This window comes from Paractinoplanes polyasparticus (assembly GCF_019710575.1).
Taxonomy (GTDB): Bacteria; Actinomycetota; Actinomycetes; order Mycobacteriales; family Micromonosporaceae; genus Actinoplanes; species Actinoplanes polyasparticus.
In genome coordinates this window covers 112951-227001 of the sequence record NZ_JAHWFK010000041.1, presented here as the reverse complement: position 1 = coordinate 227001, position 114051 = coordinate 112951, and the positions used below count along the sequence as shown (strand labels likewise).

General features: G+C 70.5%; 109 protein-coding genes and 1 tRNA gene (1 of these 110 only partly in view). 45 read left to right on the top strand and 65 right to left on the bottom strand.

Translation table 11 applies throughout. The features are described 5' to 3' along the window. Together KXC43_RS35525 and KXC43_RS35520 are read left to right on the top strand one after the other, a co-directional pair. A protein-coding gene (locus KXC43_RS35525) for a CCA tRNA nucleotidyltransferase (RefSeq protein ID WP_221380585.1) crosses the window boundary here: on the top strand, positions 1-901 show its 3' portion. 533 nt of this gene lie to the left of the window's left edge; 901 of the gene's 1434 nt are visible here — the last part of the coding sequence; its start codon lies off the left edge, out of view; the stop codon is at positions 899-901. Positions 902-935: 34 nt separating this feature from the next. Next, complete coding sequence (locus KXC43_RS35520) at positions 936-1391, top strand: methylated-DNA--[protein]-cysteine S-methyltransferase (RefSeq protein WP_221380584.1); 456 nt, start codon at positions 936-938, stop codon at positions 1389-1391. Positions 1392-1486: 95 nt separating this feature from the next. Here KXC43_RS35520 and KXC43_RS35515 read toward each other — a convergent pair whose 3' ends face one another. After that, on the bottom strand, positions 1487-2566 hold the full coding sequence (locus KXC43_RS35515; RefSeq protein ID WP_221380583.1) for an inositol-3-phosphate synthase: 1080 nt from the start codon (positions 2564-2566) through the stop codon (positions 1487-1489). Positions 2567-2586: 20 nt separating this feature from the next. Next, positions 2587-3219 carry a PadR family transcriptional regulator gene (locus KXC43_RS35510; protein ID WP_221380582.1) on the bottom strand — a complete coding sequence of 211 codons (633 nt, stop codon included), beginning with the start codon at positions 3217-3219 and terminating at the stop codon, positions 2587-2589. Between the two features lie 159 nt (positions 3220-3378). Between KXC43_RS35510 and KXC43_RS35505 the strand changes: the two genes are divergently transcribed. From KXC43_RS35505 to KXC43_RS35495, 3 genes are all read left to right on the top strand, one after another. Then, positions 3379-3849 (top strand): DUF5318 domain-containing protein, encoded by a 471-nt coding sequence (locus KXC43_RS35505; RefSeq protein WP_221380581.1) that lies wholly within the window; start codon positions 3379-3381, stop codon positions 3847-3849. A 189-nt stretch (positions 3850-4038) separates the two neighbouring features. Next, positions 4039-6801, top strand: coding sequence for a transglycosylase domain-containing protein (locus tag KXC43_RS35500; RefSeq protein ID WP_221380580.1), 2763 nt, complete (start codon positions 4039-4041; stop codon positions 6799-6801). Between the two features lie 100 nt (positions 6802-6901). Next, the gene (locus KXC43_RS35495; protein ID WP_221380579.1) at positions 6902-8434 is read left to right on the top strand and encodes a glycosyltransferase family 87 protein; all 1533 of its coding nucleotides are present in this window, start codon (positions 6902-6904) and stop codon (positions 8432-8434) included. A gap of 150 nt (positions 8435-8584) precedes the next feature. On the opposite strand, the gene KXC43_RS35490 is transcribed toward KXC43_RS35495, so the two are convergent. Beyond that, complete coding sequence (locus KXC43_RS35490; protein WP_255645367.1) at positions 8585-11023, bottom strand: hypothetical protein; 2439 nt, start codon at positions 11021-11023, stop codon at positions 8585-8587. A gap of 22 nt (positions 11024-11045) precedes the next feature. Beyond that, a complete protein-coding gene (locus tag KXC43_RS35485; RefSeq protein ID WP_221380578.1) occupies positions 11046-11822 on the bottom strand; it encodes a deoxyribonuclease IV in 777 nt (258 codons plus the stop codon). Positions 11823-11952: 130 nt separating this feature from the next. Between KXC43_RS35485 and KXC43_RS35480 the strand changes: the two genes are divergently transcribed. From KXC43_RS35480 to rplI, 5 genes are all read left to right on the top strand, one after another. Further along, positions 11953-12939 (top strand): hypothetical protein, encoded by a 987-nt coding sequence (locus KXC43_RS35480; protein ID WP_221380577.1) that lies wholly within the window; start codon positions 11953-11955, stop codon positions 12937-12939. Positions 12940-13232: 293 nt separating this feature from the next. Continuing rightward, positions 13233-13523, top strand: a complete 291-nt coding sequence (rpsF, locus tag KXC43_RS35475) for a 30S ribosomal protein S6 (RefSeq protein ID WP_014448192.1) — start codon at positions 13233-13235, stop codon at positions 13521-13523. Positions 13524-13633: 110 nt separating this feature from the next. After that, positions 13634-14209, top strand: coding sequence for a single-stranded DNA-binding protein (locus KXC43_RS35470; RefSeq protein WP_221380576.1), 576 nt, complete (start codon positions 13634-13636; stop codon positions 14207-14209). Positions 14210-14260: 51 nt separating this feature from the next. After that, positions 14261-14500: a 30S ribosomal protein S18 gene (gene rpsR, locus KXC43_RS35465; protein ID WP_007073789.1), complete on the top strand. Its 240-nt coding sequence runs from the start codon at positions 14261-14263 to the stop codon at positions 14498-14500. 14 nt (positions 14501-14514) lie between these two features. Beyond that, positions 14515-14964 (top strand): 50S ribosomal protein L9, encoded by a 450-nt coding sequence (rplI, locus tag KXC43_RS35460; RefSeq protein ID WP_221380575.1) that lies wholly within the window; start codon positions 14515-14517, stop codon positions 14962-14964. 223 nt (positions 14965-15187) lie between these two features. Here rplI and KXC43_RS35455 read toward each other — a convergent pair whose 3' ends face one another. Then, positions 15188-19369, bottom strand: a complete 4182-nt coding sequence (locus KXC43_RS35455) for a hypothetical protein (protein ID WP_221380574.1) — start codon at positions 19367-19369, stop codon at positions 15188-15190. Positions 19370-19767: 398 nt separating this feature from the next. On the opposite strand from KXC43_RS35455, the gene dnaB reads away from it, so the two are divergent. Continuing rightward, a complete protein-coding gene (dnaB, locus tag KXC43_RS35450) occupies positions 19768-21222 on the top strand; it encodes a replicative DNA helicase (RefSeq protein ID WP_221380573.1) in 1455 nt (484 codons plus the stop codon). 4 nt (positions 21223-21226) lie between these two features. Here the strand turns inward: dnaB and KXC43_RS35445 are convergent, their stop codons facing one another. The 4 genes from KXC43_RS35445 to KXC43_RS35430 are packed head-to-tail and all read right to left on the bottom strand — an operon-like array spanning position 21227 to position 26205. Then, entirely contained in the window at positions 21227-21556 is a 330-nt protein-coding gene (locus KXC43_RS35445; protein WP_221380572.1) for a hypothetical protein, read from the bottom strand. Next, on the bottom strand, positions 21553-25455 hold the full coding sequence (locus KXC43_RS35440; RefSeq protein ID WP_221380571.1) for a toxin glutamine deamidase domain-containing protein: 3903 nt from the start codon (positions 25453-25455) through the stop codon (positions 21553-21555). The genes KXC43_RS35445 and KXC43_RS35440 overlap by 4 nt, the downstream gene beginning before the upstream one ends. Next, complete coding sequence (locus KXC43_RS35435) at positions 25452-25787, bottom strand: hypothetical protein (protein WP_221380570.1); 336 nt, start codon at positions 25785-25787, stop codon at positions 25452-25454. The genes KXC43_RS35440 and KXC43_RS35435 overlap by 4 nt, the downstream gene beginning before the upstream one ends. Then, positions 25780-26205 (bottom strand): YbaB/EbfC family nucleoid-associated protein, encoded by a 426-nt coding sequence (locus KXC43_RS35430; protein WP_221380569.1) that lies wholly within the window; start codon positions 26203-26205, stop codon positions 25780-25782. Before KXC43_RS35430 ends, KXC43_RS35435 begins: the two co-directional genes overlap by 8 nt. Positions 26206-26309: 104 nt before the next feature. Here KXC43_RS35430 and KXC43_RS35425 point away from each other — a divergent pair, with 104 nt between their 5' ends. Next, on the top strand, positions 26310-27515 hold the full coding sequence (locus KXC43_RS35425; RefSeq protein ID WP_221380568.1) for an SUKH-3 domain-containing protein: 1206 nt from the start codon (positions 26310-26312) through the stop codon (positions 27513-27515). 60 nt (positions 27516-27575) lie between these two features. Here the strand turns inward: KXC43_RS35425 and KXC43_RS35420 are convergent, their stop codons facing one another. From KXC43_RS35420 to KXC43_RS35410, 3 genes are all read right to left on the bottom strand, one after another. Beyond that, positions 27576-27977 carry a TFIIB-type zinc ribbon-containing protein gene (locus tag KXC43_RS35420; protein ID WP_438870934.1) on the bottom strand — a complete coding sequence of 134 codons (402 nt, stop codon included), beginning with the start codon at positions 27975-27977 and terminating at the stop codon, positions 27576-27578. A 1-nt stretch (position 27978) separates the two neighbouring features. Further along, the gene (locus KXC43_RS35415) at positions 27979-29208 is read right to left on the bottom strand and encodes a glycosyltransferase 87 family protein (protein WP_255645403.1); all 1230 of its coding nucleotides are present in this window, start codon (positions 29206-29208) and stop codon (positions 27979-27981) included. An 875-nt stretch (positions 29209-30083) separates the two neighbouring features. After that, entirely contained in the window at positions 30084-32618 is a 2535-nt protein-coding gene (locus KXC43_RS35410; protein WP_221380615.1) for a putative bifunctional diguanylate cyclase/phosphodiesterase, read from the bottom strand. Positions 32619-33079: 461 nt separating this feature from the next. Between KXC43_RS35410 and moaC the strand changes: the two genes are divergently transcribed. Genes moaC through KXC43_RS35390 form a run of 4 tightly spaced genes read left to right on the top strand, consistent with a single transcriptional unit; the run spans position 33080 to position 35720 of the window. Next, entirely contained in the window at positions 33080-33571 is a 492-nt protein-coding gene (moaC, locus tag KXC43_RS35405; protein WP_221380567.1) for a cyclic pyranopterin monophosphate synthase MoaC, read from the top strand. A 2-nt stretch (positions 33572-33573) separates the two neighbouring features. After that, positions 33574-34062: a MogA/MoaB family molybdenum cofactor biosynthesis protein gene (locus KXC43_RS35400; RefSeq protein WP_221380614.1), complete on the top strand. Its 489-nt coding sequence runs from the start codon at positions 33574-33576 to the stop codon at positions 34060-34062. Between the two features lie 9 nt (positions 34063-34071). Continuing rightward, positions 34072-35307 carry a molybdopterin molybdotransferase MoeA gene (locus KXC43_RS35395; protein ID WP_221380566.1) on the top strand — a complete coding sequence of 412 codons (1236 nt, stop codon included), beginning with the start codon at positions 34072-34074 and terminating at the stop codon, positions 35305-35307. Beyond that, positions 35304-35720: a molybdenum cofactor biosynthesis protein MoaE gene (locus tag KXC43_RS35390; protein WP_251802661.1), complete on the top strand. Its 417-nt coding sequence runs from the start codon at positions 35304-35306 to the stop codon at positions 35718-35720. Before KXC43_RS35395 ends, KXC43_RS35390 begins: the two co-directional genes overlap by 4 nt. On the opposite strand, the gene KXC43_RS35385 is transcribed toward KXC43_RS35390, so the two are convergent. The 4 genes from KXC43_RS35385 to KXC43_RS35370 form a co-directional block, all read right to left on the bottom strand. Next, positions 35707-36894, bottom strand: a complete 1188-nt coding sequence (locus KXC43_RS35385) for a glycosyltransferase 87 family protein (protein ID WP_221380565.1) — start codon at positions 36892-36894, stop codon at positions 35707-35709. The genes KXC43_RS35390 and KXC43_RS35385 overlap by 14 nt on opposite strands. A gap of 218 nt (positions 36895-37112) precedes the next feature. After that, the gene (locus KXC43_RS35380) at positions 37113-37676 is read right to left on the bottom strand and encodes a DoxX family protein (protein ID WP_221380564.1); all 564 of its coding nucleotides are present in this window, start codon (positions 37674-37676) and stop codon (positions 37113-37115) included. Positions 37677-37704: 28 nt separating this feature from the next. Beyond that, complete coding sequence (locus tag KXC43_RS35375; protein WP_221380563.1) at positions 37705-38916, bottom strand: ATP-binding protein; 1212 nt, start codon at positions 38914-38916, stop codon at positions 37705-37707. A 121-nt stretch (positions 38917-39037) separates the two neighbouring features. After that, a complete protein-coding gene (locus KXC43_RS35370) occupies positions 39038-39697 on the bottom strand; it encodes an LppU/SCO3897 family protein (RefSeq protein WP_255645365.1) in 660 nt (219 codons plus the stop codon). Positions 39698-40032: 335 nt separating this feature from the next. Here KXC43_RS35370 and KXC43_RS35365 point away from each other — a divergent pair, with 335 nt between their 5' ends. Next, positions 40033-40521, top strand: a complete 489-nt coding sequence (locus KXC43_RS35365; RefSeq protein WP_221380562.1) for a prepilin peptidase — start codon at positions 40033-40035, stop codon at positions 40519-40521. Here KXC43_RS35365 and KXC43_RS35360 read toward each other — a convergent pair. From KXC43_RS35360 to KXC43_RS35335, 6 genes are all read right to left on the bottom strand, one after another. Further along, a complete protein-coding gene (locus KXC43_RS35360) occupies positions 40508-43648 on the bottom strand; it encodes a UvrD-helicase domain-containing protein (protein WP_221380561.1) in 3141 nt (1046 codons plus the stop codon). The genes KXC43_RS35365 and KXC43_RS35360 overlap by 14 nt on opposite strands. A 66-nt stretch (positions 43649-43714) precedes the next feature. Further along, complete coding sequence (locus KXC43_RS35355) at positions 43715-44998, bottom strand: metallophosphoesterase (protein ID WP_308129408.1); 1284 nt, start codon at positions 44996-44998, stop codon at positions 43715-43717. A gap of 75 nt (positions 44999-45073) precedes the next feature. Further along, positions 45074-46069, bottom strand: a complete 996-nt coding sequence (locus KXC43_RS35350; RefSeq protein WP_221380560.1) for an aminoglycoside phosphotransferase family protein — start codon at positions 46067-46069, stop codon at positions 45074-45076. Between the two features lie 123 nt (positions 46070-46192). Beyond that, positions 46193-46441 (bottom strand): MoaD/ThiS family protein, encoded by a 249-nt coding sequence (locus KXC43_RS35345; RefSeq protein WP_438870933.1) that lies wholly within the window; start codon positions 46439-46441, stop codon positions 46193-46195. A 2-nt stretch (positions 46442-46443) separates the two neighbouring features. Beyond that, entirely contained in the window at positions 46444-47466 is a 1023-nt protein-coding gene (moaA, locus tag KXC43_RS35340; protein ID WP_221380609.1) for a GTP 3',8-cyclase MoaA, read from the bottom strand. Positions 47467-47540: 74 nt separating this feature from the next. Beyond that, on the bottom strand, positions 47541-48419 hold the full coding sequence (locus KXC43_RS35335; RefSeq protein ID WP_221380559.1) for a fructosamine kinase family protein: 879 nt from the start codon (positions 48417-48419) through the stop codon (positions 47541-47543). Between the two features lie 56 nt (positions 48420-48475). Between KXC43_RS35335 and KXC43_RS35330 the strand changes: the two genes are divergently transcribed. Then, positions 48476-48979, top strand: coding sequence for a GNAT family N-acetyltransferase (locus KXC43_RS35330; protein ID WP_221380558.1), 504 nt, complete (start codon positions 48476-48478; stop codon positions 48977-48979). A gap of 79 nt (positions 48980-49058) precedes the next feature. Next, complete coding sequence (locus tag KXC43_RS35325) at positions 49059-50039, top strand: DUF4192 domain-containing protein (protein WP_221380557.1); 981 nt, start codon at positions 49059-49061, stop codon at positions 50037-50039. 63 nt (positions 50040-50102) lie between these two features. Here KXC43_RS35325 and fdhD read toward each other — a convergent pair whose 3' ends face one another. Next, complete coding sequence (gene fdhD, locus KXC43_RS35320; RefSeq protein ID WP_221380556.1) at positions 50103-50930, bottom strand: formate dehydrogenase accessory sulfurtransferase FdhD; 828 nt, start codon at positions 50928-50930, stop codon at positions 50103-50105. A 139-nt stretch (positions 50931-51069) separates the two neighbouring features. On the opposite strand from fdhD, the gene mobA reads away from it, so the two are divergent. Genes mobA through KXC43_RS35305 form a run of 3 tightly spaced genes read left to right on the top strand, consistent with a single transcriptional unit; the run spans position 51070 to position 53070 of the window. Next, the gene (mobA, locus tag KXC43_RS35315) at positions 51070-51669 is read left to right on the top strand and encodes a molybdenum cofactor guanylyltransferase (RefSeq protein ID WP_251802674.1); all 600 of its coding nucleotides are present in this window, start codon (positions 51070-51072) and stop codon (positions 51667-51669) included. Then, entirely contained in the window at positions 51666-51923 is a 258-nt protein-coding gene (locus KXC43_RS35310) for a DUF6457 domain-containing protein (RefSeq protein WP_221380555.1), read from the top strand. Before mobA ends, KXC43_RS35310 begins: the two co-directional genes overlap by 4 nt. A 58-nt stretch (positions 51924-51981) precedes the next feature. After that, complete coding sequence (locus tag KXC43_RS35305; RefSeq protein ID WP_221380554.1) at positions 51982-53070, top strand: T3SS (YopN, CesT) and YbjN peptide-binding chaperone 1; 1089 nt, start codon at positions 51982-51984, stop codon at positions 53068-53070. A 56-nt stretch (positions 53071-53126) separates the two neighbouring features. Here the strand turns inward: KXC43_RS35305 and KXC43_RS35300 are convergent, their stop codons facing one another. Both KXC43_RS35300 and KXC43_RS35295 read right to left on the bottom strand, forming a co-directional pair. Beyond that, on the bottom strand, positions 53127-54932 hold the full coding sequence (locus KXC43_RS35300; RefSeq protein WP_255645362.1) for a beta-propeller domain-containing protein: 1806 nt from the start codon (positions 54930-54932) through the stop codon (positions 53127-53129). Positions 54933-54993: 61 nt separating this feature from the next. Beyond that, positions 54994-55452 (bottom strand): Lrp/AsnC family transcriptional regulator, encoded by a 459-nt coding sequence (locus KXC43_RS35295; RefSeq protein WP_221380552.1) that lies wholly within the window; start codon positions 55450-55452, stop codon positions 54994-54996. Between the two features lie 67 nt (positions 55453-55519). Between KXC43_RS35295 and ddaH the strand changes: the two genes are divergently transcribed. Beyond that, the gene (ddaH, locus tag KXC43_RS35290; RefSeq protein ID WP_221380551.1) at positions 55520-56347 is read left to right on the top strand and encodes a dimethylargininase; all 828 of its coding nucleotides are present in this window, start codon (positions 55520-55522) and stop codon (positions 56345-56347) included. A gap of 69 nt (positions 56348-56416) precedes the next feature. Further along, positions 56417-56983, top strand: coding sequence for a bacterial proteasome activator family protein (locus tag KXC43_RS35285; protein WP_221380550.1), 567 nt, complete (start codon positions 56417-56419; stop codon positions 56981-56983). Here the strand turns inward: KXC43_RS35285 and KXC43_RS35280 are convergent. The 4 genes from KXC43_RS35280 to KXC43_RS35265 all read right to left on the bottom strand — a co-directional run bounded on the left by KXC43_RS35280 (position 56980) and on the right by KXC43_RS35265 (position 60819). Further along, complete coding sequence (locus KXC43_RS35280) at positions 56980-57780, bottom strand: HAD family hydrolase (RefSeq protein WP_221380549.1); 801 nt, start codon at positions 57778-57780, stop codon at positions 56980-56982. The two genes, KXC43_RS35285 and KXC43_RS35280, sit on opposite strands and share 4 nt — an antisense overlap. Continuing rightward, positions 57780-58592, bottom strand: coding sequence for an HAD family hydrolase (locus KXC43_RS35275; protein WP_221380548.1), 813 nt, complete (start codon positions 58590-58592; stop codon positions 57780-57782). The genes KXC43_RS35280 and KXC43_RS35275 overlap by 1 nt, the downstream gene beginning before the upstream one ends. Before the next feature lie 110 nt (positions 58593-58702). Further along, a complete protein-coding gene (serS, locus tag KXC43_RS35270) occupies positions 58703-59965 on the bottom strand; it encodes a serine--tRNA ligase (protein WP_221380547.1) in 1263 nt (420 codons plus the stop codon). Positions 59966-60033: 68 nt separating this feature from the next. Then, complete coding sequence (locus KXC43_RS35265; protein ID WP_221380546.1) at positions 60034-60819, bottom strand: hypothetical protein; 786 nt, start codon at positions 60817-60819, stop codon at positions 60034-60036. A gap of 66 nt (positions 60820-60885) precedes the next feature. Between KXC43_RS35265 and KXC43_RS35260 the strand changes: the two genes are divergently transcribed. The 3 genes from KXC43_RS35260 (at position 60886) to KXC43_RS35250 (ending at position 62522) form a co-directional block, all read left to right on the top strand. Then, positions 60886-61314: an OsmC family protein gene (locus KXC43_RS35260; RefSeq protein WP_221380545.1), complete on the top strand. Its 429-nt coding sequence runs from the start codon at positions 60886-60888 to the stop codon at positions 61312-61314. Positions 61315-61362: 48 nt separating this feature from the next. Then, the gene (locus tag KXC43_RS35255) at positions 61363-61722 is read left to right on the top strand and encodes a metallopeptidase family protein (RefSeq protein ID WP_221380544.1); all 360 of its coding nucleotides are present in this window, start codon (positions 61363-61365) and stop codon (positions 61720-61722) included. Positions 61723-61787: 65 nt separating this feature from the next. Continuing rightward, on the top strand, positions 61788-62522 hold the full coding sequence (locus tag KXC43_RS35250; RefSeq protein ID WP_221380543.1) for an AIM24 family protein: 735 nt from the start codon (positions 61788-61790) through the stop codon (positions 62520-62522). A gap of 84 nt (positions 62523-62606) precedes the next feature. On the opposite strand, the gene pheA is transcribed toward KXC43_RS35250, so the two are convergent. From pheA to KXC43_RS35225, 5 genes are all read right to left on the bottom strand, one after another. After that, a complete protein-coding gene (gene pheA / locus KXC43_RS35245; RefSeq protein ID WP_221380542.1) occupies positions 62607-63554 on the bottom strand; it encodes a prephenate dehydratase in 948 nt (315 codons plus the stop codon). Positions 63555-63586: 32 nt separating this feature from the next. Further along, a complete protein-coding gene (locus KXC43_RS35240; protein WP_221380541.1) occupies positions 63587-64192 on the bottom strand; it encodes a hypothetical protein in 606 nt (201 codons plus the stop codon). Positions 64193-64232: 40 nt separating this feature from the next. Beyond that, complete coding sequence (locus KXC43_RS35235; RefSeq protein WP_221380540.1) at positions 64233-64622, bottom strand: ACT domain-containing protein; 390 nt, start codon at positions 64620-64622, stop codon at positions 64233-64235. A gap of 96 nt (positions 64623-64718) precedes the next feature. Continuing rightward, positions 64719-65180 (bottom strand): PAS domain-containing protein, encoded by a 462-nt coding sequence (locus KXC43_RS35230; RefSeq protein ID WP_221380539.1) that lies wholly within the window; start codon positions 65178-65180, stop codon positions 64719-64721. Between the two features lie 104 nt (positions 65181-65284). Further along, complete coding sequence (locus tag KXC43_RS35225) at positions 65285-66022, bottom strand: hypothetical protein (RefSeq protein ID WP_221380538.1); 738 nt, start codon at positions 66020-66022, stop codon at positions 65285-65287. Between the two features lie 313 nt (positions 66023-66335). On the opposite strand from KXC43_RS35225, the gene KXC43_RS35220 reads away from it, so the two are divergent. Then, positions 66336-67535 carry an arginine deiminase gene (locus tag KXC43_RS35220; protein ID WP_221380537.1) on the top strand — a complete coding sequence of 400 codons (1200 nt, stop codon included), beginning with the start codon at positions 66336-66338 and terminating at the stop codon, positions 67533-67535. 1 nt (position 67536) lies between these two features. On the opposite strand, the gene KXC43_RS35215 is transcribed toward KXC43_RS35220, so the two are convergent. The 19 genes from KXC43_RS35215 to KXC43_RS35125 all read right to left on the bottom strand — a co-directional run bounded on the left by KXC43_RS35215 (position 67537) and on the right by KXC43_RS35125 (position 86629). Beyond that, complete coding sequence (locus tag KXC43_RS35215; protein ID WP_255645361.1) at positions 67537-68283, bottom strand: glycoside hydrolase family 16 protein; 747 nt, start codon at positions 68281-68283, stop codon at positions 67537-67539. 5 nt (positions 68284-68288) lie between these two features. Beyond that, positions 68289-69167, bottom strand: coding sequence for a DUF5926 family protein (locus KXC43_RS35210; RefSeq protein ID WP_221380536.1), 879 nt, complete (start codon positions 69165-69167; stop codon positions 68289-68291). 63 nt (positions 69168-69230) lie between these two features. Next, complete coding sequence (locus tag KXC43_RS35205) at positions 69231-70424, bottom strand: sensor histidine kinase (RefSeq protein ID WP_221380535.1); 1194 nt, start codon at positions 70422-70424, stop codon at positions 69231-69233. A 46-nt stretch (positions 70425-70470) separates the two neighbouring features. Then, entirely contained in the window at positions 70471-71241 is a 771-nt protein-coding gene (locus KXC43_RS35200) for a glycerophosphodiester phosphodiesterase (RefSeq protein ID WP_438870932.1), read from the bottom strand. Between the two features lie 73 nt (positions 71242-71314). After that, entirely contained in the window at positions 71315-71650 is a 336-nt protein-coding gene (locus tag KXC43_RS35195) for a rhodanese-like domain-containing protein (RefSeq protein WP_221380534.1), read from the bottom strand. A 19-nt stretch (positions 71651-71669) separates the two neighbouring features. Next, positions 71670-72920, bottom strand: coding sequence for an LCP family protein (locus KXC43_RS35190; protein ID WP_221380533.1), 1251 nt, complete (start codon positions 72918-72920; stop codon positions 71670-71672). Positions 72921-73052: 132 nt separating this feature from the next. Continuing rightward, a complete protein-coding gene (locus tag KXC43_RS35185) occupies positions 73053-74726 on the bottom strand; it encodes a monocarboxylic acid transporter (RefSeq protein WP_221380532.1) in 1674 nt (557 codons plus the stop codon). Beyond that, on the bottom strand, positions 74726-75091 hold the full coding sequence (locus KXC43_RS35180) for a DUF485 domain-containing protein (RefSeq protein WP_221380531.1): 366 nt from the start codon (positions 75089-75091) through the stop codon (positions 74726-74728). Before KXC43_RS35180 ends, KXC43_RS35185 begins: the two co-directional genes overlap by 1 nt. Before the next feature lie 136 nt (positions 75092-75227). Beyond that, complete coding sequence (locus KXC43_RS35175) at positions 75228-75734, bottom strand: flavin reductase family protein (RefSeq protein WP_221380530.1); 507 nt, start codon at positions 75732-75734, stop codon at positions 75228-75230. Between the two features lie 49 nt (positions 75735-75783). Further along, positions 75784-77394: an ABC transporter permease gene (locus KXC43_RS35170; protein ID WP_221380529.1), complete on the bottom strand. Its 1611-nt coding sequence runs from the start codon at positions 77392-77394 to the stop codon at positions 75784-75786. Then, positions 77385-78164 (bottom strand): ABC transporter ATP-binding protein, encoded by a 780-nt coding sequence (locus tag KXC43_RS35165; RefSeq protein WP_221380528.1) that lies wholly within the window; start codon positions 78162-78164, stop codon positions 77385-77387. The genes KXC43_RS35170 and KXC43_RS35165 overlap by 10 nt, the downstream gene beginning before the upstream one ends. A gap of 42 nt (positions 78165-78206) precedes the next feature. Further along, entirely contained in the window at positions 78207-79829 is a 1623-nt protein-coding gene (locus KXC43_RS35160) for a sodium/solute symporter (RefSeq protein WP_221380527.1), read from the bottom strand. Next, positions 79826-80218, bottom strand: a complete 393-nt coding sequence (locus tag KXC43_RS35155; protein ID WP_221380526.1) for a DUF485 domain-containing protein — start codon at positions 80216-80218, stop codon at positions 79826-79828. Before KXC43_RS35155 ends, KXC43_RS35160 begins: the two co-directional genes overlap by 4 nt. Positions 80219-80245: 27 nt before the next feature. Beyond that, the gene (locus KXC43_RS35150; RefSeq protein WP_221380525.1) at positions 80246-81778 is read right to left on the bottom strand and encodes a DUF4153 domain-containing protein; all 1533 of its coding nucleotides are present in this window, start codon (positions 81776-81778) and stop codon (positions 80246-80248) included. Positions 81779-81831: 53 nt separating this feature from the next. After that, on the bottom strand, positions 81832-82791 hold the full coding sequence (locus KXC43_RS35145; RefSeq protein ID WP_221380605.1) for a HAMP domain-containing sensor histidine kinase: 960 nt from the start codon (positions 82789-82791) through the stop codon (positions 81832-81834). 65 nt (positions 82792-82856) lie between these two features. Next, complete coding sequence (locus KXC43_RS35140) at positions 82857-83543, bottom strand: response regulator transcription factor (protein WP_221380524.1); 687 nt, start codon at positions 83541-83543, stop codon at positions 82857-82859. A 152-nt stretch (positions 83544-83695) separates the two neighbouring features. Further along, entirely contained in the window at positions 83696-84403 is a 708-nt protein-coding gene (locus KXC43_RS35135; protein WP_221380523.1) for a hypothetical protein, read from the bottom strand. Between the two features lie 292 nt (positions 84404-84695). Next, positions 84696-85439, bottom strand: coding sequence for a LytR/AlgR family response regulator transcription factor (locus tag KXC43_RS35130; RefSeq protein ID WP_221380522.1), 744 nt, complete (start codon positions 85437-85439; stop codon positions 84696-84698). Then, a complete protein-coding gene (locus KXC43_RS35125) occupies positions 85436-86629 on the bottom strand; it encodes a sensor histidine kinase (protein WP_221380521.1) in 1194 nt (397 codons plus the stop codon). Before KXC43_RS35125 ends, KXC43_RS35130 begins: the two co-directional genes overlap by 4 nt. A 147-nt stretch (positions 86630-86776) precedes the next feature. Here KXC43_RS35125 and KXC43_RS35120 point away from each other — a divergent pair, with 147 nt between their 5' ends. Next, positions 86777-87646: a poly(ethylene terephthalate) hydrolase family protein gene (locus KXC43_RS35120; protein WP_221380520.1), complete on the top strand. Its 870-nt coding sequence runs from the start codon at positions 86777-86779 to the stop codon at positions 87644-87646. A gap of 44 nt (positions 87647-87690) precedes the next feature. Here the strand turns inward: KXC43_RS35120 and KXC43_RS35115 are convergent, their stop codons facing one another. Further along, positions 87691-89280 (bottom strand): sugar transferase, encoded by a 1590-nt coding sequence (locus tag KXC43_RS35115; protein ID WP_221380519.1) that lies wholly within the window; start codon positions 89278-89280, stop codon positions 87691-87693. Positions 89281-89428: 148 nt separating this feature from the next. Next, a complete protein-coding gene (locus KXC43_RS35110; RefSeq protein WP_221380518.1) occupies positions 89429-90289 on the bottom strand; it encodes an Fpg/Nei family DNA glycosylase in 861 nt (286 codons plus the stop codon). Positions 90290-90313: 24 nt separating this feature from the next. Between KXC43_RS35110 and KXC43_RS35105 the strand changes: the two genes are divergently transcribed. The 4 genes from KXC43_RS35105 to KXC43_RS52935 all read left to right on the top strand — a co-directional run bounded on the left by KXC43_RS35105 (position 90314) and on the right by KXC43_RS52935 (position 94494). Then, positions 90314-91486, top strand: a complete 1173-nt coding sequence (locus tag KXC43_RS35105) for a glycosyltransferase family 4 protein (RefSeq protein WP_221380517.1) — start codon at positions 90314-90316, stop codon at positions 91484-91486. Between the two features lie 77 nt (positions 91487-91563). Continuing rightward, on the top strand, positions 91564-93033 hold the full coding sequence (locus KXC43_RS35100) for an arylsulfotransferase family protein (RefSeq protein ID WP_308129402.1): 1470 nt from the start codon (positions 91564-91566) through the stop codon (positions 93031-93033). A gap of 74 nt (positions 93034-93107) precedes the next feature. Further along, positions 93108-93941 (top strand): alpha/beta fold hydrolase, encoded by an 834-nt coding sequence (locus KXC43_RS35095; protein ID WP_221380515.1) that lies wholly within the window; start codon positions 93108-93110, stop codon positions 93939-93941. After that, positions 93934-94494, top strand: a complete 561-nt coding sequence (locus KXC43_RS52935; protein ID WP_308129401.1) for a TetR-like C-terminal domain-containing protein — start codon at positions 93934-93936, stop codon at positions 94492-94494. The genes KXC43_RS35095 and KXC43_RS52935 overlap by 8 nt, the downstream gene beginning before the upstream one ends. Before the next feature lies 1 nt (position 94495). Here the strand turns inward: KXC43_RS52935 and KXC43_RS35085 are convergent, their stop codons facing one another. Genes KXC43_RS35085 through KXC43_RS35075 form a run of 3 tightly spaced genes read right to left on the bottom strand, consistent with a single transcriptional unit; the run spans position 94496 to position 96988 of the window. Next, positions 94496-95233, bottom strand: a complete 738-nt coding sequence (locus tag KXC43_RS35085; RefSeq protein ID WP_221380514.1) for a CDP-alcohol phosphatidyltransferase family protein — start codon at positions 95231-95233, stop codon at positions 94496-94498. Continuing rightward, complete coding sequence (locus KXC43_RS35080; RefSeq protein WP_221380513.1) at positions 95208-96269, bottom strand: iron-containing alcohol dehydrogenase family protein; 1062 nt, start codon at positions 96267-96269, stop codon at positions 95208-95210. The genes KXC43_RS35085 and KXC43_RS35080 overlap by 26 nt, the downstream gene beginning before the upstream one ends. Continuing rightward, positions 96257-96988 (bottom strand): phosphocholine cytidylyltransferase family protein, encoded by a 732-nt coding sequence (locus KXC43_RS35075; RefSeq protein ID WP_221380512.1) that lies wholly within the window; start codon positions 96986-96988, stop codon positions 96257-96259. Before KXC43_RS35075 ends, KXC43_RS35080 begins: the two co-directional genes overlap by 13 nt. Before the next feature lie 114 nt (positions 96989-97102). On the opposite strand from KXC43_RS35075, the gene KXC43_RS35070 reads away from it, so the two are divergent. The 3 genes from KXC43_RS35070 to eccB all read left to right on the top strand — a co-directional run bounded on the left by KXC43_RS35070 (position 97103) and on the right by eccB (position 100819). Next, complete coding sequence (locus KXC43_RS35070; RefSeq protein ID WP_221380511.1) at positions 97103-98197, top strand: aminotransferase-like domain-containing protein; 1095 nt, start codon at positions 97103-97105, stop codon at positions 98195-98197. Positions 98198-98291: 94 nt separating this feature from the next. Then, complete coding sequence (locus KXC43_RS35065; protein ID WP_308129400.1) at positions 98292-99398, top strand: magnesium and cobalt transport protein CorA; 1107 nt, start codon at positions 98292-98294, stop codon at positions 99396-99398. A 32-nt stretch (positions 99399-99430) separates the two neighbouring features. Continuing rightward, positions 99431-100819, top strand: coding sequence for a type VII secretion protein EccB (eccB, locus tag KXC43_RS35060; RefSeq protein WP_221380510.1), 1389 nt, complete (start codon positions 99431-99433; stop codon positions 100817-100819). 42 nt (positions 100820-100861) lie between these two features. Here the strand turns inward: eccB and KXC43_RS35055 are convergent, their stop codons facing one another. Further along, the gene (locus tag KXC43_RS35055; protein WP_308129399.1) at positions 100862-101455 is read right to left on the bottom strand and encodes a hypothetical protein; all 594 of its coding nucleotides are present in this window, start codon (positions 101453-101455) and stop codon (positions 100862-100864) included. 157 nt (positions 101456-101612) lie between these two features. Between KXC43_RS35055 and KXC43_RS35050 the strand changes: the two genes are divergently transcribed. Further along, positions 101613-102143 (top strand): peptidylprolyl isomerase, encoded by a 531-nt coding sequence (locus KXC43_RS35050; protein WP_221380509.1) that lies wholly within the window; start codon positions 101613-101615, stop codon positions 102141-102143. Positions 102144-102157: 14 nt separating this feature from the next. Then, complete coding sequence (locus KXC43_RS35045; protein WP_221380508.1) at positions 102158-103072, top strand: rhomboid family intramembrane serine protease; 915 nt, start codon at positions 102158-102160, stop codon at positions 103070-103072. Here the strand turns inward: KXC43_RS35045 and KXC43_RS35040 are convergent. Continuing rightward, on the bottom strand, positions 103058-103471 hold the full coding sequence (locus KXC43_RS35040) for a PH domain-containing protein (protein ID WP_221380507.1): 414 nt from the start codon (positions 103469-103471) through the stop codon (positions 103058-103060). The genes KXC43_RS35045 and KXC43_RS35040 overlap by 15 nt on opposite strands. Before the next feature lie 110 nt (positions 103472-103581). On the opposite strand from KXC43_RS35040, the gene KXC43_RS35035 reads away from it, so the two are divergent. Continuing rightward, complete coding sequence (locus KXC43_RS35035) at positions 103582-104712, top strand: acetyl-CoA C-acyltransferase (RefSeq protein WP_221380506.1); 1131 nt, start codon at positions 103582-103584, stop codon at positions 104710-104712. 58 nt (positions 104713-104770) lie between these two features. After that, positions 104771-105208: a hypothetical protein gene (locus KXC43_RS35030; RefSeq protein WP_221380505.1), complete on the top strand. Its 438-nt coding sequence runs from the start codon at positions 104771-104773 to the stop codon at positions 105206-105208. A gap of 2 nt (positions 105209-105210) precedes the next feature. Here KXC43_RS35030 and KXC43_RS35025 read toward each other — a convergent pair whose 3' ends face one another. Together KXC43_RS35025 and KXC43_RS35020 are read right to left on the bottom strand one after the other, a co-directional pair. After that, positions 105211-106089 carry a transketolase family protein gene (locus KXC43_RS35025; protein ID WP_221380601.1) on the bottom strand — a complete coding sequence of 293 codons (879 nt, stop codon included), beginning with the start codon at positions 106087-106089 and terminating at the stop codon, positions 105211-105213. A gap of 8 nt (positions 106090-106097) precedes the next feature. Beyond that, a complete protein-coding gene (locus tag KXC43_RS35020; RefSeq protein ID WP_221380504.1) occupies positions 106098-106778 on the bottom strand; it encodes a thiamine pyrophosphate-binding protein in 681 nt (226 codons plus the stop codon). A 45-nt stretch (positions 106779-106823) separates the two neighbouring features. Here KXC43_RS35020 and soxR point away from each other — a divergent pair, with 45 nt between their 5' ends. Further along, a complete protein-coding gene (gene soxR / locus KXC43_RS35015; protein WP_221380503.1) occupies positions 106824-107264 on the top strand; it encodes a redox-sensitive transcriptional activator SoxR in 441 nt (146 codons plus the stop codon). A gap of 8 nt (positions 107265-107272) precedes the next feature. On the opposite strand, the gene KXC43_RS35010 is transcribed toward soxR, so the two are convergent. Together KXC43_RS35010 and KXC43_RS35005 are read right to left on the bottom strand one after the other, a co-directional pair. After that, on the bottom strand, positions 107273-107794 hold the full coding sequence (locus tag KXC43_RS35010; RefSeq protein WP_221380502.1) for a hypothetical protein: 522 nt from the start codon (positions 107792-107794) through the stop codon (positions 107273-107275). A gap of 36 nt (positions 107795-107830) precedes the next feature. After that, positions 107831-107915: transfer RNA gene (locus tag KXC43_RS35005), tRNA-Ser, on the bottom strand. 215 nt (positions 107916-108130) lie between these two features. Here KXC43_RS35005 and KXC43_RS35000 point away from each other — a divergent pair. The 4 genes from KXC43_RS35000 (at position 108131) to KXC43_RS51600 (ending at position 113002) form a co-directional block, all read left to right on the top strand. Beyond that, entirely contained in the window at positions 108131-109981 is a 1851-nt protein-coding gene (locus KXC43_RS35000) for a ricin-type beta-trefoil lectin domain protein (protein ID WP_221380501.1), read from the top strand. A gap of 24 nt (positions 109982-110005) precedes the next feature. Beyond that, positions 110006-110965, top strand: a complete 960-nt coding sequence (locus KXC43_RS34995) for an NAD(P)H-quinone oxidoreductase (protein ID WP_221380500.1) — start codon at positions 110006-110008, stop codon at positions 110963-110965. 316 nt (positions 110966-111281) lie between these two features. Further along, a complete protein-coding gene (locus KXC43_RS34990) occupies positions 111282-111734 on the top strand; it encodes a DUF4352 domain-containing protein (protein WP_221380499.1) in 453 nt (150 codons plus the stop codon). Positions 111735-111970: 236 nt separating this feature from the next. Further along, on the top strand, positions 111971-113002 hold the full coding sequence (locus KXC43_RS51600) for a C40 family peptidase (RefSeq protein ID WP_255645359.1): 1032 nt from the start codon (positions 111971-111973) through the stop codon (positions 113000-113002). A 22-nt stretch (positions 113003-113024) separates the two neighbouring features. On the opposite strand, the gene KXC43_RS34980 is transcribed toward KXC43_RS51600, so the two are convergent. Next, a complete protein-coding gene (locus tag KXC43_RS34980; protein ID WP_255645358.1) occupies positions 113025-114005 on the bottom strand; it encodes a GAF domain-containing sensor histidine kinase in 981 nt (326 codons plus the stop codon). Between the last annotated feature and the right edge of the window lie 46 nt (positions 114006-114051).

Sequence of the window (114051 nt, the reverse complement as noted above, 5' to 3'; positions counted from 1 at the left end):
GGCGGCCCGGTTCGCGTCCAAGCTGCAGTTCACTGTGGATGAAGCGGTCATTTCGGCCATGCGTGACATGGCCCCCGATCTGCAACGAATCACCGCGGAACGGATCCGGGACGAGTTCACCAAGCTCATGATCGGCGCCGACCCGATCGCCGGGCTGCGCCTGCTGGTCGACACCGGCCTCGGCGACTACTTCATCCCCGAGGTGGCCGGGCTCAAGCTCGAGATCGACGAGCACGCCCAGCACAAGGACGTCTACGAGCACACGCTGATCGTCGTGCAGAACGCGATCCGGCTCGAGGGCGACGAGGGGCCCGACTTCGTGCTGCGGATGGCCGCGCTCATGCACGACGTCGGCAAGCCGGCCACCAAGGCGGTCGGGCGCGACGGCCGGGTCAGCTTCCACCACCACGAGGTGGTCGGCGCCCGCATGACCCGCCAGCGCATGAAGGCCATGAAGTACCCCAAGGACGTCACGTCGGACGTGGTCGAGCTGGTCGGGCTGCATCTGCGGTTCTACGGGTACGGCCGGGGCGAGTGGACCGACTCGGCCGTGCGCCGCTACGTCACCGACGCCGGTCCCCTGCTCACTCGGCTGCACAAGCTCACCCGCTCGGACGTGACGACCCGCAACAAGCGCAAGGCGGCCAACCTGGCGGCCGACTACGACGCGCTCGAGGACCGGATCGCCCGGCTCGCGGCCGAGGAGGATCTCGCCCGCGTCCGCCCCGACCTCGACGGCAACGCGATCATGGAACTGTTGGGCGTGCCGCCCGGCCCGGTCGTGGGCCAGGCCTGGCGGTTCCTCAAGGAGCTGCGCCTCGACCGGGGGCCGCTGACGCGGGACGAGGCCGAGGCCGAGCTGTTCAAGTGGGCCCGCGACAACGGGCACCTCTCTTCTTAGAGACTTGTCGTACCTCCGGGGCAGAATCGGGGGCATGTTCGTCGTCGAGTCACCCATCGGACCGCTCGGCGTCGCCGTTGACGGCGACACCGTCGTGGGGGTGCGCTTCGCCGCGCGGCCCGGGCCGGGCGGCTCCCATCCAGCGGTCGCGCAGCTCGAGGCGTATTTCGCCGGCGAGCTCACCGACTTCTCGGTGCCGGTCGAGATGCCCGGCGGGTCCGAGTTCGAGCGCGCCGTCTGGGGTCAGATCGCCAAGATTCCGTACGGCGAGATGGTCACGTACGGGGCGATCGCGACTGCTCTGGGCGACCCGGGCGCTGCCCGCGCGGTGGGCACGGCCTGCAACCACAATCCGATACCGGTGATCGTGCCGTGTCATCGGGTGGTCGGCGCCGGCGGCAAGATGGTCGGCTTCGGCGGCGGGCTCGACCGCAAGCGCAAGCTGCTCGAGCTCGAGGCGCGGGTCGCCCTGGCGCGAGCCTGGTCATAGCGAAAGAGCCCGAGCCTGGTCATAGCGAAAAGGCCCGATCCTGGTAATAGCGAAAGGGCCGGGCCAACCGGCCCGGCCCTTTTCGACTAGATGGTTCAGCTTTCGACGTCACCGCGGATGAACGCCTCGACGCTCTCCTTGGCGTCGTGGTCGTTGTACTGCACCGGCGGGGACTTCATGAAGTACGACGAGGCCGACAGGATCGGGCCACCGATGCCGCGGTCCTTGGCGATCTTCGCGGCGCGGACGGCGTCGATGATCACACCGGCCGAGTTCGGCGAGTCCCACACCTCGAGCTTGAGCTCGGCCATCAGCGGGGTGTCGCCGAACGAGCGGCCCTCGAGCCGGATGTAGGCCCACTTGCGGTCGTCGAGCCACGGCACGTGGTCCGACGGGCCGATGTGCACGTCGCTCTTGACCATCTCGTGCGGGATCTGGGAGGTCACCGACTGGGTCTTCGAGATCTTCTTGGAGACCAGGCGGTTGCGCTCCAGCATGTTCATGAAGTCCATGTTCCCGCCGAAGTTGAGCTGGTACGTGCGCAGCAGCTCGACACCGCGGTCCTCGAACAGCTTGGCCAGCGCGCGGTGCACGATCGTCGCACCGACCTGGCTCTTGATGTCGTCGCCGACGATCGGCAGGCCGGCGTCGGTGAACTTCTGCGCCCACGCCGGGTCGGAGGCGATGAAGACCGGCAGCGCGTTGACGAAGGCGCAGCCGGCGTCGATCGCGGCCTGGGCGTAGAACTTGTCGGCCTGCTCGGAGCCCACCGGCAGGTAGGAGACGACCACGTCGACCTGGGCGTCGCGCAGTGCCTGCACGACGTCGACGGCCTCGACCGACGACTCCTCGATGATCTCGCGGTAGTACGTGCCCAGACCGTCGAAGGTCGGTCCACGCTGGACGGTGACGCCGGTCGGCGGCACGTCGGTCAACTTGATCGTGTTGTTCTCGCTGGCGACGATCGCCTCGCTCAGGTCCATGCCGACCTTCTTGGCGTCCACATCGAACGCCGCGACGAACTTCACGTCGGATACGTGGTAGTCGCCGAAGGTCACGTGCATGAGACCCGGGACGCGGTCGTTGGGGTCGGCGTTCTTGTAATACTCCACGCCCTGTACGAGGGACGAGGCGCAGTTACCCACACCGACGATGGCGACGCGGACGGAGCCCATCGCGTTTGCCTCCTTGTTCATCACGGCCGGTCCTGATGCGGACGCGGGGGTTCGGGGGGTGCGTCCGCAGCCGGCTCCGCGGGGAGGTCGATCTCTCCCATGGATCCGGCGGGGGCGCGGCCGGAACGCTCATTCGTGATGAGCTCCTCCAGCCAGCGGACTTCGCGCTCGGCGGCGTCGAGTCCGTGTCTCTGCAGTTCCAGCGTGTACGCGTCGAGCCGGCCCGCGGCACGTGACAGCACGTCGCGCAGGCCCTCCCGCCGTTCCTCTATGCGCCGCCGGCGTCCCTCGAGGATGCGCAGCCGGGTGGCGCGGTCGGTCCGGGAGAAGAACGCGAAATGGACACCGAAACCGGCATCGTCGTACGTCTCCGGGCCGGCCGAGGCCAGCAGATCGGCGAACCGCTCCTTGCCGTCGGCGGTGATCTTGTAAACAACGCGACCCCGCTTGCTGGTCATCGGGGGGATCATCGACGGGTCGGACTCGGATTCGGTGATCCAGCCGGCCGTCCGAAGTCTCTTGAGCGTCGGATAGAGGGTGCCGTAGCTGATCGCGGCGCGGAAGGTGCCCATCTTGGTGGACAGCTCCTTCCGGAGCTCGTAGCCGTGCATCGGGGTCTCCTGGAGGAGGCCGAGAATCGCCAGTTCCAGCATCGGCCACCTCCTTCACTTCGCCCCGATGTATCGGCCCGATACATCGCAACCGTAGATCCGTTGTCACGGGTGCGCAAGGTGTTCATGACTGCGCTACTTGCGCGCCACGCTGAGTGATGGCTGTCGCCCCTTCACGCTGGACCGCGTACTCTCGTCGCCATGCGAACGCAGCGGCAGGTCGTCGACTACTCGCTACAGAAGCGAGCAGTGCTGCGTGACGTGCACAACGGCAAGGTGGGGACGCTCGAGGTGTGTGATGCCTCGCCATACCTCAAAAGCGCAGCTCGATTCCATGGCGAGCCGACCGAGGAGCGATGCCCGATCTGCCGCCGCGACAATCTGACCCTGGTCCACTACATCTACGGCGACGAGCTCAAGCAGACCGCCGGGCAGGCTCGCAAGCTCTCCGAGCTGCCTGCGCTGGCGATGACGCTGCGTGAGTTTCAGGTGTACGTCGTGGAAGTGTGCCAATCGTGCGCGTGGAATCACCTGACAGAGCAGTACCTGCTCGGCCGGGACGCGCTCACCGCCGACGAACTCGATCGGGACGATGCGGTCGCCGCCTCGTCCGCCGCGGGCCGCCACCGCGAACTCGGGTTGTCGTCACACGGCTGGGACGGCCGCCGATGACGCGGATCGATCTCGCTACCGTTGACACGACCCCGACCGGCTCGCGCATCCAGCGCCACGGCCGGTCATTCATGACATCCGTCAGGGCGGCTGCCGGTATGCAGCCCGAATCGTCCGCGCGCGTCGTCGCTGGTGAGGTCCCCTCCAGGGTCCTCCCGGCACACGTCACCGCGACCGAGGTGTGACCGCATGAACTCGTACGGCGAACCGCAGTCTTCGCGTGCCCGGGCCCGGGTGCCCGGGTCCGCGAACTCCGCGCCTGACGACGACCAATCCTCCTATACGGCGTCGGCCCGGCCGGCGCCGGACGCGTACCGCCGCGGCTCCGGTGGTCGCGCCTCCGTCGGCTCGGCGTCGGTCGGGTCCGCCTCGGTGGGATCGGCTCCCGCCGGTCGTGCTGCTGTGGGCTCCGCCACACCCGGCCGTGCTCCGGTCGGCTCGGCCCGGGTCGGTGCGCGCGCCTCGGTCGGCGCCGCTGCCCCGGTGCGCGGCACGGGATCGGTCGCGCGGGCGGCCGTACGCCCCGGGCCGTCGACCTTCGGCCCGAACGACGAGGGCAGCATCGGTGGTGGCGGCCGGTCGGGCGGCGGCAAGGACAAGTCAAAGGCGGCCAAGCGCCGCCGCCGCACCAACATCCTGACCGCCGCGGCGGCCGTCATGGTCATCCTGCTCGGCGCGGGCGTGGTCGGCGGCACCTATTTCTTCGACGACGTCGACCTGCCCGAACCGGTCAGCGAGGACCAGTCGAACGTGATCCTCGACACCAAGGGCGCCGTCCTGGCCAAGCTGGGCGAACAGAACCGCACGGTGGTGCCCGAGGCTCAGATCAACAAGGTGGTCGAGCACGCGGTCGCCGCCGCCGAGGACAAGAACTTCTACAAGCACCACGGCATCGACATGAAGGGCATCGTCCGCGCCGCCTGGAACAACTTCACCGGTGGCGACCAGCAGGGCGCGTCGACGATCACCCAGCAGTACGCGCGGCACGCGGCCGACCTCAAGGACATCAGCTACAACCGGAAGCTCCGCGAAGCCGTGATCGCCCGCAAGCTGGAGGGCAAGTACAACAAAGACCAGATCATGGGCATGTACTTGAACTACATCTACCTGGGCAACGGCCGGTACGGCATCCAGGCCGCGGCGCAGGGGTACTTCGGCAAGTCGGTGACGACTCCGGCCGGGCAGAAGAACGCCATCACGCCGTACGAGGCCGCGGTTCTCGCCTCGATCATCAAGCAGCCGGAGCCCACGGCCACGCACGGCGGATACGACCCGAACGTCAACCCCACCGACGCCAAGGCCCGGTGGGAGTACACGATGGCCAACATGCTCGAGATGGGCTGGATCTCCCAGGACGTCTACAACAAGCGCAAATACCCGACGGTCAAGAAAGCCACCAAGAGCTCCACCGCCCGCAGCGCGGACGGCAAGCCGGTCGGCATGATCATGCGGCATGTTCGCGCCGAGCTGGCCGAGATGGGCATCAGCCAGCAGGAGTTCGACAAGGGCGGCCTGACCGTCACCACCACGATCGACCCGGTGGTGCAGAAGGCGGCCGAGGAGGCCGGCTCGCGCAAGAGCGAGAGCTCCCCGATGAACGACAAGCCGGCGACGTACCAGGCGGCGGTGATCGGCATCGACCCGAAGAACGGGCGGGTGCTCGGTTACTACGGCGGCGACGACCCGACCGGCATCGACTACGGCGGCTACATGCGCGGCGACACCCTCAAGATCGACGGTGGCCAGTCGCCCGGCTCGACGTTCAAGATCTACACGTTGGCGGCCGCGCTGCGGGAGGACATCTCCTTCAAGACGCGCTGGGACGGCACGAAGCTGCGCCCCAACGGCACGAAGATCAGCAACGCCGGCGCCGACCCGGGCACGGTCTGCAAGGGCCAGATCAAGCGCTGTGACCTCGAGACGGCGACGATCAAGTCGTACAACTTCCCGTTCTACTGGATCGCCGACGGCATCGGCCGTGACAAGGTGATCGCGGCCGCCCGCGACGCCGGTGTCGGCCACATGTACACCGACGACGGCAAGCTGGTCGACCTCAACAAGACCGACAAGGCGACCTGGACCAAGAAGGGCTACTTCGACAACGAGGTCGCCTTCGGCCAGTACCGCGTCGTGCCCCTCGAGCACGCCGAGGGTGTCGCCACGATCGTCGGTGGCGGCGTCCACCACGACGCCCACTTCATCCGGTCGGTGTCCCGGGTCGACCCCGACACCGGCGAGAAGTCGATCGTCGGCAGCGAGAAGATCGACGGCAACAAGGTCTTCGAGCCCGACCAGATGTCGAACCTCCAGTCCGTGATGAAGGAGATCGTCGAGGTCGACGACCGCGACCTGCGCAACGGCCAGGAAGGCATCGCCAAGTCCGGCACCTGGGAGTTCAAGGAGGGCAGCGGTGACACCTGGTTCGTCGGTGGCATGCCGCAGCTCGCCGCGACGGTCTGGGTCGGCGGCGCCAAGAACAAGGTCGAGCTGAAGGAGTCCAACGGCCGGGACATGTTCGGCGCCGGCACGCCGTCGAAGATCTGGAAGAAGTTCCTCGACGCCGTGATCAAGGCGAAGGACCTCGAGCGTGAGGACTTCCCCGATCGCGTCGAGACCGGTAACCCGGACAGCCCGTTCGCCAACGGCCAGGCCGCCCCGCCGCCGCCGCAGGACCGGTCGGACAACGACGGCGACTGCGTGCTCGGCTTCATCGGACCCGACTGCAACCAGAACAACAACAACGGTGGCGGGAACGGGAACGGCGACAACAACGGCGGCGGTAACAACAACGGCGGCGACAACAACGGTGGTGGCGACAACACCGGCGGCGGTGGCAACAACGACGGCGACGGCGGCAATACCGACGGCGGCGGCGGCGAGGACGACGGCGGCGGGACACCCGAACAGCAGCCGACAGAGCCGACACTGACGCCACAGAACAACGGCGATTAGCTCGCTCACCGGCGCGCATCCCTCAGGGGGTGCGCGCCGGTTCGTTTTGGCCGTAGGTCGTTCCCGGTCCTCGGCGGCAAGTACGGCATGATGCCATGACATGAGCACGCAACCGCCCGAGGACATCGACCGCCCCGACAAGCCGAGCGCGCCGGCGACGTCGGACGGATTCGTGCGCGGCCTGTCCGAGGCCATCGGGGGGCCGCTCGGTTCGCACGCGGTGCGGCCCGAGGCCCGGCGTGGGCGCTTCTGGACGGCGCCGCGGATCATCCTGGCGCTGATCTGCATGACGCTCGCGTTCTCGTGGGTGCAGAAGTCGCCGTGCCAGAGCGGCGACTGGCAACAGAACGTCCAATACACGCGGTTCTGCTACACCGACGTGCTCGCGCTGTACTACGCCGAGCACCTCAACGAGGGCGCCGTGCCGTACAAGGACTGGCCGGTGGAGTACCCCGTCGTGACGGGCTACTTCATGGGCGCCCTGGGGCTGCCGGTCCACGCGTACGGCGAGACGCATCCCGAGATCAACCAGGGCACCTGGTTCTACAACATCAACGCGATCGTGCTCTCGGCGCTGGCGGTGGCTACGGCCGCCGTGATCCTGGCGTTGCGCAGACGCCGGCCGTGGGACGCCGCGATCTTCGCGGTCTCGCCCATCATCTTCTTCACCGCGACGGTCAACTGGGACTTCCTGGCGATCGGGCTGGCCGCGGCCGGGCTCTATCTGTGGGCGAAGAAGCATCCGGCCTGGGCCGGTGTCTTCCTGGGGCTGGGCGGAGCGGCCAAACTGTGGCCGCTGTTCATTCTGGGGCCGCTGCTGGTGCTCGCGTTGCGGTCGAAAGCCATGCGCTCCTGGGGCGCGGCCATGGCCACGGCGGTGGTGAGCTGGGCGGTGGTCAACTTCCCGGTCTTCTTCTGGTACCACGAGAGCTGGCTGCGCTTCTTCCGCCTCAACAGCGAGCGGCCGATCGACTGGGGCACGCTCTGGTACGTCGGGCGCTACCTCGACGGCAAGTGGAACTCGGGCGCGGCGGGGGATCAGGGGCCCTTCCAATGGCTGAGCGATCACGTCCCGACGCTCAACCTGGTCTCGTACGCGCTGTTCGGTCTCGCCTGTGCCGCGATCGGCCTGCTGGCCTGGCTGGCCCCTCGGCGTCCCCGGGTGGCCCAGCTGGCGTTCCTGGTCGTCGCGGCCTTCCTGATCACCAGCAAGGTGTGGTCGCAGCAGTACGTGCTCTGGCTGCTGCCGCTGATCGTGTTGGCGCGGCCGCGCTGGGGCGCGATCATCGCGTGGACGGTGGCCGAGTTCGGCTACTTCACCGCCTTCTACGCCGAGCTGATGGGCGCCGGCGGCAAGCCGGTGATCCCCGAGGGCACGTTCGTGCTGGCCTCGACGCTGCGACTGGTGACGGTCGCGATCCTGTGCGGCCTGGTTGTCCGCGAGATCTGGAAACCCGAGCTCGACGCCGTGCGTCAGAACTACGACGACGACCCGGACGGCGGCCCGCTGAACGGGCCGGACGCGCCGTGGATCAGCCGCCTGCGCCGGGCCTTCCGCGTGGACCGCTCCCCCGCCGTGCCGGCATCGCTCGACCCGCCACCGCCGGCTGAGCAGACCGTCGTCAAGGTCTGATCCTTCCGCGCCTCAGGCCCGGCTGCCCGGCGGCCGGGCCTCTTCGCGTCCTTGCCTCAGCGACGGGTCGCCGACCTACAGCGGGCCAGGGGTGAGCACGACGGTCGCAAGCACGTCCCGGTGTTCACAGATGCTCTTCGCGCTCTTGCCTCAGCGGAGGTGGAAGACCACCGCGTCGTCGAGGTCCTCGCGGCGGATGCCCAGAGCGTCCACCGGGATGTCGCCGGCGCGTTCCCACGGCGTGCCTGCCACCTCGCTGCGGAGCAGGAGAACCCGGTCGATGTTGAGCGAACGCAGATACTCGATGCTCGCGGCGTCGGGGAACGACTGGACCCGGGCGCGCATCTCGGCCTGACGAGCCGCGTCGAAACCGCCGGCGCCGTTGACCATGGGCTGGAACCGGGTGGTCGACCACAGCATGATCGTCTGGTCGGTGAGGGCGGTCGTTGGCAGCACGAGCATCGGGCCGCTGACCGTGCGCATGGCGGTGGGCTGCACCGGGGCCAGCGGGTGCGCGGTGGCGTTCCAGCCCTCGGCCAGCACCAGCATCAATGGCACGAAGGTGGCCAGCCGCAGCCAGGGGCCGGGCCAGGGTGGGATGCGCTGTTCGGACAGGTGCTCGGCGCGGCGCACGAATTCGGCCACCGCGCCCGCGGCGAGGATGGCCAGCAGCAGCGTGGCCCACACCATGAGCCGGCCGGGGATGCGCAGGCCCAACGAACCGGGCAGGTGGCCGAAGAGCGGCAGGTAGGTGTAGCGGCCCTCGTAGAAGTTCGTGCCCAGGGTCAGGACGATCGTGACGGCCAGGCCGGCGAGCAGCAGCAGGCGCTGGCGCAGGGTCCAGATCGAGAAGGCCAGGCCGGCCAGCGCGAGGGCGTAGAGCACGAACCCCGGCAGCAACCCCATCTCGGACGGCCAGCCGAGTGAGGAGCGCGGGACCTCGTGCGGGACACCCCAGATGCGGGACTCGGCCGGCCCGATCAGCAGGCTGCGCAGGGGCGGCGAGAAGAAGGCGATCTCGGTTCCGGCCGGGCCGGTGTCGGGCGCCCGGAAGTACGGAATGGCGAGCAGCAGGCTGAAGCAGGCCAGGAACAGCGAGCCGGCCAGGTCGATGAGCATCAGGCGCGAGCCCAGGATCGGACGTTCGGCCGGGCGGCGCAGGAAACGGATCGGGGTGCCGAGCAGGAGCACGACCAGGATGAGGCCGAGCACGCCGAGGAACGGGACACCGAGCGAGAAACCGAGGCTGACCTGCCAGGCCGCCACGATCCAGCCGGCCGCGGCCCAGCCGGCGCGGCGGCGGTCGGGCCGCAGGCCGCGGCGCAGCGACCAGCCGTGCCCGCGGGCCAGCATCGCCAGCGCGAGCGGAATGCCGCCGGCCGAGATGATGTCGAGGTGGCCCTCCTGGGCGAGGCGCCAGGGGGCGAACGCAAAGGCGACGGCGGCCACGGCGGCGCCGGTGCGCCCGGCGCCGAGCTGGCGGACCAGGGCGTAGCCGCCGATCACGAGCAGGGCGTGGGCCAGGACGAAGAGGATGTTGTAGCGCAGAACGGCGGCCGCCGGGCCCTCGCCGACCATGCCGAACGGCGCGTAGCCGAGGAGGCTGTTGCCGAAGGCGAAGTTGTCGGTCAGCGGGAAGAAGGCGTTGGACTGCCAGAGGCGGGCCGGGTCGGTCAGCAGGATGTGGCCGATCCACGCGACCTGCCAGGCCTGGCGGGACGGGTCCCAGATGTCTTGCGGGAGCGTGTGCAGCGGGTAGCGCAGGGTCGGCCAGGTGAGCGCGACAGCCAGCAGCACGCCGGCGTACACGACCAGCGCGTACTCGTGGATCAGCGAGCCGGCGAACCGGCGGGTGCCGCGCCGGAACCAGCCCGGTGGCCGGTCGGTGGTGGCGGCGAACGCCCGGAACGGATCGGGCGGGGTGCCGGGGGGTCGCTCGTTCGGGAACGGCTCGGGTCGCTTGGCGGTCTCTTGTGGACCCTCGGCGACCTTCGGCAGATCGGTCTTGGTGGGGCTCGAGCCCGCGGCTGCATCGCTCTTGCCCGGGGCCGGCGCCTTGTTCGGACTCGGTGCCTCGCCCGGGGCTGGCGCTTTGTCCGGGGCTGCTGCCTTGTCCGGGGTTGGCGCTTTGTCCGGGGCTGCTGCCTTGTCCGGGGCTGGTGCTTCGCCCGGGGCTGCTGCCTTGTTTGGAGCTGGTGTCTTGTTCAGGGCTGGTGCTTTGTCCGCGCTCGTGCCGGGAGTGTTCCGCGGTGGCTCGGACGGACGGGGACTGAGGTCACCCGGTTTGCCCTCCTGGGGCGGTGGGCCGCCCTGAGCCGGGATCGTGGGCGGCGCGCCGGCCGTCGCCGTGGAGGCCGGCTTGGATCGCCTGCGCAGCCAACCGCGCTGTCGTCGCTCGGCCTTGTCGACGAAGGGCGGCGCGGCGTCCGTCGCTCGACTGCTGGTCGCCGGGCTGTGTGCGGTGGCGGGAGGGCCGGCAACGGGAGGCGTGTCGTTTGTGGAGGCGTGGCCGGGGGTGGCCGGGCGTAGCGGCTCGGCGGGACGTTGAGCCGGCGGGGCGGGGGCCTGCCTCGGCTGCTCGCTGGTCATGACCCTCTCCCCGTGCGGCGTGTCACCGGCCTGTCCGCTCCCGCAGGAGCGTGATGTCGGCCGTCTGTCCCTCGGCGCCGCCCGGCGTCTCGACGACGGCCGGCGCACCGGCGGCCCGGATCGCGGCCACGATGAGTTCGGGGTCGATCTTGCCATTGCCGAGGTTGTCGTGCCTGTCCTGGCCGGAGTCGAAGCCGCCCTTGGAATCGTTGGCGTGGATCAGGTCGATGCGGCCGGTGATCGCCTTGACCCGGTCGACCACACCGACCAGGTCTTCGCCGCCGGCAAAGGCATGGCACGTGTCGAGGCAGAAGCCGGCGCCGAAGGAGCCCACCGCTTCCCACAGGCGGGCCAGGTCGTCGAATCGGCGGGCGCACGCGTTGTCACCGCCGGCCGTGTTCTCGATCAGGATCGGCAGCGGCAGACCGCCGTCGGATTCTGCGTATTCGAAGGCCTTGCGCCAGTTGTCGAAGCCGGCGGCGATGTCGGTGCCCTGACCCACATGGCCGCCGTGCACGATCAGGCCCTTGGCCCCCAGCTCGGCCGCGGCCTTGGCGTGCGCAACGAGCAGCTTGCGGCTGGGGATGCGGATGCGGTTGTTGGGTGAGGCGACGTTGACGATGTAGGGCGCATGGATGTAGACGTCCACCTCGGACTCGCGCAACGCGGCAGCGTCTTCCCGCGGTTTGGGAGTTTTGTAACCCTGCGGGTCGGTCAGGAAGAACTGCACCGCCTCGGCCCCGCGGGCGGCGGCCTCTTCCAGCGGGGAAGCGGGATCGACATGGGCTCCGATGCGCATGGGACGAGACTACGACGCGGGTCCGACAGTTTGCTCCGCGCGTCACCGCCCCTCGGCGGGCGTCGTTAGCTCCATTGATCACATTTGACCGATACCGGCCCGCGGGCCGGGGCGACGTGGGAGATGGTGCATGTCTCGGCAGGTCCGACAGCGGGTGACGGCGATCGTGCTGGGGGGTCTGATCTTCGGTGTGCCCATGCTGGCGATCGGTTCGGCGCGCGCGGATCCGATCCCCGAGGGCACCCGCGCGGTCACCTTCTCGGGCGGCGGGATGTTCAGCGTCCCGTGCAGCTCACGGCCGAGCATCGAGTCCATGACGGTGCCGGCGCAGAGCACGATCCGGGTGGTGAATCAGACCGGCTACGCCGCGCAGTTGCTGCTCGGCGGGGACACCAAGGGCACCGTCCCGGACGAGTCCTCGACCGACGTGATCTTCCGCCGGGGCACCACGTCGGTGGTGCTCAAGCCGAACTGCGCAATCGGCGACGACACCACGCCCGTCATGATCACGGCCTCGCCGTCCGCCTCGGCGGCGACACCGGCCGATCCGGATCCGGCGGCTCCCTCGTCGGTCGATGCGACGCCGATGTCCCTGGCGCCGTCCGACGACGATCGTTCCCCGGCGGGGTCGTCGGCTCCGGGCGCCGCCTCGCCGGCCCAGCGGCCCTCCCGGGCGAGGCCGGCCACCACGCGCCCGGACACGTCGCCGGCCCGGCGCACCCACGTCACGTCACAGGCGGCGACCAGTTCGGCCCAATCGATGCCCCACGGCGGCGCGGCGGCACGGCCCAAGGCCAAAACCAAGACCCTTCCCGGTACGGCGGGGAGCGCCGCGCCCGCCTTCGCCGGCATGCCGCCCGGCGACACCCGGAGGCTGCTTCCCGGCGTACCGGACCTCGGTGCCGACCCGGTGACCGTCGGTGCCGAACCGGCCCCACCCGCCCCGGCCCCCGTGACGATCGCCGCGGCCGAGCCCGTGGCGGCGCTGGAACCGATGCGCGAGGGCAACCCGTTGGGCCTGCTCGCCCTGACCGCCGCCGTATGTGTGGTGGGAGTAACAGTTGCCGCTATTCGGGCATTCGTGTCGCAACGTGCAAATCGGGCAGAGATCGCATAGTCTTCTGCTACAAGCTCCGCGGGGCGGCCGCGTCCAACCTCATCGGTGTGGTCGTTCCTCCCCAGGTCCCACCCAGCGAATGCGGATCGGGCGCCCCGCGGCTCCACCAGGAAGGACCCCGCCCCACCCGGGCGGGGTCCTTCCTTTTGGCCGTGCGGTGGTGGTGGGTATGCTTGCTCGGTTCGCAGAGTGACTGCCGTGGGCCAAGCCCCACGGTTTTCGTTTGCGAGCGACACAAGACCTCCTGCCACGGAGAGACCGTGGCCGCTCAGCCCACAGGAGGTGAGAACGTCTTGCGTCATTACGAACTCATGGTGATCCTCGACCCTTCGCTCGAGGAACGCACCGTTGCCCCGTCGCTCGATCAGTACCTGAACGTCATCAGGACCGCGGGTGGCTCGGTGGAGAAGCTCGACGTCTGGGGCCGTCGCCGGCTCTCGTTCGAGATCAACAAAAAGGCCGAAGGCATCTACGCGGTCGTCGACCTGCAGGCGACGCCCGAAGCCGTGGCCGAGCTGGACCGTCAGCTGCGGCTGAACGAGTCCATCCTGCGCACCAAGGTCATCCGGCCCGAGACCCGCTGAGTTGCTGAGGCGGCTTCGCCGCACGGCAAGGGTTAAATCCGCGGAGCCTCGTTTTTGTCAGGGGGTTCTGACAACCTCCTACGAACGAGCGAAGCGGCGAGGAGAAGATCATGGCAGGAGAAACCACCATCACGGTCGTCGGGAACTTGACCGACGACCCTGAGCTGCGCTTCACCCCGTCGGGTGCGGCAGTGGCCAAGTTCCGCATCGCTTCGACGCCGCGGACCTTGGACCGGCAGTCGGGCGAGTGGAAAGACGGCGAGCCACTCTTCCTTGCGTGCAACATCTGGCGTGACGCCGCCGAGCACGTCGCCGAGTCGCTGCAACGCGGCTCACGGGTGATCGTGCAGGGCCGGCTGCGCCAGCGGTCTTACGAGACGCGCGAGGGCGAGAAGCGCACCGTCTACGAGCTCGAGGTCGACGAGATCGGCCCGTCGCTGCGGTACGCCACGGCGAAGGTGCAGCGCATGAACCGCTCCGGCGGTGGCTCCGGTGGTTCCGGCGGCGGATTCGGCGCCTCCGGTGGCGGCAACCGCCCGGCCGGCGGTGGCGGCGGAGGAAGCAACAGCAACTTCGACGACCCGTGGGCGACGGCGGCTCCGGCCTCTTCCGGCTCCGGCGCCGGGGGCAACCGTGCCTCCGGTGGCGGCGGCAACTCCTCGTTCGACGACGAGCCTCCCTTCTAGCCCGCTGGGTCCACCCGACCCGAGGGCTCACTGAGTTCAGGAGTAAGAGCAATGGCTAAGGCTGCGGCGCTTCGCAAGCCGAAGAAGAAGGTGAACCCGCTCGACAAGGACGGGATCACCTACATCGACTACAAGGACACCGCTCTGCTGCGGAAGTTCATCTCCGACCGGGGCAAGATCCGTGCCCGCCGCGTCACCGGGGTGACCTCGCAGCAGCAGCGGCAGATCGCCCGCGCGGTCAAGAACGCCCGTGAGATGGCGCTTCTGCCGTACACGGCGACGGCGCGCTGAGGAGGGTCACGAATATGAAGATCATCCTCACCCAGGAGGTGTCGGGCCTCGGCACCCCCGGCGACGTCGTCGAGGTCAAGAACGGCTACGGCCGTAATTACCTGCTGCCCCAGGGTTTCGCGATCCAGTGGACCAAGGGTGCCGAGAAGCAGGTCGCGGTCATCAAGCGGGCGCGTGACGCTCGCGAGATCCGTGACCTGGGCCAGGCCAACGAGGTCAAGGCCCAGCTCTCCGGCCTCAAGGTGACGCTGACGGCCCGCTCCGGCAACGGCGGCCGGCTGTTCGGCTCGATCACCCCGGCCGAGATCGTCGACGCGGTCAAGACCGCCGGCGGTCCGTCCCTCGACCGGCGCCGCCTCGAGCTGCCCGGCCACATCAAGACCACGGGCGCCTACAACGTCCAGGTCAAGCTCCACCCCGAGGTCACCGCGACGTTCCCCGTGAACGTCGTCGCCTCGAAGTAAGACCGCTTCGCGAACGAAAGGCGCGCCGGGATCCACGGATCTCGGCGCGCTTTTTGTTGTTCCGATGCGCGTGGGTCTCAGCGGCGGATCGGTTGCCCGGGTAGTCCAGGAGCAGGCGTCGGGGCGATTCCCCTGGATCCGACCGCGGGCGGTTGGCTCTCCGAGGCTGATGCGGTTTGTCTCGATCGGCGGCGCGGTTCAGTGGGGCTGCCGGCGTGGGTGGTCAGCTGAGGCTGTTGCCGGTGATGGCCGAGGTCAGGACGGTGGCCAGGCCGCCGCCGACCACGGCCGCGGCCAGGCCGACGCTGACCGCCTTCCACGAGTGGCTCACGAAACGCAAACCGACCGCGACGAGCACGCTGAGCACCAGCGAGATCAGGAACTGCGGGGCGGCCTTGGCCAGCGTGCCGAGGGCGTGTCCCTGGGCGCCGGTGCCAACCACCAGCATGTACGCGACGAACAGGACGACCGGGACGCCGTACCAGATGACAGTGTAGCCGACCGCGGCGAGCGGACTGCCGGACTCCTGTTCATCCTCCTCGTCGTCCGGATTGAGCAGGTCGCTCTTCCGGCCCGTCGGATAGCCACTGGTGACCGGGCGGCGTTCGTACGCCCCGGAAGGACCGTTCCAGCTCGCGGCGGCCCGCTGGGGAGCCGCGGTCGCCTCGCGCCCGACCGGCGAGATCAGTGAGGTCGACGTGGTGGATAAGTTTGATTGTCCCGAGACCGCGGCTGAGCCGCCGGACCGAAAGGGCACGTAATCCGAGGTGCCGTAGCGGCGGGATTCGCCGTCGGCCAGGTCGCTCTGATCGGACAGGTCGCGCCGCCAGTCGCCCCCACCGCCGTCGCGGTAGGTCGCGCTGCCACGGGCTCGCTCGCGGCGTTCCTCGAGTTGCCACTGGCTCGGTTCGGAACGTGCGCCGGTGCTGGTCGGATCGTCCAATGACCAGGGTGGGGCTTCGGCCTGGCGCCCGCCGGTCTGCCACGCCTCGGGGCTCAGCGGCTCGGCGGCGTACGCACCCGGTTCGACCGCGCCGCGCCGACCGGTCGGCGCGTCATCGTCGGCGCGCCGGCGACCGGAACGCTGCGGCTCCTCGAGCGGGATGTACTGCGGCACGCCGCTCGCCGGGGCGGTGGCGGAACCGGGAGGCAGGGCCGGCGCACCCGAATAGCCGCGCGGCGAGCTGACCGGGGCGGAACCGGAGTAACCGAGCGGGCCGCCGGGAACCCCGCCGGTCGGCGCGTTGCCCGATCCGCCGTAGCTCGGGGCGCTGCGCGGAGCGCTGGGAAGGGCGGGCTGGCCGCGATACGGAGCGGTGCCGCCGCCACCGTAGGCCGAGCCGCTGCGCGGGGCGTTGCCCGGTTCGTCCTGATAGGACCGCCGGGGAAGCGACGTCGTCGGCGTGCCGCCGTAGTCGTCGTATCGGTCGCGGCTGGGGACGGCGCTGGTGGGGGCGCTGCCGTAGCCGCGGGGTTCGTCGTACGGGTCGCGGGCGGGGACGGCGCTGCCGTAGCCCCGGGGTTCGCCGTATGGGTCGCGGGCGGGGTCGGCGCTGTAGCCGCGGGGTTCGCGATCGGGAGCCTGGCCGCCGTAGCTGCGGGGCTCGCCGTACGGGTCGCGGCCCGGGATGGAGCTGGTGGGTGCGCTGCCGTTTGCCCGCGGAATGCCGTACGGGTCGCGGCTGGGGATGGAACTGGTGGGTGCGCTGCCGTAGGGCTCGCGGTCGGCCGGGGTGCCGTAGTTGCGCGGCTGGTCGTATGGGTCGCGGCTCGGGATGGAGCTGGTGGGTGCGCTGCCGTAGGGCTCGCGGTCGGCCGGGGTGCCGTAGTTGCGCGGCTGCTCGTATGCGTCGCGGCCGGGGATCGCGCTTCCGTTGGCGCGCGGAGTGTCGTAGGGCTCGGTGCCGTAGCGGCTCGGGCCCGAACCGGCCGGGGCACTGCCGTTGGCTCGCGCAATGTCGTAGGGCTCACGACCGGACGCGGCGCCGTAGCCGCGGGGTTCGCCGTATGGGTCGCGGCCGGGCGCTGAGCTGGTAGGCGCGGTGCCGTAGGGGTCGCGGCCGGGTGCCGAGCTGGTGGGCGCGGCGCCGTAGCCCGGAGGCTGGTCGTACGGGTTCGGGCCGGCCCGGTAGCCGCGCGGCTCGTCGTACGGGTCGCGGGCGGGACTGGTCGGGGCGGCGCCGTACGGGTCGCGGGCGGGTTCTGCGCTCGTGGGTGCGCCGCTGTAGCCGTACGGGCTGCGGCCCGGGACCGAGCTGGTGGGTGCTGAGCCGTAGCCGGCGGGGTCGGCGTCGCCGTAGCCGCGGGGCTGGTCGTACGGGTCGGCCGGCATTGCGCTGCGGGGTGTCGGGCCCGGGGGCAGCGACGGCGGGGGCGAGTTGCGCCAGCCGGTGGGCGGCTCGGACTGGCGCGGCTCGGGACGGGCTTCGGGCTCGGCAACGGCCGGCGGGGGTGGGGGCGGCAGGGCGCGCGGGCCCTCGCCGGCCGCCTCACGCCGCGCGGCCTCGCGGCGCCACGCCAGGATGCGCGGGTCGTCGTCGGAGCGGCTCCATTGGCCGGTGTCGGGGTCGCGGACCCAGCTGCTGGTGTCGGGCTCGGCCTCCCACGACCCGGTCTGCTCGCGCCAGTCGGAGCCGCCCGCGTTGTACCTGGCGCGGCCCTTGGACGGGCCCCCGCGTGGAGCAGAGGTCGGAGCCGCGGACATGGGCGCGGCGCTGCGCGGGGCCGACGACGGCGGGGCGGACATGGGAACAGCACTGCGCGGGGCCGAGGAGGGTGGCGCGGGCATCGGGATCGCGCTGCGCTGGGCTGACGTGGGCGGCGGGGCGGGCATGGGTACGGCGCTGCGCTGGGCCGATGTGGGCGGCGGGGCGGGCATGGGTACGGCGCTGCGCTGGGCCGATGTGGGCGGCGCGGGCATCGGGATCGCGCTGCGCTGGGCTGACGTGGGCGGCGGCGCGGGCATCGGGACGGCGCTGAACGTGGCCGTCTCGTCCGATTCGGAACGGGACCGTCGAGCGGCGCGTGGTTCCGGCGGGGCGAAGGAACCAGTGTCGCCGCGGCGCGGTGTGTCGGCGTCGTCGGCATAGCGGCGGCTCCGGCGGCCGCGGCTGGTCGGCGGCTCGTCGGTGTAGCGAGGCTGCTCGTCGTCGGGGGCGTAGCGCGAGCGCGGGGTGGCGTCGTAACCCGCGGCGGCGTCATCGCGGCGGGGCTGGCGCGGCGGTGGCTCGTACGGTGTCGCCGGTGGCATCTCGTAGCCGGGAGCTTCACCGTACGGACTCCGGCCGCGGTCGGCCTCTTCCCGGCGATTGACGTTGCGGGAGCCGAAACCGGTGCCCGTCGTGTTCCAGGAAGCCGGCTCGGGCGAGGCGGGAGTATCCCCGTACAGCTGAATGCCGCCCGTGTCGGTGTGGCGGGCCCAGTTGTCGGTGTTCTCACCGTTCTCGGCGTCGGAGCGGCCGCTGGACCAGCCCGTACCACCGGAAGGCGCGTAACCCGGCTCGGGAGCGCGACGCCGCCCCACCGAGGGTGACCCCGCGCCGGCATCGCGTTGCCACGCGGCGGCGCGGTCGTCCTCACGCACCAGGTGGCGGCCGTCGTCGCGGGCGTCGTCGGAACGCAGCCACGTGGCGCCGCTGTCGGCGGAACGCTGGTCGGTCAGGTCGGTCCAGGTCGCTGAGCCCTCGATGGCGTCCCGCTGCCAGGACGGACGGGAGTTCCACGACTGCTGCTGGCCCGGCTCGACCAACTGTTGCCAGGACGTGGAGCTTTCCGCGGGCGTACGGGGGGAAGGCTGTTGCCGGCTCGGCGTGGCCGGCTCGGCGGAAGCCGACCACGACCGGCTCGGCGCCTCGGGCTCGGTCGGCGAGTCGGCGAACTGCTGCCAGGCCGGGCGGGCGTCGGTGCCCGAGTCGCCCGACCAGGCGGTGCTGGAGATCGCCGGCTGAGCCATCGGAGTCTCGGTCTCGGCCGGGTAGGAGTCGTTGCCGTCGGTCTGCCAGGCCTCGGTTGTCGACCGCCAGACGTGGGAGCCGGTGGTGGAGCGCCACTCGGTGGTCTGCCGCCAGCGGGCGCCGGCGGCCCGCCACTCGGCCGTCTCGGTGCGCCAGCCGACGCCGTCGGCCGGGAACGTGGTACGACCGGCGGCGGCGACGTCGGACCAGCGGTTCGCCGGCTCGACGGACTGGTGCGGGTCGGATTCGGCCTGCTGGGCCCACTGGTCGGCCCGGCGCTGCCAGTCGAGAGCCTCGGCGCTGGGCTGCAGGCTGCCGGTGTCGGTGAGGGACGACCATTTCGGCTCAGGATCGGCGAAATCGGGCGAATCCGAGGTACGGGGGGACCACTGATCGGCGGCGCGTCGCTCTCGCGACATGCGGGCGCCGTAGTCCCACTCCCGTTGGTCCACGACAAAAGCGTGCCTTCCGCGCGTCGGAACCGCAACGCCTCCGTGCGACGGCTTGCTCACGCGAGGCACCTTTTCGCAGTTGTGCAGGAGTTTTTCTCCCTCCACAGGTGGGGACAGCGAAATGCCTGCTGGCGAAGGCACCACCCCCGTCGTCCCCAGGAGTTGTACACAGGCTGTGCACAGGGCTGCCCACAGGCTGGGGCGGGATGTCCACAGGTTGTCCCGAGGCTCGTCCACCGGTGCGCTTGGGCAGGTGGCGGCCGGGTTCGTACAGTGGTGCCGCCGCAGGCGCGGGGCTTGATCGGGAGTTTTTCCTGATCATGGCGGGGATCAGCCGAAAGTGTCATACCCGGGCTGTTTGATCAGGGATGCACGTACGGCTAATGGAGGAGGTCCGGGTGTCGATCACCGACGAGACACGTCCGCCGGCCCAGTCCGGCGGTGGACCGTCGGGTGGCGGGCCGTCCGGCGGCGGGTCATCGGGCGGCGGACAGTCGGGCGGCGGCTCCTCCCGGGGCGGCGCCTTCGACAAGTCCCCTCCGCAAGATGTAGCCGCTGAGCAGGGCGTTCTCGGCGGCATGCTGCTCTCCAAGGACGCCATCGCCGACGTCGTCGAGATCCTCAAGGTGACGGATTTCTACCGTCCGGTGCACGCCTCGATCTACGACGTCATTCTCGACCTGTACGGGCGGGGTGAACCGGCCGACGCGCTGACCGTGGCGGCCGCGCTGGCCGACTCGGGTGATCTGCAACGCATCGGCGGCGTGCCCTATCTCCACACCCTCATCGAGAGCGTGCCCACCGCGGCCAACGCTGCTTATTACGCACGCATCGTCGGCGAGCGGGCCATCCTGCGACGCCTCGTCGAGGCCGGCACCAAGATCGTCCAACTCGGCTACGGCGCGAACGGCAACGGCGGGCGTGACGTCGACGACATCGTCGACCTGGCCCAGCAGGCCATCTACGACGTCACCGAGAAACGGGTCAGCGAAGACTTCGCCGCCCTGGGCGACATGCTCCAGCCCACCCTCGACGAGATCGAGGCGGTGGGCGCCGCCGGCGGCGTGATGACCGGCGTGCCAACCGGCTTCTCCGACCTCGACCGGTTGCTCAACGGCCTGCACCCCGGCCAGCTGATCATCGTGGCCGGGCGCCCCGGTCTCGGTAAGTCGACCGTCAGCATGGACTTCGCCCGCAACGCGGCAATCCGCGCCAACTGCGCCAGCGCGATCTTCTCCCTCGAAATGAGCAAGATCGAGATGGTCATGCGTCTGCTGTCGGCCGAGGCCCGGGTGCCCCTGCACGTGCTGCGCTCCGGTCAGCTCACCGACGACGACTGGAGCAAGCTGGCCCGGCGCATGGGCGAGATCAGCGAAGCACCGATCTTTGTCGACGACACCCCCAACATGAACCTCATGGAGATCCGGGCCAAGGCGCGCCGCCTCAAACAGCGGCACAACCTCAAACTCCTGGTGATCGACTATCTGCAGCTGATGTCCTCCCCGAAGAAGACCGAGAGCCGCCAGCAAGAGGTCTCCGAGCTGTCCCGTGGCCTCAAGCTGCTGGCCAAAGAGGTCGAATGCCCGGTGATCGCCGTGTCACAGCTGAACCGTGGCCCCGAGCAGCGCACCGACAAGCGGCCGCAGCTTTCCGACCTGCGTGAATCCGGCTCCATCGAGCAGGACGCCGACGTCGTCATCCTGCTGCACCGCGACGACTACTACGACAAGGAGAGCCCGCGAGCGGGCGAGGCCGACTTCATCATCGCCAAGCACCGAAACGGCCCGACCGACACTGTTACGGTCGCTGCCCAGCTGCACCTGTCCCGCTTCGTCGACATGGCCATCACCTGAGCCGTCACCCGCGCGGCGGGCCGTAGTTCCAGCCGTTTCGCTCGCCCTCGTCGGACATCTCGGTCAACACGGTCTCGCTCGGCAGTTCGGTGTGCAGAACGTCCCGCGAGATCTGCTCGGCAGTTCGGCGGTCCACGGGCCGGCCGCGGTCCTGTTCCTGATCGTCGTAAAGGACAGGAGCCGCCAGGTTCGGCGCGTAGATCCATTGGCGGCGCGGAACGCTCCACAACACGGCACGCAACGCTTGGTCGCCGGGCTGATACGCGACGAGGCTGGTGACGGTCGATCGATCGTCGCTCCGCAAGATCGCCTTGTAGCTGAAGCTCTCCGTCATTCGATCAGGCCCATCCCGTCGAGGCCGGGAACGTCGTCGAGTCCTAGGCCGTGCCGCTGAAGCTCGTTTTCAAATGATATGCCGCGGGTGCGGAGATCCTTTTTGTACTGTGCGAGTGTGCTGGGCTCCGACCGTAGCCAACCGGCCAGGGTGGTCACCTTCTCTTTGACGTCGATGATCAAGTGAAGGTCGGTTGGTCGGTGGGCATAGATGTCGAGACGCTTGTTGGTCGCCAGGATTTCGAGGAAGGCATTGACTCGCTGATAAGCCGGCTTGTGACCTAGGCGCACGGTCTCGTAGCTGTCGTGCGTCTTCGTTCCTACCTCCTGTGACAGAGGGGTGGGAAACTGAACCTCGATTCGGAACCCCTCCTGAGTGGTCAGCCAGACGTTGAGACCATTGTGCCGCCCGTGATCTGCCCAGAAGCTCGCGGCGCTGGCCCGCTCGTAGCCGAGTTCGCGGAGGCCCGCCAGTACCTGGGTCACTGTGCGGCCGTAGTTCTCCTCAGGTGTTTCGACCGAGAACCGAACGCGGTCTTTGACGCGGCTGATGAATTCGTCAAGGCCGACGTTCCCGGTCTCAAAGGCCTCGAGGAACTTTCGGCTCAGACTCTCGACCGACTTGACGCGGTGTTCTTCGCCAACCAGCCGCGCCGCGTTGTGATCAAGGGCTTGCACCACTGCGCCGAGATCTCTGGACACCTGCTCGGCGACGCGATCGGCATCCGACATAGCTGCGCTGAGGGCCGTTCGCTGATCGGGAGTCAGCGAATCGAACGCCGGTTGTTCGGACGGTTGTTCAGCGCCTTGATCGGTTCCGGTCGGGGGTTCGGTGGACCAGGAGCCGGGGCCGTGGTGGGGCAGGGGAGTGGGGTGGCCGGAGGCGTTTACTACCAGGGCTTCCAGGGAGACGAGGTTTGTGGGGGTGGGGACTCCGTGGTGGGTGTAGAGAGGGGTGTGTTCGGAGATGCGGCCGATTTGGGGATCTACGTAGAGGACGGTTCCGTTCTGGTTCAGGGCGGCCCAGGAGTGGCTACCGCCGCCCTCCAGGTCGGTGATCAGGAAGGCGTAGGAGCCGTGGCCGGTGTTCAGTAGATGGTTGGTTAGGTTTTGTATGGCCTGGTCCATTTTGGGCTTGGCGGCGGTGGGGTCGGCGTCGGCCAGGTAGGGGCACAGGTTTTGGAAGTCGCCGCCGGTGGCCAGGCGTATGCGTTGGACGCCTTCTGTTTCGCCGCCTAGCGGGCGGTCCGGGTTGCCGTTCGCGTAGACGTCGAATGTTCTGGGGGCCGAGACTCGGGGGCGGCCGTGAATGTAGGTGTCGAAGAGGGACAGGACGCCGTCTACGCAGTTCAGGCCTCGGGTCGGGTCGGCTGCGGGGCCGCCGTCGTTGGCCAGGCGGAACCAGGTGCCCTCTCGGGGGTCGGGTAGGCGGGAGACGTTTCCCTCGCGGTCTCGGGGGACGGCGTTCTCTATATCCGTCTGGTGTACGGCCAGTGGGGGGCGCAGACCGCCGACCGAGTTGTAGTGGCGGGTGCGGTCGATGGGTGGGCGGCCGGCGAAACCGTCCAGCGCGGAGCGGTCACCGGTGCGGACTCCGCCGGGGGCCAGGTTGCCTACGTCGCGGTTGATGCGGGCCCATTCGGGTGGATCGACCTCGACGCGTTCGGGGGCCAGGGCGCCCGAGCGGACCTGGGTGATCTGGTCCTCGATCTCGGCGACGATCTCGCTCAGTTCGCGTGCCTGGTGGCGGTCCTGGGCCTCGCGCAGGGTGAAACCGGCCCGGCCGGCCTGGTCGGCGGTCCGGCCCAGGTCGAGGATCCGGGCGCGATTGTCCTCGGCGATCGAAACCAGGTAGGCGGCGTATTCGTCGCGCCGGTTCTGCTCGTGGGTCTGGCGGGCGTGGGCGGCGTAACCGAAATACGCCCGCTCGTCGCGTACCTCCGGCTGCGGGGGGTTCGCCGATGTCACGGCGTTTTCGAGCGGTCGGCGTACGGGCTGACGCGGTGCCGTCCGCGGGCCGAGCGCGTCGGCGATGCGCTCCAAATCGGAGAGTGAGCTCCGCCGCGATCCCGGCGCCGCGGACCCGGGCGCATCGCCAAGCCGGGGGCCTGGCGACGCTGCGGGGTTGCCAAGTCGAGGGCCTGGTGACGCCGTCGCAGCGTCGGGGCGCGGGCCGAACGATGCTGCCCGCTCGCCGGGCCGAGGGCTTGATGACGGCGCCGAATCGCCAGGTCGACGGCCGGTTGAAGCTGTCATACCGCCGGGGCGGGGGCCGAACGATGCTGCCGGACTGGCGGGGCGAGAGCTGAATGGCACTGCCGGACCGAACCCGACCATGGATGTTGCGGAGGGCGGATTTACGGCTGGTGCCGGCGATGAGACGGCGGGGGTGGAGGTGGGCGGATCGGCGAGTCCGACCGTTGCTGCCAGCAAGCCTGTGCCGTCCGATACCGGGGACTCCGAGGGCGGCGACGGCGGTGAGCTTGTGGATTGTGCCGACAGGGATGGCGAATCGGTGGGGGACGGCGCCGGGGATGTGGAGACGGGCGGTGAGTCGGTGGGGGACGGCGATGGCGACGTGGGAAGGGGCTGTGAGTCGGCCGGGGACGGGGCCGGCGGGGTCGGAGCGGGGGATGAGTCGGCAGGGGACGGGGTTGACGGCACTGAGTCGGTGGGGCGCGGTTCCGGGGACGACGAGTCGACGGTGGGTGTGGCGGTGGGGGATGTGGGGTCGGGGTTGACTGCGGCGTTCGGCGGGGAGTTGACCTGATCAGTGGCGCTGGAAGCCGTCGTGGGGAGTGATGGGGCTTCTTCTGCGTTTGTTGACGGTGAAGCGTTCGCGGGTGGGCCGTCGTTCGGGGTGCCCCGGTCGGACAGGGTGACGCCTGCCGCCGTACTTTCGAAAGCTTCGCCATCGAAGGTCGGTAGCGGGGCATTGCCGATGTCGATGGATGTGGGCATTGTGTGCATGCCGCCGCCGACGGCGCCGGAACTGGCGGATTTTGCTATTCCAGCGGCATCGGGCAGTTCGCCGTAGGTGGCTGCGGCGCCGAACTCGGCCATTACCTCGCCGCCGGCGCCGCGCAGCATGCCGCCGTGGCCGTGCGCGCCGGCCTGGGCTCCGGTTGAGGCGACTCCTCCGGCGAAACCGGCCAGCGCGGTCCGGCCCATGTCCTCGAGGTCGAAGCCGTCGGAGCGGCCGGTCGACTGCTGATACATCTGGATGCCGCCGTTGGTGGCGATCTCCTCGCGGGCCTCGTCGAAGCCCTCGTCGAGCGCCTCGCGGCCGAGCCGTTGCAGGCCTTCGCGGCTCGTCACCTGCTTGATCGCGCGACCCGCGGTCTGCTTGAGGGCCTTCGTGCCCAGCTGCTCGACCAGGCGGCGGAAGATCTGCTGGACGGCCAGGCGGGTGGCGACGATGAGCCCGCCGGCGGCCGGTGACGCCGCGCCCAGGGTGAGCGCGACGGTGACCGCCATGCCGACGAGTTCGATGAGGAAGATGCCGATCTCGATCCAGGCTTCGATCTTGGCCGCTTCGAGGTCGGCGCCGGCGCCTTCGACGAGTTTGCCCAGCTCGTCCGATACGCGCAGCAGGTCGTGGAGCGGCGCGTCGTCGTCGCCCGCGACCATCCGCCAGGCGTCGGCGAAGCCGTCGGCGGTGACGCCCGCGCCGCCGTAACCGGACAGGAAGCGGCCGGCGGCCGACATCGCAGCCTCGTTCGGCTCGGCCAGCGACGTGGCCAGGGCGTACCACCGGTCGGCGACGTCCCAGGTGGCGACCTCGTTGCCGGCCGGCCAGTCGAAGCCGACCACCCACTCGAGCGCCTCGTAGGCCCAGGCGGGGACGTCGAACGGGCTGAACTCCAGCGGGTGGGGGATGGGGCTGGGCAGCACGGTCATGATCGGCCCCGATACGTGGAATGGACACGCTGTGCGGCTTCGGCGTCGGCGGCCAGGTTGTCGCGGACGGACAGCGCCGCGGCGTCGCCGAGTCCGGCCAGGTAGGCCGCGAGCTGCTGCCACGCGTCAAGTACCTGCTGCTCGAACGGCCGGTAGTGCTTCTCGAAGGACTGGCCGTACTCGTCGCGGCCCCACGGGACGGCCGAGCTGGCCGCTGCGATCTCGGCGCCGGCCCGGTTGCGGCGCGCGCCGAGGTCCTCGCCGGCCGCGCTCAGGGCGCTTGATCCGGCGAGGGCCTCCTCGGCGTCGAGCCGCAGCCGGGCGTCACTCATCGCGGCCGGCCAGGTCCTGAACGATCTCGTCGGACCGTCCGAGCAGCGAACCGAAGTTGTGGTCGCGCAGATAGCGAAGGGCGCCGGAATCGGGCGGGAGATAGTCGGCCATCAAAGTCTGAACGCGTTCCGCGGCACGCTCGGCAGCAGTGTGGACGGTGGCGACGATCGTCCGGGAGACGTATTCGTTGTCCATGTTCCGGGTGGCCCGGCGGATGAGCCGCAAATCGATCAACTCGCCGCGCGGGCCGACCGTGACGCGGACGAGTCCGTCATTCGAGACGACGGTGACGCGGACGTCGTCGAGGCGTCGCTGCAGACCATCCAGATCGGACCGCAGGCGCGCATACCGCTCGTGCACTTCCGCGAGCCGGTCGCGCAGTTCCCGATTCGCGTCGCGATTTGCCGTAACAGCCACCGGGTCACACCCCTCGTCCGTGTCGGGACTTTGCGTGTTCGGTTAACTTCAATCTGCGAACGTCGCCACGGGCGATCGGGTTCAGGGCTTCGAGAGGAGGCGCGGTGATCACGCGAGCGGAGGCCGAGGCGATCGCGGCGCGCTGGGCGCGCAACGAATCCGAGCAGCGTGGGTACGGGTGTGAGCCGATGCTCAGCGAGTTCGACCTCGGTTACGTGATCTGGACGCGGCAGCCGACGTCTGTGCGTCCCGTGCCCGGTGACGGCGCACGCACGGTGATCGACCGGGAGACGGGAGTGCTCTCTACCTGGCCCGGGGTGCCGCCCGAGGAGATCGCCGCCATCTATCGCGACCGCCGTCCGAGCCCGCCGGGAACGGTGGATCCGGCCGTCGCGCTGCATCGTCTGACGCGTCGCCGGCCCACTCCGACGACGGCCGCGCATCTGACCGTGGGTGAGCGACTGTTCCGCGCTCAGGGTGCGAAGGGTGACCAGCGAATCAGTCACCATCCATTGGTGGTGGACAGGCTCGACAGGCTGGGCACTGAGAGTCAGGTGCGCGGCGTCGAGCGGCACGCCGAGTTGATCGCCCTCTCCGACGCGTTGCACGAGGCCACCCGCGCCCGCGGGCGGGAGTTCGCGCTCGACGACGCGAGGGCCTGGCTGACCGGGGCCGCGTTCGCTGCTTTCCTCGTACGCGACCAGGGCGATCCCGTCGGCGGGCAGGAGCACCGCCCGTGCGAGACGTGCATCAGCGTGCTCGTCGACCTGGCGGTGCTCCCGTGGTCGGACAGGGCGTTCGCGAGCGAGTGGCGGCACGGCTCCGACCGGGTCCCGGTGGCCGGGCGCTTCCCCCACGAGGTGGCGCGCACACTGGCCGGCGGCGGGTGGATCGGGGCGGGCACGGGATCACAGGGCGAGGACGCTGTCGATCGGGCGGTCGAGGCCTCCGGCGGACGGCTGAGCCCGTCCGAGGCGGCTCGGGCAGCGGTGGCGGACTTTCCCGGGGTGCGCTGTGCGCGGCGGGGGCCCGGGCTGCGGCGGGCGATCCGGCTGTTGCGGCTCGATCCTGTGCCGGGGGCTCACTCGGCGGCTGCGCTGGCCGAATTCGCCGAGCTCACGGGCGTGCCACTCTTCCCAATCGGGATCGAGGGCGGCGACGCGGTGGTGGCGATCGACGAGCTGGGGCGGGTGTTCGTGTTCGACCAGGGCGGCGAGTGGTTCGTCGGCAGCACGCTCGACGAGGCGCTGACCGGGCTGCTCACCGGCGACGGGCCGGCGCGGCGCGTGCGCGACGACGGCACGTGGTAAGCACAAGTTGACCCCGCCGCCGGCCCCGGACGGGACCGGCGGGCGGTGGCCGGCGCGACCTCAGTCGAAGAGGTTGTGCAGGAAGCTCTTGCGGCGCTGGTAGTGGCCGTGGTGGCCACGCTGGTAGTGGCCGTGGTGGCCGTAGGCGGGGGCGTGACCCGGAACGGGCGCCGGCGGGTAACCGTGCGTCGGCTGGCCGTAGCCCGGCGGCGGAGGCGGCGGGGCGTAACCACCCGGCTGGGGCTGGCCGTAACCCGGCGGCGGCGGAGCAGCGGCCGGACGCGGCGGAGCGGACTGCGGCGGAGCCTGGCGAGTGTTGAAATTCGACTCGGCCTCGAACAGCTTCTCGAGCTCACCACGGTCGAGGAAGATCCCTCGGCACTCGGTGCACTGGTCGACCGTGACGCCGCTGCGCTCGTACACTCGCATCTCGCCGTGACACTTCGGACAGGTCATCTGCATCTCACAAACGGTACAAGGCTGTGTCATCCAACGGGCCACTTGTGGCTGTGTGGTTCCTGTGTGCCGGGCGCAGGGCGGCGGCCCAGAAGAGGAACGCGATCGGATACAGCAGGTACCCGAAGCGAGTCGTCGGCATCAGCAGAATCGCCGCCAGCAGCCCCCAGCCACAGATCAACGACGCGGTCGCGGCGGTGCGCGGGGGCCACCAGAGCATCCGTACGGTAATGACGACCGCCACCGCGGCCAGCAACCCGAGGGTGAGATAGCGGCCGTTGGGCACGTTCTGTGCGATCAGGTACCCGGGGAACGGGGACTGCGCCGGACTGGTGACGAGTCCGTGCCCGAGCGGGAAGCGGATCACGTTCTCGACGAAGCCGTCCTGGCTGACCTGGAACGGCGGGACCAGCACGAGAATCGGCAGACCGATTGCGCCCGGCAGCAGCCGGCTACCCCGGGCGACGGCCATGGCGAGGACGGCCAGGACGGCGACCACCGGCAACGCGAAGAGTTTGCAGGCGGCGGCCGCGCCGACGGCGACGCCGGCCCAGCCGTAACGGTCGGTGGCCGCGAGAGCCAGCGCCAGCAGGCAGAAGGCGAGCACGGGGATGTCGTCGCCGCCGGTGGCCAGGGTGAGCGCGCAGATCGGCAGGACGGTCACCGCCTGCAATGCGCGGACGGTCGGGAAGGACCGGGCGGACCGCAGCAGCAGGACGGCGGCGATCAGGATCAGGGCGGTGGACAGGGCGAACCAGATGCGGGCGTCGGTCCACCAGACATCGCCGAAGAGGGCCCGTGGCAGGCCGAAGATCGACATTCCCGGCTGGTACGGGCTGTAGCCCATCAGTCGTCCGGTGTCGGGCAGGGCGGCGATCGTCTCACGCGAGAGGTACGGGGTGCCGGTGTTGAGCAGACGCTCGCCCATGTGCTCGACGACCATCACCTCTTCCTGGGCACGGTCGGTGCGGCCGTCAGCCCGCTGGATCGCCTGGACGACCACGGGAACCAGGGCGGCCGCGGCCCACACGATCCAGGTGACGGTGGCCCGGCTTCCGTTGCCGAACAGCGCGGCCAGGCGGCTGGTGGCGCGGCGGCGGGTCAGTAGGTGGCCGGTGAGCTGGAGGGCGGCTACGACGAACGCTCCGGCGTAGGCCCAGACGGCGATGGCGCCCCACGCACGGTGGGGCAGCAGGGTCGAGTTCAGCGCGGTGATGAGGGCGAACCCGGCCGACAGGGCGTAGAGGGCGAGGTCTACGGCGTAGCCGCCCGCGGCCTGGTCGACGCGGGCGAAGAACCGGCCGAGACGGCCGGGCGGGGCCGGCTCGCCGACGGGTCGCGTGGCCTTTTTGTCCGTCGGGCGCTTGGCGGGCCGTCCGGTCTCGCCGGGCTTGGCCGGGGATTCTTTGGGCGGCGCCGCATCTGCTGCGGCGTCAGGGGGCGCCGCGGCGAGCGGGACTTCGGAGGTGTCGGCCGGGGTTGCCGCCGGGTCGGTTGCTGTGTCTGGCTCGCTCGATGCGGCCGGGCTGGGCTCGGCGGGCTCTACGGTCGACCTGGGCGTTGAGGATTTGTCGGGCTCTGCGGGCTTTGCGGTTGGTTCGGGCGTGACCGACTCAGGTGCCGTAGTTGGCTCGGGCGCTGTGGCCGACTCGGACGCTGCATTCGCTTCGGGTGCCGCGGGCGTCGCCGGTGCCGGGGGTGCGGCGGGTGACTTCCCGGGCTCGCTTGGCGTGGGGGCGGCGGCCTTGGTACCAATCCGGGAGGTCTTGGCGGGCTTCGCCCCATTGGTGGTGAGTGGCTTGTCGCTGATGACGACGTACATGCCGATCTGTGCACCAGCGCTCGGCGTCTTCACGGGCGGTGCGGGATCCGGCTGACTCGCCTTCTCGGTGCCGCCCTCATCCGGCGCCGCGACCGGAGCATCCGCATCAGGGCTCGGTGATTGAGCGTCGGCCGGCGTGGGCACTTCGTCCTTTGTAGCCGGATTGTCGGGGGTGCGGCCTTCCGGCGTACGCGGGGAAGGGTCTGGCGATTCGTCGGCTGAGCTGGGGCCCTCGGGGGTGGAGGCAGGCCCTTCAGCTGCTGATTTGCTCGCCGTCTGCCCTGGTTCAGTCACGCGGGCAAGTGTGGCAGAGCGGATCGGCCCGACCCGCCGGACCGTCGCCGCGACATGCGGACGACTGCGCCACCATCGTGCAGCGACGCCGCGAGGGTCCCCGGCCGTCCGGCCGTTCCCCGCTGCAACGTCGCCAGCAGCCGTGCCGCCGACATCGGCCGGGCGAACAGATGGCCCTGACCGGCTTCGCAGCCCAGGCTCCACAGCGCGTGCCTCTGCGGCTCGCTCTCGACGCCCTCGGCGATCACGGCGAGGTGCAGGCTGCGGGCCAGGTCGACCGTCGAGCGGATCACCGCGGCGGCCTCGGACGACGTCTGCACGTTGCCGACGAACTCGCGGTCGATCTTCAGCTGGTGGACGGGGATGTGGGACAGCACCGACAGCGGTGTGACGCCGGTGCCGAAGTCGTCGAGAGCCAGCCGTACGCCCGCCTCGCTCAGTTCGTTGAGCGCGCGTCCCACCACGTCGAGCTGGCTGAGGGTCAGCGTCTCGGCGAGCTCGAAGATCAACCGGTCGGCCGGGACGGCGTGCCGGCTCAGTCGGGCCAGCACCGTCTCGGGGAAGCTGGGGTCGAGCAGGCTGCGCGGCGACACGTTGACCGCGACGGGCAGGTCGAAACCGGCCTCGCGCCACAGGTCGGAGGCGGCGAGCGCCTGGTCGAGCACGGCGTCGGCGAACGCCGGCAGGCGGCCGGAACGCTCCACCGTCTGCAGGAACTCCATCGGCGTGAGGTAGCCGTGCTCGGGGTGGTGCCACCGGGCCAGCGCCTCGGCCGCGGTCACCTCGCCGCTGCCGAGGTCGACGATGGGCTGGAAGTCGACCACGAACTCGTGTTCGGCCACCGCGCGCTGCAATTCGCCGCCGAGCACCAGGCGGCTGACGTCGGCCGTGTCTTGCGCGTGGGCGTACGTCGCCGTCTGAACCCCGGCCCGTTTGGCCTGGTACATCGCGATGTCGGCCCGTCGCATCAGCTCGTTGACGCCACCGCTGCCGGGGGCCAGCGCGATGCCACCGGCCGCCTCGACGGTGATCCGCATGCCCTCGACCTCGATGGCCGCGTCGAGCGAGGAGAGCAGGGTGTCGGCGCGGTGGCCGGCCATGGCGGGGGTGGGCAGGTCGGTGAGCAGGACTGCGAATTCGTCACCGCCGAGCCGGGCCACCATGTCGCCGGGGGCGGCGGAGTCGCTGAGCCGCCGGGCGACCTTGCGCAGCACCGTGTCGCCGGCCGCGTGCCCGAGGGTGTCGTTGATCTCTTTGAAGTGGTTGAGGTCGATGAGCAGCAGCGCCACCACGCCGTCGTCGGTCTGACCGTCGAAGTGGCGGCCGGCCCGTTCGTACAGCTGGCGCCGGTTGGCCAGGCCGGTGAGGGCGTCGTGGGCCGCGTCGTGGGCGTTCTGGGCGCTGATGCGCTCGAGTTCGGCGTACGCGGAAGCATTGCGGATGGCCGTGCAGAGCGCCGACGCGAACGTCTTCAACTTGTACTGCTCGAACTCGGTGAGCTTGATCGCACCGCCGAAGCGCAGCCGGAGCATGCCCACACGCAGGGTGCCGTCGTGCGCGACGAGATCGGTGGTCAGCTCGTCGTCGGTCGGCTCGGGCTCGTCGGTGCGGGCCGGGCCGTCGTAGCGGATGCGGCCGGCCGATCCTGTGACCACCCGGTCGGTGCCGGCCGTGGTGAGGTCGATCTCGGCTTCGCCCGCTGAGAAGATGACCGCGGCCCGGGAGACCGCCGAGTGCAGCACCTGGGTCAGGTCGACCGCGTTGAGGGCATCGGTCGCCTCGGCCAGACGCTGCCAGGATTCGCGTTCCTCGCGGGTGCGCATGCTGCCGGTCTGCCAGAGCTGGAGGCAAGCCACGATCATCGGGAGCAGGAGCAGCAGGAAGACGTTGGCCTCGTAGGCCAGCAGGGCCAGCACGACCAGCGTCGCGACCAGCCGGAAGAGCTGACCGACCAGCTTCACGTCGAGGTTCTTCGTGGCGACCTGGCGCAGTGGGTTGCCCGACGAGATCGCGATCACCGGCACGAAGGCGGCCTGGTCGACCAGCGCGATCGCGCCGAGCGCGAGCACGGTGGCGCCGATCGCGAACGGGGGATGGCTGGAGTTCGGATCGACGCCCAGCGCCAGGAAGACGGCCGCCGCGGCGGAGCCGGCCAGCGTGTCCTTGGCGACCTGCCAGGTGTCCTTGAGCAGGCCGCGGCGCATCGCGAGGCGGCGCAGCGTGGTTGCCAGGGCCCAGCAGAGGATGACCCAGGGCGCCGGCACGAGCACGAAGCCGATCACCACCGGCACGTCGACCCAGGTGTAGACGTCCTGGTTGGACAGCACGCGGAACCGGACCCGGAGCCAGCCGGACACCATGATCGCAACGAAGATCAGGCTGACGACGAGGAAGTCGGGTGGTGTCGTCAGCTGGTCGGCGGTGAAAGCCACGACGGCGCCGGCCGCTCCGAGCGCCAGAACGACGACGAGACCGACGAACAGCCGGAGCTGTCGATCGGTCGCGTCGTCGTTGGAGCTCATTGAGGCCATACGGATTCCCGTCACCGAGCGCATCGAAGTCGTAGCTTCGGGCTCAAGCCTATTCATCCGAGGCCCTTTCGCGCACCTATGCGCTCATTCCCATTCCTGGCCGCTCATGGCGCTCTCCTCGCTCGCGCTGGGCCCGTGGCCCTCGAATCAGGTCGTGTCGCGACGAAAGAAACGCTATATGCGGAGAAGCGAGTTTCATAGGGATTGGTGCCGTTTTGCGCAGAAAGCGGTAACCCTTGAGGAATTGATTACCCGCAGTCTCGGCGCGAGAACGCTGCGCAATGGCGAAAGTCGTTTTGGTGTAACGTGTCCGCATGGCGGAGGGTGTCGTTTACCTAACGCTGCGGAATGCTGCAAGTTCCCCCGTCCGCAGATATTAACCCTCTTTCCGTACCCCACCTGACCAGCCAAGAGATCCTTAAAATCTGTCATTGACAATTGGGTTTCTATAAACTCCCGGTATGCCCGACGAATCCCTGCTTACCCATGTCGACGAGGCCGGCGCCGCGCGCATGGTCGACGTCTCCGCCAAGGCGGTGACCACCCGCCGTGCCGTTGCCGCCGGTCGAGTGGTGACCACTGCCGAAGTGATCGCTCTTCTGCGGGGTGACGAACTACCCAAAGGCGACGCGCTCGCGGTGGCCCGGCTCGCGGGGATCATGGGCGCGAAGCGGACGCCCGATCTGATTCCGCTATGTCATCCGATCGGGTTGCACGGCGTCGTTGTCGATCTCGAGCTGACGGCCGGCACGATCGAGATCACCGCCACCACCAAGACCGCCGACCGGACGGGCGTCGAGATGGAGGCGCTGACCGCGGTGGCCACGGCCGGGCTGACGATGATCGACATGATCAAGGCAGTCGACCCGGCGGCCAGCATCGAGTCGGTGCGGGTGCTGCGCAAAGAGGGCGGGAAGACCGGCGACTGGGTACGCCCGGAGGACCGGCCGTGACGATGTCCGCGCGCGTGATCGTGGCCAGTAACCGGGCCGCCGCCGGGGTCTATGCCGACACGAGCGGCCCGCGCCTGGTCGCCGGCCTGCGCGAGCTGGGCTGCGCGGTGGGGGAGCCGGTGGTCGTGCCGGACGGCGAGCCGGTGGCCGACGCGCTCCGCCTGGCCGTGGCCGACGGCATCGACGTCGTGCTGACCAGCGGCGGCACCGGCGTCACCCCGACCGATCGCACCCCCGAGGCGACCCGCGGCCTGCTCGACTTCGAGATCCCCGGCATCGCCGAGGCGATCCGGGCCCACAGCCGCGACAAGGTGCCCGCGGCGGCCCTCTCCCGGGGGCTGGCCGGCGTCGCCGGGCGCACCCTGATCGTCAATCTGCCCGGTTCGACCGGCGGGGCCAAGGACGGGCTCGCCGTTCTCGGGCCGTTGCTCAGACACACCGTCGACCAGATCCACGGCGGCGATCACCCTTCGCCGGGCGCGGCTGGATAGGCTCGACCGGTGAGCGGCGACGGCACCACCTCGGTCGACTGGGAAAAGGCCCGCGAGCTGGCGTACGCGGCGGGGCGCGCGGCGGCCGGCCCGGCCGAACCGGTCGCGCTGCCCGACGCCGACGGTCGCACGCTGGCCGAGCCCCTGCGTGCCCTGACCGACCTGCCGGCGTTCCCCACTTCGAGCATCGACGGCTGGGCTGTGCGCGGTCCGCAACCGTGGCGGCCGGTCGGCCGGGTGCTGGCCGGCGGCGTGGCGGCGCCGCTGACCGAGGACGGCACGTGCGTAGAGATCGCCACCGGCGCGATGGTGCCGGCCGGGGCCGAGGCGCTGGTCCGGATCGAGGCGTCCACTCGCGACAGTGACGGCCGGGTCAGCGGCGAGCCGCGCGTCGGCCCCGTCCCCGAGTGGCGGCTGCCGGGCGAAGAGGCGAGCAAGGGCGAAGAGCTTCTGCCGGCCGGCGCGGCGATCGACCCGGCGGTGATCGGCGTCGCCGCCACCTGCGGCTACGAGTCGCTCAACGTCTACCGCCGGCCGCGGGCCGGTTTGCTGGTCTTCGGTGACGAACTGCTCACCGGCGGCACCCCGGGCGCCGGTCGGGTGCGCGACTCGCTCGGCCCGCAGGTGCCCGGCTGGCTGCGGCGCTATGGCGCGACCGTCGATCCGGCGGCGGTCGCCGGCCCGGTGCAGGACACTCTCGAGGCCCACCTGGCAGCGGTTCGCGATGCTCTGGCCGGGGCCGATCTGGTCTGCACCACCGGCGGCACGATGCACGGACCGGTCGACCACCTGCATCCCGCCCTGGCCGAACTCGGCGCCGAATACATCGTCAACACCGTGGCAGTCCGGCCCGGTTTCCCGATGCTGCTGGCCCGGGTGCCCGGCCCCGACGGCCGGCCACGTTTCCTGGCCGGACTGCCCGGCAACCCGCAGTCCGCCGTCATCGCGCTGATCTCGCTGGTCGCCCCGCTGCTGGCCGGTCTGCACGGCCGCCCGGCCCCGGCCCTGCCGACGGTCGAGGTGGCGGCCAAGGTGCGCGGGCGGGGTGGCGACACACACCTCGCGCTGGCCCGGCTCGACCACGATGGACGGTCGGCCACCCCGGTCGGCCACGTCGGCTCGGCGATGCTGCGCGGTCTGTCGAACGCGCACGGCTTCGTCGTCGTCCGCCCGGGCACCGAAGCAGCCCCCGGCGACCTCGTCCCGTTCCTGCCCCTCCCACTCGTCACCGGGGAGCGCCCGTGATCGCCATCGCCGAGGTTCTCGACACCCCACTCGACCTGGCCGCCCACGAGAAGGCGGTGGCCGACCCGCGGGCCGGGGCCGTCGTGTCGTTCCAGGGCGTGGTCCGCGACCACGACGACGGCCGCGGCGTGACCCTGCTCGAGTACGAGGGCCATCCGAGCGCCGCCGCCGTGCTGCGCGAGGTCGCCGCCGAGATCGCGGCCGACCCCGACGTCTACGCCGTGGCCGTCTCACACCGGGTGGGCACGCTGGCGATCGGGGACGTCGCCCTGGTCGCCTCGGTCAGCACGGCCCATCGGGCGGCGGCGTTCGCAGCCTGTGCCCGGCTGGTCGACGAGGCCAAGGCGCGGCTGCCGATCTGGAAGCGGCAGGTGTTCGCGGACGGTACCGAGGAATGGGTCAACTGCCCCTAGGCCCGGGGATCGCCGGCACCCGGGCCGGGCCGGCCGGACGGCGCACGGGCAGGCGGGCCGGCACGACCGCGGGCCGCCACGGCAGCGCGTTCATCAGGACGATCACGGCGAGGGCGTACGCGTTCCAGCCGGCCGTCCATCCCGCAGGCAGCAGCACGAGCAGGTAGGCGACCAACGCCCCCGCCGCGTAGCCGGACCCGGTGAAGCGTCGCGGCCGGGGCCGTCGCGCGACCCGGACCCGGGCCGCCGCGTCGAGCAGGATCAGCACCGCCGGCAGCACCCAGACCAGCTCGTGGCTCGTGGTCACCGGGGCGATCGCCGCCCCGGTCAGCCCGACCAGGGTGAACGCCGCAATCTCGTCCCCGTCGGCGTGCGCCGCCCGGGCCCGGATGAGACCGACCGCGAGCAGCAGCGTGGCGAACGAGAGCCAGACCAGCACCGGAGTGCTGGCCGAGTCGTAGAGGCGGGCGAGCAGACCGGCGAGCGACTGATTGGCCGGGTCGCCGATCGCCCCGGCGTGGTCGATCGGCTGGAGCAGCCCGCCCGGTTCGACCAGCAGACCGCCGAGCGTGAGCGTCGTCGCCGTCCCGATAGCGATCATCGCCGGCCGCCACCGGCGGATGACGAGCAGGTAGAGGATGAACACAACCGGACCGCCGGCCAGGGCAGTCGCGAGGCCGATGCCGGCGCCGCCCCAGGTTCCGGTCGACCAACAGCGCCGCAGCCCGTCGAAGCGGCCGCGCGGCGGACGGGAGGCAGCCGGGCCGGGCCACCAGGCAGCCCGTCGCCGGGCCCAGGCCGCGCGCCGCAGCGCCACCACGTCGGCGACGATCAGGCCGAGGACCACCACGTCGAGGTGGCCCAGGCCGATCGACGCGCGGACGGGCTCGGCCAGCAGGGCCAGTGCGGCCGCCACGAGCGCGGCCGGGCCTCGTCGGCGCCCGTAGCGGCGGGCCACCGGGCCGGCCAGGGCGAAAGCGGCCAGCACGAGGGCGGTGAGGCCGGCCAGGGCGAGCAGCCAGGCCGCCGTGGCGAGCGGCAGAGCGGAGAGCGGGGTCAGCAGGGCGGTGGCGACCGGGGGTAGCTCGGACGGCCTCGCCGTGACGGCCTGACCTCCGTACGCCTGAAGGAACCAGCCGACCGCCCACAGCGCAGCCAGGCACCCGAGCCCCACCGCAGCGGACCTGTAATTCCGTACATACTGCCCCCACGCCGGCATGGCGCGACCCCCGTCGCTCTCGTCCTCCGGGCACGGCGAAGCCATGCCAGCCACGAAGCCGGAGAGCGGCGTCATGGCGGAACCGGGCCGCAGCCGAGCGAAGCGAGCCTAGGCGCAGGCGGCGTGTGGCGAGGCCCCTCGTCCGCTTTAACGCAAAGATCGCGACGAGGTTGTTAGCCGGGCAATCTGCGCGCGGTCGCCGCGCTCATGGCGGCGATCTTGGCCTCGCGCCGGGCCGTCCGCACAGCTCGCTTGACCGACCGCTGGGAGCGCTTGATCGAGTGCTGGGAACGGTCGACCGCGTGGCTCGCGCGGTAGCCCAGACCCGGCCGCCCCTCGGTGTCGACCGCGGCCAGCAGCAGACCGCCGAGCAGGCCCAGGTTCTTGAGGAACTGGCCCTGCTGTTCCTTGGAGTCGGGACGCGAGCGGTCCCAGAACGGGTGCTCGGCGATCGTGGCCGGCACCAGGTTGGTCGCGAGGACGAGGGCGGCGGGCCGGGTGAAGTGGCCGGTGGCCAGGGCCAACCCGGCGAGCACGTCGCTCGCGCCCTGGATGCGCACCAGCGTGCGGGTGTCGGTCGGTATGCGGGGGTCGAGCTTCTCGAGCAACGGCTTGAGCGGCTCGGTGACCCGGGCCGCGGGCTCCTCGTAGGCCTCGGGCTTCAGCAGGGACCGGACGCCTTGGACGACGAAGATCGACGCGAGCATCGCGCGGGCGGCAGTGCGTACGGGCTTCATGCCTAGGGTTATACCCGCCCGGCGCGGATCACACCGGTTGAGTTCGCAGGTACCGGCCGAAATGCGGCACCGTGAAGGCGACCGTGCCGCGTTCCCCCGAGTAGATGAGGCCCTTCTTGATCAACGCGTCGCGGGCCGGCGAGAGGCTGGCCGGGCGGCGGCCCAGGGCGGTGGCGATGTCGGCGGTGGGGACGGCCGCGTCCATGTCGTTGCCGGTGTCGCCCTCACCCGAGAGCACGGCCATGGCCCGCATGTATTCGCGTTCGGCCGGGGTGGCCCGCTCGAACCGGGAGCCGAAGAAACCCACGGCCAGCTCGGCCTCGGCCTCGGGAGCGGCCACGCGGACGTCGGCGTCGGTCACCGGGGACTGCGGCGCGTGGTCCCAGGTCGCTTTGCCGTACGCCTGGACGAAGTACGGATAACCGCCGGACTTCTCGTAGAGCAGGTCGAGCGCCTTCGCCTCGTACTCCACGTCTTCGCGTGCGGCCGGGGCGCAGAGCGCGAGGTCGGCCGCGACCCGGTCGAGCCGGTCGATGCGCTGGTAGCGGAAGAGGCGCTCCGAGTACGACTTGGCCGCCGACAGCACGGCCGGCAGGTGCGGCAGCCCGGCGCCGACCACGATCAGCGGCGCGCCCAGCTGGGACAGCTCATGACAGGCGGCGCAGAGGGCGGAGACGTCGGCCGGGCCCAGATCCTGCATCTCGTCGATGAACAGGGCGATGCCCGTGCCGACGTCGGTGGCGAGCGACGCCGCGTCGGTGAACAGCTCGACCAGGTCGATCTCGATGTCGCCGGAGTCGGCCCGGCCCCGGGCCGGCGGCACGTCGATGCCCGGCGACCAGCGGTCGCGCAGCTTGGCCGAGCTGTCGTTGGCCCGCAGCGCGAACGCCTTGAGCACAGCGAGCACGTCGTCGACCCGATCGGGGTCGCGGTGGTGGGGTGCGAGCTCGCGGATCGCCATGTGCAGCGCGGCTGAGACGGGGCGGCGCAGCGACTGGTCGGGACGGGCTTCGATCTTGCCGGTGCCCCACAGCCGGCCGATCGCGGCCGAGCGCAGCGTGTTGAGCAGCACGGTCTTGCCGACACCGCGCAGGCCGGTGAGCACCAGGCTGCGTTCGGGGCGGCCGCGGGCGATCCGCTCGAGCACGACGTCGAACGCGTCGAGCTCGCGGTCGCGACCGGCCAGTTCGGGTGGGCGCTGGCCGGCGCCGGGGGCGTACGGGTTCCTCACCGGATCCACGCATTGCACCGTATCGGGTTGTCTAGCGAAATGGCTAGAGTGCGCTAGCAAGACCTCGCAAGTGGCTGTCGAGCACGCTCTACCGCTTTCTAGCCAGGAAGCTAGACAGGGATAGAGCAGGCTAGGAGGCCCGGTGCTCCTTGAGGCAGAGCACAAAGTCGAGGTCGTCGAGCGGGCTGTCGTAGAAGAACCACTTCGTGTAGCCGGTCACCTTCGAGCATTTGCGCTCGGCGTCCTTCTCGCCCGTGGTCTTGCCCTTGATCCGGTCGAGCACCTCGTAGGTGCCGCTCGTGCAGGCGGTGGCGCGCATGTTGGGCTCCCCGTCGGTGCCCTCGTTGACCACGCAGTCGCCCTTCTTCACATAGAAGCGGGCGTCCTCGCTGCCCTGCGGGGCCGGGCCGGCGACCGGCGTGGTGGCCGACGCGCTCGGGGAAGCCTCGTTGCCGTTGTTGTTGCGCTCGTTGAGCAGCCACGCCGTCGCGCCCAGCCCGACCACGATGAGCAGGCCGAGCGTCACCACCAGGGCGATGATCGGGGTGTTGCGCTTCGGCGGGGGTGGCGGCGGCTGCCTGTCCCAGGAGGACTCGTTGACCACCGGGCCCATCGGAGCGGAGTGGTAATTCACCGCCTGCTGCGGGATCGACGGCGGATGGCCACCCCAGGAGGGCTGGTCCGAGACGGGAGCGCCGTGATCACCCCAGGGGTCGGCCGGCTCCGCATACGGCTCGTCGGAGCTCCCGTGCGACCACGGTGGGCCGGAGTACGGGCCGTTCTGGGACATGAGGATTTCCTCCGGAAGCGGATAACGCTGGTGCCACCGTAGCGTGCGGGGCCGACACAAACCCGGACGGAATCGCCGCCGGTGTCGGCAACACGACCAGCACACCGGTCGTCCGGCTACTACGGTGCCGATCCGTGTCCGTACCCCTGGTAGTTCTCGCGGCCGTCTTCGGTGGTTCCGCGGCCGCGTTCCTCCCCCGCGTCGCGCATCGGCTCGCCGTCTCCTTCGGAGAGCCGCCTCGGCCTGCGTGTGCCCGCTGCGGCCGGCGCTTCGCGACCGGGCCGGCCGGGTGGGTCCGGGTGGGTGCGTTTTGTCGGTGTTCCCAGCCGTACGCGATGACGGTGCTGGCCGGCGCGGCCGCGAGCACGCTGCTGGCCGCCACACTCGGGCCGTCCTGGCTGCTGCTGGTGCACCTGCCGGCGATCGTGCCGGGGCTGTTGCTGGCCCTGATCGACCTGCGCTGCCTGCGCCTTCCGGACAAGCTGGTCGGGGCTCTGGCGGTCATTGCCGTACCGCCGCTTGCCCTGTTGCGGCCGGAGCGTCTCGGTTCTGCGCTCGTGGCCGGCGGGTTGATCCTCACCGCGTACCTGGTGATCGCTCTTCTGCCCGGGCACGGCCTCGGCCTGGGTGACGTGAAGCTGGCGGCGGTGCTCGCGACGATCCTCGGGTTCACCGGCTGGCCATCCGTCGTCGTCGGCCTGGTCGTGCCGCACCTGATCAACGGGCCGGTCGCCCTGGCGATGCTGCTCGCCGGCCGCAACCGGCCGATCCCCTTCGGACCGGCGCTGCTGGCCGGGGCCCTGATCGCCGTCACAACAGCCTGAGCTGGCGATCCTTCGGCCGGGAGGGCACCGTGTCACCGAGCCGCTCGAACAATCCGGAATCGATCACGTCGAGGAACGGGCTCGGGCTCTGTTCCCGCTCGCTGCCGTGCCGGAACCGGCGGGCCGCGTGGGTGACGTACAGCCTGTCCTGGGCCCGGGTCAGGCCCACGAAGAACAGCCGGCGCTCCTCGGCGATGTCGTCGTCCGAGGCGGGACTGCCCGGCCAGCGCAGCGGCAGCAGGCCGTCCTCGCAACCGACCAGGAACACGATCGGGAACTCGAGACCCTTGGCCGCGTGCAGGGTGAGCAGGTTGACCGCCTCGGCCCGCGGGTCGAGCGCGTCGACCTCGGCGCCGGTGGCGATCTCCTGCAGGAAGCGGGGCAGGTCGTCGCCGACCCGCTGGGCCAGCGGGCGCAGCAGGTCGGCCGCGGTCCAGATGTCCTCGGGGGCAAGCTGCTCGCCGCCGTCCAGGGTGGGCGCGGCGAAACGCTGGGCCAGCACCTGGGCGACCAGCTTGAGCCGGGCCGAGAGAGAACCGGCAGGCGCGTCGGCGTGCTGCAACTCGCGGGCGATCTGCTGGACCCCGGGCCGGTCGCGCAGCCGGTTGTGCGAGCGCTTCTGCACCGGCACGCCGGCCCGGGACAGTGCCTCGACGATCGGGCCGGACTGCGAGTCGGTGCGGTAGAGCACGGCGACGTCCGAGAAGGACAGGTTGCCGGCCGCGACCGAGCGGGAGTCGACCCGGCCCGAGTCGAGCGATCGGTGGGAGAGGCCGCCGACCAGGTCGTCGATGGTGCGTACGACGAAGTCGGCCTCGTCGGCGACGCTGGCCGCCGGGTAGCGGCCGACCAGCGGCGCCTCCGGGTCGAGCCGCGCCGGGTCGAGCCGGCGGCCGTTGACCAGCGTCGACGGGGCGATCGCCTGGACCGCCGCGGCCAGGATCGGCGCCGACGAACGGTAGTTGCGGGTCAGTCGCACCAGCCGCGCGTCCACGAAGTCCTCGTTGAAGCGCAGGAAGTACTTCACGTCGGCGCCGCGGAACGAATAGATCGCCTGGTCGGGGTCGCCGATCGCGCAGAGGTTACCGTCGGCCGGACTGAGCAGGCGCAACAGCTCGTACTGGGTCTCGTCGACGTCCTGGTACTCGTCCACGAAGATCCACTGCCAGCGGCGGCGGTACTTCTCGACCAGGGCCGGCTCGTCGCGCAGCAGGGCGACCGGCATGGTGATCAGCTCGTCGAGATCGACCAGATCCTGCTGGCGCAGCAGCTTCGCGTACGCGTGGTCGTCGTCGCCCGCCTGCTCCCGGGCCTCCGCCCGTTCGGCCTCGTCGGCGATCCGCCAGTGCGCGCCGAGACCGGCGGCCCGCGCGTTCTCCTTCAGGATCGTCAGGCCGACCGAGTGGAACGTGCCGACCGTGATGTCCTCGCCCACGTCGCCGAGCAGCGCGTCCAGCCGCTCGCGCAACTCGCCGGCGGCTCGGCGGGTGAACGTGATGGCCAGGCAGCGTTCCGGGAAGACGCCCAGCTCGGCACAGAGATAGGCGATGCGGTGGGTCAGCGTACGGGTCTTGCCGGTGCCGGGACCGGCCACGATCAGCAACGGCCCGCCGGGGGCGGACGCCGCCACCCGCTGCATCGCGTCCAGGCGGTCGAGCAGGCCGGTGCCGACTTCTTCCATGCCGGCCAGCATCGGCTCGAACGGCTCGTGGGGGCTGGCCGGCGGGGTGATCGGCGGCGCTTTTTCGGAAGATTTAGGCGCCTTGACGGACTTGACCGGCTTCGGCTTGGCGACCGGCTCCGGCTTCCGCTGCTGGGGCACGTCGAAGAGCGTCTCGACCTGCGGCGCGCTGGCCCGATTCCGCAGCTCGCCCTGGTCGAAGAGGGTGATCACGCCGTACTCGCCGTCGTAGCCCGGCACCCGTCGCACATCGCCGCGCCGCAGGCGGGTGATGCCCTCGCGCAGCTCGTCGCCGCCGGCCTGACCGATCGCGTCGACCGGCACCTTGCGCAGAATGTCGAGTTCCGAGCCGAGCGTCGCCACCAGATGGTTGAGCTGGGCCTCGACCGTCTTCGATCTGGGGCCGACGCCGTTGATCTCGCCGAGGATCTCGTGCAGCTGGATCAGATGCTCGACGTGGTCGTCGCGGTGGAAGTCCTCGGGCCGGTCGGCCAGATCCTCGACCCGGCTCAGCACGCCCACGGTGAGCGGCTTGCCGCACTCGGGGCAGCGGCCGCCGTGCTCGCGGGTGCGCTGCGGCTCCCAGTTCACGCCGCAGGCCCGGTGCCCGTCAGCGTGATACTTGCCCTCCTCGGGGAAGAACTCGAGCGTGCCGGCCAGGCCGGACCCGTCGCGAACGGCGGCGTAGTCGGGCGTGCCGGTGAAGAGCGTCGCCTCCCGGGCCAGCGCGGCCGGCGAGTGGGCGTCCGAGTTCGACACCAGGCGGTAGCGGTCGAGGCTGGAGACCCGCCAGTTCATCTGAGGGTCGGAGGAGAGACCGGTCTCGACCGCGGTGACGTGCTCGGCCAGGTCGGCGTAGCAGTCGGCGATCGCGTCGAAGCCCGACTTCGAGCCCAGCGCCGAGAACCACGGCGTCCAGATGTGGGCCGGGACGAGGTAACCGCCCGACTCCAGGGTGATCTCGAGCAGGTCGCGGGAGTCGAGACCGAGGATCGGGCGCCCGTCAGCGGTCAGGTTGCCGATCCGGCCCAGGGCGGTGTTGAACCGGGCCGCCGCTCCGAAGTCGGGCATGTAGATCAGGTGGTGCACCTTGCGGGTGCGGTCGTCACGCTTGTAAATCGTCGAGATCTCGACGCTGAGCATGAACGCCGCCGCCGGGCTCGTCTGCAGCGAGCCCGGCAGGCGCTTGGTGACCTCGGCCTCCTCGGCGTAGCCGAACAGTCCGGTGCCCCGATCGATCAGATTCTCGCGCAGGTGGTCGAACCAGGCGGGGTGGGTGAAGTCGCCGGTGCCCAGCAGGGCGATGCCCTTGCGGCGGGCCCACCAGGCCAGGTTGGGCAGGGTCAGATCACGGCTGCAAGCACGCGAGAAGCGCGAATGAATGTGGAGGTCCGCGACGTACGTGTCCGCGGCAGAACCTGCGTGGTCCGAGGGCACGCGCTGCATCCTGTCACGCCCTCCACCGCTCGCACGAATCGCCACGCTTGACGGACTTACGGATCTTGATGCCTCTCAGGGGGAGCGCAGCTCGATCACACTCACCTGCGGCGGCGCGCCGACCCGGACCGGCGGTCCCCAGAAACCGGCGCCATTCGTGACATAGACCGGCACACCGTCGACCTTCCCGAGCCCGGAGACGACCGGTTGCTCGAGCTTGACCAGCAGGTTGAAGGGTGCCATCTGGCCGCCGTGCGTATGGCCGGAAACTTGAAGATCAACCCCGAACGGGGCCGCGTCGCGGGCGGCGATCGGCTGGTGGGCCATGAGCACGACCGGCCGGGACTGGTCGCGGTCGCCGAGCGCCTGGACGAAATTGGGCGGGTCGCCCGACTCGGCGCCGCCCAGATCGTTGACGCCGGCCAGGTCGAGGCCGCCGATTTCGAGGCGCTCGTTGCGCAGCGGGCGCACGTCGAGGCGCGCGACCTCGTCGACCCACTCCTGGAAGCCGGAGTAGTACTCATGGTTCCCGGTCACGAAGTACGCCCCCTGCCGCGACTGGATATCGGCCAGCGGCGCCGCGAACCGCCCCAGTTCCGCCACGCTGCCGTCTACAAGGTCACCGACGACGCACACGATGTCCGCCTGCACCGAATTGATCACGTCGACGATCCGGCGGGCGTGATTCATGCCGGTCAACGGCCCGAGGTGGATGTCGGAGACGACGGCCAGCCGGGTGCCGTCCATGGCCCGGGGAAGCTTGGCCAGCGGCACCTGGATGCGGTCGATCCGAGGACCGCCCAGCGCCGTCCGCACGCCGTAGCCGGTGACGCCGACCGCGGTGAGGCCCGCGAAGATCGCTGCGCCGCGGGCCAGTACCAGCCGCCGGTCGATGCCCGGCTTGTCGGCGTTGCCCGGGGTCTCGCTCCGGCTGGCCTTCTCGTCGGTCAGCTGCTTGTCGCCGCCACCAACGGTCGGTGGTTTCTCGGCCGTCAGCACCGACTCGCCCTCGCCTGCGGTGGGTGCCGTGCTGACGGTCGCGGTTTCCATTTCCGGACGCCGTCGCGAGCGCCACGCCAGGCTCAACGCGAGCCGGGGTATCTCCAGCACGGCCAGCGTGACCAGCAGGTAGAACATGACCGCGATCCACAGGTAGCCGGGCCAGGCAAGCCACGGAAGGGCCCCCGATCGCACGCCGATCAACGTCGCGGGCGCCAGCACGGCCAGTCCGACGAAGACCACTGCCCCGATCCGGCGGGCGCGCTTACCGGGCAGCGGATCCTTGACGAGCCGCTTCCACAGGTAGAAGTGAATCAGGCCGATGACCACAACGATCAGCCCGACGAATACCACCAAGATGTCCTCCCCCAGCCACTTGTCCTCGGTAAGTGTCCTGGTCCTTCCTGAGAGCGGACTGACGAACCGTCGATCCGGTCAGAGGCGGTAGTTCCGAAGGGCAGCGAGGAAGGACGGCATCTCGGCGATCTGCTCGGCGGCTCGGCGCTCGACAGCCGCTAGTTCGCGGGGCCCGAGATCCTGGTCGCCCAGTGACATCCGCAATCGCTCGGCCAGCCGCCCGAGGCGCAGCCCGGCCCGCCGGGCCAGCACGTCGGAACCGCCGAACGGGGTTCCACCGGCGCCGACGTACGCCTCGAAGGTTCGCCGGACCGCAGCCGGATCAGGAGTGGGTCGGCCTCGCCGCGAAAACTCCAACGTCGCGTGGGCCGCTTCGAGGCTCGCGCTGTCCGCCCCGGCCACGTCCCAGTCGATCAGCACCGGGCCGCCACCGGTCATCATGACGTTCCACGGCTCGACATCCCGGTGTGTCATGACGTAGTCGCCGGCCGCCGCGAAGCTCCGCGCCACCCAGCCGGCCGCCTCCAGGACGTCCGCCATGTGCAGCCGTAGGAGAGCGGCCCAGGTGCGCCCGTCCCGTTGCCCGTCGTCAAGCCAGCCGTGCCATGTCTCGGGCTGGTCCAACCGGTACCAATCGGGCGCCCTCGCCGCGTCCGCGGTCGGCGCCAACTGATGGAGCCGGGCCAATGTCTCACCCAGCCATCCGGCGACGTCGTCCCCGTCAGCGAGCGGCTCCCCGTCCACCCAGTCATAGGCGCGCACCCATCCGATTCCGTCGATCGCCGCGGCGAAGCCGAGCCGCTTCCGGGCCGGGCCGTCGTCGTGGTTCATCGGCTCGGTGAGCGGCGGGATCGGCCGGGCCATCGAGATGCCGGCGGCCAGCGCCAGCCGTTCGAACTCCATCGCCCGGGCGAAGTCGTCGAGCCAGTCCTCGGCCGCGACGTGCTTGATCAGCGCGGAACCGTCCCGAGTGACCAATCGCCACGTCTGGGAGCTGCGAAAACTGACCGGCGCGAGCTCCTGAGTCGGCGTTCCCAGCCCGAACGACTCCGCAACCGCCCAGGACTGCCGCACTGCGGTCTCCCGTTCTGATGCCACTCCGACCCCCGGATCGCTCGCGAACTCCGATTCTCGCGACCCGAACGAGCCTCCGCCGCCCCGGGCGATCGGCTGCCGCCGGGAGACGGTCGGGCCCGGTCAGCCCCCGGCGAAGGGCGGGAGGATGTCGACCGTGGCGTCGGCCGGCAGGGGAGCGGCCTGGTCGTGACAGGTCAGACCGTCGACCAGGAAGCTGGCCGCCTTGAGCACCACACCCAGGCGTTCGCCGTGCCGATCGGTCAGCCGCTGCTTCAGGTCGTTGAGGGTGGCCGCCTCCGCCGGTTCGCTGCGGATGCCGTTGGCGGCCGCTCGCGCGCCGGCGAAGTAGCGGACAGTCAGGGTCGGCAAACTCAGCCTCCGATGGCGGACATGGGACGGGCCGGCTGGAGGAACGTCGGATCGTCAATACCGTGGCCGGCCCGCTTGCCGCTCATGGCGACCCGCCAGGCCTCGGCCACCTCGTCGTCGTTCGCGTCGTCGCGGAGCAGCTTGCGCAGGTCGCTCTCGTCGGTGGCGAACAGGCAATTGCGCACCTGACCGTCGGCGGTCAGCCGAGTGCGGTCGCAATCGCCGCAGAACGGCCTGGTCACGCTGCCGATGACACCGACCCGGGCCGGATTGCCGGCGGCATCGACATGGCCGGGGACCAACCACGTCTCGGCCGGCGCTGTTCCACGTGAAACCGGATCGGGCAGGAGACCGAACGGCGCGAGACCGGCCAGGATCTCTTCGGCCGTGACCATGGTGTGCCTGTCCCACTGGTGCTGGGCATCGAGCGGCATCTGCTCGATGAAGCGCAGCTGATAGCCGTTCTCCAGGGCGAACCGCAACAGCGCGGGCGCCTCGTCGTCGTTGATGTCGCGCATCAGCACGGTGTTGATCTTCACGGGGGTCAGGCCGGCCGTGGCCGCCGCGGTCAGGCCGCGCAGCACGTCGGCCATCCGGTCGCGCCGGGTCAGCGCCTGGAAGCGTTCCGGGTCGAGCGTGTCGAGCGAGACGTTGACCCGGTCGAGCCCGGCCTTGCGCAGCGGCCCCGCGAGCCGCTCGAGCCCGATGCCGTTCGTCGTCAGCATGAGCGTGGGCCGCGGCGTCAGCCGGGCCGCCGCCTCGATGATGCCGACCAGGCCGCGGCGCAGCAGGGGCTCACCGCCGGTGAATCGCACCTCGCGGATGCCGAGCCGCTCGACCGCGATCCGGATCAGCCGGATCACCTCGTCGTCGGTCAGCTGCTGTTCGCGCGGGAGCCAGGCCAGCCCCTCCTCGGGCATGCAGTAGGTGCAGCGCAGATTGCAGCGATCGGTCAGGGACACGCGCAGATCGGTCGCCACTCGCCCGAATCGGTCGGCGAGCGGGATGAGGGCCCCACTACGCATGCTCACGCGTCGAATCTATCCGCTGGAACCGATGTTGACCTCAGCCGAATCCGGCCTGTGGACGGCCGACTCCGTCACAGTGCGCGCAGTGTGGATAACGCGGCCGCGCGAACCGAGCCGCGATAGCTTTCCCCGAACGCCGCGGTGTGCACGAGCAAAAGGTGCAATTGGTGCAGCGGAACCCGCTCCGGCCAGCCGTCGGCCAGCGGGTAAGCCTCGTGATAGGCGCCGACGATCGTGGCGAGGAACGGCGCCCCGCCGAACAGGGCGAGCTCGGCCAGGTCGGTCTCGCGGTGGCCCCCGTGCGCGGCCGGGTCGACGAGCCAGGCCCGGCCGTCGGCGCCCCACAGCACATTTCCCGGCCAGAGGTCGCCGTGCGTGCGGCTGGGCTCGCCGTCGTCGTACGCCTCGAGGATCGGAAAAATACGCTCGACCAGCTCGACCTCGGCCGTCGTGAGCGCTCCCCGATCGGCCGAGATCTTCAGGTACGGCCGGAGCCGGCGCTCGGCGAACCACGGTCCCCAAGCACCGCCGGTCGGCGTGTTGTCGAGGCCGAGCGGCCCGATGAAGCCGTTCCAGTCCGCGCCGAACGACGATGCGCCCGAGCGATGCAACCCGGCCAGGTCGCGGCCGAGCTGCTCGGCGGCCGCGCGGGTGGGCTCACCGGGCTCGATCCACTCGGTCGCGATCATCGAGGGCAGCGCGACGATGACCTCGGGCACCGGCGCCCCCGCCGCGCCCAGCCACCTCAGACCGGACGCCTCGGCCGTGAAGATGCCGGCCGGAGCCTCCCCGGAGGTCCACGTCTTGGCGAAGATCGAGGTTCCGTCGTCGAGCGTCAGCCGGCTCGCGGTCGACACGCTGCTGCCGCCCACCGGCGTCTCGCGGAGGCGCTGGTGAGTGAGAAATGTCGGGAGGTGCTCGGGGTGCGCGCGCAAGTACGCCTGGTCCACTGCCTTATCTTCCGCTTCGGCTTACGCCCCTGGAAAATCGGAGTCAAAATGTCGGCATGAGCCCTGTCGCAGTGCGTTCGTACCGTCCGAGTGACCACTCCGCGGGTCGTCGCCTGTGGTCCGAGCTGACCAACCAGCACAACCGGATGTACGGCGTGCCCGACGAGGACGCCGGTGAGGGCTTCGAGGAATACCTCACCCGGCTCGATCTGGGCGGGCTGTGGGTGGCCGACCATGCCGACGACGGCGTGATCGGGCTGGTCGGGCTCGTGCTCCGGGGCCGGGCGGGCGAGGTCGAGCCGATCGTGGTCACGGTCTCCCACCGCCACAAAGGAGTGGGGCGCAAGCTGCTGCGACACGTCGCCGACGAGGCCCGCCGGCGGAACATGACCGCGCTGACGATCTCACCCGAGTCCCGCAACGTCGACGCGATCCGCAGCCTGCACGCGGCCGGCTACGACGTCGTCTCGTCGTTCGAACTGACCCTCGACCTGAACCGCGCTCCCCACGAGTGGCAGCAGGAGGGGCTGGAGCTGCACGAGCTCCCGTTCCGCTCCTAGCTGTGGATAACCCGCGTGTCGTCCACAGGCCGTCGGCCTGGCACTCGCGGAAGGCCCTCGGTCGGCCACGCTGCCCGGCATGAACCCCGAATGCACGATCGTCGTCCGTAGCCCCGCCGACCTCATCGCCGTCACGCCGTACCTGCTCGGCTTCCATCCGGCCGACAGCCTCGTGGTGATCGGCACGGTCGGGCGCGCCGTCAGCTTCGTCGGTCGGCACGACCTGCCGCCGCCCGGCGCCGACGACACCGGCCCGATAGCGCAGATGGTCGCCCGGCAGAAGGCACAGTCCGTCTCGCTCCTCGGCTTCGGCCCGCCCGAGCCGGTCAACCGGACGATCGGCGCCCTCGTGGCCGCCTTGAACCGGGCCGGCGTCCGGGTGCGCGACCAGTTGCGGATCACCGCCGGCCGCTGGTGGTCGTTCGGCTGCGCCGACCCGGGCTGCTGCCCGCCCGAGGGCCTTCCCGTCCCGTCGCCGCACAGCCCGATCGCCGCCGCCGCGGTCTTCCAGGGTCAGGTCGCGCTGCCCAACCGGCAGAAGCTGGTCGAGCAGGTGGCCGCCGTCGAGGGCGAGGAGCGCCGCCAGATGGCCGCTGCCACGGCGGCCCTGAACTTGAAGCTCGGCGAGGGGCTTCCCCGCACCCTGATGGGGCGGGCCGGTCGCAAGGCGGTGCTCCATGCGGAGCGACAGCATGCGGCGGGCCGGTCCCTGACGTACGACGAGACGGCTTGGCTGGGCGCCCTGTTGATCGGCCGGACGGCGTTCGACTTCGCGGTCAACCGCATCTCCGACGAGCCCTGGCACCTGCGGCTGTGGACCGAGACGACCCGCCGGGTCGAGGTGCCTTTCGTGCCTGGCCCGGCCGCGCTGCTGGGTTATGCGGCGTGGCGGGTCGGGCTGGGTCCGCTGGCCCGGGTGGCGGTCGACCGGGCGCTGCGGCACGACCCGTACCACCGCTTCGCCACGATCCTCGACCGTCTGCTGGCCGCCGGCATCAGCCACGAGGCCGTCGAGGACTTCGGCCCGCCGGCGGGCTCGGTGCGGGGAAGGGCTGCCTAGATGTACGGGCCATGGTGTCGACCGGAAGGCAGCCCTCAGCCACGCCCGAACCGGAGGGCCGCCTCAGACGGTGATCCGCTCCGGCGACGTGTAGACGTTCATGCTCCGGCCGCGCAGGAAGCCGACCAGCGTCATCCCCGCCTCGTCGGCGAGCTCGGCCGCCAGTGTGCTCGGCGCCGACACGGCCGCGAGCAGCGGGAGCCCGGCCATCCAGGCCTTCTGGGTGAGCTCGAAGCTGGCCCGCCCCGAGACGAGCAGCAGGTGCCCGGTCAACGGCAGCCGTCCCTCGCGCAGCGCCCACCCGATCACCTTGTCGACGGCGTTGTGGCGGCCCACGTCCTCGCGCAGCACCACCAGTTCGCCGTCGGCGGTGAACAGACCGGCCGCGTGCAGGCCACCCGTACGGTCGAAGGTGCGCTGGGCCGCGCGCAGGCGGTCGGGCAGCTCGACGAGAGTGCCGGCGGCAACGGTGAGCGTGTCGGCTGCGACGTCGAACTGCGAACGGGTGCGCACGGCGTCGATGCTGGCCTTGCCGCACACACCGCACGAGCTGGTGGTGTAGAAGTTGCGGCTCGGATCGGTGACCGGCGGCGGCACCTCGGCCCCCAGCACGACGTCGACCACGTTGTAGGTGTTCGGGGTGTCGGTGCCGGCGCACAACTGCGCGGTCACCACGTCGTCGGCGCTGCCGATGATGCCCTCGGTCAGCAGGAAGCCCATGGCCAGGTCGATGTCCTGCCCCGGGGTGCGCATGGTGACCGCCAGCGGCGCCTTGCGGACGCGGATCTCGAGCGGTTCCTCGGCGGCGAGGTCGTCCGGGCGGCGGCGGGGGTCGCCGGTCGCATCCAAATTGATCTTCACGACTGGTCGCCGGGTCATCGTCCTCGCCATGGGTCGAGCGTAGGCCGGTCGGCGGCGTCCGGCCCGCCTCGGACGGGGACGCACCGATACTCCTGGGACACACAGTGATCAACGACTGGTAACTGAGCGCGCGGTCACGCTGGACACGCGGTCGGGATACGGTACGTACGTGGGGGGATATGCGGCGGTGGTGCTGGCCGGCGGAGCTGCGCGGCGGATGGGTGGTGCGGACAAGCCGACCCTGACCGTGGCCGGGCAGTCCATGCTGACCCGCGTGCTGGCCGCGGTGCACGACGCCGACCCTCGGATCGTCGTCGGCCGGGTGCCGCCCGACCTGCCCGTGCAGGTGCACTCCACCAGGGAGGATCCGCCCGGCAGCGGCCCGGTGGCGGCCACCGCGGCTGGTCTGGCGCTGGTGCCCGACGACGTCTCCTACACGGCGCTGCTCGCCGCTGACCTGCCGCTGCTCACCGGTGAGGCGATCGACGTGCTGCGCCTGACCGCCGAGTCGGCGCCGATGCAGGGTGCGGTCTACCGCGACGCCGAGGGCCGGCGACAGATGCTGTGCGGGGTCTGGCGCACGGCCGCCCTGCGTCAGGCGATCGACCACCTGATCGAGGAGCGCGGCCGTCTGGACGGCGCCTCGGTCCGCGAACTGATGAACCACATGCGGGTCGCCGAGGTCTCGTGGCGACGGCCGGGCCCGCCCCCCTGGTTCGACTGCGACACCGACGACGATCTGCGCACCGCCGAAGAGTGGGCTCGATGAATGAACTCGACGCCTGGCTGGCGGCGGCCGGCCGGCGGGCCGGTGTCGATCCGGCCGACATTCCGACGCGGCTGGTGCTCGACCTGGCCCGTGACGTCGCCCACGGCGTGGTGCGTCCGGGCGCGCCCGTGACCGCCTACCTGCTCGGAGTGGCCGTCGGCCGGGGCGCCGATCCGGCCGAGCTCGCCGCCCGGTTGAGTGAGTTGGCCGTGTCCTGGTCACCCGGCGAAGGGGCCGAACCGCCCATCCCCTGAGAGCGGGGCGATGGGGCGGACGCCGCTCGATAGGGTGGCGGGAGCGGAGGTGACGATCATGACGGCACAGAGCGCCGAGGGCAGCGAATCCAGCGAGGGTGTGATCCTCGACGAACCCACCACGGCCGACCTGCGGGCAAAGGTCGGTGAGGCGTGGCGAGAGTTCGCACGGGCCCTGGCCGGCCTGCTGCCGACCCTGGCCCCGGGCGCGCACGTCGACCTGACTCTCGACCCGACGGCGTCGGGCACCGGTCTCGCCGTGTACTCGGTGAGCATCCGGGTGCTCGAGGACAGCGTGGTCGAGGCACTGGCGATCGGCAACGCGGGACTGCCCGAGGGCTACCGGATGGACCGCAGTTCGATCGCCGACCTGGTCGCGCTGGGCTGGTCGCCGCCGGGCGTGCTGGCGGGCTCGGGCGACTCGTTCGGCCTGAGCTCCACTCAGGACAACAGCAACCGGCTGGCCACCGTGGTCGCCCGCACGCTGCGCGACGTCTACGGCGCACCGCACCCGGCGTTCCTGGTCTACCTCGTGCACGACGAGAACGACGAGCCCCTCGACACCGCGCCGCTGGCCACCGCCCGGCACGAGCCGAGCATCGACGACGAGCTGAGCCTCGACGACATCGCCGAGGACGGCGTGCTCGCGGCCGCGCTGGCCGACGCGGCCGACGAGGTCGTCCCGCTCGACGAGCGGGTCCGCACGGTGGTCGCCACCATGTCCAAGACCACGGTCGACCAGTTGCAGGTGGACGCCGACGGCGACATCGGCATCCGGGCCGGGTCGGCGATGGTCTTCGTGCGAGTGCGCGACAATCCGCCGCTGGTCGACGTGTTCTCGCCGATCCTCACCGAGGTCGAGCCGACCGAGACGCTCTATGTGAAGCTGTCCGAGCTGACCAACCGGATGCCGATCGGCCGGCTCTACGCCGCGCAGGACACCGTGTGGGCGTCGATCCCGGTCTTCGGCCGCAACTTCCAGGCCACCCACCTCATGCTGGCCGTGCAGGTCATGACCGGCTTGGCCGACGAGCTGGACGACCGGTTGCACGGCGAGTTCGGCGGCAAGCGGTTCTTCGGCGAGGGCGACAAGCCGGCCCCCGCGAAGGAGCCGGCCGAGGATCACCGCACCGGCATGTATCTGTAAGGGGCCTGCCCTGCCGGCCCGCGGGGCTGAGTGCGGACCGGCAGGACAAGCCCCAGTCACTTCAGGTCGACCCAGCCGACCTGCTTCAGGGTGGACAGGTTCGAGGCGAGCACGCCGCCGTCGGTGACCGACCACAACACGTCGCCGACGACGACCGCCCGGCGCATCGGGCCCGAGTCCGTGGCCGCGGCCGCCAGCCTGGTGGTCTGCTCGATCCGGTCGCGGGTCACCCGCAGGGCGAGCGCGCCGTCGGCTCGGGCGTCGGCCACCGGCAGCACCAGCAGCCCGTTCGCCGGCCACCAGAGGATCGCGTGCGGGTCCGACTCGGCCTCCGACGACCCGCCCGGCACCACATGCTGGTCGAGGCGCCGGGGCGCGGCCGGGTCGGTGACGTCGAACAGGGACACCTGCATGCCGGTCGGCCGGCCCTGGGCCGTTGCCTCCTGCCCGACGCCGATCAGCCTGTTCTCGCCCACCGGCTGCAGGTGCGCCGAGTAGCCCGTGATCTTCAGCTCGCCGGTGACCCGGGGCTTCTGCGGCACGGCGAGGTCGAGGCTGTAGAGCGGATCGGTCTGGCGGAAGGTCACCACATAGCCGCGGGGGCCGATGAACCGTACGGAATAGATGCGTTCACCCCGGCCGAGACCCTCGACCGCACCGACCTCGACCAGCTTGCCGTCCTTCTCGCGCAGCACCCGCACCGCCGAGGCGTCGTCCGTCCAGCTCGTCGTGGCGACCCGCAGGTGACCGTCCCACTCGGACATCGAGTACTGGTTGAGCAGCCGCCCCGGCACCTTGCCCGACGCCACGTAGAGCGGCTGGCCCACGGGCGGCAGGCTGAACCGGTAGATGTCGGTGCCGTCCGGCGGGGCCGCCCGCCCGGCGTCGGTCCCGGCGGCGTTCATCCGCCAGTTCTGGTTGTTCGCGATGTAGAGACTGCCGGCGCTGCCGTAGACGGCGTCCCCGTCGGCGACCACCGCGGCCGGCTCCCCGTCGCCGAGGGCGGTCGCGTTCAGGTCGAAGGAGAGCACCCGCAGCATCGACAGACCCGAGTACGACTCCGGCCGGCTCACCGCCGAGCACTCGAGCCGCCCCCGGGTCGTCGCGCCGCCGGTGGTGATCTCCCAGCTGGGCAGCCACGCCTCCATCGGCGCGCGTTCGATGCTGCCCCGGTCGTCCTGCATCACGTTCTCGGGCTGGGGGTCGCCCCGGTACGGGAACTGGAAGTCCGGGCTACTGCTGATCACGACGCGGGCCACGCTGCCGTGCTGGCGGGCGTCGACCAGCCGGCCGTCGCCGCGGTAACGGCTGAGCAGCCGCGGCGTGCCGCCCGTGAGGTCGACGAGCAGCACCTCGGAGCGGCCGTTGCCGGGCCGGATGATCCGGGTGTCATCGCGCAGCGGCGAGATTCCGCCCCCGTCGGCGAGCACGAGCGCGTGGTCGCCGGCCAGCAACAGCGTGGGCTCGCCGAACGCCTGGAGGCCGAGGTCGAGCTTCCCCGTCTGCCGGCGGGCCGCCGTGTCGACCACGCGCAGCACGCCGCCCGAGATGGCGACGATCCGCCGCCCGTCGGTCTTCACGATGTCGGGCTCGTCGACGCCCACCTCATGCACATTGGTGCCGGAATGAGAACCGGAGTCGGACGTGCTTGCCGCCTCGGCTCCGCCCAGGGCACGGGCGTTCCCGGGCACGGGTGGCGGTGCGACGTAGCTCTTCTCGGCGGCTGCCCGCAGCTCCTTCTCGAGCTGGGCGCAGGAGTCGAACGCGACGAGCTTCAGGGCCGGTGCGGCGACCGGCGAAGGCTCGTCCGACGGGCCGGACGCGGTGCAGGCGGCCAGCGGCAGGACAGCCAGTGCGGACAAGAGCCAGGATCGACGCGACATGTCCGGTTGGACGCGCCCGCCGGCGATCGGGTTCCCCGGGTCAATCCATCGCGGGGACGGGCGTCGGCGTCTCGACCAGACGGGACAGGACGATCATGCTGCGGGTGGAGGTGACGAACGGCTCGGCCCGCAGGCGTTCGAGCACCTGCTCGAGGTGCCCGATGTCGGCCGCGCGCAGGTGCACGAGGGCGTCGGCCTCACCGGAGACCGTGTAGGCCCCCACCACCTCGGGGTGGCGGCGGGTGGCCACCGTGATCTGAGCCGGGGTGGTGCGCCCGGTGCAGAAGAGCTCGACGAACGCCTCGGTCGTCCAGCCGACGGCGGACGGTTCGACGACGGTGGTGAACCCCTTGATCACCCCACGGGATCGAAGCCGGTCGACCCGTCGCTTGACCGCCGGAGCCGAGAGCGAGACCTTCGCCCCGATCTCGGCGAACGACGAACGTGCGTCAGCGACCAGCAACGCAATGATTCGCTGATCCACGGCGTCCAGTTGCAACGATTCGCCCCCAAGAGACAAGATTTCTAGCTGTTTCGTGCATCGCAGCCTACCTACGCTCTAGCTCATGAACCACACCGAGCGCCGGCCGCGGAACCGGACATATCTCATGTGTCCTCCGCAGCATTTCACGGTCGAGTACGCCATCAACCCGTGGATGGACACGACCGTCCCGGTCGACGCCGCCCTGGCCCTCAAGCAGTGGGAGGTCCTGCGTGACACGCTGGGCGACCTCGGCCACCGTGTGCACCAGCTCGACGCCGTACCCGGCCTGCCCGACATGGTCTACGCGGCCAACGGCGCCTTCTCGGTCGACGGCGTCGTCTACGGCGCCCGCTTCCGTCACCCGCAGCGGGGCGCCGAGGCCGACGCCCATCGCGAGTTCTACGCCGTTCAGGGCTGGAACTTCGCCGGGCCGCAGCACGTGAACGAGGGCGAGGGCGACTTCGCCTACCTTCCCGGCGCGTACGGCGGCCTGGTCCTCGCCGGCTACGGCTTCCGCACCGACCCGGCCGCGCACGCGGAGGCCCAGGAGGTGCTCGGCCGTCCGGTGGTGTCGCTGCGCCTGGTCGACCCGGCCTTCTACCACCTCGACACCGCCCTGGCCGCCCTCGACGATCGGCACGTCACCTACTACCCCGGTGCGTTCTCGCCGGCCTCGCAGCGCGTGCTCGCCCAGCTCTTCCCGGACGCCGTGCTCGCCGACCGCTCCGACGCCGAGGCGTTCGGCCTCAACCTGGTCAGCGACGGCCGCCACGTCGTTCTCAACACCGAGGCGACGGCGATGGGCGACAAGGTGCGTGCGGCCGGCTATCAGCCCGTGCACGTCGACCTGTCCGAGCTCAAGCGGGGCGGCGGCAGTGTGAAGTGCGTCGTAGCCGAGCTGAGGCAGTGACCTCGGACACTGCGAAAGACGGCATGGGCGCTGGCGGATGACTGGAGACCGTGCGGGAAGATGGATCGCATGACCGACGAACAAGGCAGCGTCAAGCAGGACGACGGTTCCGTCATCGTGGTCGGCCCCGACGGGCGTCCGCTGGGGACCATGGACGCCGACGGGACGGTCAACCCCGAAGAGCCCGGCAACCTGATCGAGCAGCCCGCCAAGGTGATGCGCATCGGCAGCATGATCAAGCAGCTGCTCGAAGAGGTCCGGGCGGCACCGCTCGACGAGGCCAGCCGCGGCCGGCTCCGCGAGATCCACCAGCGCTCGATCACCGAGCTCGAAGACGGCCTGGCCCCCGAGCTGCGCGAAGAGCTCGAGCGCCTGTCCCTGCCGTTCGAGGGCGAGACCCCGCCGAGCGAGTCCGAGCTGCGCATCGCCCAGGCGCAGCTGGTCGGCTGGCTCGAGGGTCTGTTCCACGGCATCCAGGCCGCGCTCGTCGCGCAGCAGATGGCGGCCCGGCTGCAGCTCGAGCAGATGCGCGGCGCCGGCGCCGGCCGTCCGGCCCTGCCGATGGGTGTGTTGCCCGGCATGCCCGGCCCGCGCGAAGGCGGCGCCGAGGGCGGCCGCACGGGGCAGTACCTCTAAAGCCCGTAGAGCTCCGCGAGGTAGTTCGCCACCCCGTCCTCGTCGTTGCTGAGGCCGATCTCGTCGGCCACGGCCTTGAGGGCGGGGTGCGCGTTGGACATCGCCACCCCGTGCCCGGCCCAGCTCAGCATGGGTATGTCGTTCGGCATGTCGCCGAAGGCGATCACCTTCGACTTGTCGATGCCGTAACGCTCGCAGTGCCAGGCCAGACCGGCAGCCTTGGTCACGCCGGCCGCGCTGATCTCGACCAGGGCGCTCGACGACGAGTGGGTGGGCGTGGCGATGTCGCCCAGGGTGCGGCTCACCAGCTCGAAGAACTCGTCCGGCCCGTGGTGGGCCGAGCGCGCGAGCAGTTTGACGGCGGGGGCGGAGGTCAGCTCGTCGGGCGTGGTGAGAACGCGTACGGACGTGCCGTCGCCCTCCCAGCGCACGGGCCAGGCCTCCTCGTACCAGAAGGCGCGCCCGTCCTCGACCTCGACCGCCAGCGCGACGTCGGGCACAGCCTCGCGCAGCCGCTTCGCCACGTCGAGCAGCAGCTCGACCGGGAGCGGGTCGGCTCGCAGCACCTCGTCCCGCTCGGCGTCGTAGATGACGGCGCCGTTGGCGCAGATCGCCGGCACCGGGGCCGCCATCTGGTCGAAGAGTTGCCGGAGCCAGCGGACCGGGCGGCCGGTCACGACGACGAAGGGCACTTCGAGCGCGTCGAGCACCTCGATCGTGCGCTTGCTGAGCGTGCCGTCGGTGCGGATGAGCGTGCCGTCGATATCGCTGGCGACGAGCTGAAAAGGCGAGGACATCACCTCGACAGTAGCCGGTCGAGGTAGGTGGCCACCCCGTCCTCGTCGTTGGTCAGCGTGACCTCGTCGGCGACCGCCCGCAGTTCCGCGTGAGCGTTGCCGACGGCCACCCGGCCCCACCCCGCCCAGGCGAACATGGGCAGGTCATTGGGCATGTCGCCGAAGACGAGGACGTCGGCCGGGTCGACGCCGACGGCCTGGGCGACCACCGCCAGGCCGGTGCCTTTGTCCACGTTCGCGGGGCAGATCTCGATGTAGTCGAGGCCGGCCTGGGTGACGGAAGCCACCTCGGGCGGGACGATGCGGCGGGCCACGGCGAGCAGTTCGTCGACGTCGTAGGCGAAGGAGCGGGCGAAGGCCTTGATCACGTCGCCGGTGAGGCAGGCCGCGCGGGGCCGGCGCTCCAGGACCACCGGATAGCGCCACGTCGGGTCGTAGTCGCCCCACAGCGGCGAGTCGTCGTGTTCCAGCGCCTCAACCATGACGGAGAGCTCGCCCGCCTCGGCCTCCAGCGCGGCCAGCACCTCGGCCAGTGCGGGGCCGGACAGGCGGGAACGCAGCAGATAGGTGGAATCGGCCTGGTCGAGCACCCAGCCGCCCTGGGCCATCACCAGGAAGTCGGCGTCGCGGATGTCGTTGCGGGTGAGGGAGGTGAGCCGCGGGCCGCGGCCGGTGGCGCCGACGACGCGGATGCCGGCCGCCCGTACCCGCCCGAGCACCTCGTGGGTGTAGTCGGACACGGTGTCGTCGCTGCGGACGAGGGTGCCGTCGAGATCGGTCGCGATCAGCTTGGGGAGGCCAGGCTTGACCATCGATTACCTCCGAGGGTTGTGCAAACCCCCGCGGAGGGCGGAAGGAGAACGGTACACCCGTGCGACTACCAGCGGCTATGACTACTGGTAGCCGACGGGTGTATTAAGCGTTAGCGCGCGGTCTCCAAGATGTCGCGGCCGCCAACGTACGGTTGCAGTGCCTTCGGAACCCGGACAGAACCGTCCGGCTGCTGGTGATTCTCGAGGATCGGAATCAGCCACCGGGTGGTCGCCAGCGTGCCGTTCAGCGTCGCCGCCGTCTGCGGCTTGCCGTCGGCGTCGCGGTAGCGGATGTTGAGCCGCCGCGCCTGGAACGTCGTGCAGTTCGACGTCGAGGTCACCTCGCGGTAGCGGCCCTGCGACGGCACCCAAGCCTCGCAGTCGAACTTGCGGGCCGCGCTCGAACCGAGGTCGCCGCCGGCCACGTCGATCACCCGATAGGGGATCTCGACCTTGGCCAGCATCTCCTCCTCCATCGCGAGCAGGCGCAGGTGCTCGTCGGCCGCTTCGTCCGGCTTGCAGAACGAGAACATCTCGACCTTGTCGAACTGGTGCACCCGCAGAATGCCGCGCACGTCCTTGCCGTACGACCCGGCCTCGCGCCGATAGCAGGACGACCACCCGGCGAAGCGTTCCGGCCCGCCCTCGAGGTCGAGGATCTCGTTCGAGTGGTACGCCGCCAGGGCGACCTCGGACGTGCCGACCAAATAGAGGTCGTCGGCCTCGAGGCGGTAGACCTCGCTGGCGTGGGCGCCGAGGAAGCCGGTGCCCTCCATCGACTCGGGCTTCACCAGCGACGGGGTGATCGACGGGACGAAGCCGTGCTCGACCGCCTGGGCGATCGCCATCTGAAGCAGGCCCAGCTGGAGCAGCGCGCCGACGCCGGTGAGGAAGTAGAACCGCGAGCCCGACACCTTGGCCCCGCGCTCGGTGTCGATCGCCCGCAGCGCCTCACCGATCTCGAGGTGGTCCTTCGGGTTCTCGATCGACGGGAGGTCGCCGACCTCGCGCAGCACGACGAAGTCGTCCTCGCCGCCGGGCGGAACGCCGTCCTGCACCAGGTTGGGCACCGCGAGGTGGGCGGCCCGCAGCGCCTGGTCGGCCGTGCTCGTCTCGGCCTCGGCCGCCTTGACCTCGGCCGCGAGCTCCTTGGTGCGGGCCAGCAGGGCGGCCCGCTCGTCGCCGGAGGCCTTGGGCACCTGCTTGCTCAGCGACTTCTGCTCGGCCCGCAGCGCCTCGAACCGCTGGGTGGACGATCGGCGGGCCTCATCGGCGCGCAGCAATTCGTCCACCACCTCGGTGGACTCGCCACGCAGTCGCTGGCTGGCGCGGATCCGGTCGGGGTCTTCGCGAAGCAGACGCAGGTCAATCACGAGTGTCGAGCCTACCGGCGACCAGGCCCGCTCAGCACACGGATATCCCCCCCGTGTCGGTTTGCCCGTCAGCTCGGCCGGTCGCGGTCGTCGCTCAGCGACGTGAACGGCTGCGAGGGTGCGACGGTGAGGTCGAGCGGTTCGTCGCCGGGGCGGTCGGTCCCGTCGGCCACCGGGCGCCGCCACGACCACACAGCATCCGGCTCGGCCTCGCCGATCGGCGCCGGCGAATCGGAGCCGGCGCCGGCTCCGGCCGGAAGGTGGCGTCCGGCCAGGTAGAGCGCGGCCAGAACCAGCAGGATGCCGGCGAAGGCGCACCACAGCCCCCGGCCGTACACCAGGGTGGCCTCGCCTTCCTCGAGGGCTATGCGATAGACCGGGTCGATGGCGTAGCTCACGGAGCTGACCGCGGAGGCGACGGCGATGAGCAGGCCCAGCTGCGTGCCCGCCACGCTGAGGCCGGCGAGCCGGGCGTAGCGGCGGCCGCCGGGCGGCCCGAACAGGGTGAGCACCACGGCCGGCACCACCAGGAACAGGCCCAGCACATAGCCGATGCCGAGGGCGCCCAGGTCGTCGATGCCGGTGGGCAGCACCCGCTCACCCGCGTCGACGCCCAGGGTGCTCGGGTCGAGCGTGGTGACCTGCCATTCCGAGAGCACCGAGACGAGCGCGGCCAGGGCGGCCAGCGCCGCCGTCAGCGGCACTGTGCGCCGGTCGGCCATCAGGTCGCGGGCGAGGCCGCTGGTGTTCCAGCGGGACCGGCGGGGCTCGGGGGACGAGCCGAACTCGACCACCGCCTCGGGCGGGGTCACGTCGATCTCGAGCGGCGTCGGCTGCTGCTGCGGCGCGGGCATGGTAACCATGGTGCCCTGTGCCAGGTCGCCCGGCCAGCAGTCGTCGCATGGACTAGCGTTCTGGTCATGCCTATTCGCACCGCAACCGCTCGCTGGCAGGGGAACCTCACCGAGGGTTCCGGCACCATCAAGACCGGCAAGGGCGGCATCCAGGGGAACTACTCGTTCAAGTCCCGCTTCGAAGAGGGCGAGGGGACGAACCCGGAGGAGCTGATCGGCGCCGCGCACGCCGGCTGCTTCTCGATGGCCTTCTCGAAGGCGCTGTCCGACGCCGGCTTCACGCCCACCTCGGTCGACACCGTTGCCAAGGTCCACATGGACAAGACCGACGCCGGCTTCAGCGTCACCCGCATCGACCTCGAGACCCAGGGCGACGTCCCCGGTGTCGACGAGGGCACGTTCCAGAAGATCGCCGAGGACGCCAAGGCGAACTGCCCGATCTCCCGGCTGCTCTCGCCGGGCGCCGAGATCACCCTCAGCGCCAAGCTCGCCTGATCCACAATCACCACGTGCCCCGGCCGCTCCTCGAGCGCCCGGGGCACAATGGCATCTGTGCCGGTCGAGATGAGTCGGGAACGCTTCGAGGAACTGGTCGGTGAGGCCCTCGACGAGGTGCCCGCCGAACTCCTGAAGGTCATGGACAACGTGGTGATCGTCGTCGAGGACGAGCCGCCGGACGGCGAGGATCTGCTAGGCCTGTACGAGGGCACGGCGCTCACCGAGCGCGGCTGGGACTATGCCGGCGTGCTGCCCGACCGCATCACCATCTACCGCAATCCCACGCTGCGCGTGTGTGACACCGAGACCGACGTCATCGACGAGGTCGCGATCACCGTGGTCCACGAGATCGCCCACCATTTCGGCATCGACGACCACCGCTTGCACGAGCTGGGATGGGGCTGAAACCGCAGTACAAGGCTTGTGTCAGCCTCCTACTCTAGGTGCACAACATCCAGCAGGAGGCGTGCATGCGCAGCGAGCTTTTCTCCGCCGACAACCTCGAGAAGGAGTCGGCCCAGCCCGGCCTCCGGCTCCAGAACTCCAAGCTGCTCAAGGCCGAACTGAACGGCGAGTTCATGGCCCGCGTCGGTTCGATGGTCGCCTACCAGGGGCAGGTGCAGTTCGAGGCGCTCGGCTCGGGCGGCATCGGCAAGTTCCTCAAGCAGAAGCTCACCGGTGAGGGCGTTCCGCTCATGCGCGTACGCGGTCACGGCGACGTCTTCCTGGCCGAGAACGCGGCCGACATCCACCTCATCGACCTCGAGCCGGGCGACGCGCTCTCGATCAACGGCTCGAACGTGCTCGCCTTCGACTCGTCGCTCAACTACGACATCAAGATGGTGCAGGGCGCCGGCATGATGTCCAACGCCGGCCTGTTCAACTGCGTCTTCACCGGTCACGGCCGGATCGCTGTCACCACCAAGGGCACGCCCGTGGTCCTCAGCGTCGACCAGCCCACCTACGTCGACCCGCAGGCCGCGATCTGCTGGTCGGCCAGCCTGCAGACCGGCTATCACCGCGCCGAGCAGCTGGGCCTGGGCACGCTGCTGGGCCGAACGACCGGCGAGCGGTTCACGATGAGCTTCGCCGGTCAGGGCTTCGTGGTCGTGCAGCCCTCCGAGGAGCCCCCGGGCGGCCTGGCCGGCGCCGGCGGCGGTGGCCAGCAGCAGGAAGGCATCCTCGGCAACATCTTCGGAAACTAAAAAGTTCGCTGAGCTTGCCGGCCTCGCTCCGCTCAGCGGGCATTGCGCGACGGGCGCAACGCGACTTTGGTTGCGCTTGGCGCTTCAGGCCAAGTCGCCGGACCGGATCTGGGCGAGCCAGGCCGCGGAGTCGGCGAAGTCGCTGTTCGAGAGGCCCCGGGGGGATGCGACCGGGGCCTCCGGCGTGAGCCGGTGGCGGGGGTAGCTGCCCAGGAAGCGCACCTCGGCGCAGATGCGGCGTAGGCCCTGCAGGGCCTCGCCGAGGCGTGGTTCGGCCACGTGGCCGGTGCAGTCGAGGAAGAAGACGTACGTGCCCAGCTGCTCCCCGGTGGGCCGGGACTCGATGCGGGACAGGTTGATGCCGCGCACGGCCAGTTCGGTGAGCACGGACAGCAGCGCCCCGACCTGGTCGCGCCGGATCGAGAGGGCGAGCGAGGTGACGTCGTCGCCCGTGGGCTCGGCCGGCGGCCCGGGCCGGGTGAGCAGGGCGAAGCGGGTCACCGCGTCGGCGTGGTCGGCCACCTTGTCGGCCAGCACGGTCAGCCCGTTGCGGGACACCCCGATCGGCGCGCAGAGGGCCGCGTCGTGCTCGCCGCGGGCTGCGCTGATCGCCGCGGTCGCGTTGGAGAGCACGTCGACGATCACCGCGTCGGGCACGTTGGCCAGCAGCCAGTTGCGGCACTGGGCCGAGGCCTGCGGGTGGGCGGCGATCGAGCGGATGCCGGCGAGCGGTGCGGGCGTGCGCGCGGCCAGCACGAACTCGACCGGCAGCACGACCTCGCGCGTGATGATCAGGGGGCTGCCGGTGGCCAGTTCGTCGAGCGTGACCGGGACGGCGCCGCCGACCGAGTTCTCGAGCGGCACCAGCGCCGCGTCGGCCTCGCCCGTGCGGACAGCTTCGAGCGCCTCGGGCACGCTGCGGGCCGGAGTGCGCAGGCCGCGCTCGGCGGCGGGGATGGTGCGCAGCGCAGCCTCGGTGAAGGTGCCCTCCGGACCGAGGTAGACGAAGCGCGTAGGCGGCGTTCCCGGCATGGCTGCCAGTCTAGGCCTGTCCTCGGCCGGCCTCAGAAGCCACAGGCCAGCACTCTGATGCCGGGTGGGGCTGCGGTCTGCACCCGTTCGATGCACACGTCGGAGCCGGCCGCGACCAGCGCCAGCGTGGTGCCGGCGCCGGTGGCCACCACCATCAACGGCTCCAGGTCGTCGGCGTCGGCCCCGGTGACCTCGACCGTGGTGAACGACCAGGCGCCCGAGCAGAACGGCCCCTCGTAGACCCGCAGCGGTTTGTCGGGGATGCCGCGCTTGCCGGTGATCAGCGCGAGGATCTGCGGCCGGGTCGGCTGGGCGGTGCACCGGGCGGCGTGCGACGGGGTCGGTGTGGCCGGGGTGGTCTCGGGTGCGGTCGTCGTCACCGTGGGCGTGGGCGTGGGCGTCGGATAGACCTGAGTGGGGTAGGCCGGGACGGTCGGGTACGTGAGGGTGCCGGTCGGCAGCGGCTGGGTGGTCGCGGTCGGCAGCGGCAGGGCGATGGAGGGGTTCAGCGGGATCGGTGCGGCGCTGGGCGACTCGTACGGCGGTGAGGTGGGCAGCGGCCGCGGTGGCTCACCGCACGCGCTCAGCAGAGCCGCGGCCGCGATCGCCAGGGGGACGACAGTTGTGCGGGGGGACACGCCGACATGCTATGTCCCGCTGGTCCCGATGTGACCAGGGTCAGGACGCTATCCGGTGTCCGGCGGCGCGCAGGGTGTCGATCGCCTCGCTGAGTCGGACGGTCGGCACGAGCAGGTAGTCGGTCGAATACGTCGAGAACGTGACGATGTTGACGCGGGCGTCGGCCAGCGGCCCGATCAGCGAGGCCAGCACGCCGGTCAGCGCGAGGTCGAGCGGCCCGACCACGCGCAGGCACCGCCACGCGGTGTCGACGTCCGCACCCGCGGGCACCCGCTCGACCGGGCAGATGATCGAGAGCTCGTCGGCGTCCCAACTGAGGGAGATCACGCTCTTGTCGTCCGGACCCGCGCTCAGCGAAGCCGGGATCGGAGAACCGGCCGGCAGCCGGCTCACCGCGTACTCCGCAGGCAACAGGTCTAGATCGAGCATGAGGGCAGACTACGGTTCGAGATCAGGGTTGCCCAATGCCCACGGGGTGCGTCAAACGCCACAGCTCGGACATGCGCCCGAAACGAGTGGGCGGAATCAGTAGCGAACCGCCGAGAAGAACGTCATCGAGCCGGCCACCCGCTCGTTGTCGAACAGCGGCGTGGCGATCGCGTCGACGGTCAGCGGCGTCTCGCCGGGCGCGGGCACGACCCGCAGCAACCCGCGGGCCAGGCGCTCGCTGCGCAGCGCCAGCAACGGCGGAATCTTGTCGGCGTCGGATTCCTCGAGCTCGCCGGCGCCGGCCGTGAAGTCGATGAGGTGGAGCACCGAGCCGAGTGGCTTGCCGAGCACCTCGGGCGGCTTGCCCAGGCCCAGCAGATCGCCGCACGAGACCGAAACGGCGACGATCGCGGTCGTCGTGTCGATGATGAGGCAGGGTTCCGAGGCGGAGGTCACTGTCGCCGTCCACCGGTCGAGGCTCGGAACGAACTCGGCCTCGGAGGGAGTGCGCGCCTGCGGCACGAACGCTCCCGAGAGTGAGAGTTCGACGTGAGCCACCCGATCCTCCTCGCTCCTGCGGATCGACGGCAGCGCCGCGGCGACGCTCGGACTCCCGAGCGGTGCCGCGGCGGTGAAGCCGTCGACTACAACCGGAAGGAACGTTACCGGCGTGCTGTCCGCTTGTCAGCGGCCGTTTGTCCGTCAGCGTGCCAACGGTAGTCGCCGGCCGGCCGATAGGGCGCGTTTGCCCAGGTGGCCGGGTTGTTGGCCACGGCTGAGAGCTTGCCCGCGGTAGCCGGCGAGATGCGCGCGCCACCCGCGATCAGCAGCCTGTCAAGCTCCTTGTCGGTGGCGACGAGTACCTCTTTGGGGAGGCCGTGCACGCTGATCACGCCGTTGCCCACGAAGGTGAGCACGGGCGTCACCGGCACGCTCAGGCCGACGGCGGCGGAGAGCGCCTTGCTCGCGCGGCGGGCCTCACGACGGGCCTCGGCGACGTACTGCGGGCGCTTACCGTTGATCTGCACCACGTCACCGGCGATGAGCACGCGGGCGCGGCCGTGATCGGCGACGGTCACCGCGTAGACGCCACCCGGGCCGATCGCCAGGAACCCGGCGCGATCGTCGGCGGGGTCGGGTTCGTAGTAGCCCAGCGCGTCGGTGCGCGGCCAGTCCACGATGTGCCAGTTGGGTCCGAGACGGTCGAGGCGGGTGAGCGCGCGAGCGCCGGCGGCCTCGAGACGACGGGCGTCCCGCTCGGCGCGACGGCGGCGTGCCCACTCGGCGGGTGTCGTCGTGCGACCGGGCGCCTCGAGAGCGGCGGGGCTACCCAGGCGACGATCGATCCTCTGAGTGTTCGGAGCGGCGGGTAGAGCAGGGCGGGCTGGGAAGACAGTCACTGCGACCTCCGGCAAAAGGTCCTTCGGGCTCTCTTTTCACTACCGTAAGTGCTCGACCCCCTACGGAAGCAAGACACGGTCGTGGAGAGAAAGTGGAATGAGAGGGGATGAATGCCACATTCACGCATCAGTACTTCTTGCGGATGGTGCATCTCGACGCCTGTTCCCCTGTTCGACAGTTTCCAGGGACAAAGTTAGTCCGCGTACCGCTCTCGTGCACAGATGTCTCATGATCTAGGCAGAACGTCATCGGCCGATAGCGCGGAGTGCCCGGTGGGTGCCGCGAGATCGACGGGTGGGCTACGGTCGGCTCGTGGTGCACTACGTCGACAGTGAAGTCGGACAGCTGCGTACGGTGCTGCTGCACCGCCCCGGCGCCGAGCTGGCCCGCCTGACCCCCCGCAACAACGACAGCCTGCTCTTCGACGGTATCCCGTGGGTGAGCCGTGCCCAGGAGGAGCACGACGCCTTCGCGGCCGCCCTGCGCGAGCGCGGGGTCGAAGTGCTCTATCTGGGTCAGCTGCTGGCCGAGACGCTCGCGGTGGCCGATGCCCGCACCGAGCTCACCGATACGGTGCTGGCCGACCGCCGGCTCGGCGACACCCTGCGCGAGAGCGTGCGTCACTACCTGGCCGACCAGGATCCCCAGCGCCTGGCCGAGGTGTTGATGGCCGGTCTGGCCCACGAGGAGCTCAAGCCCGGGCCGGGCGGCCTGGTCTACGAGATGATGGACAGGCTCGACTTCGTGATCGATCCCCTGCCCAACCTGCTGTTCACGCGGGATTCCTCGGTGTGGGTACGCGACCGGGTCGCGGTCACCAGTCTGGCCATGCCCGCCCGCAGCCGCGAGACGACGCTGACCCGGGCCATCTACCGGCACCACCCGCGTTTCGCCGGCTCGGAACTGCTCTACGACCCCGCCCTGGAACGGCTCGAGGGCGGGGACGTGCTCGTGCTGGCGCCCGAGGTGCTGGCGATCGGGGTCGGCGAGCGCACCACCCCGGCCGGGGCCGAGCGGCTGGCCCGGCGGGTGTTCGCGGCCGGGCTGGCCCGCACGATCCTGGCCGTCCCGATCGCTCAGGAACGCGCCACCATGCACCTCGACACCGTGTGCACGATGGTCGACGTCGACGCGGTGGTGATGTACCCGAACATCGCCGACACCCTGCAGGCGTACACCGTGACGGCCGACGCCGACGGTGAACCCCGCGCCGCCGCGCCGCGGCCGTTCCTCGAGGCCGCCGCCGAGGCGATGCGGATCGACCGGTTGCGGATCATCGACACCGGGCTCGACCCGGTCACGGCCGAGCGTGAGCAGTGGGACGACGGCAACAACACCCTGGCCATCGCGCCGCGGCTGTGCGTGGCCTACGAGCGCAACGTCGAGACCAACGCGCAGCTCGAGCGGGCCGGCATCGAGGTCGTCCGGATCAGCGGCAGCGAGCTCGGCAGCGGCCGCGGCGGGCCGCGGTGCATGAGTTGCCCGATCGAGCGAGCGCCCTGGGGCGCGTGAATCACGCCGCCGGGCGATGCTTCACGTGCGACACGACGAGCTCCGGCACGGGCGTGGCGCCGCCGACGAGGTGGGCCCGGTCGGGGAAGTCGAACACCGCGATCTCGAGCTGTACGGGATAGTTGGGAGCCTGGCCGACCCGCTTGACCACCTCGCCGTCGACCGTGAACACGAGTGAGCCGGGGCGCCACTGCACCCCGTACGTGTGAAAAGCGGAAACGTCGATCGCCCGGGTGACCGTCCCCCAGTCCTCGGTGAGACGCGGATCGCGGAAGCGGTGCAGCCCCATCCCGATCGCCTGCGGATCAGTGCCGAAGACCTCCATGACGCAGATCTCGCCGGACAGCTCCGGGGCGGTCTCGATGCCGGAGAGCCAGAACGCGATCATCGACCGCGGGGTGATCGTGCCGCGCATCCGGATCTCGAGGTCGCCGTAGACCGGGGTGTAGCCCCAGAACTCCCCCTGCTCCTCCCGCACCGGCTGGTCGGTCAGGAAGGGCTGGCCACCCACGGTGCTGCCGACCGGGCCGGAGTAGTTCGCGCTCTGGATGCCCGACACCCGCAGCGGCGTCTCGTGCACGCCCTCGGCCCACAGCGGCTGGTCGGCGGGGATGCTCAGCCGCAGCTCCCCGCCACCCACCTCGTAGGTCGCCGCCGATTGCGAGCGGGAGCTCCAATGGGGCAGATACCACGGCACCCAGACAGAGCGGTCCAACTGCTCCGACTCGAATCGCTCGTCCAGGATCATGACGGCTACCGCAATGTGAGCTGGCGGCCGATGAGGCCCTGCTTGGCGCGGCGGGCGTCGGCGTCGAGCGAACCGGTCTCGGCCAGCGTGTCGGCGTAGCGCTTGGCGAAGTCGGCCAGCGGGGCCTCCCAGTCGGCCGCCTCGGCCTCGCCCGGAATGTCCCACACCGGCACCAGCAGGCCGTGCGCCCGGAACATGCCGGCGAACTTGGTCTGCTCGCCCAGCAGCAGCTCCTGCGCGGCCGAGAGGCGCGCCAGCGTGTCGAGCGCGCGGTCCTCGGTGTCGGGGAGCACCCAGCGCACGTGGCCCTTGTCGGGGGCCACCCGGCACCAGTACGCGGCCCGGCCCGCGGCCAGGCGCACGGTCGGGTAGATCGACGCGTTCGCCCGTTCGAGCGACGCCTTCACGGTCGGGTCCTCGGCCTGGTCGGCGTCGAGCCAGTACTCGAAGCCGTCGTGCATCGTGATCTCGAGCGGGCCGTCGACCAGCACGTCCTGCAGCCGCGGGCCCTCGCCCGGCAGGGCCGGCACCGAGACGGTGTCGCCCGGCTCGGTGCGCAGCGCGCTCAGGATGGCCACGGCGAGGTCACGCGAGACGTCGCCCGACTGCACGTGCCGCTGCAGGCCGATGAAGACCCGGCCGTCCTGTCGCGTCATGGCCGGCCAGGCCATGGGCAGCACGGTCGAGAGCGTGATGGGACGGTCCCCGTACTCCTCGATGATCTCGGGCCGGAGGGTGAGGGGAGCGCTGGCCGCGGGCACCAGCTCGCGCAGCGCGATCCACTCCGGTTCGTCGGCCAGGCCCTCGAAGGGCCGGGCCACGAAGATGTCCCGCACCTTCTCGCGCTTGGGTGCGGACGGACGTTGGTTACGACGCTTGCTCACGGCGAGACAGCCTAGGCGCTGGCCGCCCGAATGGGACACTCCGGTTCCCCGTGTCGGGGGATCCTAGGCCCGCGGCAGTCTGACCTCGGCTGTCGTGCCGCCCCCCTCGCGCGGGCGCAGCGACACCCAGCCGTGCTGGCGTTCGACCAGCCTGCGTACGAGGTAGAGCCCCAGGCCGGCCCCGGGGTGATGCCGCCGGTCGCCGCCCTCGGCCTGCCAGTAGCGCTCGAACGCCCGCTCGACGTGTTCGGGCCGGATGCCCGGCCCGCGGTCGGAGAGCCGGAAACGCAGCGTCTCTTCGTCGACGCCGGCGCACAGCTCGATCACCGACTCGGGCGGGGAGTGTTTCTCGGCGTTGGTGGCCAGCTCGGTCAGGATCGTGGCGATCGAATCGCGGTCGCCGAACGCCTTGGGCATCTCACCCGGCAGGTTGTCGAGCACGATGCGGCGGCGCAGGTCGGCCGGCAGTTCCTCGACGGCCCCGCGCAGCGTCTCGGCCAGGTCGAACGGGCCGGCCGGGGAGCCGCCGATCTCGCCGTCCTCGGTGGCTGCGGAAAGCAGGCGATCGACCAGCCGGGCCAGTTCGCCGGCACGCGTGCCGATGACGCGGACGGCCTCGTGCCGGCCGGTGTCGCCGAGCGATTCCCAGTGGTTGGTGAGTGTGTCGGCGTAGCCCTTGATGACGGTGACCGGGGTGCGCAGCTCGTGGCTGGTTACGGCCACCCAGAGGTCGCGGCCCTCTTGGCGGCGGGCCTGCCCGGCGCTGTGCGCGGGGAGGCCCTCACGGGCGGCGTAGAGGCGCCCGGCGTGGCCGGCCAGCAACTCGAGGACGGCGTGGTGCTCGGGGCCGGGCTCGCCGTCGCCGTCGCCGAAATAGACGTGCAGCGAGCCGACGATGGTGTCGCCGACCTCGCAGCGGGCGCCGAGCATGCGCCGGACGTCGCCCCCCTCGACCTGCTTGGCGAACTCGTCGTTGAGCGAGTCGAGCGGGATGAGCAGGGTGCGCCCGTCGCGCAGGCGGCGGTCGGCGCGGTCGACCCGGCGGCCGATGGCCGCGGTGCACACCCCGGTGGCGGCGATGATGCGGCCGTGGTCGGACGCGTACTCGGCGAAGCCGGCGCCCCGGCCGCCCAGCGTCTCTTGAGCGAGGCGGACGACGTGCTGGAGGACGGGCAGCCCGGCTTCACCGGCGTTGATCCGGTCGAGGATCGCGATCTGACCTCGCGTCAGCGCGCTGTAGTCGGGACGGTCCGGCATGTCTGCGAGTCTGCCTCGCTTCTCGACCGCTAGATAGTGACTCACCTCACATGGTGGCGAGGTGGTCGAGGACAAAGCGTGGCCGGTCGGTGATGACGCCGTCGACCCGGTGCTCCAGGACCATGTCGAGATCCGCCTTGTCGTTGACGGTCCACACGTACGCCTGATGCCCGGCCGCCCGGATGGCCGGGATCAGCCCCGGCCGCGACCGGACCAGCGAGACACCCGGCCCCGCGATGCGCGCGCCGAACGGCAGCCGGCCCCGGCCCACCCCGGGCGGCAGCAGCTCGACCAGATAAACGGTCGGAAGGGCCGGCGCCTGGACACGGATGCGGCGCAGCGCGAGCGCGGCGAACGACATCACCGTGACCTGGACGGGTCGTTCCGGCGCCGGGTCGGTCAGGCCGAAGCGCTGGAGCGTCCGGACGAGGCGGCGTTCGACCTCGGCCCCGTACCGGGTGGGGTGTTTGGTCTCGATCAGCAGACGGACGTTCCGGCCGCTGTCGCACACCGCCTGCAGCAGCCGGTCGAGCGTCAGCAGGCGGGAGAGCTCCGGCATCGGCTCGTCGTCCACCGGATAGCGGGGATGCCAGGAGCCGAAGTCGAGCGAGTCGAGCTCGGCCAGGGTTTTGGCGCTGACCTTGCCGCGGCCGTTGCTCGTGCGGTTGAGCCGGCGGTCGTGCACGCAGACCAGGTGGCCGTCGCGGGTGAGCCGGACGTCGCACTCGAGCCCGTCGGCGCCGTCCTCCAGCGCGCGGAGGTAGGCGCCGAGCGTGTGCTCCGGAAGGGCGTCGGCGCCACCACGGTGCGCGAACACCAGGGGACGGTAGCCACGCTCTGTCAGTTCCTGTTGTCCGCCGCGGTCGGGCTCAGCACTCACGGTAGGCGCCCTACAGGACCCGGGCCTGCTGACCGTTTTCGCTTACCACCTCACGACCGGCGGCAGCCCAGGACTGCATGCCGCCGTCCAGGTTGCGCACGTTGTCCCACCCGTTGCCCATGAGGTACGAGACAACCTGGCCCGACCGGCCACCGGACCGGCAGACGACGACGACTTCGACGTCCGCCGGTACCTCGGCCGTGCGGGCCGGGATCTCCATCATCGGCACGTGGTGGGCGCCGGGAGCGTGCCCCGCCGCCCACTCGTCGGGCTCGCGCACGTCGAGCAGATAGATGTCGTCGCCGACCTCGGCGGGGGTCACGCTTGGTACCTGTGGTCCGAACACGACCACCAGGGTACGGCGGTCAGTTGCCGGCCGCCGCGTCCGTCCCCTTCTTGAGGTTGGCCGCCATCCAGGTGTCCATCTCGTCGGCCGCCACCGCCTTGAAGAGCGCGAGCGCCTTCTCCTTGTCCGAGACCACCACGGACTGGCCGTCGATGGTGTCGCTGCCCTTGTTGGGGCTGGTGATGAACGTGAGGTTGTTGCCGCGTACGCCGCGCATCTCGGTGGCCATGTCGGTCAGCGAGAAGTCGTTGTCGACCGTGACCGCCGCCGTGACCGCCTTGAGGAACGAGTTGAGCTTGGCCGGGTTGGTGATCGTGCCGCTGCTCGCCGCCTTGTTCATGAGCGCCTTGAGGAAGTCCTGCTGGTGCTGCATGCGGGCGAAGTCGCCCCGGGCGAACTGCTTGCGCTGACGCACCCAGTCGAGCGCCTCGGCGCCGTTCATGTGCATGGTGCCCTTGGTGAACGTGCGGTACGGCTTGTGGATCGATTTGATCGTCTTCTCCACCTTGAGGTCGACGCCGCCGAGCGCGTCGGTGACCTCCTTGAAGCCACCGAAGTCGATCGCCATCACGTGGTCGACCTTGACGTCGGTGAGGCACTCGACGGTGTGCACGGCGCGCGGCAGGCCACCGAAGGCGAAGGCCGCGTTGATCTTGGCCCGGCTGCCGTCGCCGCACTTCGCCTCGTTGCTGCGCGGAATGACGACCCACAGGTCGCGCGGGATCGAGATGAGCTGGGCGCTCTTGTGGTCCTCGGGGACGTGCATGAGGATCAGCGTGTCGGCGCGCCACTTGCCGGCGCCGTCGTCCTGGGCGTCGGGGTCGCGCGAGTCGCTGCCCACCAGCAGGATGTTCTGCGCGCCCTCGATCGCCTTGGCCGGCCGGTCGGCGTTGATGCCCGAGAAGGCGTCGGTGCGCTTGAGGTCCTTGTCGAGACCCGAGGCGTAGCCGTAGAGCGAGATGCCGGCGATGATCGCGATGATCAGGACGGCCAGGCCGGCCAGCAGGGCGATGCGGCCCCAGCGAGGCTTGGGCCGGCGCCCGCGGTAGGAGTTGCCGCGGCCGGGGCCACCGGGGCCACCAGGACCGCCGGGGCTGCCGCCGTAGCCGCCACCGCCCCCCGGACCACTCCCGCGGGCCGGCCAGTCGTCGCGCTGTGACGACGACGAGCCGCGGTAGGCACCAGAGGGGCGGGCCGACGCCCGGCCCGAAGACGGGACAGAGGCTCGACCGGAACCGGAACCCCCGAGGGGGGACGTGGGCGCTGACATGAAAACAAGGTTACGTACCCCGCGCACGAACTCCCTGCCATCAAACCGACACGGCACGAAGTGGGGAGAACCCCCAGCAGGCAAAATGCGGGGCCGGCGATGGCCGGCCCCGCATGTCGAATTAATGCAGACTTAGTGCGCGCCGTGTCCGGTCAGCGACCGGACCTCCAGCTCGGCGTACTTGGCGCTGTCGTCCTCCTTCGAGATCACGGTGCCGATCCAGCCGCACAGGAAGCCGATCGGGATCGAGATGATGCCCGGGTTGGAGAGCGGGAAGAAGTGCCAGTCGCTGTCCGGGAACATGGCCGTGGCCGAACCCGAGACCACCGGCGAGAAGAACACCAGCACGACCGCGGCGATCAGGCCGCCGTAGATCGACCACAGCGCGCCGGAGGTGTTGAACCGCCGCCAGAACAGGCTGTAGAGGATCGCGGGCAGGTTGGCCGAGGCCGCCACCGCGAAGGCCAGCGCGACCAGGAAGGCCACGTTCAGGCTCTGCGCGAAGATCGACAAGGCGATCGCCACCGCACCGATGACCAGGGCCGAGATGCGGGCGACCCGCACTTCGTCGCGCTCCGAGGCGTCGCCGCGCCGGATCACATTGGCATAGAAGTCGTGCGCCAGGCTGGAGGACGACGCCAGGGTCAGGCCGGCCACCACGGCCAGGATGGTGGCGAACGCGACCGCTGCGATCACGGCCAGCATGACCGCTCCGCCGGTCTCGCCGCCCAGATAGTCGATGCCGAGTGCCTGGGCCAGTTGAGGTGCCGCGGTGTTGCCCGCCTTGTCCTGTGCGGTGATGTTCGTGCTACCCACCAGGGCCGCCGCGCCGAAGCCGAGGGCCAGGGTGAACAGATAGAACGTACCGATGATGCCGATTGCCCAGAGCACGCTCTTGCGGGCGATCTTGCTGGTCGGCACGGTGTAGAACCGGGTCAGGATGTGCGGCAGGCCGGCCGTGCCGAGCACGAGCGCGATGCCCAGTGAGAGCAGGTCCATCTTGCTGTAGAAGGTGGCCGACGCGCTGGCCGACTCGACGCCGTAGCGCAGGCCCGGCTGCAGGAAGGCGTCTCCCTTGCCGGACTGAGCGGCGGCGTCGCCGAGCAGCGCGGACAGGTTGAACTTGTAGTGGGCGAGCACCAGGATCGTCATCAGCAGGGCGCCGGTCATCAGCATGAACGCCTTGACGATCTGGACGTACGTGGTGCCCTTCATGCCGCCGACGATCACATAAATGATCATCAGCGTGCCGACCAGGATGATCGTGGCGACCTTGGCCGTGTCCGCGTCCATACCCAGGAACGTGGTTCCCGGCGCGATGCCGAGCAGCAGGGCAACCAGTGCGCCGGCGCCGACCATCTGAGCGATCAGGTAAAAGATCGAGACCACGATGGTGGAGGCGCTGGCCGCGGTGCGAACCGGGCGCTGACGCATCCGGAAGGCGAGCACGTCGGCCATCGTGTAGCGGCCTGCGTTCCGCAGGTACTCGGCGACCAGCAGCAGCGCGACGAGCCAGGCGACGAGGAACCCGATGGAGTAGAGGAAGCCGTCGTAGCCGTAGAGCGCGATCAGACCGGCGATGCCCAGGAACGACGCCGCCGACATGTAGTCGCCGCCGATGGCCATGCCGTTCTGGAAGCCGGAGAACTGGCGGCCGCCGGCGTAGAAGTCGGTGGCTGTCTTGGTCTGCCGGCTGGCCCAGATCGTGATGGCCAGGGTGATGGCCACGAAAACCAGGAACAGCGTGATCGTGAGACCGCGGGACGTGGAGGTGGAGACCTCGGCGGCCAGGAAGTGAGGCTCCATCAATCCTCGCTCTTCTTGTCAGCGGGGCCGGCGGCGTTCTCCGCCGTCAGCTCGGCCAGGATCTTGTCGGCCAGCGGGTCGATCTTCCGGTCCGCGTAGCGCGAGTAGTACCAGGCGATCAGGAACGTCGTGACGAACTGGAGCAGACCGAAGATCAGGGCAACGTTGATGTTGCCGACGACCTTCGTGCCCATGAAGCCGCGCGCGTAGGCGGAGAGAAGGACGTAGAGCGCATACCAGAGGAAGAACGCGACCGTCATCGGGAAGACGAAACTGCGCGCGGCTCGACGCAGCCGGCCGAATTCCTCGGAATCTTGGACGGCCCGGTACCTCTCGGTGGAGGACGAGGGCACTTCGGTTGTCACCGGAGTTCACCACCTTCGGGGTGGAGCGGACTTTCCGGCAACGTACGAACACCGGAGGCTGCCCGAGGGCATCCGGTCGGCCCGTGCGCCGAGTGGCGGTCTGACTGCGCTGAGCGGAGCGCTGCCAGTGTGAAGATCAGCCGCCGAGCTCGTGATATCGACCGCGATAGTGGATGAGCGGGTACGGCGAGGGCCCGGCCTCGACCTTCTCGATGACCGCTTCGACCAGAAGTGCCCAGCCCAGCACCCGGGACGACTCGAGCCGGCAGCCGGCCCACGTGTCGCTACCGGCCGGCACCGGCCCGTAGTCGGTGTCGGTCCAGGTGTCACCGGCGAACAGCCCGCCCGGCGCGGGCATCAGCCCGGCGAACCGGTCGGCCAGTTGCCGGTCGCCCGGCGAGAGGGTGACCACCGCGAACCGGCCGCTGGTCTCGAGCGCCTCCCAGAAGTCGCTCTCGTCGTCGATCAGCCCCAGCACCCGCCCCGGGTCGCCGTCGGCGACCAGGGTGGACGACACGGTGAGCCCGGCCGGCCCGGCCGTGGTCCAGAGTGTGACCGGGGCGGCCAGCCGCCCACGCAGCCGCCGTACGGCCGACTTGTCCTCGTCCGGGGTGGCGAAGGGATCGGTGGAGTGGATTGTCACCCGGCCATTCTCGCTTTCCCGGCCCCACCGGTGTCGCGATCCGGCGCTGTCAACGGCCAGGGGTGACCGCGGCCAGCACCTCGGGCATGCGCCGGTCGAGCGATTCGCCCGCGACCCCCGAACCGATCAGGTAGGCCGCGCAGCCGAAGGCCACCCCCACGGGCAGCCCGATCCACAACCACACGTCGCCGAGCAGGAACGCCAGGATCTGCAGCGGCGCCGTGGCGACGAGGATGCCGAGCATGACCCCGACCGTGAGCAGACCCTTGGCCATCCCGCCGCCCGACGACATGGCGAACGGGCTGGTCGACGGGGGCAGGGCGAAGGCGGCCCGCACCGACACCGGCAGCACCAGGCCGAGGCCGGCGCCGTAGGTGGCGATCATCAGGCCGAGGTCGCCCGGAATGTGCTCGGGCCGGCCGCCGGTCGCCCCCGCGGCGATGGCGATGAGCAGCAGGAGCGGCAGCACCAAGGTGGCGTGCGCGGCCGCCCGCGAATGGATCTCGGTGCGGCCCGGCACTCCGATGATCATGTTGGCGGCGTACGCGTTGCCCTCGTACCCGAACTGGTTGGCCAGCGCGAGCACCGCCAGCAGCCCCACGAACGCGGCCGCCGGACCGCCCGAGCCGCCGTTCAGCGTGATCGAGAGGGGCAGGAAGAAGCCGGCCACCGTGAAGGTGATCAGCGCCGCCCGCCGCCGGGTCTCGCGCCACCAGTACCGGGTCTCGCGGGCCACCAGCGCGCCGAAGCGGGTGCGGGGCAGCCGCCGTCCGAGCAGCAGACCGGTCGGCGAGCCGACATCCCCGGTGCGGCCGGACGACCCGTTCGAGGCGGCGCCGACCATCGCGCCCTCGAGGGTCGCGCTCCACCACCAGAGCAGGCCGGCCAGAGAGCCGGCGACGATCAGGAGCTTCAGCGGTACGGCCCAGAGACGCCCGTCGGCGACGTCGAGGCCCACGGACCAGCCGGCAGCGAACGGCGTCCAGCCCAGCACATCACCCAGCACCGCGAACGCGTCCCAGTCGGCGCGCTCGGCCCCGGCCAGCAGCGCCAGTTGCAGCGGCCCGAGCAGTGCCGCCACCACGGCGAACAGCACCACGGCCAGGTCGCGCGAGCGGCGCGACCGCAGGCCGGTGGCGAACGCGCTGGTCACCGCGCGGCTCAGCGCGACGCAGAGCAGCAGTCCCCCGACCACGCCCGCCAGTTCCGCGAAAGCCGCGCCGGAGCCGCCGAGGGCAGCCGCCGTGCTGACCATGCCGAGCGTGGCGGCCAGTGTGGACAGAGCGGGCAACCCGGCCAGCGCCGCGACGAACATGCCGAGGATCAGCGTGCGGCGGCGCAGCGGGAGCAGCGCGAAGCGGGCCGGGTCGAGCGACTCGTCGACCCCGAAGAACAGCAGCGGGAGCACCACCCAGCCCAGCACCAGCAGGGAACCGCCGAGCTGGAGCAGCATGCCGGCGGCCCGCTCGTCGCCGACCACGCCGGGCACCGCGAACAGTGCGTAACCGCCGATCGCGAACAGGCCGGCCATGACCACACCCAGGACGAACAGCACGATCCGGGCCGGGCGGCCGCGCAGACCGCCCGCGATCAGGCGCAGCTTGAGCTTGACGAACGGCCAGGGCGAGACCGGCGGCCGCTGTGGGATGGTCAGAGCCACGCGAGCTCCGAGCCGGTGCTTGTGCGACCCCCGACAACCTGCACGAAGACCTCCTCGAGGGAGCGGTCGCCGCGCACCGAGGCGAGTGTGCCGTGCCGCCGCAGCACGCCGTCCGAGATGATCGCGACGTGCGAGCAGAGGCGCTCGACGACCTCCATCACGTGGCTCGAGAAGATGACCGTGCCGCCGCCGGCGACGTAGCGCTGGAGGATCTCGCGGATGCGGGCGGCCGAGACCGGGTCTACCGCCTCGAACGGCTCGTCGAGCACCAGCAGCCGCGGCGCGTGCAGCAGCGCGCAGGCCAGGCCGATCTTCTTGCGCATGCCGGCCGAGTAGTCGACGACCAGGGTGCGGTTGCCGGTGCCGAGTTCCAGCACGTCGAGCAGTTCCCGGGAGCGCTGGTCGACCGTGGCGGCGTCCATGCCGCGCAGCAGGCCGTGATAGGCCAGGAGCTCGGGGCCGGTGAGACGGTCGAAGAGGCGTACGCCGTCGGGAAGCACGCCGAGGCGGGCCTTGGCCGCGGCCGGGTCGGCCCAGACGTCGTACCCCAGAAGGAAGGCGCGACCAGCGTCGGGCCGCAGGAGGCCGACGGCCATGGACAGCGTCGTGGTCTTGCCGGCGCCGTTGGGGCCGAGCAGGCCGTAGAACGAGCCCGCGGGCACCTCGAGATCGACCGCCGAGACCGCGAGCTTGGTGTCGAATCGCTTGATCAGGCCGTGCAGCGACATCGCCGCGGCCTGTTCCCCCTCGCGTGGCGCCGGCACCGTCATGGGTCCGAACCTAGTCAATGCCGTCGGTCCTGACCAGCGGCTTCAGACCCGCAGGCTCTCCGGCGCGTGCAGCCTGAGCATGGTCGCGCCGATGTCGCGCGGAACCCGCCGGCTGGTCAGCAACGAACCGGCGATCATCACCAGGAACGCCAGCGGCACGGTCCAGGCGGCGGGCTGCCCGATGGCGTCGGCGAGCCAGCCGTCGAGCGGCGGCCCGAGCACGGTGATCAGCACGGCCGCCATCGAGGCGCCGCCCCCGGCCAGGACGCCGGCGATCGCGCCGACGTCGGTCAGCCGTCGCCACCAGATGCCCAGTACCAGCAGCGGGCAGAAGCTCGAGGCGGCCACCGCGAACGCCAGGCCGACCACCCGCGAGACGTCCATGTTGGAGACATAGAGCGAGAGCAGCACCGGCACCGATGCGGCGAGCACGGTGGCCAGCCGGAAGTCGCGGATCGAGCCGCTGCGGCCGGCTCGCAGCACGTCGGTGAAGACCACTCCGGCGACGCTGGTGAGCAGGCCGGACGAGGTGGAGAGGAAGGCGGCCAGCGCACCCGCGGTGACCAGTGCGCCGAGCAGCCGGCCGAGGTGGCCGCCGCCGAGTGCCGCTTCGGGCAGGAGCAGGACGACGGCGTCGGTGCGACCGGTCATCAGCAGTTGCGGTGTGTAGATGCGGCCGAGCACGCCGTACAGGGTCGGTAACAGATAAAAGGCGCCAACCAGACCAAGAACCACCAGAGTCGTGCGCCGGGCCGAGGCTCCGTCCGGATTCGTGTAGAAGCGGACGAGCACGTGGGGCAGGCCCATCGTGCCCAGGAAGGTCGCCAGGATCAGCGAATACGTGGCGAACAGGCTGCCGTCGCCGCCGGGAAGCAGCCAGTCGACGCCGAAGCGCGCGTCGACCGTGCTCACCGCGGGCACCGGGTCGCCCGCGTCGAAGCTGAGCTGCTGACCCTTCTCGACCGGGACACCGCCGACGGTCGCGTCCTGCTCGATCACCACGCTGGTGGCGACCGGGAAGGTCGCGCCGGCCTCGGGGGTGACCAGCGGGCGGCCGTCGGACTGCCACTGGAGGGCCAAGAAGATCACCGGCACGGCGAGGGCGGTCAGCTTCAGCCAGTACTGGAAGGCCTGCACGAAGGTGATCGCCCGCATGCCGCCCAGGGCCACGTTCGCGGTGACCACGACGCCGACCAGCAGGGCGCCCCACGCGTACGAGCCGCCGGCGACCGTGGTGAAGGTGAGGCCGGCCCCCTGCAACTGCGGCACGAGGTAGAGGCAGCCGATGAAGACGACGAAGATGCTGGCCAACCGGCGCAACGTGGGCGAGCCGAGGCGTACCTGGCAGAAGTCGGGCAATGTGAAGGCGCCCGACCGGCGCAGCGGCGCGGCCACGAACAGCAGCAAGGCGAGGTAGCCGGCGGCGAAACCGACCGGGTACCAGAGCACGTCGACGCCGTACCGCAGGATGAGCCCGGCGACCCCCAGGAACGACGCCGCCGACAGGTATTCGCCGCTGATCGCCGCGGCGTTCCAGGCCGGGCTCACGGACCGCGACGCGACCAGGAAGTCCGAGGTCGTGCGGGCGAAACGCAGGCCGTAGACGCCGATGCCGACGGTCACCAGGATCACGACGATCAGACCCGGGACGAGGTACGGATTCACTGCTCGGGCCTGCGGATCAACGCGATGAAGTCCTGCTCGTTGCGTTCCGCCCAGCGCACGTAGGCCCAGCCCACGCTGATCAGGAACGGGAACGACAGGACGCCGAGCAGCAGCCAGGGCAGATAGACGCCGAAGACCTTGACGCCGGCCACACCCGGGGCCACCGCGAACAGCAGCGGCAGGGCCCCGAGGGCGATCACCACCACCAGCGCCAGCCGCAGCGCCAGCGCCAGCTGGGCCCGCATCAGCCCCTTGACCAGCGCCTCGCCGACCGGCGTCTGTTCCGCGAGGTCGGAACGGGCGCGGTCGGCGGGGCGCCTGCGGGCTGCCACCTCACCCAGGACCACCCGCGTACGCCGGGGAGCGGCGCTCGGGTCTTCGGCGGTCATGCCGGGGAGTCTGGCAGCCGGCCCTGCTCAGCACCAGCCTTGCCCGCTGCCCACCTGGCCGTTGATCAGCGAGCGGGCTCGGGCGCTCCCCAGGTTCCAGGTGCGCCAGTCGCCGGGCCGCAGATCGTCGCTGATCGCCCGCAGCACGCAGGCGCGCTGCTCGGGCGGCAGCTTCATCAGCGCGGGCACCGCGTCCGGCGACAGGTTGCCCAGGTAGACCAGGTCGATCGGCTGGTTGTTGTGCCGCAGGTTGCGCTCGGCGATCACCCCGTCCGGATTGGCCACGGCCAGGCCGATCAGGGCCAGGACACCGGCCGCGATCGCGACCCGGGGCAGCCACGGCGCCCGCAGGTTCCGGCCGGCGACGAGGATCAGCACCAGCACGAAGACGAACCAGAGCTCGCACCAGAAGACCAGCAGGCGCAGGCGGGTCAGGCCGTACTCGTCGGTGTAGAGATTGATGCGGTGCAGCGCGGTCGCCGCGATGACCAGGGTGAGGCCGGTCAGCACGCCCAGGATCAGCCGGATCAGCAGCCGGTCGGCGGGCTTCTCGCGCGGGGCCCAGCGGGCGGCGCCGGCCAGCACGAGCAGGGTCAGGCCGACGACGAAACTCAGCTGCCAGAAACCCTGCCGGGCCTCGTCGGCGAAGGCGCGTACGGGCTCGTCGCCGTCGAACAGAACGACGGCCTGCACGCTGACGAACGCCCCGAAGAGCAGCGTCAGCAGGCCGAGCGGGACGGCCCACTCCCAGCGGTGCACCTTGCGGCCCTCCGTCGCGTCCAGTGTGGAGAGGTCGGGCGGCGCGGAGCGGAGGTAGGCGGCGGCGCCGGCCGAGAGAACGGCGAGACCGCCGACGAAGAACCACCGGAAGACCGTGTCGATCCCCAGGTCGGGGACGAGGCTTTCGAGCGCCGACGCGAAGTGCAGGTCGGCCGAGGCCAGCAGCCCGCCGAACGCCACGAGCAGGACGACGGAGACGCCGGCGGTGGCCGCTATGCGTACCCCGGCGCCCCCGGCCGGCCGGTTGATGCGGGTCAGGCCGCGGGTCAGCCACGGCAGCGAACGGAAGGCGGCGACGAACGGCATCGTGTACGCGGCGAAGATGCTGCGCATCGACCGGCCACCGGCCAGGGCCAGCGCGCCGGTCAACGTGGCCACCAGCAGGCAGAGCACGAACAGCCAGCCGGCCGAGCGGAAAGTGCCCACGGCGAACAGAGCCAGGGTCGCGGTGCCCCAGGCGACCCGCTCCGGGCCGGGGCGGTAGCGGGGGCGGACGACCAACGGCGGCGGGCCGCCCTTCAGTTGCACCGGGCCGGCGACGATCGCGGCGGCCAGTCCGGCCAGCGCGGTCAGCAGCCACCCGACGCCCGGCCGGTCGAGCGGCAGGCTCAGGGCGGCGACGACGGCAGCCCCCGCGACTGCCGCTACGGTCAGGGCCGACGCCGGGTGGACCGGGCCGGGCCAGTGCCTCGCCCAGGGCGCGGTCGACGGCCAGGGGCCGTGCAGGACAGGCAGCGGCTTCGTCTGCGGAGCGGGCGTGGTTGGCGGTGCCAGAGACATCGGAACACCTTCCGGAGGGCAGAGTTCTGCCTTGAAGAGGGGAATTGCGTTGATCAGACTTTGGTGAGTGGCAGGGCCACGTGGATCAGACAGCCCGGGTGCTCGGGGTCGACGGCCGCGATCGTTCCTCGGTGCAGTTGCACCACCCAGCGGGCGATAGCCAGGCCGAGGCCGGTGCCGCCGCCACCGGGACGCTCGCCCCGGGTGAACCGCTCGAACACACGGTCGCGTTCGTCCGGCGGGATGCCCTCGCCCTCGTCGGAGACGGCGATGAGCAGACGGTCGTCGCGGCGCTCGGCGCGCACCCCGACCGTGCCACCGGCCGGGCTGTGCCGGGCGGCGTTGTCGAGCAGGTTGGCGAACACCTGGTGCAGCCGCTCCCGGTCGCCGATGACGACGACGTGCGGGCAGGCGACCTTGAAACGGACGTCCCGCCCCGAACCGGCCGCGTTGACCTCGGCCTCGCGGACGACATCGTCCAGGAAGGACGGCACGTCGATCGGCCGCCGGATCAGCGGGGCGACCCCGGCGTCGATGCGGGACAGGTCGAGCAACTCGGTGACCAGCCGGCCGAGGCGCTCGGTCTGGCCGAGGGCGGTCTGCATCATCGCCGGTTCGGCCGCCGCCACCCCGTCGACGATGTTCTCGAGCAGGCCTTGGAGCGCGGTGATCGGCGTACGCAACTCGTGCGAGACGTTCGCGATGAGCTCGCGCCGCTGCCGGTCGGCCGCGGCCAGATCGGCCGACATCTGGTTGAACGCGGCCGCGAGCTCGCCCACCTCGTCGGCCGAGGTCGCCCGGATCCGCCGCGTGTAGTCGCCCTGGGCCATGTCGCGGGCGGCCGCGGTCATCTCGCGCAGCGGCGAGGTCATGCCCCGGGCCAGGAACTGGACGATGGTCACGCCGATGACGGTCGCGGTGACTCCGGTCCAGAACGGGAACCATCCCAGCCACAGGTAGAACCAGATCAGCCCGCTGCCCCCGCCGGCCAGCAGCACCATGATGATCTTCATCTTGATCGACCGGACCGGGTCGAGCGGCCGCGGCAGCCAGGCCAGCGCCCGGGCGAGGCGCTCCTTCACCGCTCGACCTCCAGGGCGTAACCCACACCGTGCACGGTGCGGATCAGGTCGGCCCCGAGCTTGCGTCGCAGCCCCTTGATGTGGCTGTCAACCGTGCGGGTGCCGGAGGCGTCGGCCCACCCCCAGACGTCGGCCAGCAGCCTTTCCCTCGGCAGAACTGTCCTCGGGTGCGCTGCGAGATGGACGAGCAGATCGAACTCGGTCGGCGTCAGATGAGCCTCGACCCCGGCCCGTACGACCCGGCGTTCGCCTTGATTGATCTCCAGGTCCCCGAACCTCAGCGTGGGCGGCCCCGCCGGAACAACGGCGACCTTGGCCGCCCGCCGCAGCAGCGCGTGCACCCGCGCGGCCAGCTCGCGCATGGAGAACGGCTTGACCATGTAATCGTCGGCGCCCACCGCGAGCCCCACCAGCAGGTCGGTCTCGTCGTCGCGGGCGGTGAGCATGAGGATCGGAACGGGCCGCTCGGCCTGGATGCGTCGGCACACCTCGAGCCCGTCGAACCCCGGCAGCATCACATCGAGCACCACGGCGTCCGGTTGCGTACGCCGAGCCGCCTCCACCGCCGCCGGCCCGTCCCCCGCCACCTCGACGGTGAACCCTTCGGCCCGAAGCCGGGCCGCCACCGCCTCAGCGATGGTCCGCTCATCCTCAACGACAAGAACGCGCCGCTCCGTCTCCACGCCACACCTCCGCCCACCGATCAAACCCGGACCCGGAACGTGACCCGGCGCACCCCCGTGCCCACCGACCCACGTGCCGCAGCCTATTGACCAGTGGTGCCGCCCCGGCGCTGACTTTGTGAACGAGTTGTGGAGATCGAGATCCAGGCGGACTACTTGCCCTCGTTGAACGGGTAGCGCTCGATCGCCACCCCGGCCTGGACGGCCTCGGTGATCTCCGCGCCGAGCAGGTTCCGGGCGGTGTCGGACCACGGCGGGCGGGGGTCGCTGCGGGTCTTCCTCCAGATCGCGTCCGCGTTCTCGGTGGCCGTCGGCACGTCGGGCATACCGGCTCTGAGCTCGGCCTTCACGGCGGCCCGGATCTCGGCGGCGATCCACTTCTTGTCGTCTGCGGTGAGTGCCACGGGGATGTCCTCCAGATGCCAGGAAGCCGTCGAAGCTTCGCGGGCCGATGTGTACGAGGAAGAAAAGTGCGCATGTTGGTCATGCGCGTTGGAGCCGGTGTAGTTCCGCTGCCGCCAGCTGTTGCTGGCCGACCAGATGCGCCGGTTGAAGATGATGTAGCGCAGCCGCTTCTCCGCGCCCGAGCGGCACCGGGTCAGCAGGAACTGCACGACCTTCTCCATCGACAGCCCCGGCACCCGCAGGTTCACGTCGACGTCGATGGCGTGCACCTCGTTGACCCGGTCGGCGTCGCGGATCGGGACGTTGCCGGTCTCGTCGGGGTTGTGATCCGACTGGCTGTCCTGGTGTGCCGCGTCGCCGATCGAACCGTCACTGGCCTTGTCACGGCTGGGCGCGATCGCGTTGAACTCGGAGCGCAGCCTCACCAGGCAGGGAACCAGAATCCAGCTGGCCATCCGGCCTCCTGTTCGCCGGAGCCGGACCATCCGGCACCAGAGCATCGACACCTGCGAGCCGGCTCACCACGACGTTCCTGGCGGCTCCGCGATCTGCTCGCCGGGTACTCCAAAATAGTCCGTCGATTCGTTCAGGCAGAAACCCAGAGGGTGTGACCGGCCTGCCGGTGGCCGGGTTCTGGATGGTCACCGGGAGCGGGAATCCGGGTTGCGGCTTTCACCAGAGCCTGTGGATAACTCTGTGGAGAAGTCCGTGAGGCTGTGGAAAACCGTGTGGATGGGTGTGCCAGGGTCAGCGGGTCCAGTCGTGCTTGGCCGCTCTGATCAGGCGATCCTTCAGCTCCCGGGTGTGGCGGCGGCTGACCGGCAGCTCGATGCCGTCGACCGAGACCACGTAGCCCGAGCCGGTCAGGCGTAGCTCGGCGATCAGGCGGATCTGAACCAGGTAGGACCGGTGGATCCGGACGAAGCCGGCGTCGGCCCAGCGTTCGGCCAGGGTGGCCAGGGAGACGCGGACGAGGTGGGAGGCGTCGGAGGTGTGCAGGCGTGCGTAGTCGCCCTGGGCCTCGACCCAGCGGACCGAGCTGCGCGGGAGCATGCGCGTGGTGCCGGCCAGCTCGACGGGGATCGTGGGCTCGTCGGCGGGCTGCGCGGGGGCGGTCGTGGGCACGGGGCGGGAACCGGCCACCCGGCGCAGGGACTCGCCCAGGCGTTCGGCGCGGACGGGCTTGCGGACGTAGTCGGTGACGCCCAGGTCGAAGGCGTCCACGGCCCCGTCGTCGTACGCCGTGACGAAGACGATCGCCGGTGGGCGGGCGAAACGGCGCAGGATGCGGGCCAGTTCCATGCCGTCCAGGCCGGGCATCCGGATGTCCAGGAAGACCGCGTCGACCTCCGTGTCGCGCAGCACCCGCAGGGCCTCGGTGGCGTCGCCCGCGCGGTGCACGTGTGCGACCCGGCCGTCCGCGTTGAGCAGGTAGGCCAGCTCGTCCAGTGCGGGCGGCTCGTCGTCCACGGCCAGCACGACCAGGCTCACGCTCTCACTCCCGGGTGGAATTTCGGCACTCGCATGCTCACTTTCGTCCCGGCGCCGGGCGCGGTCTCGACGACCAGGCCGAAGTGGTCGCCGAAGACCGACCGCAGCCGCTCGTCCACATTCGCCAGGCCCACGTGCTGCCCGTCGTCGGTCTCGGGCATCCCGGTGGCGAACACCGCCGGATCGATGCCGACCCCGTCGTCCTCGACCGTGATGTGGCACTCGGCGCCGGCGTCTCGTGCCTCGATGCTCACCATACCGACGCCCGGCTTCCGCGAAAGACCGTGCCGGATGGCGTTCTCGACCAGCGGTTGCAGGCAGAGGAAGGGCAGGCCGACCGGCAGCACCTCGGGGGCGATCTGCAGGCGCACCTGAAGCCGGTCGCCGAACCGGGCGCGCTCGATCGTGAGATAGCGGTCGATCGAGCGCAGCTCCTCGGCCAGCGTGGTGAACTCGCCGTGGGCCCGGAACGAGTAGCGCGTGAACTCGGCGAACTCCAGGATCAGCTCGCGGGCCCGTTCGGGGTCGGTACGGACGAAGGACGCGATCGCGGTCAGGGCGTTGTAGATGAAGTGCGGGCTGATCTGGGCGCGCAACGCGCGGACCTCGGCCCGGGCCAGCCTCTCGCGGGACGAGTCGAGTTCGGCCAGCGCCAGCTGCGACCCGGCCCAGCGGGCGGTTTCGAGAGTTGCCTGGACGAGGCCGGGTGCGGGCTGGTCGTCGGCCACTGCCACCAGAGCCGCGGTGGCCTGCCCGGCCAGATCGGTCAGCGGCGCGACCACGGCGCCGCGCACGACGCAGTCGACCCGGTCGCAGGGCAGGTCCGACGAGCCCAGCACGATCGAGCGGTGCGTCTCGAGCGCCCGGGTGGCGGCCTCGGTGAACTGCTCGCTGTGGTGGCTGCCGCGGCCGTCGAAGGCCAGGCACCGCTCGGCGTCGGCGATGGTGAGGCCGGCCGCGCCGACGAGCGTACGAAGGTGCCGGGCGGCTTTGGCGGCGGTGCTGGGGCTGAGACCGGCCCGGAGCGGGTCGGCGGCCAGCCCGGCGGTGTGCAGCACGTCGTACGTCGCCCGCTGCATGGCCGTGGCGATGCCGCGGCGCGCTCGCAGGCGGATGACGGCCACCACGGCGGCGGCCAGCGCGGCCAGCACAGCAAGGACCGCCAGCACGCTGCCCACCTGTCCGGCCACGCAGCAGATAGTGGTCGTTCCGCGGGCTGCCGTCCAGCCGTCATACCGTATTGGCAGGGTGCCAATTGGGATTACCCGCGGGTAACGAGTCGATCAAAGATTGACGCAAATCGATACACGGCTCACCCACACCCCAGGGAGTGCCCCATGTCCGTTTCCCAGCTCCGCACCGGTCTGGCCGCCGTCCTCGCGGCCCTCACCCTCGTCGCGGCGTCACCGGCGGTGCCGGCTCTCGCGGCCAACCCGTACGAACGTGGCCCCGCCCCCACCACCAGCAGCATCGAGGCGTCCCGCGGCTCGTTCGCGATCGCCCAGACCACCGTCGCGCGCTCCGCGGTCAGCGGCTTCGGCGGCGGCACGATCTACTACCCCACCAGCACGACGGCCGGCACGTTCGGCGCGATCGCCATCTCGCCCGGCTTCACGGCCTCCCAGTCCAGCGTGTCGTGGCTGGGCCCCCGCCTCGCCTCACAGGGCTTCGTGATCATCACGATCGACACGCTGAGCACCCTCGACCAGCCCGCCGCGCGCGGCACCCAGCTGCTGGCGGCCCTCGACTACCTGACCAGGACCAGCAGCGTCCGCACGCGCATCGACGCGACCCGCCTGGGCGTCATGGGCCACTCGATGGGTGGCGGCGGCAGCCTCTCGGCCTCGGTCAGCCGGCCGGCGCTGCAGGCGGCCATCCCGCTCACCCCGTGGCACGGCACCAAGAGCTGGTCGTCCGACCGCGTGCCCACGCTGATCATCGGCGCCGAGAACGACACCGTGGCGTCGGTCTCGGCCCACTCGGAGCCGTTCTACACGAGCCTGCCGAGCACCCTCGACAAGGCGTACCTCGAGCTCAACAACGCCTCGCACTCGGCGCCGACCTCGACGAACGTCACGGTCGCGAAGTACAGCATCAGCTGGCTCAAGCGCTTCATCGACAACGACACCCGCTACGAGCAGTTCCTGTGCCCCAAGCCGTCAGGCTCGGCGATCCAGGAATACCGCGACACCTGCCCGCACTCCTGATCGGTACGCCGCGGCGCTCGGCTCCGCATCGGGCCGGGCGTCGCTCAGTAGGCGCCCTTGCGCTTGAGCACGACCCAGATCGTGCGCCACAGGATGCCCAGGTCGTAGGTCAGCGACCAGTTGTCGACGTAGTAGAGGTCGAGCCGTACGGCCTCGTCCCACGACAGGTCGGAGCGGCCCGACACCTGCCACAGCCCGGTGATGCCCGGCCGCACCAGCAGCCGCCGCCGCACGTCGCCCAGGTAGTCGCCGTCGTCGGCCGGCAGCGGCCGCGGCCCCACCAGCGACATCTCGCCCTTCAGCACGTTGATCAGCTGGGGCAGCTCGTCGAGCGACGTCGCCCGCAGCTTCGCCCCGAACGAGAAGATCCGCGGGTCGTTCTTCATCTTGAAGAGCATGCCGTCAGACTCGTTCAGCTCCTCCAGCGTGCGCTTGCGCTCCTCGGCGTCGACGTACATGGTGCGGAACTTCCACACCCGGAACGTACGACCCTCGTGGCCGACGCGGGGCTGGCGGAAGAACACCGGGCCGGGGTCGGAGAGGCGGATGCCGAGCGCGATGGCCAGCAGGATCGGGCTGATCAGCAGCAGGCCGAGGCCCGCCGCGACCCGGTCGATTAGGTTCTTCACCAGCCAGCCGGGGCCCGAGAGGGTGGGCTCCTCGACGTGCAGCAGCGGCAGGCCCTCGATCGGGCGGATGTGCACCCGGGGGCCGGCGATGTCGGTCAGCTGGGGTGCGACCACCAGGTCGACGCCCGTGCCCTCGAGCTGCCAGGCCAGGCGGCGCAGCTCGCCCGGCTCGGCGCTGGCCGAGCCGCAGACCGCGATCGTGTCGGCGCCGACCTCGCGCACCAGTGCCAGCACGTCGCGGGCGGCGTAGACCGGAACCGGAGTCTCGATGCCCCGGGCCGCCGCGTAGCCATCGGTTATGTGGATGGCCACCGGGATGAGGCCGGCGGCGGGGCTGCGGGTGACCGCGGTGTAGACCTCGAGCGCCTCGGGCAGGGTGCCGACCAGGACCATGCGGTGGGCGCCGTGGCCGGTCTTGCGCCGGGCGAAGTGCAGCACCTGACGGGCGATGACCCGGCCGGAGAGCAGGAAGAGCAGCGCCATCAGCGAGACCGCGGCGACCGTGCCGCGCGACAGCGGCGCCTTGGTGGCGAACGCGAGCAGCGAGACGCAGGCCACCACGGTCACCGAGGTGCGCACGATGCGCTTGAACTCCTCGCTGCCCAGGCCGAGGTAGCGCCGGTCGTACGCGCCGTTGGCCCAGAGCAGGATCAGCCAGCCCAGCGGTAGCACCACGTAGGCGAAGAAGAGGAAGAGCTCCTCGTTGTGCAGGAAGCCGAGGCTGCGGCCGATGAAGCCGGAGCGTGACTTCTCGATCCACGTCGCGGCCAGGTGGCTCGCGGCGATACCGGAGAGGAGGTCGAGGAAGAGAAGGACCAACGTGTACGGGCGATGCCAGCGCGAGACGCGCTTGTGCTGCCGGTTCCAGGCTGATCGGGGTACGCCGTTGCTCGGTGGCGGGGTTTGCTGCCACTCGAAGCTGTCGTACGGCACGGGTTTGCTCCGGCTGCTGTCGGTAACCGGGCGATGCAGGCTAGCGGTCACCTCGCCTACGTCCTCCCGCATCCGGAAAAGATTACGCACCGCCACGGGACCCAGGGACGATCGCGCCGCGGAAACGTGGGACCGGGCCACTATACCGATGGATCGGGCGGAGAGAAGCGGACGTTGTGCCCGCTTTCCCGACCGTGTACGTACCGTGACCGTTTGGCACCTATCGGATCAACTTGGACAGGCGTCGATCGGCCAGCGGCTTCCCGCCGGTCTGGCAGGTGGCGCAATATTGCAGACTCTTGTCCGCGAACGAGACCTCGCGGACGATATCGCCGCAAACCGGGCAGGGTAGCCCGGTGCGCGCGTGGACCCGCATGCCGGCCCGCTTCTCGCCCTTCAGTTCGGCCGCCTTCTGGCCCACGGAGCGGGCCACGGCGTCGGTCTCGACCGCACGCATGGCGGCGTAGAGCGTGTCGATCTGCTCGTCGGTCAGTTTGCCGGTGAGCGCGAACGGCGAGAGCTTGGCCACGTGCAGGATCTCGTCGGAGTAGGCGTTGCCGATGCCGGCCAGCACCTCCTGGTCGACCAGCACGCCCTTGACCTGCCCGTTGCGGCCCTTCAGGCGGTCGGCGAACTCGTCGCGGGAGACGGCCAGCGCGTCGGGGCCGAGCCTCGACACGCCCGGGACCTCGGCCGGGTCGCGTACGAGATAGGCCGCCAGCGACTTCTGGGTGCCGGCCTCGGTGAGGTCGAAGCCGGAGCCGTCGTCGAGCCGCATGCGGATGGCGATCGGGCCGCTGCCCGGCTTGAGCGGGGCGGGCGACTTGAAGGCGTCCCGGTAGTGCAGCCAGCCGGCCCGGGCCAGGTGGACCACGAGGTGCAGGTCGTCGCCGAGGCCGATGTCGAGGAACTTGCCGTGGCGGCCGGCCGAGGTGACGGTGAGGCCGGCGACCGCGGTGGCCGGCGGGTCGAAGGTCTTCAGCGCGCTGAACGAGGAGACCTCGAGGCGTTCGACGGTGTGGCCGACCGCACGCTCACGCAGGTAGGCCGCGAGCGCCTCGACCTCAGGAAGTTCGGGCACGCCCTCACGGTAGCGTTTCGAGGCGTGAAGGTCGTCGTTGCGCACAACCGGTATCGGGAAGCCATGCCGTCCGGCGAGAACGTCATCGTGGACACCGAGATCATCCAGCTGCGCGCGGCCGGGATCGAGGTGCTGCCGTTCCAGCGCAGCTCCGACTCGATCGCTGCGCTTCCCCCGGCCGAGAAGGCGCTGCTGCCGCTCTCGCCGATCTACGGCAGGGCCGCCCAGCGCGACCTGGCCCAGCTGCTGAAGGCGGAGCGCGCGGACGTCTTCCACCTGCACAATCCGTACCCGCTGCTGTCGCCCTGGGTCGTTCGCACGGCCCATGCCCACGGCGTGCCGGTGGTGCAGACGGTGCACAACTACCGGCAGGTGTGCTCGTCGGGCCTCTATTTCCGCGACGGTCACAACTGCCAGGACTGCAAGGGCAAGCTCATCGGGTGGCCGGCCGTGCAGCACCGCTGCTACCGCGGCTCGGCCGCGCAGAGCGCCCTGATGGCGACGACGCTGGCCGTGCACCGGCCCACCTGGCGCTCGGTCGACCGGTTCATCGCGCTGACCGACCGGATCGCCGCGCATCTGCACGACTACGGCATCCCGGACGAGCGCATCGTGGTGAAGCCGAACGGCCTGCCCGACCCGGGTGAGCCGGCGCCGCTGGGCGACGGTTTCCTCTACGGTGCCCGGCTCTCCCCCGAGAAGGGCCTGGGCCTGCTGCTCGACGCTTGGCGGCGGCACCCCGACGGGTCGCTCGGGACGCTGCGCATCGCCGGCGACGGCGAGTTGCGCCCGCTGGCCGAGCGGGCCGCAGCCGAGCGCTCCGATGTGCTTTACCTGGGCATTCTCGACCGCGACGGCATGCGTAAGGTCCGTGACGAGTCGGCCGTGGTGGTCGCCGTGCCGACCTGGAACGACGTGCTGCCCACGGTGATCCTGGAGGCCATGGCCGCCGGCCGCCCCGTGGTCGGCACCGCAGTGGGTGGCATTCCGTACCTGATCGGCGACGCCGGCTGGGTGGTCGAGCCCGATCCGGCGGCCCTGGCCGATGCCCTCGCCCGGGCCCGCACCGGAGCCGCGGCCCTGGCACCGGCGGCCCGCGCCCGCTACCTAGGCCAGTTCCACCCCGACGTGCTCACCCCGCGGCTCATCGACGTCTACACCAGCCTCACAGCGAATTCTGATCACCCTTCGAGGTAGATCTTGCCGACGGAGGGAAAGCTGGAAAAGTGAGCCCCTCTCGAAGAAATGTCCTTTTTGGTGTGGGTGGCGCCGTCGTGACCGGCGTCGCCGGCGGCGGGATCGGCTACGCGTGGGGTCGCGGCGCTGACCCGGCGGCGCCCGCTGACCCGGCGGCGGTTCCCGCCGGTGACCCGAAGTTCCGTTCCCGGCCCGACCTGCGCACGGTGCCCGACGTCACGATCACGACGGCCGCCAACGGCACCGTGGCCGGCTCCATCTTCCTGACTCCCGCCTCCGGCGCCGGGCTGTGGGGCCCGCTGATCGTCGACGAGCAGGGCTCGCCGGTCTGGTTCCGGAAGGTGCCCGACCCGGCGACGGTGGCCATCGACCTCAAGGCGCAGACCTACCGCAACAAGCCGGTGCTGACCTGGTGGGAGGGCACCATCGGCGGCACCGGCGGCCAGGGTGTCGGGCAGGGCGAGTTCGTGATCGCCGACCTGTCGTACCGGGAGATCACCCGGATCCGGGCGGCCGGCACCGAGCAGGCCGACCAGCACGATCTCGTGATCACGCCGCGGAACACCGCGCTCTTCTGGGTGTACGACCCGATCCCGTACGACCTGACGGCTCTCGGCGGACCGGAGGACGGCGTCCTGCACGACGGCCTCCTCCAGGAGATCGACATCGCGACCGGGCGCAAGGTCTTCGAGTGGCGGTCGAGCGACCACGTGGGGCTCGACGAGTCGTACGCGCCGCTGCCCGTGGGGGATTCGGAGCATCTTCCGTACGACTACTTCCACGCCAATTCGGTCGGCCTGGCCGCCGACGGCAACATCATCGCGTCGGCCCGGCACACGTGGGCCGTCTACAAGATCGATCGGCGCCGCGGCGAGGTCATCTGGCGGATCGGCGGCAAGAAGTCGGATTTCCAGGTCGACGAGCGGACGAGGTTCTCGTGGCAACACGACTTCCGGCAGCGACGCGACGGGTCGTACGGGCTGTTCGACAACGGCGCCGGGGTGACCAAGGAGCGGGAGTACTCGCGTGGCGTGGTCTTCCGGGTGGACGAAGCGGCGAAGCGGACCACGTTCGTCGCCGAGTACGCGCATCCGGACCGGCTGTCGGCGCCGACGCAGGGCAGCTTCCGCGAACTGGCCGACGGCGGGTCGTTCGTCGGCTGGGGTCAGATGCCGCACTTCACCGAGCACAACGCCGACGGCTCGGTGCGGCTGGCCGGCCACCTGCCGCTCGACAACCAGTCCTATCGCGCCTACAAGGCGGAGTGGACGGGCACGCCGTCCGACCAGCCCGCGCTGGGCCTGCGCGTCGAGGGCGGCAACGTGATCGTGTCGGCGAGCTGGAACGGCGCGACGCGGGTGGCCCGGTGGCGGGCGCGCTGGGGCACCCAGCCGGGCGCTCTGTCGGGCGGCGCGGTCGAGGAGGCCCGGACCGGCTTCGAGACGACGCTGACGATCTCGGGCACTCCCGAATACGTGGTGGCCGAGGCGCTCGACGCGGGCGGAAAGGTGCTGGGCTCCTCGTCGGCGATTCCGGTCCGGGTGTGACGGGTCACAGTTGACATCGTTGGCTAACTCTATTAGCTTTTAGCTAACGAAATTAGCCAACCCCGGAGGCAGTCATGACCGAGTTCCTCACCGTCGACGGCGGCACCATCGCCTACGAAGTCACCGGCGCCGGCCCGCTGGTCGTGCTCGCCCACGGCATGGGTGACAGCCGCGAGTCCTACCGTTTCGTCGTGCCCCAGCTGGTCGCGGCCGGCTATCGCGTGGCCAACGTCGACCTGCGCGGCTGCGGCGAGTCGAGCGCGGTGTGGCCGTCCTACTCGCGTACCGACATCGCCGGTGACCTGATCGCGGTGGTGCGTCACCTCGGTGGCCCGGCCGTCCTGGTCGGGCAGTCGATCTCGGGTGGCGCGGTCACCATCGCGGCCGCCCAGGCGCCCGACCTGGTCGAGGGCATCGTCGAGATCGCGCCGTTCACCCGCAAGCTGTCGTTCAAGCTGAGCGACCTGGGGTCGAAGACATACCGTACGGGCATGACGCGGTTGATGATGATGGCCGTGCTGGGCAGCGTGAACTGGTGGCACAAATACCTCGACCTCGCCTTTCCCGGACGCAAGCCGGCCGACTGGGACGAGCAGCTGCGGCGCAACGCGGACAGCCTGGCCCAGCCGGGCCGGATGAAGGCGTTGCAGAAGATGGGGCAGACGCCCGCCACCGACGCCGGGGCGCAGCTCGCGAACGTCCGCTGCCCGGTGCTGGTCATCGAGGGCTCCCTCGACCCCGACTGGGCCGACCCGCGGGCCGAGGGCGAGGCAATTCTGGCCGAGCTGCCGGCCGGGCTGGGCCGGCTCGAGGTGGTCGAGGGCGCGGGCCACTACCCGCACACGCAGTTCCCCGACGAGACCGTCGCGCTGCTGCTCCCGTTCCTCAAGGCGCACGCCCGTGCCTAGGGCGGGACTCGACCCGGCGGCGGTGACCGCGGCGGCCGCCGGGCTCGCGGACGAGGTCGGGTTGGCCAACGTGACGATGGGCCTGGTCGCCGAGCGGCTCGGGGTGCGTACGCCGTCGCTGTACAAGCACGTCGCGAGCCAGGCCGACCTCAACCGGCGGATCGCCGCGCTGGCCCTCGTCGAGGTCGGTGACAAGCTGCGCGACGCGATGCAGGGCCGGGCCGGTCGGGACGCCCTGGCCGCGGCCGCCCACACGCTGCGGTCCTACGTGGTCGAGCATCCCGGGCGCTATTCGGCCACTCTGCCGCTCAACCCGCAGGGGCCGGACGATCCGATCGCCATCGGCGGCGCCCGGGTGCTCGAGTCGCTCGCGGCCGTGCTGGCCGGCTACGACATCGACCCGGCCGACACCGTGCACGCCATGCGCCTGCTGCGCAGCCTGTTCCACGGCTTCGCGACGATCGAGGCGGCCGGCGGTTTCGAGATGGACACCGACGTCGACAAGAGCTTCGAGTGGCTGATCGACTTCATCGACCGCGGCCTGAAGAACTGACTCAGGCCGGGCCGCGCAGCGCCTCGCGGGCCGAGAACATCACGCTGGCCGCCAGGAAGGCCGCGTTGACCAGCGTGAAGAGGCCGATGAACCAGATCGTCCACTGCGGCGCCACGGTCAGCACGACGCCGGCCAGCGCGATCACCGCGCCGTAGTCGCGCACCAGCTTGACCAGGCGCACCGGCAACGAGCGGCTGGTCACCATGCTGGTCGGGTTGGCGCCCGTCTGCATCACCGAGGTGACCAGGTTGACCATCCACGTGCCGGCGAACGCGGCCAGCAGCCAGGCCGGGGTGTCCGGCACCTGCGCCTCGGCCGTCGCCGCGAGGGCCGCCACCAAGGAGATCTGCACGGCCACGTCGCACAGCACATCGAGCCGGGCGCCCGCCGGGCTGGTCTGGCCGGTGACCCGGGCCAGCTGGCCGTCGGCACAGTCGAAGGCGTACGCCGCCTGCCAGCCGAGCAGCGCGAGCAGCCCGATCGGCCAGGCCCAGACGCGACCGTCGGCGATCGGCTCGGCGGCGGCGATCACCACGATCGACACCAGACCGCCCAGGCCGAGGTTGAGCACGGTCAGCACGGTCGGCGACAGGCGGTATTTGTGGGCCCGGACCGCGATCTGGGCGCCGGCGTGCTGGCTGACCGCCTCACTGAAGAGGCCGCCACCCCGGTTGACCGCGTAGTAGTCGGCCGCTGCGGGGGCGGCGGTGTGGTCAGCGGCCGGCGACGGCGTCGACATAGTGCGCCAGCTTTCCGTTGATCTCGTCGGGGCTCATGGCGAGGTGTTCCAGGATTGTGTAACGGTCGGGGCGGGTGCGCGGCGCGAACGAGACGGCCTCGACGAACTGCGCGGCGCTGAGCCCGACGTCGGCCGGCACCCGTGGCAGTTGGTGCCGGGCCAGGCAGTCGGCCATCTGGGCGAAGCGGCGCTCGTCGCCCCGCAGGAACGTGCAGAACAGCGCGCCCAGCCCGGCCAGCTCACCGTGCGAGGCGGTGCCGGGATAGAGCGAGTCGATCGCGTGCATGATCTCGTGGCAGCCGCCGCTGGCCGGCCGGCTGCTGCCGCTGACCGCCATGGCCAGGCCGCTCGAGATCAGCGCCTCGGCCAGGACCGTCACGAAGGCGTCGTCGTGCAGGTCGCCGGGCATGGTGAGCACCGCCTCGGCGCCCATCCGGGCCAGCGAGGCGGCCAGGCCGTCGACCGGCTCGCCGCGTATCTCGCGGGCCAGTTCCCAGTCGGCCAGCGCGCTGATGTTGCTGATCGCGTCGCCGATGCCGCCCCGGTTGACCCGCTCGGGGCCGGTCTCGACGAAGTCCAGGTCGACGATCACGCCGAACGGAATGTGCACCCCGTACGAGCCCTTGATGCCGTCGTTGATCAGGCTGGCCACCGGAGAGGCGATGCCGTCGTTGGCCAGGCTGGTGGCGACCGAGATCATCGGCAGTCCCCAGCGGTTGGCCGCGTATTTGGCCGTGTCGACCGTCGTGCCGCCCCCGATGCCGACCACCGCGTCGTACTGCCGGGAGCGGAGCTTGTCGGCCAGTTCCAGCGCCGCGTCGAGCGTGCCGCCGGTGGTGGTGAAGACGTCGGCCGTCTGCAGCGAGGGCCGGATGAGCTCGGCAATCCGTTCACCCTGACCGGGACCGACCACCACCGCGACGTCGCCGCCGGCCGAGACCCGCCCGTCGGCCAGGATGCGGCCCAGGTCGGCCACGGCGCCCCGGCGGACGTGGATGTGCAGCGGCGCCTGGACGCTGCGGGCTAGTAGCGGCATGCGATGTCCCGCGCCTTGGCCAGGTCGTCGTGGTTGTCGACCTCGACCCAGTCGACCTGACCGATGGTGGCGGCCCGGACCTGGCCGCCGCGCTGGGCGAACTCCTGGAAGCCGTCCTCGTAGTACAGGTCGGGGTTGCGCTCCCAGGTCGCCTGGAGAGCGTCGGCCAGCCCGGCGGCAGCCGAGGCCTCGATGATGTTGGCCCCGATGTACTCGCCGAACGCGTCGGCCGGGTCCATCAGCTTCGTGATCTTCGTCAGCTGCCCGTCCGGGCCGAAGACCGTCTTCATCTCCTCCTCGGCCAGCTTCTTCACGTTGTCGATGGCGAGCAGGATGCTCGGGCCGCGCTGGGCGAGCAGGGTCTGCTCGACGCTGACGGGGTGCACCGTGTCCCCGTTGACCATCAACGCGCCCTGCGCGAAGTGATCACGGGCGAGCCAGAGCGAGTACGCGTTGTTCCACTCCTCGGCCTTGTCGTTGTGCACGAGGGAGATCTTGACGCCGTACCTGCTCTCGAAGGCGGCCTGGCGTTCCTCGACGGCGTTCGCGCGGTAGCCGACCACGATCGTCACGTCGGTCAGCCCGGCGGCGGCCAGGTTGCGCAGGGAGATGTCCATGATCGTGGTCTCGCCGTCGACCGGGACCAGGGCCTTGGGCAGGGTGTCCGTGTACGGACGAAGCCTGCGTCCGGCTCCGGCGGCGAGAATCAGACCGATCATCGGGGTTTCTCCATCTGTTGGGTGAACTCCGCGAGAATAACGGGTGCTGTCCCACTGCCCGGACCGGATGAGGCGAACGAAAATTCTGTAGAGGCGGCTCGTAAGCTGGTGGCCATGACCGCTGAGCAGCTGATCTCTTTCGCCCGGGGCGCTCCGTCGCTGGACATCATCGACGTCGAGGGCCTCAAAGCCGCCGCCGCGCGCGCCTTCGACGCCGATCCCGCTGGTGTGACCGCCTACGGCACCTCCGTCGGTTATGTCCCGCTGCGCAAGTGGATCGCCGAGAAGCACGGTGTCTCGGCCGACCAGGTCATTGTGACGAACGGCTCGCTGCAGGCGGACGCGTTCCTGTTCAACCACCTCGTGCAGCCCGGCGACGACGTCGTGGTCGAGAAGCCGACGTACGACCGCACGCTGCTCAGCCTGCAGAACCTGGGCGCCAAGGTGCACCAGGTCACGCTGCGCCCCGACGGCATCGACGTCGACGAGCTGCGGGCGCTGCTCGAGTCGGGCGTCCGGCCCAAGCTCGCCCACATCATCCCGAACTACCAGAACCCGGCCGGCATCACGCTCTCGGCCGAGAAGCGCCGCGTCCTGCTCGAGCTGGCCGCTCAGTACGAGTTCACGATCTTCGAGGACGACCCGTACGTCGACATCCGGTTCCGCGGTGACGCCCTGGAGTCGATGCTCTCGATGGACTCCGACAATCTGGTCGTCCACGCCTCCAGCTTCACGAAGACGGTGTGCCCCGGCGTCCGCGTCGGCTACCTGGTGGGCCCGGCCGCGCTGATCGACGCGATCGCCAAGAAGGCCACCAACCTCTACATCTCGCCCGGCATGGTCAGCGAGGCGATCGTGCACCAGTTCTGCGTCTCCGGTGACATCGAGCGCTCGGTGGCGACCGTGAGCTCCGCCCTCGGCGAGCGCGCTCGCGTGCTGGGCGAGTCGCTGCGCAAGCACATCCCCGGCGCTACCTTCACCGAGCCCGACGGCGGCTACTTCCTCTGGGTCGACCTGCCGTCCGACGTCAACGTCGACAAGCTCTTCCCGGCCGCGATGAAGAAGGGCGTGGCCATCGTCAAGGGCAGCGACTTCCTGCTCGAGGGCGGCCACAGCTCGGTCCGGCTCGCCTACTCGGCGGTCACGGTCGAGCAGATCGACGAGGGCGTGCGCCGGCTGGCCGAGGCGATCGAAGAGGTACGCGGCTGATCCTTCCGCGAGGAACGGACGCCCGGTGGGTAGGGAACAAACCCGCCGGGCGTAGCCTCGGGCGGTTTTGTTCGTCTGTGTGGGGGAGGTCAAGGTGAGCGATCGCTACCGGAACCGGTCGTTGTCGCGGGCCTTCGCCGCGCCGGTGCGGGCGATGAACCGCATCCTCGGCACGGCCGATGGGGGCCCCGACCTCGGCTCCCGCCACGTGGGCAGCGGCGTTGTCGACTGCGCGGTCTATGCCGGTGGCCGACGGCTGCCCGGTGACTTCACCCCCGACGAGGCGCTCAAGACGGCCTGCGCACGCGACGACGCGTACGTCTGGCTCGGCCTGCACGAGCCGAGCGAGCAGGAGATGGCCGCCATCGCGCACACGTACGGGCTGCACGAGCTCGCCGTGGAGGACGCGGTCAAGGCCGAGCAGCGGCCCAAGCTCGAGCAGTTCGGCTCGGTGCACTTCCTGGTCATGCGTACCGCGCGGTACGTGCCGCACGGCGAGATCACCGAGAACTCGCAGGTGGTCGAGACCGGCCAGATGATGATCTTCGTGGGTGAGCAGTTCGTCATCACGGTGCGCCACGGCGACGCGTCCGAACTGGGATCGGTGCGGGCCGACCTCGAGACGGACCGGGCCGACCTGATCGAGCAGGGCCCGTGGGCGGTGGCCTACGCGGTGACCGACCGGGTGGTCGACCACTACGTCGCGGTCGCCGACCAGGTGGAGTCCGATCTGGAGCTGATCGAGGAGGGCGTCTTCTCGCGTGATCACGCCAGCCCCATCCCGGCCATCTATCAGATGAAGCGTGAGCTCGTGGAGTTCCGGCGCGCGGTGGTGCCGTTGCAGCGCCCGCTCGCGATGATCATGGCGATCGTGCCCAAGCGGATCGGCAAGTACTTCCGCGACGTGCAGGACCACCTCACCCGTACGGTCGAACAGGTCTCGTCCTTCGACGACCTGCTCAATTCCATCCTCCAGGCCCGGCTCGCGCAGGTCACCGTCGACCAGAACAACGACATGCGGAAGATCGCAGCGTGGGCGGCCATCGCCACGGTGTGGACAGCGGGGGCCGGCATCTACGGCATGAACTTCACCTTCATGCCCGAGCTGACGTGGAAGTACGGCTACGCGTCGTGGTGGCTGATTATTTTGATCGTCTCGGTGCTGCTCTACCGCGTGTTCCGGCGCAGCGGCTGGCTGTGACGACATCGACAACGGCCCCTAGAGTGACGTAGGTGCCGTCGCGTCAGGATCAGCTCCACTCGTACCAGTACTCGCTGCAGCGGGTAGTGGCCGCGCTGGTCACGCACGACCCCGACCCTCAGCGGTCGCCGCTGCGCCGCGCCGGCATGACGGCCCTGGTCAGCCTGTTGATCGCCAGCCTGCTGGTGGTCGCGGCGGCGATCTACGGCCTGCTGACCGGCAACAGCAGCACCAACCCACGAGACCCCAATGTGGTCTTTCAGGAGAAGGGCACCGGAGCCCGGTTCGTCTATCTCGAGTCCGACGGCAAGCTGCACCCGGTGCTCAACTTCACATCCGGGCTGCTGCTCGCCTCGGCCCAGAAGCCGTCGCTCAAGAGCGTTTCGTCCGAGAAGCTGGCCGCGGTGCCGCTGGGCGATCCGCTCGGCATACCGGACGCGCCCGACTCCCTGCCCGGCAAGGGCGCGCTGCTCACCGACCGCTGGTCGGTCTGCACCGACAACCAGGGTGTGAACAGCACCACGCGCAGCACGCTGCTGGCCGGCCACCGGCTCACCGACGGAACGGTGCTGGCCCGGGCCGGCCGTGGCCTGCTGGTCCGCGACCCCAACGGGCGCAACTCCCTGGTGGTGGGCAACCGGCGCTTCGCCATACCGATCGGGCGCAACGACCCGACGCTGACCGCGCTCAACTACAGCAGCAGCCGGCCCTGGCCCGTCTCGATCGCCTGGCTCAACGCGGTGCCCGCCGGCCCCGACCTGGTGCCGCCGGCGATCCCGGGGCGGGGCCGCGAGTCGGTGGCCGGCAATCTCGAGGTGGGCCAGTTGGTCACCGACGGCCAGCAGGTCGCTGTGATCCTGGCCGACGGCAAGGCGGCGCTGACCGACATGCAGGCGAGGCTGATGCTGACGGTCTCGAACGCGCGGCCGATCGACATCGGGAACGACTTCATCGGCCTGCCGACATCGCAGACGCGGATCAGCGACGCGGGCGACGCGCAAGGCCTGCCACCGGTGGTGCCGCAGCTTCTCGACGGCGCTCCGACGCGGGCCTGCATCACCCTGCCGGTCGACAAGGCAGGGGACGGCATCCGGGTAGATCCGACGATCCCGGCCGGCGAGGCGGTGGCCGGGGCGACCGGCGGCGCGACCGGTGGCGTCAAGGCCGACCTGGTGCACGTGGCACGTGGACGCGGTGCGGTGACCGTCTCGGCCGCTTCGCCGAATGCGCCGTCCGCCACCGGCACGGTAAGCGTGGTCACCGACACCGGCCTGCAGTATCCGCTGGCCGGCCGTGAACTGCTGGCCAAGCTCGGCTACGGCAACGTCAAGCTCCAGCAGATCCCGTCCGAGCTGATCTCGCTGATGCCCGAGGGCCCGCCGCTCGACCCGGCCCGGGCCCGTCAGACGGCACCACAGTAGGGCGGGTCACCGGGACCCGCCCTATCGGGCGAAACAAGTGCTCTACCGAGGGGTGTTCGGCGCGGTGTTGGGCACCGTGCCGTTCTGCGAAACCTCCGGCTCGAACGCCGCGTCGTCGGCGCCGCTGACCGGCGTCGTCGAAGCGATCGGGGCTGCCGGGTCGTACTCGTCCCACTGCGCGGCCTGGCGACGCTTGGCCGCGTACGCGGCGCCGACGCCGATGGCCGTGCCGAGAAGCGCGAAGCCGAGCAGCTTGGAGCCGCGGCCCTTCTTCTCCTTGCGGCCGACCGCCTTGCCGGCCCGCTTCTGCAGCTTCTGAGCCGCCTTCTGGTTCTGCTTGGCGGTCTTCTTGGCCTTGCGCTTGCTCACCTTGCCGGTCTGCCGCGCGTTCTCACTCGCGGCCGTGACCAGCGGGGTGATGGTTGCCACCGCGCTGCCCCAGCCGCTCGAGGCCACATCCTTGGCCTTGACCGCGGCCGGCTGGACCCGGTCGACCGCGGCGGTCAGCGTCGGACCGACCGTCGCGCTCGTCTCGGCGGCCGCGAGTGACGCCGCGCGCTTGAAGTGGTCCACGCTCTGTCCGAGCTCGTTCTTCATCCGCGTGCTACGGCTCTTGCGGCGCATAGTTGCGAACACCAGTGCCCACCTCCTGAGGTTCTCTCCCACGACATCGTGCCCTCTATCGGTACCCCCGCGCTGCCGCTTCAGACACATGGGGGAGGATCCGAACTGCAAGGAACTGTCCCATCGCCCCCCAAGAGGTACTGCGGGGCGCGACACAGGAGGAGTACCCGTGGCCGAGAAGCTTTACGCCACCCTGCACACCAACCACGGCCCGATCCGGCTCCAGCTGTTCCCGGATCACGCCCCGGCGACCGTGCGCAACTTCGTGGAGCTCGCTGAGGGCACGAAGGACTACACCGACCCGCGCACGGGCCAGAAGGGCAGCGGTCCCTACTACGACGGCACCATCTCGCACCGCGTCATCGCCGGCTTCATGGTCCAGCTCGGCGACCCGACCGGTACCGGGCGCGGTGGCCCGGGCTTCCAGTTCGCCGACGAGTTCCACCCGGAGCTCTCCTTCGACCGCCCGTACCTGCTGGCCATGGCCAACGCGGGCCCGGGCACCAACGGCTCGCAGTTCTTCATCACGGTCGCGCCGACCCCGCACCTCAACCGTCGGCACACGATCTTCGGCCAGGTCGCCGACGAGCAGTCGGCCAAGGTCGTCGACTCGATCGCCACCACGCCGACCGGACCGGGCGACCGCCCGCGCGAGGACGTCGTCGTCGAGCGCGTGGAAATCGAGCGCGTGAAGGACTGAAGTACCGTTGACGCATGAGTGAGGCTCCGTCGACGGTCCCGGTCTGCTACCGCCATCCGTCCAAGGAGACCTACATCCGGTGCACACGGTGTGACCGGCCGATCTGCCCTGATTGCATGAACGAGGCCTCGGTCGGTCACCAGTGCCCGGAATGTGTCGCCGAGGGGCGGCGCACCCAGCGTCAGGCGCGCACCGCCTTCGGCGGCAGCAGCGTGGGCCGCGCGGGCTACGTGACCCGGGCGCTCATCGGCATCAACGTTCTCTTCTTCATCGTCTCGGCCGTCGTCGGTGGCCCCCGGGCCATCGCCGGCGCCGGCGGCTGGTTCGGCCTGATGGGCCAGGGCACCGACGTCACCCGATGGGGTTCGGTGCTGGGCTACGCGCCCTACGTGGCCGGTGGCGAGCTGCACGGCATCGCCGCCGGCGAGTGGTACCGCCTGGTCACGGCGATGTTCCTGCACTACGGCGTGCTGCACCTGTTGCTCAACATGGTGCTGCTCTGGCAGCTGGGCCGCTATCTGGAAGAGAAGCTCGGCCCGCTGCGCTTCGCGGGGCTCTATGTGCTGGCCGGCATCGGCGGCAACGTCGCGGCCTACCTGTTCACCGCGCCCAACGCTCAGGCGGCCGGCGCCTCGACCTCGGTCTTCGGCCTGGTGCTGGCGATCATCGTGGTCAACCGGCGGCTACGGCTCGACATCAGCCAGTTCATCCCGCTGCTCGTGGTCAACCTGCTCTTCACGTTCAGCGTGCCGAACGTGTCGGTGGCCGGTCACGTGGGCGGTCTGATCGTCGGTGGCGTCGTCGCGCTGATCCTGGCGTACGCGCCGAACCAGAGACGCAGCCTGATCCAGGGCCTCGGCTGCGCGGCCGTGTTCGTGATCCTGCTCGCGGCGGCCCTGGTCAGAACCCAGACGTTACTGGGGGGCTGACACCCGCAGCTCGGCCAGCGCGGTGGCCACATCTTCGGGCAGGGCGCCGAGGTCGTTCGCACTGAACAGATAGATCGCCTCGCCCGCGTCGAGTTCGAGCATCTCGTTGCGCAGGCCGCGGTGTGTGCGGCGGTCGACCCGTACGCGCTCGATCTGGTCCCACGACAGCCGGCGCCGGCTCGCGAAGCCGGTCACGACGGTGACGCCCTCGGCGTCGGCGGCCAGCCGGACCGGTCGCAGCAGGTCACGCGCCGCCCAGCCGAGCAGCCCCACCACGACCAGGGCGGCGAGCACCCAGCGCACCGGATCACGCCCGGCGAAGGCGAACGCCAGCACGACGACGGCGACCACGCCGATGAGTTTGCTGACCGGCAGAACCGGCTTGATACGCCACTGCATCCCCACATAATGACGCGAGCGTTGCCGTCGCCCTATGGGTGACGCCGACTTGATATCACTGCATCCCCCACTGGGCCTCCCAAGGTGGCAGCGCGAGTTACCGTCGATCCATGCGTGATGCGGTGATCGTTGGAGCGGTCCGGACCCCGATCGGCCGGCGGGGCGGCGGCCTGGCCGGTGTGCACCCGGTGGACCTGTCGGCCCATGTGCTGCGGGCGCTCGCCGAGCGCACCGGGTTCGATCCGGCCGAGGTCGACGATGTGCACTGGGGTTGTGTCTCCCAGGTCGCCGAGCAGTCGTGGAACATCGGGCGCAACGCGGTGCTGGCGGCCGGCTGGCCCGATACCGTTCCGGGCACGACGATCGACCGGCAGTGCGGCTCGAGCCAGCAGGCGCTGCACTTCGCGGCGGCCACGGTGATCTCCGGCCAGGCCGACCTGGTCGTGGCGGGCGGCGTCGAGTCGATGACCCGGGTGCCGATGGGCTCGAGCGGGCAGGGCTCCGACCCGTACGGCGAGAGCGTGCGCACGAGGTACGGCGTCGAGTCGTTCAACCAGGGCGTGGGCGCCGAGATGGTGGCCGAGCGCTGGGGTCTATCCCGCGCCCAGCTGGAGGAGTACGCGCTGTCCAGCCACGCCGCGGCCGCCCGGGCTCAGGATTCCGGCGAGTTCGACGCCGAGATCGAGCCGCTGGCCGGGGTGAAGCAGGACGAGGGCATCCGCCGCGACACGTCGCTCGAGAAGCTGGCCGGGCTCAAGACGCCCTTCAAGCAGGACGGGGTCGTCACCGCGGGCACCGCGTCACAGATCTCGGACGGCGCTGCGGCGCTCGCGGTCACCACCTCGGAATGGGCCACCGCGCACGGCCTGACGCCGCTGGCCCGGGTGCACACCGCCGTGATCGCCGCCGCCGACCCGGTGATCGTGCTGACCGCGCCCATGCCGGCCACCGCCAAGGCCCTGGCCCGGTCCGGTCTGTCCATCGGCGACCTCGGCGTCTACGAGGTCAACGAGGCCTTCGCACCGGTGCCGCTGGCCTGGCTGGCCGAGACCGGCGCCGACCGCGCACGGATGAATCCGCGCGGCGGGGCGATCGCCCTGGGTCACCCGCTCGGGGCATCCGGGGCGCGCATCATGACGACGATGCTGCACCACATGCGACAGTCCGGAATTCGATATGGCCTGCAAACCATGTGTGAGGGCGCCGGCATGGCCAACGCCACCATTGTCGAGGCTTTGTAATTCGACATTCATCGGGTCGTGGCAGCGTCCTCACCTGAGGGTTGCCGTTAAACGCCACATGGACGTGTTCTCGCGTACGTTCCTTCCCGCCGCCGCCGAGGCCGGCGTCGCCATCCCGACCGTCAGCCGGCACCTGCCCGTCGTGCGCCGCTGCGTCGAGTCCGACGAGACCACCGTGCTGGTCGGCCGATGTCTGCGCCCCGAGGCCCCGCTGTCCGGCGAATTCATGCTGGTGCTGACCCATCGCCGGCTCGTGGTCACGCAGGAGACCAAGGTGCTGCACCGCCTCCGGCTGCACCTGAACGCCAACCTGCGGCACCTGAGCAACGTGACCTGGAGCCCGACCGGCTCCCGGACTTCGCTCGACATCGCGGCCACCGCCGTCGACGGGGTGCGCGAGCGCTTCCGGATGCGGCTGAGCAGCCCGGACAGTGTGTGGCACGCGGACGGGCTGCTCCGGCAGGTCTTCCACGCCAAGCACGCGCTGGTGGCGTAGCCCTAACCCAGGAAGTCGACGATGGACGCGCGCAGACCGGGCGCGTCGAGGCCGTGTGCCCGCGCGTGGTCGCGCCACGAGCCGTAACGCCGGATCTCGGAGCGGCCCACGCCCAGATGCAGCACGCGGTGCGGCAGCCCTTCGAGGGCCGCGCTGACCGCGGCGGCCGAGGTCCCGGCCAGGTACGGCTCGACCAGGACGACCTCGCTGCCGGCGAGCGCCCGCAGGCCCTCGGCGTCGAACGGACGCGGCCGGTTCGTGTACGAGACCGTCACGTCCAGCCCGTGCGTCGCCTCCAGCACCGGGTCGAGCATGGGCCCGACCGCCACGACCAGCGGGCTCTGCCTATCGGCGGTGCGCACCACGTGCAGCCGGTCCGCGTGCGGGTAGGCCCGGTCGTTCTCCTGCAGGCCCAGGCGTACGTAGACCCGGTCGTCGTTACGGGCCGCCTGACGCAGCATGGCCGGCACCTCGTCGTGGTGCCCCGGCACGTGGATGGTCCAGCCCTCCAGCGTGTCGAGCAGCGCGACGTCGCCCGGGGACTGGTGTGTGTAGCCCTCCTCGGAGGCGTCGTACGAGCCGCCGATCGTGACCACGACCGCGCCCGCGTCCTGGTGCCCCAGGTCGAGCTTGAGCTGCTCGTAGGCCCGGTCGACGGCGAACGGCGCGTACGAGTGCAGGTAGGGCCGCATTCCGGTCAGGGCCAGCCCGCCCGCCACGCTCGCCATCAGCTGTTCGCGGATGCCCACGTTGAGCACCCGCTCGGGATGCCGGCGCCGGGCCGGCACGAACGATTCGGCCGAGATGTCGGCCAGCACGAGAGCCGTCCGCGGGTCGTCGTCCAGCAGTTCGGTGGTGGTGGCGATGAAACTCTCCCGCATCATCTTGCTCAGCTCCCCTTGCGTTCGACGGTGGCGACGATCAGGTTGGGGCGGTCGTGCCGCGGCTTCAGCACGCGTTCCAGCCGGTCGCGGTCGCGTCCACTCACGACGGACGTGTCCCAGCCGGGGAACCGGGCGGCTATCCCGCCCGGCCATCCGTGCGTGGACGACTGGTTGTCGATGACGATCGCGGTGATCGGCAGGCGCGTCGCGGCGGCGTAGGCGATGCCCTCGTGGTTCGACCCCTCGTCGAGCTCGGCGTCGCCGAGGAGCACGAAGGTTCGCGTACGCGTGAAGCCCTGAGCCCGCAGGCCGAGCGCGACACCGACCCCCAGCCCGAGGCCGTGCCCGAGCGAGCCGGTGCCGACCTCGACACCCGGGATGCGCACCCGGTCCGGATGATGGCCGAGCGGGCTGTCCCAGCTGCCCAGGTCGTCGAGCCACGGCTCGGGGAAGAAGCCCTTCGCGGCGAGGACGGCGTAGTAGGCGGCCGGGCCGTGCCCCTTGGAGAGCAGGAAGCGGTCGCGGTCGGGCGCGTCGACGGTGTCCGGACTGATGTGCAGGACGCGGTCGTAGAGCACCCAGAGCACATCCAGCGTCGAGTGGGCGCTCGGCGCGTGTTTCTCGTCCCCGGTGATCCGTTGCAGCAGGGGGCCGAGCGGGTCGGGTAGCACTGCTGTCGCTGTCATGGAGATAGGCTGCAAGTTGAAGCGCACTTCAACTCAAGGGATGCGATGGAGACGCTCACCATAGGTGACTTCGCCGCCCGCAGCGGTGTGGCGCCGTCAGCCCTGCGCTACTACGAGCGCGAGGGCCTCATCCACTCCACCCGGACGACGGGCAACCAGCGCCGGTACGAGCGGACCGAGCTGCGACGGGTCGCCTTCATCCGGATAGCCCAGCAGGTCGGTGTCTCGCTCGACGAGATCCGCGCGGCCCTGGCCGAGCTGCCCGAGAACCGCACGCCGACCCGGGCCGACTGGGCCCGGCTCTCCGACCGGTGGCGGCACCGCCTGGAAGAGAAGATCGCCCTGATGCAACGCCTGCGCGACGACCTGTCGGGCTGCATCGGCTGCGGCTGCCTCTCGCTGCACCGCTGCAAACTGATCAATCCCGACGACGCCTTGGCCGGCGAGGGCCCGGGCGCCCGGATCCTGCTCAACCCGCCGGGCTGAGCGCAGCTCTACGCGGCCGCGGCAGCGACCCCGTCGGGAATGACGTAGTCGGGGAACGGCTCCTCGGCCGGCTCCGCGCCGACCATGGCGCCGGTGGCCTGGCTGAGGAGGAGCATCTTGGTCCCGTCCGCGCACGTGATGGCAATCCCGTAGGGCAGCGTGCCGGGCCGGTCCGGTGGCCCGGCTGTCGCGGGGGTGACGAGCTGCCACGAAGTGAACGCCGCCGGACGCGCGACGTCGAGCAGCTGCGCGACGAAGGTGACGAAACGCGGAGCACGGAGCGTCGGCGGCGGCATCTCGGCCGGAACGGTGACCTCGACCACGCCGGGCAGGATTCGCCCGTTCAGGAACGCCGTCGAGGTGGAGGTGAAGGTCGCCTTCAGCCCTGAGATCAGCGTCGTCCTCGATCGCGCGGCATCCGGGCCCCAGGGCTCCGTTGCCGTGCCGTAGCGCTCGACCTTGTCGATTTCGGGGTGCTCAGCGGCGACGAGCAACCGCTCGATCACGTCGAGAACCTGGGCCAGCTGCACTTCCGCTCCGATCGTTCGGTGCGGGAGGGCGTCGAGCGGAGGGCGTGGGATTCGAACCCACGAAGAGTTTCCCCTTACCGGTTTTCAAGACCGGCGCCATCGGCCACTAGGCGAGCCCTCCCGATGTTGCTGTCCCAGTGTGCCAGACGGGGTTGCGGGAGCGGCGAGGAGTCGTACGGAAACTTTGTTTAAGACTCTTTACATGGCGCTGAGCTGCTGAAACACGTCATCTGGAACATTTACAGGCGTTGACACGGTATCGACGCTCATGTTTATGGTTCAGAGCCTTAACCCATCCCGGCCAAGGCCCCCACCTCAGGCAAGGGAGTCCCCGTCATGTCCATCGGAAACAAGATCGGGTGGGTCGCTTCCGCGGCCACGGTCGTGTCGGCGACCGTCCTGATCGCACCGGCGGCGTTCGCCGCCAACGAGACGGTGAACGTCTATCTGACGACCACCAGTGACAGCGGCGGCCGCACTGTCAGCCGCGGCCTGCAGCAGCAGAGCCCGGTCGCGTTCGCGAGCAGCAGCGGCTCGGCCAACCAGACCATCACGGTCAACGAGAACAGCTCGTACCAGCAGTTCGAGGGCGCCGGCGCCTCGATCACCGACACCGCCGCGTTCAACATCCGCGGCAGCGGCGCGCTGTCCGCGGCGACCCAGAACGACGTGATGACGAAGCTGTTCAGCCCCAGCGCCGGCATCGGGGTCAGCGCGATCCGCAACGTCATCGGGTCGTCCGACCTGGCGCAGAACAATTTCTCGTACGACAACACGTGCTGCGACGTCAACGACTTCTCGCTCGCGCGGGACGCCGACGTCATGGCGCTCACGAAGCAGGCGGTCGGCCTCAACCCGGCCGGCTTCGTGATGGCCTCGCCGTGGACCGCGCCGCCGTGGATGAAGGACAACAACGCGTACAGCCAGGGGTATCTGCAGGCCCAGTACTACAAGGCGTACGCGCAGTACTTCGTCAAGTACATCCAGGGCTACCAGTCGCAGGGCGTCCCGATCCGGTATGTCACCTCGCAGAACGAGCCGGGCTGCTGCCCCGGCTACCCGTCGATGCAGTGGCCGGTCTCGGGACTGCAGTCGTTCGCCAAGAACGACCTCATGCCGGCGCTGCAGTCGGCCGGGTTGAACACGAAGCTCCTCGTCGGAGACTGGAACTTCGACACGTACGACCAGTGGGTGGCCCCGCTCGTGTCGGACACCGCGATCCGCAACCACCCGAACTTCGGTGGCATCGCGTGGCACGACTACGGCGGCAACCCGTCGACCGCGACCACCGTGCGCAACCAGTATCCGAACGTCAACATGTACATGACCGAGCACTCCGGTGGCACCTGGGTGAGCAACCAGCACGCCGAGGACATGGGTGACCTCATCGAGTACTTCCGCAACTGGGGCCGGGCCTGGACGAAGTGGTCGCTGGCCGTCGATCAGAACATGGGCCCGCACAACGGCGGCTGCGGCACCTGCACCGGACTGGTCACCGTGCAGCGCGGCGGCAGCCGGAACGGCCAGGTGGACTACACCATCGAGTACTACACGATGGGGCACCTGACCAAGTTCGTACGGCCGGGCGCCGTACGGATCGACTCGAGCGCGAACGGCACGGTGCCGAACGTGGCGTTCCGCAACAGCGACGGGTCCAAGGCCCTGATCGCCTACAACACCACCACGGGCAACCAGAGCGTGAAGGTGAACTGGGGCGGGCAGTCGTTCGTCTACAACCTGCCCGGCCGGACGTCGGCCACCTTCACCTGGACCGGGGGGCAGTCGGGCGGTCCCACGCAACGGACCGGCACGATCACCGGCCTCGGCGGCAAATGCCTGGACGTGACCGGCGGATCGACCGCCAACGGCAATCAGCCGCAGCTGTGGGACTGCACCGCGGGCAACACCAACCAGCAGTGGACGGTCGGCTCGGACGGCACGATCCGCGGGCTGGGCAAGTGCCTGGACGTGGCGAACAACTCGACGGCCGACGGCGCGGTGATCCATCAGTGGGACTGCATCGAGTCGGTGGCCAGTCAGAAGTGGACGGTGACGGCGGGCCGGGACATCGTGAACACCGCTTCCGGCAAGTGTCTCGACGTCACGGGCAACAGCACCGCGAACGGCGCCAAGCTTCAGCTCTGGAGCTGCACCGGCGCCGCGAACCAGAAGTGGACCGCACCCTGATCCGACCTCGGGCAAGCTGGACCCATGTACGCGATCACGATCGAGGACAAGCAGCTGGTCCGGCGCGAGGTGGAAGATCCTGAGGCCGGCGACGGTGAGGTCGTCATCGACGTCACCGCCGCCGGCGTCAACCGGGCCGATGTGGCCCAGCGCCAGGGCCACTACCCGCCACCGCCCGGCGCCTCGCCCTATCCGGGTCTCGAGTGCGCCGGGGTGATCAGCGCCGTCGGGCCCGGGGTGACCGACCGGCACGTCGGTGAGCGGGTCGCCGCGCTGCTGTCCGGCGGTGGCTACGCCGAGCGGGTCGCCGTGCCGGCCGGCCAGCTGTTGCCCGTGCCGGTCGGTCTCTCGCTGACCGAGGCGGCGGCGCTGCCCGAGGTCAGCTGCACGGTCTGGTCGAACGTGGTCGACCGTGACCGCCTGCGAAAGGGCGAGACGCTGCTGGTGCACGGCGGCGGCAGCGGCATCGGCACGTTCGCGATCCAGCTCGGCCGGGCGCTGGGTGCGTCGGTCGTCACCACCGCCCGCGTGGCCAAGCACGACTTCCTGCGGGGCCTCGGGGCCGACCTGGTGATCGACTACACGACCGGCGACTTCGTGAGCGCCACCCGCGAGTTCAACGGGCGGGGCGCCGATGTGATCCTCGACATCGTCGGCGCGAAGTATCTGAGCCGCAACCTCGAGGCGCTGGCGCCCGGCGGCCGGCTCACCGTGATCGGCATGCAGGGCGGGCGCAAGGCCGAGCTCGACCTGGGCGCCCTCATGGCCAAGCGGGCCTCCGTCTCGTCGACCAGCCTGCGGGCGCGCCCCGCGGCCGACAAGGCGCGCATTGTCGCGGGGGTGACGCGGACGGTGTGGCCCTTGGTCGAGGCGGGCGCGATCCGGCCGATCATCGACACCACGATGGCGCTGGCCGACGCGGCCGAGGCGCACCGACTGATGGAATCGAGCGGCCACATCGGCAAAATTCTGCTGACTCCGTGAGCCGAACTCACACTTTTGAGTGATTAATTCGCGGCGTAACGGCTATTTGTCCGATTTTTGCGGCGTGGTGTAACGGTTTGGGTGATCGGACTGCCCAGCATGGTGGAACTCCGGCCGAGTGATCGGCCGAGCGACACCGGGAGGTCTCGTGACCAATACACCGCTGCGCCCCGCGCGGACAGCGCCGTCCGCGCCGGTCCCGCGTGCTCCCCGGCGCGGGAAAGCGCTGTGGGTGGCGGGTGGGGTGTTTGCTCTATTGCTCACCGGGGTAGGGACATATCTCGCGTACGGGACAAGCGACGAAGTGGTCGCGCCGGTGACGCCCACCGCCGCGGCCGGCCAGACCGCCGTGGCGTCGCTGGATGCTGTCCCGGCGCAGCCCGTCGTCACCGCCTCCGAGGGCACGCTTTCCGTGTCGGTCAGCACGACCGAATGCGGCCTGGCGACGGTCGGCCCGGCCGACCTGCCGCTGGCTGCCGAGGGTGAGTTCTGCCTGGTCACCATGGCCGTGCGGAACACCGGGAAGGAGCCTCGCCTGCTCGACCCGGGCGCCCAGCGCGCGGTCGACGAGCACGGCCGCTCCCATAGGGTGGCCGAACAGGCCGCAGTATTCGTCAACGATCAGGATCCGTCGCTCCTCGACGAGATCCCGCCGGGCGCGACCCGGCACGGCGTGGTCCCGTTCGACGTGCCGAAGGGGGTCCGGCTCGCAGCCTTCCAGCTGCACAAGTCGCCGCACAGCACGGGTGTCCGGGTGCCGTTGTCCTGATCACAGGCATATCTCAGATATCCACGGTCACCGATCGAGTGCGTAAATCGCATTCTTTTCGCCGATGGGCGAGGGTGATTGTGGGATTTCGGCCCCGAAACATTCCGGTTGTGTGTTGGCATGGTCGTCGGAATTAACGAGTAGTCCGGGTTCCCAATGCTGCCCTTCGCGGGGTGGCGCCGGCGCGGCGCACGCTAATGCCACGCCGCAGGGATTCGCGCGAGTGCCCCGGACCGATGTCGGAGGCAACACTGCACTGTCCGTCCCCGAGCCGGGCATTTACCGCCGGCGCGATTGCGCTGGCCGTCATCTCACCGGCTCTAGACCCTGTTGAGCACGCCGCCGAGGCTGTGCCGCCCGCCCATCCGGTCGGTCCCGAGAACTTCCGTCTGGAGGAGCGCACCACCACCGCCGAGCGCGCCTCGCGCGCCACCCCCCGGCGTTTCTCGCTCGCCCGCCGTGCCTCGCCCGAGGCTCGGCTCCGTAACAACCCGTTCGCCGCACCGGACGGCGGCCAGGCTCTGCGCACCGCCGTGGAACTGGCCGTCGTGGACGAGCGGGAGGCCCTGCGCACCGCCGAGACGCAGGCCGCGGTCGACGTACGCGAACATCTGCGCGGCGACCCGGCCGAGGTCGACGATGTGATTCCCGGTGAGGTCGTCGCCGATACGGACGCCCTGTTCGACGCGGCCGAGGAGACGGCCCGTGAGCTGGCGGCCCGACGGGCCCTGCAGGTGCGCAAGGCGCAGCTGCAGGTGCGCAAGGCTCAGCTGCGTGCCCTGCGGGAGGCGCAGCGGGCCGCGGCGGTCGTAGCCGAGAGTCCGCAGGTCTACAACCGCACCTACGACCGGGTCACACAGCGCCACCTGCGCTCGGTCACCACCCGGCACGCGCCCGCCAAGCAGCGGGGACAGCGGGTCATGCGGCTCGGCAGCGGGATGACCGCGGTCATCGCGTTCGCCCGGTCCCAGGTCGGCAAGCGCTACGTGAGTGGTGGCCTGGGACCGAACGGTTTCGACTGCTCAGGCTTCACCAAGCGGGCGTACGCGCTGGCCGGCATCAGGCTGCCGCACTCGTCCGGAGCTCAGGCGGCCCGTTCGCGGTCCGTCTCCCGGGCCCAGGCCCGCGCCGGCGACCTGGTCGTCGGTCCTGGGCACGTGGGGATCTACATGGGCCGCGGCATGATGATCGATGCCGGCAACCACCGTACGGGCGTCGTCTACCGCAAGGTTTACGACGGCCTGCGGGTGGCCCGCATCGGCGGATAGCCGAACGAACTGACCCTGCCGCTCACCGCGGCAGGGTCAGTCGTACGGTCGTGCCCTCCCCGGGCTCGCTCTGCACATGCACGCTGCCGTGGTGCGCTTCGACGATCGACTTGACGATGGCCAGGCCCAGACCGGGACCCTGAGCCGCCATCACCTCGGCCGCGGTGCACCGGTAGAACCGGTCGAACACGTGCGGCAGCTCCTCGGCCGCGATGCCCACCCCGGTGTCCGTGATGAGCAGCTCCGGCTCGCCCTCGGCGGTCGAGTCGACGGTGATCTCGCCGTCCGGCTGGGTGAACTTGATCGCGTTGACCAGCAGGTGGTTGAGCAGCAGCAACTCGTCGATGAGTCGCAGCAGCCGGTCGGAGTTGCGCGACATCACCGACAGGAACCGGCGCGACGTCTCGGCGTCGAAGTCGTCCTCGAGCAGCATCTCCAGGTAGCCGCGGATGGTCGACAACGGCGTCCGCAGCTCGTGGCTGACCGTGGCCAGGAACGAGTCCTTCATTCGGTCGACCTGGCGCATCTGGTCGGCGATCTCGCCCGCGTGCCGGGCATAGCGGCGCAGCTCCAGCTGCACCGACGCGTGCCGGGCCAGGCTGCGCAGGGCGCGCCGCTGGGGAGAGGTGAGCACCCGGGGCTCCCGATCGACTACGCAGACCGTGCCGACCGAGTACGTGCCGTCGAGCACCACCGGCGCTCCGGCGTAGAACCGGATGCCGAGCGGGCCCACGCCCGGGTTGTCGGCGAACCGGCCGTCCTCCTGGGCGTCCGGCACCTCGAGCAGCTCGTGCGAGGTGATCGTGTGCGCACAGAAGGAGAGGTCGCGGGGCATCGCTTCGAGTTCGGTGCCGACCTTGGCCTTGAGCCACTGCCGGTCGCGGTCGACGAGGCTGACCAGACCCACCGGCGTGCCGCAGATCTGCGACGCGAGCAGGGCGATGTCGTCGAAATCCTCTTCCGGCCCGGTGTCGAGCACGTGGGCGTCGTACAAGGCCGCCAACCGACCCGGCTCATCGGGAGGCAAAGGTGCCCTCATCTTCCGATCG

Bases quoted from the DNA above. Each gene is read 5' to 3' on its own strand.
- KXC43_RS35520 (WP_221380584.1), top strand. From the start codon at position 936: ATGTTCGTCGTCGAGTCACCCATCGGACCGCTCGGCGTCGCCGTTGAC.
- KXC43_RS35515 (WP_221380583.1), bottom strand. From the start codon at position 2,566: ATGGGCTCCGTCCGCGTCGCCATCGTCGGTGTGGGTAACTGCGCCTCG.
- KXC43_RS35510 (WP_221380582.1), bottom strand. From the start codon at position 3,219: ATGCTGGAACTGGCGATTCTCGGCCTCCTCCAGGAGACCCCGATGCAC.
- KXC43_RS35505 (WP_221380581.1), top strand. From the start codon at position 3,379: ATGCGAACGCAGCGGCAGGTCGTCGACTACTCGCTACAGAAGCGAGCA.
- KXC43_RS35500 (WP_221380580.1), top strand. From the start codon at position 4,039: ATGAACTCGTACGGCGAACCGCAGTCTTCGCGTGCCCGGGCCCGGGTG.
- KXC43_RS35495 (WP_221380579.1), top strand. From the start codon at position 6,902: ATGAGCACGCAACCGCCCGAGGACATCGACCGCCCCGACAAGCCGAGC.
- KXC43_RS35490 (WP_255645367.1), bottom strand. From the start codon at position 11,023: ATGACCAGCGAGCAGCCGAGGCAGGCCCCCGCCCCGCCGGCTCAACGT.
- KXC43_RS35485 (WP_221380578.1), bottom strand. From the start codon at position 11,822: ATGCGCATCGGAGCCCATGTCGATCCCGCTTCCCCGCTGGAAGAGGCC.
- KXC43_RS35480 (WP_221380577.1), top strand. From the start codon at position 11,953: ATGTCTCGGCAGGTCCGACAGCGGGTGACGGCGATCGTGCTGGGGGGT.
- KXC43_RS35470 (WP_221380576.1), top strand. From the start codon at position 13,634: ATGGCAGGAGAAACCACCATCACGGTCGTCGGGAACTTGACCGACGAC.
- rpsR (WP_007073789.1), top strand. From the start codon at position 14,261: ATGGCTAAGGCTGCGGCGCTTCGCAAGCCGAAGAAGAAGGTGAACCCG.
- rplI (WP_221380575.1), top strand. From the start codon at position 14,515: ATGAAGATCATCCTCACCCAGGAGGTGTCGGGCCTCGGCACCCCCGGC.
- KXC43_RS35445 (WP_221380572.1), bottom strand. From the start codon at position 21,556: ATGACGGAGAGCTTCAGCTACAAGGCGATCTTGCGGAGCGACGATCGA.
- KXC43_RS35440 (WP_221380571.1), bottom strand. From the start codon at position 25,455: ATGACCGTGCTGCCCAGCCCCATCCCCCACCCGCTGGAGTTCAGCCCG.
- KXC43_RS35435 (WP_221380570.1), bottom strand. From the start codon at position 25,787: ATGAGTGACGCCCGGCTGCGGCTCGACGCCGAGGAGGCCCTCGCCGGA.
- KXC43_RS35420 (WP_438870934.1), bottom strand. From the start codon at position 27,977: ATGCAGATGACCTGTCCGAAGTGTCACGGCGAGATGCGAGTGTACGAG.
- KXC43_RS35410 (WP_221380615.1), bottom strand. From the start codon at position 32,618: ATGGCCTCAATGAGCTCCAACGACGACGCGACCGATCGACAGCTCCGG.
- moaC (WP_221380567.1), top strand. From the start codon at position 33,080: ATGCCCGACGAATCCCTGCTTACCCATGTCGACGAGGCCGGCGCCGCG.
- KXC43_RS35400 (WP_221380614.1), top strand. From the start codon at position 33,574: ATGTCCGCGCGCGTGATCGTGGCCAGTAACCGGGCCGCCGCCGGGGTC.
- KXC43_RS35380 (WP_221380564.1), bottom strand. From the start codon at position 37,676: ATGAAGCCCGTACGCACTGCCGCCCGCGCGATGCTCGCGTCGATCTTC.
- KXC43_RS35370 (WP_255645365.1), bottom strand. From the start codon at position 39,697: ATGTCCCAGAACGGCCCGTACTCCGGCCCACCGTGGTCGCACGGGAGC.
- KXC43_RS35365 (WP_221380562.1), top strand. From the start codon at position 40,033: ATGACGGTGCTGGCCGGCGCGGCCGCGAGCACGCTGCTGGCCGCCACA.
- KXC43_RS35360 (WP_221380561.1), bottom strand. From the start codon at position 43,648: ATGCAGCGCGTGCCCTCGGACCACGCAGGTTCTGCCGCGGACACGTAC.
- moaA (WP_221380609.1), bottom strand. From the start codon at position 47,466: ATGCGTAGTGGGGCCCTCATCCCGCTCGCCGACCGATTCGGGCGAGTG.
- KXC43_RS35330 (WP_221380558.1), top strand. From the start codon at position 48,476: ATGAGCCCTGTCGCAGTGCGTTCGTACCGTCCGAGTGACCACTCCGCG.
- KXC43_RS35325 (WP_221380557.1), top strand. From the start codon at position 49,059: ATGAACCCCGAATGCACGATCGTCGTCCGTAGCCCCGCCGACCTCATC.
- fdhD (WP_221380556.1), bottom strand. From the start codon at position 50,930: ATGGCGAGGACGATGACCCGGCGACCAGTCGTGAAGATCAATTTGGAT.
- KXC43_RS35310 (WP_221380555.1), top strand. From the start codon at position 51,666: ATGAATGAACTCGACGCCTGGCTGGCGGCGGCCGGCCGGCGGGCCGGT.
- KXC43_RS35305 (WP_221380554.1), top strand. From the start codon at position 51,982: ATGACGGCACAGAGCGCCGAGGGCAGCGAATCCAGCGAGGGTGTGATC.
- ddaH (WP_221380551.1), top strand. From the start codon at position 55,520: ATGAACCACACCGAGCGCCGGCCGCGGAACCGGACATATCTCATGTGT.
- KXC43_RS35285 (WP_221380550.1), top strand. From the start codon at position 56,417: ATGACCGACGAACAAGGCAGCGTCAAGCAGGACGACGGTTCCGTCATC.
- KXC43_RS35280 (WP_221380549.1), bottom strand. From the start codon at position 57,780: ATGTCCTCGCCTTTTCAGCTCGTCGCCAGCGATATCGACGGCACGCTC.
- KXC43_RS35275 (WP_221380548.1), bottom strand. From the start codon at position 58,592: ATGGTCAAGCCTGGCCTCCCCAAGCTGATCGCGACCGATCTCGACGGC.
- KXC43_RS35265 (WP_221380546.1), bottom strand. From the start codon at position 60,819: ATGCCCGCGCCGCAGCAGCAGCCGACGCCGCTCGAGATCGACGTGACC.
- KXC43_RS35260 (WP_221380545.1), top strand. From the start codon at position 60,886: ATGCCTATTCGCACCGCAACCGCTCGCTGGCAGGGGAACCTCACCGAG.
- KXC43_RS35255 (WP_221380544.1), top strand. From the start codon at position 61,363: ATGGCATCTGTGCCGGTCGAGATGAGTCGGGAACGCTTCGAGGAACTG.
- KXC43_RS35250 (WP_221380543.1), top strand. From the start codon at position 61,788: ATGCGCAGCGAGCTTTTCTCCGCCGACAACCTCGAGAAGGAGTCGGCC.
- pheA (WP_221380542.1), bottom strand. From the start codon at position 63,554: ATGCCGGGAACGCCGCCTACGCGCTTCGTCTACCTCGGTCCGGAGGGC.
- KXC43_RS35235 (WP_221380540.1), bottom strand. From the start codon at position 64,622: ATGCTCGATCTAGACCTGTTGCCTGCGGAGTACGCGGTGAGCCGGCTG.
- KXC43_RS35215 (WP_255645361.1), bottom strand. From the start codon at position 68,283: ATGATCCTGGACGAGCGATTCGAGTCGGAGCAGTTGGACCGCTCTGTC.
- KXC43_RS35205 (WP_221380535.1), bottom strand. From the start codon at position 70,424: ATGCCGGACCGTCCCGACTACAGCGCGCTGACGCGAGGTCAGATCGCG.
- KXC43_RS35190 (WP_221380533.1), bottom strand. From the start codon at position 72,920: ATGTCAGCGCCCACGTCCCCCCTCGGGGGTTCCGGTTCCGGTCGAGCC.
- KXC43_RS35185 (WP_221380532.1), bottom strand. From the start codon at position 74,726: ATGGAGCCTCACTTCCTGGCCGCCGAGGTCTCCACCTCCACGTCCCGC.
- KXC43_RS35165 (WP_221380528.1), bottom strand. From the start codon at position 78,164: ATGACGGTGCCGGCGCCACGCGAGGGGGAACAGGCCGCGGCGATGTCG.
- KXC43_RS35155 (WP_221380526.1), bottom strand. From the start codon at position 80,218: ATGACCGCCGAAGACCCGAGCGCCGCTCCCCGGCGTACGCGGGTGGTC.
- KXC43_RS35150 (WP_221380525.1), bottom strand. From the start codon at position 81,778: ATGTCTCTGGCACCGCCAACCACGCCCGCTCCGCAGACGAAGCCGCTG.
- KXC43_RS35145 (WP_221380605.1), bottom strand. From the start codon at position 82,791: ATGAAGATCATCATGGTGCTGCTGGCCGGCGGGGGCAGCGGGCTGATC.
- KXC43_RS35135 (WP_221380523.1), bottom strand. From the start codon at position 84,403: ATGGCCAGCTGGATTCTGGTTCCCTGCCTGGTGAGGCTGCGCTCCGAG.
- KXC43_RS35120 (WP_221380520.1), top strand. From the start codon at position 86,777: ATGTCCGTTTCCCAGCTCCGCACCGGTCTGGCCGCCGTCCTCGCGGCC.
- KXC43_RS35115 (WP_221380519.1), bottom strand. From the start codon at position 89,280: ATGCGGGAGGACGTAGGCGAGGTGACCGCTAGCCTGCATCGCCCGGTT.
- KXC43_RS35095 (WP_221380515.1), top strand. From the start codon at position 93,108: ATGACCGAGTTCCTCACCGTCGACGGCGGCACCATCGCCTACGAAGTC.
- KXC43_RS35085 (WP_221380514.1), bottom strand. From the start codon at position 95,233: ATGTCGACGCCGTCGCCGGCCGCTGACCACACCGCCGCCCCCGCAGCG.
- KXC43_RS35080 (WP_221380513.1), bottom strand. From the start codon at position 96,269: ATGCCGCTACTAGCCCGCAGCGTCCAGGCGCCGCTGCACATCCACGTC.
- KXC43_RS35075 (WP_221380512.1), bottom strand. From the start codon at position 96,988: ATGATCGGTCTGATTCTCGCCGCCGGAGCCGGACGCAGGCTTCGTCCG.
- KXC43_RS35070 (WP_221380511.1), top strand. From the start codon at position 97,103: ATGACCGCTGAGCAGCTGATCTCTTTCGCCCGGGGCGCTCCGTCGCTG.
- KXC43_RS35045 (WP_221380508.1), top strand. From the start codon at position 102,158: ATGAGTGAGGCTCCGTCGACGGTCCCGGTCTGCTACCGCCATCCGTCC.
- KXC43_RS35040 (WP_221380507.1), bottom strand. From the start codon at position 103,471: ATGCAGTGGCGTATCAAGCCGGTTCTGCCGGTCAGCAAACTCATCGGC.
- KXC43_RS35035 (WP_221380506.1), top strand. From the start codon at position 103,582: ATGCGTGATGCGGTGATCGTTGGAGCGGTCCGGACCCCGATCGGCCGG.
- KXC43_RS35030 (WP_221380505.1), top strand. From the start codon at position 104,771: ATGGACGTGTTCTCGCGTACGTTCCTTCCCGCCGCCGCCGAGGCCGGC.
- KXC43_RS35025 (WP_221380601.1), bottom strand. From the start codon at position 106,089: ATGCGGGAGAGTTTCATCGCCACCACCACCGAACTGCTGGACGACGAC.
- KXC43_RS35020 (WP_221380504.1), bottom strand. From the start codon at position 106,778: ATGACAGCGACAGCAGTGCTACCCGACCCGCTCGGCCCCCTGCTGCAA.
- soxR (WP_221380503.1), top strand. From the start codon at position 106,824: ATGGAGACGCTCACCATAGGTGACTTCGCCGCCCGCAGCGGTGTGGCG.
- KXC43_RS35000 (WP_221380501.1), top strand. From the start codon at position 108,131: ATGTCCATCGGAAACAAGATCGGGTGGGTCGCTTCCGCGGCCACGGTC.
- KXC43_RS34995 (WP_221380500.1), top strand. From the start codon at position 110,006: ATGTACGCGATCACGATCGAGGACAAGCAGCTGGTCCGGCGCGAGGTG.
- KXC43_RS51600 (WP_255645359.1), top strand. From the start codon at position 111,971: ATGTCGGAGGCAACACTGCACTGTCCGTCCCCGAGCCGGGCATTTACC.